The sequence below is a fragment of the Pantoea brenneri genome, assembly GCF_038594305.1.
In the GTDB taxonomy this organism is placed as follows: Bacteria; Pseudomonadota; Gammaproteobacteria; order Enterobacterales; family Enterobacteriaceae; genus Pantoea; species Pantoea brenneri.
Genome location: NZ_JBCGBG010000004.1, coordinates 57,672 through 170,585, shown reverse-complemented (window position 1 = coordinate 170,585; position 112,914 = coordinate 57,672). Strand labels below are relative to the sequence as shown.

Annotated in this window: 113 protein-coding genes, 1 tRNA gene, 1 other RNA gene and 3 pseudogenes (2 of these 118 running past the window's edge); 51 read left to right on the top strand and 67 right to left on the bottom strand. The window is 55.5% G+C overall.

Features of this window, described 5'->3' with window-relative positions:
- Both glnE and AABB92_RS16940 read right to left on the bottom strand, forming a co-directional pair.
- Positions 1-2,580, bottom strand: the 5' portion of a protein-coding gene (glnE, locus tag AABB92_RS16945; RefSeq protein ID WP_031376499.1) for a bifunctional [glutamate--ammonia ligase]-adenylyl-L-tyrosine phosphorylase/[glutamate--ammonia-ligase] adenylyltransferase. 273 nt of this gene lie to the left of the window's left edge; the window shows 2,580 of its 2,853 coding nt (coding positions 1-2,580); its start codon is at positions 2,578-2,580; its stop codon lies beyond the left edge, outside the window.
- 33 nt (positions 2,581-2,613) lie between these two features.
- On the bottom strand, positions 2,614-3,924 hold the full coding sequence (locus tag AABB92_RS16940; RefSeq protein ID WP_031376498.1) for a CYTH domain-containing protein: 1,311 nt from the start codon (positions 3,922-3,924) through the stop codon (positions 2,614-2,616).
- Positions 3,925-4,196: 272 nt separating this feature from the next.
- On the opposite strand from AABB92_RS16940, the gene AABB92_RS16935 reads away from it, so the two are divergent.
- Positions 4,197-4,817 (top strand): TIGR04211 family SH3 domain-containing protein, encoded by a 621-nt coding sequence (locus AABB92_RS16935; protein ID WP_046289252.1) that lies wholly within the window; start codon positions 4,197-4,199, stop codon positions 4,815-4,817.
- 158 nt (positions 4,818-4,975) lie between these two features.
- A complete protein-coding gene (locus AABB92_RS16930) occupies positions 4,976-6,208 on the top strand; it encodes a multifunctional CCA addition/repair protein (RefSeq protein WP_031376497.1) in 1,233 nt (410 codons plus the stop codon).
- A gap of 15 nt (positions 6,209-6,223) precedes the next feature.
- Here the strand turns inward: AABB92_RS16930 and bacA are convergent, their stop codons facing one another.
- Positions 6,224-7,042 (bottom strand): undecaprenyl-diphosphate phosphatase, encoded by an 819-nt coding sequence (gene bacA, locus AABB92_RS16925; protein ID WP_031376496.1) that lies wholly within the window; start codon positions 7,040-7,042, stop codon positions 6,224-6,226.
- Positions 7,043-7,235: 193 nt separating this feature from the next.
- A complete protein-coding gene (gene folB / locus AABB92_RS16920) occupies positions 7,236-7,595 on the bottom strand; it encodes a bifunctional dihydroneopterin aldolase/7,8-dihydroneopterin epimerase (protein WP_031376495.1) in 360 nt (119 codons plus the stop codon).
- Between the two features lie 108 nt (positions 7,596-7,703).
- Between folB and plsY the strand changes: the two genes are divergently transcribed.
- Positions 7,704-8,309, top strand: a complete 606-nt coding sequence (gene plsY / locus AABB92_RS16915; RefSeq protein ID WP_046289254.1) for a glycerol-3-phosphate 1-O-acyltransferase PlsY — start codon at positions 7,704-7,706, stop codon at positions 8,307-8,309.
- Between the two features lie 30 nt (positions 8,310-8,339).
- On the opposite strand, the gene tsaD is transcribed toward plsY, so the two are convergent.
- On the bottom strand, positions 8,340-9,353 hold the full coding sequence (gene tsaD / locus AABB92_RS16910; protein ID WP_046289255.1) for a tRNA (adenosine(37)-N6)-threonylcarbamoyltransferase complex transferase subunit TsaD: 1,014 nt from the start codon (positions 9,351-9,353) through the stop codon (positions 8,340-8,342).
- Positions 9,354-9,631: 278 nt separating this feature from the next.
- Between tsaD and rpsU the strand changes: the two genes are divergently transcribed.
- The 3 genes from rpsU (at position 9,632) to rpoD (ending at position 14,064) form a co-directional block, all read left to right on the top strand.
- Entirely contained in the window at positions 9,632-9,847 is a 216-nt protein-coding gene (gene rpsU / locus AABB92_RS16905) for a 30S ribosomal protein S21 (protein ID WP_001144069.1), read from the top strand.
- Positions 9,848-9,965: 118 nt separating this feature from the next.
- On the top strand, positions 9,966-11,711 hold the full coding sequence (dnaG, locus tag AABB92_RS16900; protein WP_031376493.1) for a DNA primase: 1,746 nt from the start codon (positions 9,966-9,968) through the stop codon (positions 11,709-11,711).
- A gap of 508 nt (positions 11,712-12,219) precedes the next feature.
- Positions 12,220-14,064 carry an RNA polymerase sigma factor RpoD gene (rpoD, locus tag AABB92_RS16895; RefSeq protein ID WP_031376492.1) on the top strand — a complete coding sequence of 615 codons (1,845 nt, stop codon included), beginning with the start codon at positions 12,220-12,222 and terminating at the stop codon, positions 14,062-14,064.
- Positions 14,065-14,147: 83 nt separating this feature from the next.
- Here the strand turns inward: rpoD and mug are convergent, their stop codons facing one another.
- Positions 14,148-14,660 (bottom strand): G/U mismatch-specific DNA glycosylase, encoded by a 513-nt coding sequence (mug, locus tag AABB92_RS16890; RefSeq protein ID WP_031376491.1) that lies wholly within the window; start codon positions 14,658-14,660, stop codon positions 14,148-14,150.
- Positions 14,657-15,241 (bottom strand): TetR/AcrR family transcriptional regulator, encoded by a 585-nt coding sequence (locus tag AABB92_RS16885; protein ID WP_031376490.1) that lies wholly within the window; start codon positions 15,239-15,241, stop codon positions 14,657-14,659. The genes mug and AABB92_RS16885 overlap by 4 nt, the downstream gene beginning before the upstream one ends.
- A 138-nt stretch (positions 15,242-15,379) precedes the next feature.
- Here AABB92_RS16885 and AABB92_RS16880 point away from each other — a divergent pair, with 138 nt between their 5' ends.
- From AABB92_RS16880 to AABB92_RS16870, 3 genes are all read left to right on the top strand, one after another.
- Positions 15,380-16,171: an SDR family NAD(P)-dependent oxidoreductase gene (locus AABB92_RS16880; RefSeq protein WP_031376489.1), complete on the top strand. Its 792-nt coding sequence runs from the start codon at positions 15,380-15,382 to the stop codon at positions 16,169-16,171.
- Between the two features lie 190 nt (positions 16,172-16,361).
- Positions 16,362-16,437, top strand: a tRNA-Ile gene (locus tag AABB92_RS16875).
- Between the two features lie 125 nt (positions 16,438-16,562).
- On the top strand, positions 16,563-16,937 hold the full coding sequence (locus tag AABB92_RS16870; protein ID WP_031376488.1) for a hypothetical protein: 375 nt from the start codon (positions 16,563-16,565) through the stop codon (positions 16,935-16,937).
- 22 nt (positions 16,938-16,959) lie between these two features.
- Here the strand turns inward: AABB92_RS16870 and AABB92_RS16865 are convergent, their stop codons facing one another.
- From AABB92_RS16865 to AABB92_RS16850, 4 genes are all read right to left on the bottom strand, one after another.
- Positions 16,960-17,178 (bottom strand): ogr/Delta-like zinc finger family protein, encoded by a 219-nt coding sequence (locus tag AABB92_RS16865; RefSeq protein WP_072051019.1) that lies wholly within the window; start codon positions 17,176-17,178, stop codon positions 16,960-16,962.
- A 63-nt stretch (positions 17,179-17,241) separates the two neighbouring features.
- Complete coding sequence (locus tag AABB92_RS16860; RefSeq protein ID WP_031376487.1) at positions 17,242-18,339, bottom strand: phage late control D family protein; 1,098 nt, start codon at positions 18,337-18,339, stop codon at positions 17,242-17,244.
- Positions 18,336-18,821: a phage tail protein gene (locus AABB92_RS16855; RefSeq protein WP_031376486.1), complete on the bottom strand. Its 486-nt coding sequence runs from the start codon at positions 18,819-18,821 to the stop codon at positions 18,336-18,338. The genes AABB92_RS16860 and AABB92_RS16855 overlap by 4 nt, the downstream gene beginning before the upstream one ends.
- Positions 18,821-20,638, bottom strand: coding sequence for a phage tail tape measure protein (locus AABB92_RS16850; protein WP_342550278.1), 1,818 nt, complete (start codon positions 20,636-20,638; stop codon positions 18,821-18,823). Before AABB92_RS16850 ends, AABB92_RS16855 begins: the two co-directional genes overlap by 1 nt.
- 92 nt (positions 20,639-20,730) lie before the next feature.
- On the opposite strand from AABB92_RS16850, the gene AABB92_RS16845 reads away from it, so the two are divergent.
- Entirely contained in the window at positions 20,731-21,075 is a 345-nt protein-coding gene (locus AABB92_RS16845; RefSeq protein WP_425343572.1) for a phage tail tape measure protein, read from the top strand.
- Here the strand turns inward: AABB92_RS16845 and AABB92_RS16840 are convergent.
- From AABB92_RS16840 to AABB92_RS16795, 10 genes and pseudogenes are all read right to left on the bottom strand, one after another.
- Positions 21,002-21,502: pseudogene (locus AABB92_RS16840) on the bottom strand (phage tail tape measure protein); the annotation flags it as partial. The gene AABB92_RS16845 and the pseudogene AABB92_RS16840 overlap by 74 nt on opposite strands.
- A complete protein-coding gene (locus tag AABB92_RS16835) occupies positions 21,495-21,635 on the bottom strand; it encodes a GpE family phage tail protein (protein ID WP_072010443.1) in 141 nt (46 codons plus the stop codon). The pseudogene AABB92_RS16840 and the gene AABB92_RS16835, both read right to left, overlap by 8 nt.
- A complete protein-coding gene (locus AABB92_RS16830; RefSeq protein ID WP_031376597.1) occupies positions 21,632-21,934 on the bottom strand; it encodes a phage tail assembly protein in 303 nt (100 codons plus the stop codon). The genes AABB92_RS16835 and AABB92_RS16830 overlap by 4 nt, the downstream gene beginning before the upstream one ends.
- A 54-nt stretch (positions 21,935-21,988) precedes the next feature.
- Positions 21,989-22,504: a phage major tail tube protein gene (locus AABB92_RS16825; protein WP_031376596.1), complete on the bottom strand. Its 516-nt coding sequence runs from the start codon at positions 22,502-22,504 to the stop codon at positions 21,989-21,991.
- 12 nt (positions 22,505-22,516) lie between these two features.
- A pseudogene (locus AABB92_RS16820) lies at positions 22,517-22,810 on the bottom strand (phage tail sheath C-terminal domain-containing protein); the annotation flags it as partial.
- A complete protein-coding gene (locus AABB92_RS16815) occupies positions 22,810-23,130 on the bottom strand; it encodes a hypothetical protein (RefSeq protein ID WP_031376594.1) in 321 nt (106 codons plus the stop codon). The gene AABB92_RS16815 and the pseudogene AABB92_RS16820, both read right to left, overlap by 1 nt.
- A 106-nt stretch (positions 23,131-23,236) precedes the next feature.
- Entirely contained in the window at positions 23,237-23,464 is a 228-nt protein-coding gene (locus AABB92_RS16810; RefSeq protein WP_031376593.1) for a TraR/DksA family transcriptional regulator, read from the bottom strand.
- On the bottom strand, positions 23,464-23,691 hold the full coding sequence (locus AABB92_RS16805) for a DUF2732 family protein (RefSeq protein ID WP_031376592.1): 228 nt from the start codon (positions 23,689-23,691) through the stop codon (positions 23,464-23,466). The genes AABB92_RS16810 and AABB92_RS16805 overlap by 1 nt, the downstream gene beginning before the upstream one ends.
- A 69-nt stretch (positions 23,692-23,760) precedes the next feature.
- On the bottom strand, positions 23,761-24,099 hold the full coding sequence (locus AABB92_RS16800) for a DUF5347 family protein (protein ID WP_031376591.1): 339 nt from the start codon (positions 24,097-24,099) through the stop codon (positions 23,761-23,763).
- Complete coding sequence (locus AABB92_RS16795) at positions 24,063-24,257, bottom strand: phage filamentation protein Fil family protein (RefSeq protein WP_072051016.1); 195 nt, start codon at positions 24,255-24,257, stop codon at positions 24,063-24,065. Before AABB92_RS16795 ends, AABB92_RS16800 begins: the two co-directional genes overlap by 37 nt.
- Before the next feature lie 38 nt (positions 24,258-24,295).
- Here AABB92_RS16795 and AABB92_RS16790 point away from each other — a divergent pair, with 38 nt between their 5' ends.
- Entirely contained in the window at positions 24,296-24,547 is a 252-nt protein-coding gene (locus AABB92_RS16790) for a hypothetical protein (protein ID WP_031376590.1), read from the top strand.
- Here the strand turns inward: AABB92_RS16790 and AABB92_RS16785 are convergent.
- Genes AABB92_RS16785 through AABB92_RS16775 form a run of 3 tightly spaced genes read right to left on the bottom strand, consistent with a single transcriptional unit; the run spans position 24,544 to position 25,529 of the window.
- Complete coding sequence (locus tag AABB92_RS16785; RefSeq protein ID WP_072051017.1) at positions 24,544-24,741, bottom strand: hypothetical protein; 198 nt, start codon at positions 24,739-24,741, stop codon at positions 24,544-24,546. The genes AABB92_RS16790 and AABB92_RS16785 overlap by 4 nt on opposite strands.
- 7 nt (positions 24,742-24,748) lie before the next feature.
- Entirely contained in the window at positions 24,749-25,258 is a 510-nt protein-coding gene (locus tag AABB92_RS16780) for a phage regulatory CII family protein (RefSeq protein ID WP_031376589.1), read from the bottom strand.
- A 34-nt stretch (positions 25,259-25,292) separates the two neighbouring features.
- The gene (locus AABB92_RS16775; RefSeq protein WP_031376588.1) at positions 25,293-25,529 is read right to left on the bottom strand and encodes a hypothetical protein; all 237 of its coding nucleotides are present in this window, start codon (positions 25,527-25,529) and stop codon (positions 25,293-25,295) included.
- An 89-nt stretch (positions 25,530-25,618) separates the two neighbouring features.
- On the opposite strand from AABB92_RS16775, the gene AABB92_RS16770 reads away from it, so the two are divergent.
- Genes AABB92_RS16770 through AABB92_RS16760 form a run of 3 tightly spaced genes read left to right on the top strand, consistent with a single transcriptional unit; the run spans position 25,619 to position 28,660 of the window.
- Positions 25,619-26,224: a phage repressor protein CI gene (locus AABB92_RS16770; RefSeq protein ID WP_031376587.1), complete on the top strand. Its 606-nt coding sequence runs from the start codon at positions 25,619-25,621 to the stop codon at positions 26,222-26,224.
- A gap of 9 nt (positions 26,225-26,233) precedes the next feature.
- Positions 26,234-27,247: a phage integrase gene (locus AABB92_RS16765; RefSeq protein ID WP_031376586.1), complete on the top strand. Its 1,014-nt coding sequence runs from the start codon at positions 26,234-26,236 to the stop codon at positions 27,245-27,247.
- 27 nt (positions 27,248-27,274) lie between these two features.
- Positions 27,275-28,660, top strand: a complete 1,386-nt coding sequence (locus AABB92_RS16760; RefSeq protein ID WP_046289257.1) for a hypothetical protein — start codon at positions 27,275-27,277, stop codon at positions 28,658-28,660.
- Between the two features lie 361 nt (positions 28,661-29,021).
- Here AABB92_RS16760 and AABB92_RS16755 read toward each other — a convergent pair whose 3' ends face one another.
- Complete coding sequence (locus tag AABB92_RS16755) at positions 29,022-29,333, bottom strand: hypothetical protein (RefSeq protein WP_046289258.1); 312 nt, start codon at positions 29,331-29,333, stop codon at positions 29,022-29,024.
- A 522-nt stretch (positions 29,334-29,855) separates the two neighbouring features.
- Here AABB92_RS16755 and AABB92_RS16750 point away from each other — a divergent pair.
- Positions 29,856-30,464, top strand: a complete 609-nt coding sequence (locus AABB92_RS16750) for a DUF6338 family protein (protein ID WP_342550277.1) — start codon at positions 29,856-29,858, stop codon at positions 30,462-30,464.
- Positions 30,465-30,474: 10 nt separating this feature from the next.
- A complete protein-coding gene (locus AABB92_RS16745; protein WP_161797053.1) occupies positions 30,475-30,630 on the top strand; it encodes a hypothetical protein in 156 nt (51 codons plus the stop codon).
- Positions 30,631-30,680: 50 nt separating this feature from the next.
- Here the strand turns inward: AABB92_RS16745 and AABB92_RS16740 are convergent, their stop codons facing one another.
- Both AABB92_RS16740 and AABB92_RS16735 read right to left on the bottom strand, forming a co-directional pair.
- Positions 30,681-31,262 carry a hypothetical protein gene (locus AABB92_RS16740; protein WP_031376583.1) on the bottom strand — a complete coding sequence of 194 codons (582 nt, stop codon included), beginning with the start codon at positions 31,260-31,262 and terminating at the stop codon, positions 30,681-30,683.
- A 605-nt stretch (positions 31,263-31,867) separates the two neighbouring features.
- Positions 31,868-32,998 (bottom strand): annotated as a pseudogene (locus AABB92_RS16735) (hypothetical protein); the annotation flags it as partial.
- A 215-nt stretch (positions 32,999-33,213) separates the two neighbouring features.
- Here AABB92_RS16735 and yjjJ point away from each other — a divergent pair.
- Positions 33,214-34,518, top strand: a complete 1,305-nt coding sequence (gene yjjJ, locus AABB92_RS16730; protein ID WP_031376581.1) for a type II toxin-antitoxin system HipA family toxin YjjJ — start codon at positions 33,214-33,216, stop codon at positions 34,516-34,518.
- A 158-nt stretch (positions 34,519-34,676) separates the two neighbouring features.
- Here yjjJ and AABB92_RS16725 read toward each other — a convergent pair whose 3' ends face one another.
- Positions 34,677-36,011 (bottom strand): gluconate:H+ symporter, encoded by a 1,335-nt coding sequence (locus AABB92_RS16725; RefSeq protein ID WP_031376580.1) that lies wholly within the window; start codon positions 36,009-36,011, stop codon positions 34,677-34,679.
- A gap of 893 nt (positions 36,012-36,904) precedes the next feature.
- Between AABB92_RS16725 and ddlA the strand changes: the two genes are divergently transcribed.
- Positions 36,905-38,002, top strand: coding sequence for a D-alanine--D-alanine ligase (ddlA, locus tag AABB92_RS16720; protein ID WP_031376579.1), 1,098 nt, complete (start codon positions 36,905-36,907; stop codon positions 38,000-38,002).
- 20 nt (positions 38,003-38,022) lie between these two features.
- On the opposite strand, the gene AABB92_RS16715 is transcribed toward ddlA, so the two are convergent.
- From AABB92_RS16715 to AABB92_RS16700, 4 genes are all read right to left on the bottom strand, one after another.
- On the bottom strand, positions 38,023-39,444 hold the full coding sequence (locus AABB92_RS16715; protein WP_031376578.1) for a GGDEF domain-containing protein: 1,422 nt from the start codon (positions 39,442-39,444) through the stop codon (positions 38,023-38,025).
- A gap of 277 nt (positions 39,445-39,721) precedes the next feature.
- Positions 39,722-41,197, bottom strand: coding sequence for a SulP family inorganic anion transporter (locus AABB92_RS16710; RefSeq protein ID WP_046289259.1), 1,476 nt, complete (start codon positions 41,195-41,197; stop codon positions 39,722-39,724).
- Entirely contained in the window at positions 41,194-41,829 is a 636-nt protein-coding gene (locus AABB92_RS16705; RefSeq protein WP_046289260.1) for a carbonic anhydrase, read from the bottom strand. The genes AABB92_RS16710 and AABB92_RS16705 overlap by 4 nt, the downstream gene beginning before the upstream one ends.
- A gap of 582 nt (positions 41,830-42,411) precedes the next feature.
- Entirely contained in the window at positions 42,412-43,221 is an 810-nt protein-coding gene (locus AABB92_RS16700; RefSeq protein ID WP_031376577.1) for a 5'-nucleotidase, lipoprotein e(P4) family, read from the bottom strand.
- Between the two features lie 108 nt (positions 43,222-43,329).
- Between AABB92_RS16700 and AABB92_RS16695 the strand changes: the two genes are divergently transcribed.
- Positions 43,330-44,037 (top strand): purine nucleoside phosphorylase YfiH/LACC1 family protein, encoded by a 708-nt coding sequence (locus AABB92_RS16695; protein WP_046289261.1) that lies wholly within the window; start codon positions 43,330-43,332, stop codon positions 44,035-44,037.
- A 150-nt stretch (positions 44,038-44,187) separates the two neighbouring features.
- Positions 44,188-46,209: an NADPH-dependent 2,4-dienoyl-CoA reductase gene (locus tag AABB92_RS16690; protein ID WP_046289262.1), complete on the top strand. Its 2,022-nt coding sequence runs from the start codon at positions 44,188-44,190 to the stop codon at positions 46,207-46,209.
- On the opposite strand, the gene rlmG is transcribed toward AABB92_RS16690, so the two are convergent.
- Positions 46,210-47,328, bottom strand: coding sequence for a 23S rRNA (guanine(1835)-N(2))-methyltransferase RlmG (rlmG, locus tag AABB92_RS16685; RefSeq protein WP_031377977.1), 1,119 nt, complete (start codon positions 47,326-47,328; stop codon positions 46,210-46,212). It abuts the gene before it with no gap.
- 82 nt (positions 47,329-47,410) lie between these two features.
- On the opposite strand from rlmG, the gene AABB92_RS16680 reads away from it, so the two are divergent.
- A complete protein-coding gene (locus AABB92_RS16680; RefSeq protein ID WP_046289263.1) occupies positions 47,411-47,914 on the top strand; it encodes a M48 metallopeptidase family protein in 504 nt (167 codons plus the stop codon).
- Here AABB92_RS16680 and AABB92_RS16675 read toward each other — a convergent pair.
- Positions 47,911-49,599, bottom strand: a complete 1,689-nt coding sequence (locus AABB92_RS16675; RefSeq protein ID WP_031377205.1) for a chloride channel protein — start codon at positions 49,597-49,599, stop codon at positions 47,911-47,913. The genes AABB92_RS16680 and AABB92_RS16675 overlap by 4 nt on opposite strands.
- Before the next feature lie 146 nt (positions 49,600-49,745).
- Between AABB92_RS16675 and AABB92_RS16670 the strand changes: the two genes are divergently transcribed.
- The 3 genes from AABB92_RS16670 (at position 49,746) to sstT (ending at position 53,425) form a co-directional block, all read left to right on the top strand.
- Positions 49,746-50,732 carry a Gfo/Idh/MocA family protein gene (locus tag AABB92_RS16670; RefSeq protein ID WP_031377206.1) on the top strand — a complete coding sequence of 329 codons (987 nt, stop codon included), beginning with the start codon at positions 49,746-49,748 and terminating at the stop codon, positions 50,730-50,732.
- Positions 50,733-50,988: 256 nt separating this feature from the next.
- Positions 50,989-51,957, top strand: a complete 969-nt coding sequence (locus AABB92_RS16665; RefSeq protein WP_031377207.1) for a TerC family protein — start codon at positions 50,989-50,991, stop codon at positions 51,955-51,957.
- Positions 51,958-52,192: 235 nt separating this feature from the next.
- On the top strand, positions 52,193-53,425 hold the full coding sequence (gene sstT / locus AABB92_RS16660) for a serine/threonine transporter SstT (protein ID WP_031377208.1): 1,233 nt from the start codon (positions 52,193-52,195) through the stop codon (positions 53,423-53,425).
- A gap of 283 nt (positions 53,426-53,708) precedes the next feature.
- Here sstT and AABB92_RS16655 read toward each other — a convergent pair whose 3' ends face one another.
- Genes AABB92_RS16655 through uxaC form a run of 3 tightly spaced genes read right to left on the bottom strand, consistent with a single transcriptional unit; the run spans position 53,709 to position 58,070 of the window.
- Entirely contained in the window at positions 53,709-55,199 is a 1,491-nt protein-coding gene (locus AABB92_RS16655; protein WP_031377209.1) for a UxaA family hydrolase, read from the bottom strand.
- Between the two features lie 4 nt (positions 55,200-55,203).
- The gene (locus AABB92_RS16650; protein ID WP_046289264.1) at positions 55,204-56,652 is read right to left on the bottom strand and encodes a tagaturonate reductase; all 1,449 of its coding nucleotides are present in this window, start codon (positions 56,650-56,652) and stop codon (positions 55,204-55,206) included.
- 2 nt (positions 56,653-56,654) lie between these two features.
- A complete protein-coding gene (uxaC, locus tag AABB92_RS16645) occupies positions 56,655-58,070 on the bottom strand; it encodes a glucuronate isomerase (protein ID WP_031377210.1) in 1,416 nt (471 codons plus the stop codon).
- A 397-nt stretch (positions 58,071-58,467) separates the two neighbouring features.
- Between uxaC and AABB92_RS16640 the strand changes: the two genes are divergently transcribed.
- From AABB92_RS16640 to AABB92_RS16595, 10 genes are all read left to right on the top strand, one after another.
- Positions 58,468-59,772, top strand: coding sequence for an MFS transporter (locus tag AABB92_RS16640; RefSeq protein WP_031377211.1), 1,305 nt, complete (start codon positions 58,468-58,470; stop codon positions 59,770-59,772).
- Between the two features lie 85 nt (positions 59,773-59,857).
- Entirely contained in the window at positions 59,858-60,634 is a 777-nt protein-coding gene (exuR, locus tag AABB92_RS16635; protein ID WP_031377212.1) for a transcriptional regulator ExuR, read from the top strand.
- A gap of 321 nt (positions 60,635-60,955) precedes the next feature.
- A complete protein-coding gene (locus AABB92_RS16630) occupies positions 60,956-61,630 on the top strand; it encodes a DedA family protein (RefSeq protein WP_031377213.1) in 675 nt (224 codons plus the stop codon).
- On the top strand, positions 61,630-61,977 hold the full coding sequence (mzrA, locus tag AABB92_RS16625; protein WP_031377214.1) for an EnvZ/OmpR regulon moderator MzrA: 348 nt from the start codon (positions 61,630-61,632) through the stop codon (positions 61,975-61,977). The genes AABB92_RS16630 and mzrA overlap by 1 nt, the downstream gene beginning before the upstream one ends.
- Positions 61,978-62,173: 196 nt before the next feature.
- Positions 62,174-62,548: a DUF1090 domain-containing protein gene (locus AABB92_RS16620; RefSeq protein ID WP_031377215.1), complete on the top strand. Its 375-nt coding sequence runs from the start codon at positions 62,174-62,176 to the stop codon at positions 62,546-62,548.
- Between the two features lie 35 nt (positions 62,549-62,583).
- The gene (locus AABB92_RS16615; RefSeq protein WP_031377216.1) at positions 62,584-62,889 is read left to right on the top strand and encodes an ElaB/YgaM/YqjD family protein; all 306 of its coding nucleotides are present in this window, start codon (positions 62,584-62,586) and stop codon (positions 62,887-62,889) included.
- A 2-nt stretch (positions 62,890-62,891) separates the two neighbouring features.
- Positions 62,892-63,287 (top strand): phage holin family protein, encoded by a 396-nt coding sequence (locus AABB92_RS16610; protein WP_031377217.1) that lies wholly within the window; start codon positions 62,892-62,894, stop codon positions 63,285-63,287.
- Entirely contained in the window at positions 63,287-63,571 is a 285-nt protein-coding gene (locus tag AABB92_RS16605; protein WP_031377218.1) for a YqjK-like family protein, read from the top strand. Before AABB92_RS16610 ends, AABB92_RS16605 begins: the two co-directional genes overlap by 1 nt.
- Before the next feature lie 202 nt (positions 63,572-63,773).
- The gene (locus AABB92_RS16600; RefSeq protein WP_031377219.1) at positions 63,774-64,187 is read left to right on the top strand and encodes a DoxX family protein; all 414 of its coding nucleotides are present in this window, start codon (positions 63,774-63,776) and stop codon (positions 64,185-64,187) included.
- A gap of 75 nt (positions 64,188-64,262) precedes the next feature.
- Positions 64,263-65,237, top strand: coding sequence for a glutathione S-transferase family protein (locus tag AABB92_RS16595; protein ID WP_046289265.1), 975 nt, complete (start codon positions 64,263-64,265; stop codon positions 65,235-65,237).
- A gap of 454 nt (positions 65,238-65,691) precedes the next feature.
- Here AABB92_RS16595 and rnpB read toward each other — a convergent pair.
- An RNA gene (rnpB, locus tag AABB92_RS16590) (RNase P RNA component class A) lies at positions 65,692-66,070 on the bottom strand.
- Positions 66,071-66,103: 33 nt separating this feature from the next.
- Complete coding sequence (gene rsmI / locus AABB92_RS16585) at positions 66,104-66,967, bottom strand: 16S rRNA (cytidine(1402)-2'-O)-methyltransferase (protein WP_031377220.1); 864 nt, start codon at positions 66,965-66,967, stop codon at positions 66,104-66,106.
- Between the two features lie 62 nt (positions 66,968-67,029).
- Here rsmI and AABB92_RS16580 point away from each other — a divergent pair, with 62 nt between their 5' ends.
- The 4 genes from AABB92_RS16580 to dolP are packed head-to-tail and all read left to right on the top strand — an operon-like array spanning position 67,030 to position 70,638.
- The gene (locus AABB92_RS16580; protein ID WP_046289266.1) at positions 67,030-69,096 is read left to right on the top strand and encodes a penicillin-binding protein activator; all 2,067 of its coding nucleotides are present in this window, start codon (positions 67,030-67,032) and stop codon (positions 69,094-69,096) included.
- Positions 69,054-69,449: a YraN family protein gene (locus AABB92_RS16575; protein WP_031376378.1), complete on the top strand. Its 396-nt coding sequence runs from the start codon at positions 69,054-69,056 to the stop codon at positions 69,447-69,449. The genes AABB92_RS16580 and AABB92_RS16575 overlap by 43 nt, the downstream gene beginning before the upstream one ends.
- Before the next feature lie 14 nt (positions 69,450-69,463).
- On the top strand, positions 69,464-70,051 hold the full coding sequence (gene diaA / locus AABB92_RS16570; RefSeq protein WP_031376379.1) for a DnaA initiator-associating protein DiaA: 588 nt from the start codon (positions 69,464-69,466) through the stop codon (positions 70,049-70,051).
- 14 nt (positions 70,052-70,065) lie between these two features.
- Positions 70,066-70,638 (top strand): division/outer membrane stress-associated lipid-binding lipoprotein, encoded by a 573-nt coding sequence (dolP, locus tag AABB92_RS16565; protein ID WP_031376380.1) that lies wholly within the window; start codon positions 70,066-70,068, stop codon positions 70,636-70,638.
- 53 nt (positions 70,639-70,691) lie between these two features.
- On the opposite strand, the gene AABB92_RS16560 is transcribed toward dolP, so the two are convergent.
- Entirely contained in the window at positions 70,692-71,396 is a 705-nt protein-coding gene (locus tag AABB92_RS16560; protein ID WP_031376381.1) for a pirin family protein, read from the bottom strand.
- 129 nt (positions 71,397-71,525) lie between these two features.
- Between AABB92_RS16560 and AABB92_RS16555 the strand changes: the two genes are divergently transcribed.
- Positions 71,526-72,425 (top strand): LysR family transcriptional regulator, encoded by a 900-nt coding sequence (locus AABB92_RS16555; RefSeq protein WP_031376382.1) that lies wholly within the window; start codon positions 71,526-71,528, stop codon positions 72,423-72,425.
- Between the two features lie 37 nt (positions 72,426-72,462).
- Here AABB92_RS16555 and AABB92_RS16550 read toward each other — a convergent pair whose 3' ends face one another.
- The 11 genes from AABB92_RS16550 to pmbA all read right to left on the bottom strand — a co-directional run bounded on the left by AABB92_RS16550 (position 72,463) and on the right by pmbA (position 82,175).
- Entirely contained in the window at positions 72,463-74,373 is a 1,911-nt protein-coding gene (locus tag AABB92_RS16550) for a BglG family transcription antiterminator (RefSeq protein WP_031376383.1), read from the bottom strand.
- 126 nt (positions 74,374-74,499) lie between these two features.
- Positions 74,500-75,240: a 2-dehydro-3-deoxy-phosphogluconate aldolase gene (gene dagF / locus AABB92_RS16545; RefSeq protein WP_031376384.1), complete on the bottom strand. Its 741-nt coding sequence runs from the start codon at positions 75,238-75,240 to the stop codon at positions 74,500-74,502.
- Positions 75,237-76,358 carry a DgaE family pyridoxal phosphate-dependent ammonia lyase gene (locus AABB92_RS16540; protein ID WP_046289267.1) on the bottom strand — a complete coding sequence of 374 codons (1,122 nt, stop codon included), beginning with the start codon at positions 76,356-76,358 and terminating at the stop codon, positions 75,237-75,239. Before AABB92_RS16540 ends, dagF begins: the two co-directional genes overlap by 4 nt.
- Entirely contained in the window at positions 76,342-77,472 is a 1,131-nt protein-coding gene (locus AABB92_RS16535; protein ID WP_031376385.1) for an amidohydrolase/deacetylase family metallohydrolase, read from the bottom strand. Before AABB92_RS16535 ends, AABB92_RS16540 begins: the two co-directional genes overlap by 17 nt.
- Before the next feature lie 43 nt (positions 77,473-77,515).
- Entirely contained in the window at positions 77,516-78,157 is a 642-nt protein-coding gene (locus AABB92_RS16530) for a DUF4310 family protein (protein ID WP_031376386.1), read from the bottom strand.
- A gap of 12 nt (positions 78,158-78,169) precedes the next feature.
- A complete protein-coding gene (locus tag AABB92_RS16525) occupies positions 78,170-78,946 on the bottom strand; it encodes a DUF4311 domain-containing protein (protein WP_031376387.1) in 777 nt (258 codons plus the stop codon).
- A 131-nt stretch (positions 78,947-79,077) separates the two neighbouring features.
- Complete coding sequence (locus AABB92_RS16520) at positions 79,078-79,377, bottom strand: DUF4312 family protein (RefSeq protein WP_031376388.1); 300 nt, start codon at positions 79,375-79,377, stop codon at positions 79,078-79,080.
- Positions 79,378-79,379: 2 nt separating this feature from the next.
- The gene (locus AABB92_RS16515) at positions 79,380-79,742 is read right to left on the bottom strand and encodes an SFCGS family glycine-rich protein (protein ID WP_089561919.1); all 363 of its coding nucleotides are present in this window, start codon (positions 79,740-79,742) and stop codon (positions 79,380-79,382) included.
- Positions 79,743-79,749: 7 nt separating this feature from the next.
- Entirely contained in the window at positions 79,750-80,085 is a 336-nt protein-coding gene (locus AABB92_RS16510) for a glycine dehydrogenase (protein WP_031376390.1), read from the bottom strand.
- A 295-nt stretch (positions 80,086-80,380) separates the two neighbouring features.
- Positions 80,381-80,767: a cytochrome b562 gene (gene cybC / locus AABB92_RS16505; protein WP_031376391.1), complete on the bottom strand. Its 387-nt coding sequence runs from the start codon at positions 80,765-80,767 to the stop codon at positions 80,381-80,383.
- Positions 80,768-80,834: 67 nt separating this feature from the next.
- Positions 80,835-82,175, bottom strand: a complete 1,341-nt coding sequence (pmbA, locus tag AABB92_RS16500; protein WP_031376392.1) for a metalloprotease PmbA — start codon at positions 82,173-82,175, stop codon at positions 80,835-80,837.
- Between the two features lie 114 nt (positions 82,176-82,289).
- Between pmbA and yjgA the strand changes: the two genes are divergently transcribed.
- The gene (gene yjgA / locus AABB92_RS16495) at positions 82,290-82,832 is read left to right on the top strand and encodes a ribosome biogenesis factor YjgA (RefSeq protein ID WP_031376393.1); all 543 of its coding nucleotides are present in this window, start codon (positions 82,290-82,292) and stop codon (positions 82,830-82,832) included.
- A gap of 481 nt (positions 82,833-83,313) precedes the next feature.
- Here yjgA and mpl read toward each other — a convergent pair whose 3' ends face one another.
- On the bottom strand, positions 83,314-84,666 hold the full coding sequence (gene mpl / locus AABB92_RS16490; protein ID WP_031376394.1) for a UDP-N-acetylmuramate:L-alanyl-gamma-D-glutamyl-meso-diaminopimelate ligase: 1,353 nt from the start codon (positions 84,664-84,666) through the stop codon (positions 83,314-83,316).
- A 168-nt stretch (positions 84,667-84,834) separates the two neighbouring features.
- Between mpl and fbp the strand changes: the two genes are divergently transcribed.
- The gene (gene fbp / locus AABB92_RS16485) at positions 84,835-85,842 is read left to right on the top strand and encodes a class 1 fructose-bisphosphatase (protein WP_031376395.1); all 1,008 of its coding nucleotides are present in this window, start codon (positions 84,835-84,837) and stop codon (positions 85,840-85,842) included.
- A gap of 220 nt (positions 85,843-86,062) precedes the next feature.
- Here the strand turns inward: fbp and AABB92_RS16480 are convergent, their stop codons facing one another.
- Positions 86,063-87,622 (bottom strand): methyl-accepting chemotaxis protein, encoded by a 1,560-nt coding sequence (locus tag AABB92_RS16480; RefSeq protein WP_031376396.1) that lies wholly within the window; start codon positions 87,620-87,622, stop codon positions 86,063-86,065.
- Positions 87,623-87,793: 171 nt separating this feature from the next.
- On the opposite strand from AABB92_RS16480, the gene AABB92_RS16475 reads away from it, so the two are divergent.
- From AABB92_RS16475 to ppa, 3 genes are all read left to right on the top strand, one after another.
- Positions 87,794-88,204 (top strand): lysozyme inhibitor LprI family protein, encoded by a 411-nt coding sequence (locus AABB92_RS16475; RefSeq protein ID WP_031376397.1) that lies wholly within the window; start codon positions 87,794-87,796, stop codon positions 88,202-88,204.
- A gap of 63 nt (positions 88,205-88,267) precedes the next feature.
- Positions 88,268-88,717, top strand: a complete 450-nt coding sequence (locus AABB92_RS16470) for a DUF441 domain-containing protein (RefSeq protein WP_031376398.1) — start codon at positions 88,268-88,270, stop codon at positions 88,715-88,717.
- Between the two features lie 100 nt (positions 88,718-88,817).
- Entirely contained in the window at positions 88,818-89,348 is a 531-nt protein-coding gene (gene ppa / locus AABB92_RS16465) for an inorganic diphosphatase (protein WP_031376399.1), read from the top strand.
- 59 nt (positions 89,349-89,407) lie between these two features.
- On the opposite strand, the gene AABB92_RS16460 is transcribed toward ppa, so the two are convergent.
- The 3 genes from AABB92_RS16460 to tamA are packed head-to-tail and all read right to left on the bottom strand — an operon-like array spanning position 89,408 to position 95,246.
- On the bottom strand, positions 89,408-89,761 hold the full coding sequence (locus AABB92_RS16460) for a gamma-glutamylcyclotransferase family protein (RefSeq protein ID WP_031376400.1): 354 nt from the start codon (positions 89,759-89,761) through the stop codon (positions 89,408-89,410).
- Between the two features lie 2 nt (positions 89,762-89,763).
- Positions 89,764-93,534, bottom strand: coding sequence for an autotransporter assembly complex protein TamB (gene tamB / locus AABB92_RS16455; protein WP_046289268.1), 3,771 nt, complete (start codon positions 93,532-93,534; stop codon positions 89,764-89,766).
- Entirely contained in the window at positions 93,531-95,246 is a 1,716-nt protein-coding gene (gene tamA, locus AABB92_RS16450; RefSeq protein ID WP_193387673.1) for an autotransporter assembly complex protein TamA, read from the bottom strand. Before tamA ends, tamB begins: the two co-directional genes overlap by 4 nt.
- 521 nt (positions 95,247-95,767) lie before the next feature.
- On the opposite strand from tamA, the gene paeA reads away from it, so the two are divergent.
- A complete protein-coding gene (gene paeA, locus AABB92_RS16445; RefSeq protein WP_031376402.1) occupies positions 95,768-97,090 on the top strand; it encodes a polyamine export protein PaeA in 1,323 nt (440 codons plus the stop codon).
- A gap of 173 nt (positions 97,091-97,263) precedes the next feature.
- Here the strand turns inward: paeA and AABB92_RS16440 are convergent, their stop codons facing one another.
- A complete protein-coding gene (locus AABB92_RS16440; RefSeq protein WP_003855513.1) occupies positions 97,264-97,470 on the bottom strand; it encodes a DUF1107 domain-containing protein in 207 nt (68 codons plus the stop codon).
- 315 nt (positions 97,471-97,785) lie between these two features.
- On the opposite strand from AABB92_RS16440, the gene AABB92_RS16435 reads away from it, so the two are divergent.
- Positions 97,786-98,343, top strand: coding sequence for a YtfJ family protein (locus AABB92_RS16435; protein ID WP_031376403.1), 558 nt, complete (start codon positions 97,786-97,788; stop codon positions 98,341-98,343).
- Between the two features lie 41 nt (positions 98,344-98,384).
- Here AABB92_RS16435 and cysQ read toward each other — a convergent pair whose 3' ends face one another.
- On the bottom strand, positions 98,385-99,128 hold the full coding sequence (gene cysQ / locus AABB92_RS16430; protein WP_031376404.1) for a 3'(2'),5'-bisphosphate nucleotidase CysQ: 744 nt from the start codon (positions 99,126-99,128) through the stop codon (positions 98,385-98,387).
- Positions 99,129-99,421: 293 nt separating this feature from the next.
- On the opposite strand from cysQ, the gene AABB92_RS16425 reads away from it, so the two are divergent.
- Positions 99,422-101,362: a bifunctional 2',3'-cyclic-nucleotide 2'-phosphodiesterase/3'-nucleotidase gene (locus AABB92_RS16425; protein WP_031376405.1), complete on the top strand. Its 1,941-nt coding sequence runs from the start codon at positions 99,422-99,424 to the stop codon at positions 101,360-101,362.
- Positions 101,363-101,489: 127 nt separating this feature from the next.
- Here AABB92_RS16425 and bamJ read toward each other — a convergent pair whose 3' ends face one another.
- Positions 101,490-102,110: a BamJ family beta-barrel-assembly machinery protein gene (bamJ, locus tag AABB92_RS16420; RefSeq protein WP_031376406.1), complete on the bottom strand. Its 621-nt coding sequence runs from the start codon at positions 102,108-102,110 to the stop codon at positions 101,490-101,492.
- 218 nt (positions 102,111-102,328) lie between these two features.
- Between bamJ and AABB92_RS16415 the strand changes: the two genes are divergently transcribed.
- Complete coding sequence (locus tag AABB92_RS16415; protein WP_082097609.1) at positions 102,329-103,000, top strand: OapA family protein; 672 nt, start codon at positions 102,329-102,331, stop codon at positions 102,998-103,000.
- 70 nt (positions 103,001-103,070) lie between these two features.
- Here AABB92_RS16415 and rplI read toward each other — a convergent pair whose 3' ends face one another.
- The 4 genes from rplI to rpsF are packed head-to-tail and all read right to left on the bottom strand — an operon-like array spanning position 103,071 to position 104,511.
- Positions 103,071-103,520, bottom strand: a complete 450-nt coding sequence (rplI, locus tag AABB92_RS16410) for a 50S ribosomal protein L9 (protein WP_031376408.1) — start codon at positions 103,518-103,520, stop codon at positions 103,071-103,073.
- A gap of 39 nt (positions 103,521-103,559) precedes the next feature.
- Entirely contained in the window at positions 103,560-103,787 is a 228-nt protein-coding gene (gene rpsR, locus AABB92_RS16405) for a 30S ribosomal protein S18 (RefSeq protein WP_000135199.1), read from the bottom strand.
- A 4-nt stretch (positions 103,788-103,791) separates the two neighbouring features.
- Positions 103,792-104,109 (bottom strand): primosomal replication protein N, encoded by a 318-nt coding sequence (priB, locus tag AABB92_RS16400; RefSeq protein ID WP_046289269.1) that lies wholly within the window; start codon positions 104,107-104,109, stop codon positions 103,792-103,794.
- 6 nt (positions 104,110-104,115) lie between these two features.
- Positions 104,116-104,511, bottom strand: a complete 396-nt coding sequence (gene rpsF / locus AABB92_RS16395) for a 30S ribosomal protein S6 (protein ID WP_031376410.1) — start codon at positions 104,509-104,511, stop codon at positions 104,116-104,118.
- 405 nt (positions 104,512-104,916) lie between these two features.
- Between rpsF and AABB92_RS16390 the strand changes: the two genes are divergently transcribed.
- A complete protein-coding gene (locus AABB92_RS16390) occupies positions 104,917-105,120 on the top strand; it encodes a hypothetical protein (protein ID WP_031376411.1) in 204 nt (67 codons plus the stop codon).
- Between the two features lie 56 nt (positions 105,121-105,176).
- On the opposite strand, the gene yjfP is transcribed toward AABB92_RS16390, so the two are convergent.
- Positions 105,177-105,926: an esterase gene (gene yjfP / locus AABB92_RS16385; RefSeq protein WP_046289270.1), complete on the bottom strand. Its 750-nt coding sequence runs from the start codon at positions 105,924-105,926 to the stop codon at positions 105,177-105,179.
- Positions 105,927-106,085: 159 nt separating this feature from the next.
- On the opposite strand from yjfP, the gene AABB92_RS16380 reads away from it, so the two are divergent.
- The gene (locus AABB92_RS16380) at positions 106,086-108,017 is read left to right on the top strand and encodes a methyl-accepting chemotaxis protein (RefSeq protein WP_031376412.1); all 1,932 of its coding nucleotides are present in this window, start codon (positions 106,086-106,088) and stop codon (positions 108,015-108,017) included.
- Positions 108,018-108,073: 56 nt separating this feature from the next.
- Positions 108,074-108,400: a biofilm peroxide resistance protein BsmA gene (bsmA, locus tag AABB92_RS16375; protein ID WP_031376413.1), complete on the top strand. Its 327-nt coding sequence runs from the start codon at positions 108,074-108,076 to the stop codon at positions 108,398-108,400.
- Here bsmA and AABB92_RS16370 read toward each other — a convergent pair.
- From AABB92_RS16370 to rnr, 3 genes are all read right to left on the bottom strand, one after another.
- Positions 108,374-110,002, bottom strand: coding sequence for an isovaleryl-CoA dehydrogenase (locus tag AABB92_RS16370; RefSeq protein ID WP_031376414.1), 1,629 nt, complete (start codon positions 110,000-110,002; stop codon positions 108,374-108,376). The genes bsmA and AABB92_RS16370 overlap by 27 nt on opposite strands.
- A 220-nt stretch (positions 110,003-110,222) precedes the next feature.
- Positions 110,223-110,957 carry a 23S rRNA (guanosine(2251)-2'-O)-methyltransferase RlmB gene (rlmB, locus tag AABB92_RS16365; RefSeq protein ID WP_031376415.1) on the bottom strand — a complete coding sequence of 245 codons (735 nt, stop codon included), beginning with the start codon at positions 110,955-110,957 and terminating at the stop codon, positions 110,223-110,225.
- A gap of 70 nt (positions 110,958-111,027) precedes the next feature.
- Positions 111,028-112,914: the 3' portion of a ribonuclease R gene (gene rnr / locus AABB92_RS16360; protein WP_046289271.1), read on the bottom strand. 606 nt of this gene lie beyond the right edge of the window; the window shows 1,887 of its 2,493 coding nt (coding positions 607-2,493); the start codon falls outside the window, past its right edge; the stop codon is at positions 111,028-111,030.

Below are 112,914 nucleotides of genomic sequence, written 5' to 3'. Positions count from 1 at the left end.
ATATTGGGCGATGAATTCAATGTCGGTGATTCCACCCTGATCGGTTTTAATCTCCCAGCGTCCTTTATGCTTGTTACTGAGGTGAGCGCGCATCTTTTCTCGCATTTCTCGCACTTCAGTCTGTAACGCCTCAGCGGGACGCGGCAGACAGAGGATCGCCTGGCGGATGGCATTAAAACGTTCGCCCAGCGCAGGTTCGCCAAACACCACGCGCGCCCGCACCAGCGCCTGATGCTCCCAGGTCCAGGCCTCATTGCGCTGATACTCGTCATACGCTTCAAAGGTGCTGACCAGCATGCCCGCCGCGCCGGAAGGACGTAGCCGCGCGTCTACTTCATACAGAATGCCGGATGAGGTGCGGGTACTGAACAAGTGCATAATGCGCTGGGCGAGGCGCAGATAGAACTGGCGGCCATCAATGCTGCGCTCTCCTTCGGTCACCGCATCTGCCGGGCAATCGTGCAGAAAGACTAAATCGAGATCGGAACTGTATCCCAGCTCCCAGCCGCCCAGTTTGCCGTAGCCCAGCACCGCAAAGCCGCGTTCGTGCTCATTACTCAGGTGCGATGGCCGGCCGTAGCGCTGCACCATCATATGCCAGGCCTGGCGTACCACCGATTCGATAATCGCCTCGGCCAGCCAGGTGAGGTGATCGCTCACTTTCATCACCGGTAGCGTGCCGGCGATGTCGGCAGCGGCAATACGCAGATGCTGCGCCTGCTTAAACTGACGCACCGCCTCAAGCTGCTGCTCCTCATCATCGGTGGGAATTCGCATCAGATACTGACGCAACTCATCACGGTAGGCATCAGTGGCGGTGGGCTGGTAGAGCGTGGCCGGATCGAGCAGTTCGTCCAGCAACAGCGGGTGCCGGGCCAGCTGGCTGGCCACCATCGGCGAAGCGGCGCACAGACGGATCAAATGCCGCAGCGCACCGTGATATTCGGTTAATAATTCGAGGTAGGTGCTGCGGGTCAACACGCCAAGCAGTAACGGCGTCAGGCGGCTGAGCGTGACGGCAGCATCGTCGCGCGGACAGACTTCGCTTAACAGACGCGGCATCAGCTGGTCCAGCGCCTGACGACCGCGCGGGCCGATGGTGCGCCGGCTGATATCCTGGCGAAACGCCTCCAGCGTCTGGTGCAGCGTGCGGCACTGTTCATCGCTGAGTTGTGGCACCAGCGGTGCCAGTTCGCTCTCTTCCAGCGGGTCCTGCCACAGCATCTGGTATTCCGCCAGCTCGCGCTGATCGCCAATCTCTGGCGTATCTTCGCCAATCAGCTCATCAAAAATAGCGCGAACCGCCGCCATCTGGCTTTCGAGTGCCGCCATCAGGGCGGGCCAGTCCGCGCTGCCCATCGCCCATGCCAAGCGGGCGCGATGCAGCTCATCTTCAGGTAAAGTCTGGGTCTGCTCATCACCCAGGCTTTGCAGCAGATTCTCCAGCCGCCGCAGGAACAGATAGGCTCCACGCAGCGCATCGACCTGCTCTGCGGGTAATAACGCCAGCGCTTTTATCGCTTCCAGCGTCGGCAGTAAGGCACGCAGTTGAAGTGAGCGCTCACGTCCGCCGCGAATCAGCTGAAACACCTGGACGATAAATTCGGTTTCGCGAATGCCGCCTGCGCCCAGTTTGATGTTGTTTTTCAGGCCGCGCCGCCGCACTTCCCGGCTGATCATACCTTTCATGTTACGCAGCGACTGAATCACGCTGAAGTCGATATAACGCCGGTAGACGAACGGCCGCAGCATCTGTTGTAACTCCTGGCTCCAGCGATCGTGCTCGTCTCCCATCAGTCGCGCTTTGACCATCGCGTAACGTTCCCAGTCGCGTCCCTGCTCCTGGTAATAATCTTCCAGAGCGGCAAAGCTCATGACCAGCGGGCCGCTGTCGCCAAACGGACGCAGACGCATATCAACCCGGTAGACAAAACCATCCATGGTCGGCTGATCAAGCACCTTGATCAGCCGCTGTCCCATGCGGGTAAAGAACTGGGCATTATCCAGTTCCCGCCGTCCGCCGCGGGTGCTGCCGTTTTCCGGCCAGGCAAAAATCAGGTCGATATCGGATGAGAAGTTCAGCTCGCCGCCGCCCAGCTTGCCCATACCGAGGATCAGCATCGGTTGCGCTTCGCCATCGGCGTTGCAGGGAGTACCAAAATCACGACAGCAATCCTGATAGACCCAGTCGCGCGCCCGGCTGATTAACACTTCCGCCAGTACGCTTAACTGCTGCAGGCTCTGTTCCGTGCTGGCGTGTTGCAGGCACTGCATCCAGGCGATACGCACCAGCATCCGGCGGCGAAACAGTCGCAGTTCGCGCATCAGGCTGGCTTCGCTATCAACCGTCGTCATCACCTGATTCAGCCAGTCAGCGTAGTGCTGCCACTCGTCAGCCTGCGGCGGCGCATGACAGATCGCCTGCCACCAGTCGGGATGCTGTTGCAGGTTTTCCAGCACAAAATCACTGAAAGCCAACCCGGCCGCCTGCTCCGTGCTCAGCGAAGCAAGGGGAACCTCAAGCTGCTGCGCGGCGCGTGCCGCCTGTTCGCGTAACAACGCGGGAAGTGCTGACAACATAAATCCCTCCATGATGGCGTGGCACAGGTCAGGTTAGCGGGCAGACCCGCTGGTGAGCCAGAACGGTGGCTGTTTCAGCGCCTGCGTCGTCAGCCAGGCTAATCCGGCTTCCTGTTGCTCATGAATCGCTGACAGCAGCTGTTGCCATGGTGCCAGCCAGACCGCCACATCTTCCTGCGGATAAGCGCCGGCCAGTAAATGCACCGCCAGCAACTGGCGCGACAGGCGGGTCGCTTTATCCCGATACTCATTAGGCTGCTTAACCGTGCTGAAGGTCTCTCTGAGATCGGCATTAATGCGGCTCAGCATGATGTCGCCAAAGCGTTTAAACGAACCTTGTAATTTGGCCTGGCCTTTGACATCCACCCACTGCTGCCATTGCGATTCCACCAGCCAGTGCGTCAGCGCCAGCTGGGTTTCCACCGCCAGCGATGAGAGGCAGAAGCTGGTTGCATCCACCTCGTCGTTGACCAGCGTCTCTTCCAGCGTGGTCAGCTGCTGACGCAAGGCGCTGCTGGCCTTGCGCGGCACCAATGCACCAAACAGGGAAAACGCCTGACGCAGCACATCCAGCGCTTCACGCACCGCATCCTGTGCCGCTGCGTTGCCGCGCAGCCAGACTTCTTCGTGATACTGCCAGTGACTGAGACCGGCCGACATAGCTGCCACCATGCCCTCTTCTACCGTGGCTTTGGTACCGGCTTTCAGCAGCGGGAAAGGACGCAGCTGACGCGGCGGATTGCCCTGCGCCAGCTGATAACCGCGTGCGGCTTTGCTCAGGCTGCCCATGCGCAGGCCGCCTTGCGCCACCAGCTGTCGGGCAATGGCCAGCATATCTTTTCGTTCACCGCGCTTTAATTCCAGTTCGATTTCGCACAGCGGTTCGCTCAGGTCGCCCGCCGTGACGTCGCCCTGATCAAACGCCAGCTCAATCTCGCTGTCGCCGATGGTGATCAGCCAGGTTTCACGCTGGAAATGCGTGGTAAACAGCGGCTGTAACCGTGACTGCAACGCCGCAATGTCGGTGCCCTGCGGCCAGATGTCAGCGGGCAGCTGCGCAATATCCAGCGTGGGCTCGCTCAGGTCGACATTATATTCCGGGCGCTGATGCAGCCCGCCAAGCGTTTTACCGGCCGCTTTCAGCGTCATTTCATAACGCTTATCGACGCCACGGATGCGCAATCCCATATCCCAGCGTCGCAGCTGGTTATCGTCGGTTTCAAAATAGATGTTGGTCAGCTCGCGCGCGGGCTGATGCTGATGCGGCCACGCCGCGACAAGGTCAGCTAGTTTCCCGGCCGCCTGAGGAGTTGCAATGAACTTTAGTTCGATTTCGATGGTCATAATTTTTTATTCACTACGCCGCTGGCACTTAAGAGGATGTTTCCTGCATATTTCAGGCGATAATCAGCAGGTTACTCATGCTGTCGCCTGGAGGGCAAGGGGTTATCAGGCGAAGATTAATGCACAGAAGCCGCGCTGTCTCTGCTTTCTTTGTGCTTTCGCAGACCTTTTCGCACTCTCATGAGACCAGGATAGTTCTCATAGTGATTTATGTGAGGCCTCTCCAGACTGTGCCGGTAAATTTTTAGTCAGACTAAGCAAAACGAAATCGAATGAAAAAAATCACACTCGCTGGACTCACTTTGCTGGCCCTCAGCACCCTTGCACCTGCCCACGCCGACGAAAAACGCTACGTGTCTGATGAATTATCGACCTGGGTTCGCAGCGGACCGGGCGATCAGTTTCGCCTGCTCGGTAAGCTGAATGCCGGGGAAGAGGTGCGGCTGCTTCAGACCAATAATGATACCCATTATGGCCAGATCCGTGACTCGGAAGGCCGCACCACCTGGATCCCCCTGTCGCAGCTGAGCGCCAGTCCCAGCCTGCGTACCCGGGTGCCGCAGCTGGAACAACAGGTTAAAGATCTTACCGCCAAGCTGGATAATATCGACAACAGCTGGAATCAGCGCACCGCTGAAATGCAGAATAAAGTCGCCAGTAGCGACGGCGTGATCAACGGGCTGAAGGGCGAAAACCAGAAGCTGAAAAACGAGCTGATCGTTGCGCAGAAGAAAGTCAGTGCGGCAAACGTCCAGCTTGATGACAAGCAGCGCACTATCATCATGCAGTGGTTCATGTATGGCGGCGGCGTGCTGGGTGTCGGTCTGCTGTTAGGTTTACTGTTGCCGCACATGCTGCCGCGCCGCAAGAAAAACGATCGCTGGATGAACTGACCCGTCTCTGCCGTTTTTCATCAGGGGATCGCCAGATCCCCCTTTTGGCATGCCTGCAATCTGCTGAATCTGTGCAACAATAGAGCAACATGCACTGCTGAAGTGTCGCGCGGGATGCGCCCGGCGTGCAGGTCATTTCTTTTTCTCTGGAGTTTTGCGTGAAGACGTTTCTTGTGGGCGGCGCAGTGCGTGATGCACTGCTGAAGCTGCCGGTTAAAGACAAAGATTGGGTGGTGGTCGGTGCCACGCCCGAGGCCATGCTTGAGCAGGGCTATCAACAGGTCGGTCGCGACTTTCCCGTTTTCCTGCATCCTGACAGCCGCGAAGAGTATGCGCTGGCGCGTACCGAGCGGAAAAACGGGAAAGGCTATACCGGATTCGTGACCTGGTCCGCGCCCGATGTGACGCTGGAGCAGGACTTACAACGCCGCGATCTGACCATCAATGCGATTGCGCAGGATGAAAACGGCCGGCTGATTGACCCTTACCACGGCCAGCGTGATATCGCCCAGCGCCAGTTGCGGCATGTTTCTGACGCCTTCAATGAAGATCCGCTGCGGGTGTTACGCGTGGCGCGCTTCGCGGCGCGTTTCGCCCATCTCAACTTCCGTATTGCCGCCGAGACGCAGCAGTTGATGCAGCAAATGGTCAGCAGCGGCGAACTGGCCCATCTGACCGCTGAGCGGGTATGGAAAGAGACGGAAAAAGCGCTGACCAGCCGCAATCCGCAGGTCTATTTTCAGGTGCTGCGCGACTGTGGCGCGTTGCAGGTGCTGTTCCCGGAACTCGATAATCTGTTTGGCATTCCGGCACCGGCGAAGTGGCATCCGGAGATCGACACCGGCGTGCATACCCTGATGACGCTGACCATGGCGGCCGCGCTTTCTGAATCAGTCGATGTGCGCTTCGCCACGTTGTTCCACGACGTCGGCAAGGCGCTGACGCCGCCTGAAAAATGGCCCAGCCATCATGGCCATGGCCTGGCGGGCGTGCCGCTGGTTGAGGCGATTTGCCAGCGTCTGCGGGTGCCTAATGCGATTCGCGATCTGGCGCTAATCGTCACCGAATTTCACGACATCGTGCATACCATTGAGCGCCAGTCGGCCGCCTCGCTGGTGGCGCTGTTTGATCGGATCGATGCCTGGCGCAAACCGCAACGCGTCGAGCAGATGGCGCTGACCAGCGAAGCCGATGCGCGCGGGCGTGCCGGTCTGGAAAGTATGGCGTATCCGCAGGGTGACTATCTGCGACGAGCGTTTGCGCTGGCGCAGGCGGTGCCGACCAAAGCGGTGATTGAGGCGGGCTTTAAAGGTGCAGAGGTGCGGGAGGAGTTAACGCGACGACGGATTGACGCCGTCGCGCAGGGTCTGGCTATACCGCAGCCTGACTAGCAGGCTGCGCTCGGTTTACATGAAGACCATGTAAACCGCTGCCGCCACGATAAAGCGGTAGATGGCGAATGAGACGAACGAGATACGCTTAATCAGCTCCAGGAAGGCTTTAATCGCGATCAGCGCCACCACAAAGGCGGTTACGAAGCCCACGGCGAACATCGGAAAGTCAGCCATGGTCAGGAAGCCGATGCTCTTGTACATATCCAGCACCGTCGCGCCCATCATCATTGGCACCGCCAGGATGAAGGAGAACTCAGAGGCCGCATAGCGGCTCACGCCCATCAGCATCCCGCCGGAAATGGTCGCGCCTGAACGAGAGAAGCCCGGCCACAACGCTAAGCACTGAAAGCAGCCAATCATAAACGCCTGACGATAGGTAATATCGTCGACGCCGACCGCTTTCGGCTGCTTCGGTTTGAGATACTCTGCCGCCAGCAGCAGCACGCCCCCCACCACCAGCGCATACATCACGTTGATCGGATTAAACAGCGTTTTGATCTGATCGTGCAGTACCAGCCCCACGACCACCGCTGGCACCATGCCCAGCAGAATGTGGATCAGTGATAAACGTCCGCTACCGACACCTTCATGTTTTACTTCACCGAAGTGGATACCGATCAGGCCAAACAGACGCCGCCAGAACATCACGACAACGGCCAGAATCGAGCCTAACTGGATAACCACCTCAAAGGTCTCTGCTTTCTCGCCCTCAAAGCCCAGCAGGTGACCCACTATAATCATGTGCCCTGTGGATGAGACCGGTAAAAATTCGGTCAGCCCTTCCACAACGCCCAGGATTGCAGCTACCCAAAGCTGATGAATATCTGCCATCAAATTTTTCCTCTATCCGTTTTAAAACCATTAAAAAGGCGCTAGCGCAAAGGCTATCGCCTGAAATCATGCCTGCATCAGCCTGAGTAAAACCTTAAGGTCTTAGGCCATTTCGCTTGCTCCAACGAAACGGCACTCGCTATGACAGACAGTAATTTGGTTTGGTTTCATTGTGATGGCAATCACATCGCATTTATTTAGGAATAGTCCCGCGCTCAATTCGCACGCCAACCTGCGCTGCCTGGGCGATAGCGCCCGGTTTGCTTACCTTTACGCGTACGCCAGGCGAATTGAAACGGTTCATCAACAGATCCGCGATTTCTTCAGCAACCCGCTCAACCAGCGCAAAACGACTGCCGGTCAGGTGCGTCAGAATCGCTTCAGAGACGTCGGCATAGCTGAGGCAATCGTTCACATTGTCGCTGCGCGCCGCCAGACGGTTATCCCACGCCATTTCGACATCGAGCACCAGCTTCTGCTGCATACCCTGTTCCCAGTCGTAAACGCCAATGGTGGTGAACACCGTGAGTTGTTCTATAAATACGATATCCATGATGATGGTCTCTGTTTTTGGCTAAGCCGGATACCACTTCCGGCGGATTATGCGTATTATCCACGGTTGATGAGATCAAAACGACCCAAAAGGTAACGGTACGGTGTTATGAGTGCTTTCGCGCCTGGTATGATTATTTTCGCGTATCTCTGCGGTTCGATTTCCAGTGCGATTCTGGTCTGCAAACTCGCTGGCCTGCCCGATCCCCGTACCCACGGTTCAGGCAACCCTGGCGCTACCAACGTGTTACGCCTTGGTGGTAAAGCGGCAGCAGCCTGCGTGCTGGTGTTTGATGTGCTGAAAGGGATGGTGCCGGTCTGGCTGGCGTATCTGCTGCATGTGACGCCACTGTTTCTGGGCCTGACGGCGATCGCGGCCTGCCTCGGTCATATCTATCCGGTGTTTTTCCAGTTCCGCGGTGGCAAAGGTGTCGCGACAGCTTTCGGGGCGATTGCGCCGATTGGCTGGGACTTAACCGGACTGGTGACCGGCACCTGGCTGCTCACCGTGCTGCTCAGCGGCTACTCATCGCTCGGCGCGATTGTCAGCGCGCTGATTGCTCCGTTCTACGTCTGGTGGTTTAAGCCCCAGTTCACCTTTCCGGTTTCGATGCTCTCCTGCCTGATCCTGTTACGCCATCACGACAATATTCAGCGTTTGTGGCGCGGTCAGGAAGGAAAGATCTGGAAGCGTAAGAAGAAATCGCAGGAATAAAAAAAGCCGGCTAAGCCGGCTTTTTTACCTTCAGATGGCGGGGAGTTCCGCCAGCGGCCAGCGTGGTCGTACGCTGACGCCTAATCCCCCGCGCGTTCCGCCTTTCAACCGCACCATGCCCGCATACGCGATCATCGCACCGTTATCGGTACAGAACTCAGGGCGCGCGTAAAATACTTCTCCGCCACGCTTCTGCATCATCACCGCCATCTGCTCACGCAGCGTCCGGTTGGCGCTGACGCCGCCGGCAATCACCAGACGTTTAAAACCGGTTTGATCCAGCGCGCGCTTGCATTTGATCGCCAGCGTGTCGACCACCGCATCTTCAAAGGCCCGGGCGATATCAGCGCGGGTCTGCGCGTCATCATCATTGGCGCGGATGGTGTTGGCGGCAAAGGTTTTCAGGCCCGAGAAGCTAAAGTCCAGCCCCGGACGATCGGTCATCGGACGCGGGAAGATAAAGCGTCCTGCCGTTCCCTGCTGCGCCATCTTCGACAGCATCGGTCCGCCAGGATAATCCAGCCCGAGCAGCTTGGCAGTTTTGTCGAACGCCTCACCGGCCGCATCATCAATTGATTCGCCCAGCAATGCATATTCACCGATACCGGTGACGCTAATCAGCTGGGTATGCCCGCCCGATACCAGCAGCGCCACAAACGGAAATGCAGGCGGATTGTCTTCCAGCATCGGTGCCAGCAGGTGGCCTTCCATATGATGAACCGGCACCGCGGGCACTTTCCAGGCGAAGGCCAGCGCGCGGCCAATAGTGGCACCGACCAGCAGCGCGCCGACCAGGCCCGGACCGGCCGTATACGCCACCGCATCGATCTGATTCGGCGCTAACCCAGCCTGTTTCAGCGCCGCCTGAATTAACGGCACCGTTTTACGCACGTGGTCGCGTGATGCCAGTTCCGGCACCACACCGCCATAATCGGCGTGCAGTTTTACCTGGCTGTACAGCTGATTCGCCAGTAACCCGGCCTCATCGTCATAAATTGCGATGCCGGTTTCATCGCAGGACGTTTCAATACCCAGAATTCGCATTGCATCACCTCTTTCTCGCGGCGCGCAGTTTAGCACAGCAATTGTGCGGGCAGAGCGGGCAATCCCCGCAAAAAGTCATTTTCTGTCGGCTAAAGAGTACGCTATACTCCCGCCCCTGGAAAAACCGGCAGCCGCACAGGCAAACGCTCCTGTTGGTTTCAAATTATCCATGGTGCTTTACAAACCAACGCGAGTTGGAGTAAAATGCTGCACCATTTTGAAATGTGCTGGCGCCGCAGTCAGCAGCAAAAACCGAATTTTATCGAGGTGAGAGTTACATGCCGGTAATTAAAGTACGTGAAAACGAGCCATTTGACGTAGCATTGCGTCGCTTCAAGCGTTCCTGCGAAAAAGCAGGCGTTCTGGCTGAAGTTCGTCGTCGTGAGTTCTATGAAAAACCGACTACCGAACGTAAGCGCGCTAAAGCGTCTGCAGTTAAGCGTCACGCCAAGAAACTGGCTCGCGAAAACGCACGCCGCACTCGTCTGTACTAATTTCTTCTGGAGGTCCGCCTCCACCGCGTGTTAAACGCAGACAGAGTCAAGTAAAAGGCCGTGCTTTCCGAAAGGAAGCGCGGCTTGTTGCCGTTTATGAGCTGAAAATTTGGGGCGTATGGCTGGACGAATTCCACGCGTATTTATTAATGATTTACTTGCCCGCACGGATATCGTGGATCTGATCGATGCCCGCGTTAAGCTGAAAAAGCAGGGTAAGAATTTCCACGCGTGCTGTCCTTTCCATAATGAAAAAACGCCCTCTTTCACCGTAAACGGCGAAAAACAGTTCTATCACTGTTTCGGCTGTGGCGCACACGGCAACGCTATCGACTTTTTAATGAACTACGATCGTCTCGAGTTTGTTGAAAGTATCGAAGAGCTTGCCACTTCCCACGGTTTAGACGTGCCTTATGAAGCAGGCAGCGGGCCCAGCCAGATGGAACGCCATCAGCGCCAGAGCCTGTATCAGCTGATGGAGAACCTGAACGGTTTTTATCAGCAGGGCCTGCAGCAATCCAGTGCGCAGCCAGCACGCGACTATCTTGATCGTCGTGGTCTGAGCGCCGATATCATCAATCATTTCGCCATTGGTTACGCGCCTGCCGGCTGGGATAACGTTCTCAAACGGTTTGGTAAGCAGTCGGAAGACCGTGAGTCGTTGATGGAAGCTGGCATGCTGGTCAGCAATGATAAGGGTCGCACCTATGACCGGTTTCGCGACCGCGTCATGTTTCCGATTCGCGATAAGCGTGGCCGCGTCATTGGTTTTGGCGGACGGGTATTAGGCAACGATACGCCTAAGTATCTGAACTCGCCGGAAACACCTATTTTTCATAAAGGTCGTCAGCTTTACGGCCTGTATGAAGCACTAAAAAATCATCCGGAACCCGCCCGTTTACTGGTGGTCGAGGGATACATGGATGTGGTGGCACTGGCGCAGTACGGCATTGATTACGCCGTCGCCTCGCTGGGCACCTCAACCACGGCTGAGCATATTCAGCTATTGTTTCGCAGTACCGACAACGTGATTTGCTGTTACGACGGCGATCGCGCTGGCCGTGAAGCCGCCTGGCGTGCGCTTGAGACCGCATTACCTTACATGAATGATGGTCGTCAGCTACGCTTTATGTTTTTACCGGATGGCGAAGACCCGGATACGCTGGTGCGCAAAGAGGGCAAAGCGGCTTTCGAAGCGAGGATGGAGCAGGCAATGCCGCTCTCTTCGTTTTTATTCGACAGTTTGCTGCCGCAGGTTGATCTGAGTTCACGCGACGGTAAAGCCCGCCTGAGTACGCTGGCTTTGCCGCTGATTTCGCAGATTCCTGGCGAAACCCTGCGTATTTATATGCGTCAGGAGCTGGGCAATAAGCTGGGTATCCTGGATGACAATCAGCTTGAAAAGCTGATGCCGAAGCTGGCCGCAAGCGGAACGGCGCCAGTTGCACCACCGCTTAAGCGAACCACGATGCGGGTGCTGGTCGCGCTGCTGATTCAGAACCCGCAGCTGGCCACCCTGGTGCCGTCGCTTGATGGGTTGTCTGAGTCAAAAATGCCGGGATTACCGCTATTTATCGAATTAGTGGGCCGTTGTAATGAGAATCCTGGATTGACCACCGGACAGCTACTAGAGTTATATCGCGGGACAAATTTTAGTCAGACGCTTGAAACTCTGGCGATCTGGAACCACATGATAGTAGATGAGGAAGCCGAAGCGGTGTTTCAGGACTCGCTGGCCAGCATCTACGATTCTGCTCTTGAAGAGCGCCTGGAGTTTTTGATTGCGCGCGAGCGCACCCAGGGATTGAGCGCCGATGAGCGCCGCGAGCTCTGGACACTGAGCCAGGCTTTTGCCAGAAAATAACCTTTTTTAATGATTTGTCCGTTCTGATGTATGAAAGGACAGATTAAGCGTTTTATGGCCGGAATGGCGAGTAAGCCAGGCCAGCAGCACAAATTTTAAAGGCCGTCGGCGTCGCTGCCAGTCTGGTTATCGCCAGCGCACAGCCTCCGCAGCGTACTGAAGTACGTGAGGAAGGCGAGCACTGCCGGGGACCAGAATGGCGAGTAAGCCAGGCCAGCAGCACAAATTTTAAAGGCCGTCGGCATCGACGCCAGTCTGGTTATCGCCAGCGCACAGCCTCCGCAGCGTACTGAAGTACGTGAGGAAGGCGAGCACTGCCGGGGACCAGAATGGCGAGTAAGCCAGGCCATTAGCACCGAGTTTATACAAGCGGCTTAAGTGCCGAATACTGATGGGCAAAGCCCACGCCGCGACGAGGGCAGCGGCAAGAACTAAACGCCTTCACTGCTATTGTTGGCTCGCTGCCGACCGACACCAATCTAATTAACAGAAGTGTGGATACCGTCTTATGGAGCAAAACCCGCAGTCACAGCTTAAGCTTCTTGTCACCCGTGGTAAGGAGCAAGGCTATCTGACCTATGCTGAGGTCAATGACCATCTGCCGGAAGATATCGTCGACTCAGATCAGATCGAAGACATCATCCAGATGATTAACGACATGGGTATTCAGGTGGTTGAAGAAGCCCCGGATGCCGACGATCTGATGCTGAACGAAAACAGCTCCGATACTGACGAAGATGCCGCGGAAGCTGCAGCTCAGGTGTTATCCAGCGTTGAATCTGAAATTGGGCGTACTACCGACCCGGTCCGCATGTATATGCGTGAAATGGGTACCGTCGAACTGCTGACGCGCGAAGGCGAAATCGACATCGCGAAGCGTATTGAAGACGGTATCAATCAGGTTCAATGTTCCGTTGCTGAATACCCTGAGGCGATTACTTACCTGCTGGATCAGTACGACAAAGTTGAAGCAGGCGAATCACGCCTGTCCGATCTGATCACCGGTTTCGTCGATCCTAACGCGGAAGAAGATCTGGCCCCTACGGCAACGCACGTGGGCTCTGAGCTTTCTGAAGCCGATCGTGTTGACGATGAAGAAGAAGATGAAGAGAGCGACGATGACAGCTCCGACGACGATAACTCTATCGACCCGGAACTGGCGCGCGAGAAGTTTTCTGACCTGCGTAAGCAGTATGAAACCACCCGCAATGTGATTAAGAGCAAAGGCCGCAGCCACGCTGATGCCGTTGCCGAAATCCAGAACCTCTCTGACGTCTTCAAACAGTTCCGCCTGGTACCGAAGCAGTTCGATTACCTGGTGAACAACATGCGCGAAATGATGGAACGTGTCCGTACTCAGGAACGTTTGATCATGAAGCTGTGTATCGAACTGTGCAAAATGCCGAAGAAAAACTTCATTACCCTGTTCACCGGCAATGAAACCAACGAAAGCTGGTTCAAAGCGGCGCTGGCGATGAACAAGCCGTGGTCTGAAAAGCTGCTGGAAGTGCAGGATGACGTTATGCGTTCCCTGCAGAAACTGGCGCAGATCGAAGAAGAGACCGGCCTGACCATTGAGCAGGTAAAAGATATCAACCGTCGCATGTCGATCGGTGAAGCGAAAGCGCGTCGCGCGAAGAAAGAGATGGTGGAAGCAAACCTGCGTCTGGTTATTTCGATTGCGAAGAAATATACCAACCGTGGTCTGCAGTTCCTCGACCTGATTCAGGAAGGTAATATCGGCCTGATGAAAGCGGTTGATAAGTTTGAATATCGCCGTGGTTACAAATTCTCGACCTATGCGACCTGGTGGATCCGTCAGGCAATCACCCGCTCTATCGCTGACCAGGCACGTACCATCCGTATTCCGGTGCATATGATTGAGACCATCAACAAGCTCAACCGTATTTCGCGCCAGATGCTGCAGGAAATGGGCCGTGAACCGACGCCGGAAGAACTGGCTGAGCGTATGCTGATGCCAGAAGATAAGATTCGCAAAGTGCTGAAAATCGCTAAAGAGCCGATCTCAATGGAGACGCCGATTGGTGATGATGAAGATTCGCATCTGGGCGACTTTATCGAAGACACCACGCTGGAGCTGCCGCTGGACTCTGCTACCTCAGAAAGCCTGCGTTCTGCGACCCACGACGTGCTGGCTGGCCTGACCGCACGTGAAGCGAAAGTGCTGCGCATGCGTTTCGGCATCGACATGAACACTGACCATACGCTGGAAGAAGTGGGCAAACAGTTCGACGTGACGCGTGAGCGTATTCGTCAGATTGAAGCCAAAGCACTGCGTAAACTGCGCCATCCGAGCCGTTCGGAAGTGCTGCGCAGCTTCCTCGACGATTAAGTCAGACAAAAACCCCGGCACGCCGGGGTTTTTTATGCCTGTCGTTTAGCAATAACCGCCCTGCCCTGCTGTTACCGTCGGTTTTAACCCGCCTGCAATGCGTTATGGAGCTGTCGATAGGCTTCAACCATCTCATCCAGTGAAGCGCGATTCAGTCCACTGGGATTCGGCAGTACCCACACCGCCGTTTTACCGATCGCTATCGGCTGTTTACCCCATTCCACTTTGCTCTGCTGAAAGGCGCGCCGGAAGGCATCTTTACCCAGAATCGCCAGGGCTGCGGGCTGGTAATGCAGCACCTTTTCAATCAGGCGCTTGCCGCCATCGCGTAATTCATCCGGTGCTAACTCATTCGCCTGCACGGTTGGACGCTCAACCAGCATGGTGATGCCACATCCCGTCTCGGTTAACCGCTGCTCCTCTTCCGGTTTAAGCAGCTGTTGAGTAAAACCGGCCAGATGGATCACTTTCCAGAAGCGATTGCCGGGATGGGCAAAGTGATAGCCCTGATGTGCGGTTGACTGACCCGGATTAATGCCACAGAACAGGACGTTCAGATTGGCGCTGATGATGTCGCGGATACTGTGCTCAATCATGCTGCCACCAGTCCGGCGCGCTGCTTCAGGGCGTCACGGCTGCGCTGTAACAGCTGACCGGCATGCTTCGCATCCGGGCAGGCACGCGCCAGCGCCAGCGCCCCGACCATCTCGGCCTGCATACTGGATGCCAGCGCATCCGCATCTTCACGATCCAGCTCGCGCAGCATCTGCGCCAGGCCGTCATGCAGCGCATCGATACCCTGTGTAAAAATAGAGCGGGTCTGCTCAGGCAGATGCGCGACTTCGCTCACCAGCGCAGCGATTGGGCACCCTTCCGCTGGGGTATTGCGATGCGCCTCGGAAAGGTAGGTATCAATAAATCCGGCTAACCGCTGGCCTGGCTGCGTCACCTGATCCGCTGGCGCAAAACTGCCCGCCTCGGCAAACATGTGCTTCAGCACCTCCTGTACCAGTTCCTCGCGTGAGGCAAAATGCGCATAAAAGCCGCCGTGCGTCAGGCCAACCCGCTTCATCAGGGCCGCCACACCAATGCCCTCGGTGCCGGTTTCACGCATAACTCGCGCAGCCTCACTCAGGATACGCTGCCGCGTATGCGCTTTGCTGGTCTGCTTCTCCATATCCTCTCCTGCGGTTTCAGATGCGTTGCTTCTGGCTATTATAGTAATTATTACGCTCATCATATTCCAGCTTGACGGCACATATGATGATCGTCATATTGGTGTGAATTATGACGACCATCATACGAGGAGTAAATTATGTCAACATCAGGTACGGCGTTAATAACCGGTGCGTCCAGCGGCATCGGCGCAACTTATGCAAAACGACTGGCTGCACGCGGTTACGATCTGATTCTGGTGGCACGCGACGAATCGCGTCTGAACCAGCTGGCGGCGTTACTGAGTGAGCAGCACGCTATTCAGGTTAAGGTGTTGGCTGCTGATTTAACCAGTGAAGAGGATGTGCAGCGGGTAGAGTCTGAACTGGTCACTAATGCCAGCATTACACTGCTGCTGAACAACGCGGGTATGAGCGTGGAGGGAGAGTTCCTTGAGGCGGACATCAACCGCATCAATACCATGCTGACGTTAAATATCGTGACGCCCACCCGGCTGGCGCAGGCCGCTGCCCGGGTCTTCAAAGCGCGTGGCAACGGCATCATTATTAATATTGCCTCGGTGCTGGCACTGGTGCATGAGATGTTCAACGGTGCCTACAATGCCACTAAATCTTACGTACTGACGCTAACGCGTGCGATGCAGCGTGAGCTTGCTGACAGCGGTGTGCAGGTGCAGGCAGTGCTGCCTGGCGCAACCCGTACCGAGATTTTTGACCGTGCCGGCCAGCCGATCAACACCATCCCTGCCGAAATGCTGATGGAAGTCGATGAAATGGTCGATGCGGCGCTGGCGGGCCTCGACAACAAGGAAGCGGTAACGATTCCACCGCTGGAAGATCTGCAGATGTGGCAGGATTACGATCGCGTACGCGGCACTATGGTGCCTCACCTGTCGCGTAATAAATCCGCTACGCGCTACCACCAGAGCTGATTCCGCTACCCGTCAGGGCGTTTTTGATGAGGGTACGGCGGCATCCTGCCGTACCAGTTTGAGACCCTGTTACGGTTTATCAGGATATTTGTTATAGAAATCAGCAATTAAAAGCTTGCTGCTTATTTCAGCAACCGGTGGCTGAGTGCTGGATCGCTCAGAAGAGATACTTTATAATCCCCGCTCCGCTGGCCCCTTAGCTCAGTGGTTAGAGCAGGCGACTCATAATCGCTTGGTCGCTGGTTCAAACCCAGCAGGGGCCACCAAATATTAGCTTTAAAATCATTGAGTTAAGCCACCTTTTAACGGTGGCTTTTTTGTTTGCCGCGAGGCCATTGGCAGCAAAATGGCAGCAGATTTTTTGCCTAATCCCTAGTCTGAGGCTCATAACATGAAAAAAACCGCTTTAGCGCTTACCCTGTTCGCTTCCCTCAGCGCCTTGGCTGAAGAGGTGCCGAAGCCAGTACAAGAAGTGATTAACGCCTATCAACACTCTTCGTCCTCCCTGGAGAATGGTGTGCTTTCAATGACCATCACAAAACCTACCGTTAATGAAGAAATTGCCACCTCATTTTTTCGCGGGATATGCGATACGCAATATGTTGGGAAAAGCTGGCAACCTTCCCTGATTAAGAAAGTTGTAGTTTTAAACTCTTCTCAGGATCAGGAAGTGGTAATGAATGGAGGCGGCGCTGAATGCAAGAAGTTAGCGCCAATGAATATGAATGAGTCTGAAGTGTATATAAAGTCTCTGATCCAAAAATAAACCCGCATTAGCGGGTTCTTATTTATAACCAGAGCGCGCCCTGGAGTGTTCTGTCAGGATGCGGAGGGGCAGGCTTGACCTTGCCCGGATTCATTATAATTTCTGCCACTGTTTCATGGGACTTGAAGGTGCAACCACAATTGATGTTTTGGCACTGGTTATAGCGCTCCTTCGTTGTCTTAGAAACTTGAAAGCTACTACGCGTATGGGCCGCATTCCCACACAATGGACAATTCATCATAACCCAGCCCTCGAATCTCATTTTGGGTGGATAATACACAAAAAACCCCAATTGGGATACTTCTCATTCCATTTCTAATGAGTCGATTTTTACCTCAAGATCCATGCTTGTTGTATAGCCACTGTCCGCGCTGAGGCTGTGCGTAAGCGTCGTTACAATCCATTCGCCCGCGTCTATCTGCTGCTTGAAGCCGTTCACCTTTACCGGCATTTCCGTATAGAGATCGGCCCGGCCGCGAGCCAGCTGTATAGAAAATGACGCAACCCCGCGCTGCAGGCGCTCCCAACGCATTTTGGCCGCGCGCTCTGCATTGGCCCGGTTTGCATAGGTACGGCTCAGCACCAGGACGTTTTCATCCGTTCCGATCAGGTAATCGCCCTGTTTGGCTTCTGGCTCTTTTTTCTTTGTCGTCTTTTTCCGCCTGCGCTTTACTTTCGTCACCGGTTTTTTTGTCGGTTCGCGGGTATGCAGCCAGCTGGCAATCACTCCGGTGTAGGCGTCGCGGTCAGCCATGGTAAAGCGGTGGCTGTCGCCGTCCTTGCGTTGAATGGTGATTACCGGCAGCGCCTTACCGCTGGCCGTTTTGCCCTGCCCCTGACGTATGAACAGCAGATTGCCGTTTTTGATAGAGGCTATCGCGCCTGACTGTTTCGCCAGACGCATCAGAAAGCTGGCGTCTGATTCGTTGGTCTGGTCAAGGTGATCTACGGCCATCTTCGCCACATCATCACCCAGGGCGATCTTCAGCTTGTGGCGCCCTGCGATGTCTTTCACGATGTCGCCCACGGTAGTCTGGTGCCATGACTTTTCACGTTTAGTATTGAGCGTCTGCCTGAAGTCGGCGCTGCGGGCGCGCAGAGTCAGCCGGTCAGGCGTGCCAGAGTGCTCAATTTCGTCCACGATAAAGGTGCCTTTCGGAAAAAGCGCCTCACCCTGCCAGCCGAGCGCCAGCGACAGAGAGACGCCCCGGCGAGGCAGCAGCAGCTGGCAGTCTGCGTCGTCCAGCTCGATGTCTAGCTGGTCAGCCTCAAACCCCCGGTTATCTGTGAGCGTCAGACTCATAAGACGCTTCTCAATCTTCTGCGTGATGTCCGCGCCCTCAAGCGTCAGCCTGAAAGAAGGGGAATTTGCCTGCCCGTTTATCCATTGCGTGGCGCTCATGAAAGCAGCCCCCCCATCATACTGGTAACTTTACCCGCTGCGTCCGTTGCCGCGCCCTTTATGGCTGAGAGCTGATCGCTCAGACTGCCGAACATTTCGCCCAGCGTTTCGTCGGTGCGCTTCAGGGTGAGCGTGAACTCAATGCGCCGGCAGACGCCACTGCTGAAAAACTCCGCTTTGGTCTGGCTCAGGCTCTCGATCACAAACATGCCGTAAATGGTGCCGCTTCCTTCAATCAGCGGCCACGCGCGCCCCAGCTCTGCTATCTGCTCCAGCGCCAGCAGTGACAGCCTGCCGCCGGTAATCTCCGGCAGCAGAACGCCCGAAAGCGTCAGCGTTTCATTATCCGGCCCCAGAAACTGGAGGGACGAGCGCACGCCTACGCGGCTGTTTGACGGAAACCGCCAGCTGCGCTGGATCTGCAGCTCCTGATAAGGGACCGTCTGCAGCATGAAAACGAACATCCCCAGCGTCATCATCATTATTCAAATCCTTCTCTGTCGTGGTAGCTGCTGCGGGCGCGGGCCTTCGCCTGTCGCTCTTTTGCCTCAAGTCTGCGCATAACCTCGTCCGCCACGTCCTGCGCGCTCTGCCCTGGCTGCTGCATGATGGTGATAGGGGCATGAATGGTCACGGGCGATACACTGCCCACCGGTTGCGGTCGTGCCGCTTCCTGCCGGTACGCCTGCGCGGGCTGGCTCATCGGATGCAGCGGACGCGCAGCCGCTGGCGTTGCAGCCAAGCCCATCGCCAGCGCGGCAGAAGCGGCCAGCGCGGCAGTGCGGCGGCGGCTGGTTATGTTGGCCGGGCCGTTCACAATTTCCGGCCCGTTTTCCCCGACGATGCCGAACTGCCCGGACGGAATATGCCCACCGGTGTCGTACATCCTCGGAAAAGCCGGGAAGCCGCCCGGCGGCAGCGCCACTTTCCCGTCTGCCGTGACCTGCGCCGGGCGTGGTCGTGCTGCCTGCGTCGGTGCGCCTGGCTTGTCGTTGCCGGGCTTTAGAAAGTCCGGCAGGTAATCAGTCAGCGAGGACAGCTTGCTTTTGAGCGCATCCCATTTCTGGCTGATGCCTGCCAGCAGGCCATCAATCATCTGCGAGCCAGCTTCCTGAAAGCGCGCGGGCAGCGCCTTCACGTCGGCCACGATCTCCTCCCATTTGGTGCTGATGTAGGTGCGGATCGCCGTCCATACATTGCTGACTTTGGTGCTGATGCCGTCCCACAGCGCGGCAAATTTCGGCCCCAGCGTGTCCCAGTTCTGCCAGATATATATGGCTCCCATGGCAATCAGCCCGATCACGGCCAGAATGGGGTTCGCCATCATCAGCCGCCCCAGCCACAGCACGCCATTACCGACAAGGCCAATAGCCTTACGCATGAGGCCAAAAGAACTAAACGCCTGAAGGCCCGTCTTGTTCATAAGCATACGCATTAGCAGCATGGGGCCGATTGTTGACGCAAAGACCAGCAACGCCGCACCTACCCCTGCTGTCACGATGGCAAATCCCGCCGCTATCTTGAACAGCGCCGCCGTCAGTTGCGGGTGCTGTTTTACAAACGAGCCTAATGCGCCAGCGAGATTTCCTAGCCAGTCGGCCACCTGTTTAAGCACTGGCGCGACCGTCTCACCAATTGCAGCCATTGCATTAGTAAACGAGCCGCTCGCCGCATCCCAGCGGTTTGACAGCGTCTTTAACGAGGCGTCAACGCGCTCCCGCAGAGACGCCTGGTTGTCGAGCTTCGCTGCGGTTTCCCTGTACCCGGCAAGCCCTTTAGTAATCATGTTGTTTAGCACCTGCAGCGTTTCCGCATCGTCGCCAAACATATCTTTGAGCGTCCGCAGCCGCTTCTCGGTACTAAGCGCCTTGAGCTGATCCAGCTGCGGATACATTTTCTTAATACCGGCAAATTCTCCTTTGCCGTTGGTGAAATCAAATTTCACCCCCGTGCCCTTAAGGTCTTCGTTCACCCCTTTGATTTTCTTGTTGTCCATCATGGCCTGCAGCACCTTGCGGTAAGCGTTACCTGCCGAGCCTCCGTCCATGCCCTGCTGATCAGCCATCACAAGCAGGGGCGCAAATTCTTTCGCCGCATCGATCCCTTTCTTTTTGATGATGTCCATGGCGCTGCCGATTTTAGAAAAGCCCTGCAGCATGTTTTCCGAATCCACGCCCGCATAAAATCCCTTCTGAATGATGTCGGTGAGCGCCATCATGTCCTTTTCGCTGGTCTGCGTGGCGTCCTGCAGCTTTGCCGCAAACTCCGCCGCGTCGGTCGGGGCCATCTGCAGCTGCACGCCGAGAGCGCCAGCAGAAGATCCGCGACATCCAGGCACGGCATGAAAAGCTGACCGAGACGCGCAATAAGCTGGCCGGTAACGGCGCGGGCATGGTGGCAACCGGCGTTGCTACCGGCGCGACCCTGATGGCCCCGGTGCGTGCCTATGCGGATTCGGAGAACGCCGCGACGCAGCTGGCCGCCTCAATGATGGGGCCGGGCGCTAAGGTGCTGCCGGAGTATGAAAAAATCAACAGGCTGGCAGTGAGCCTGGGCGACAAGCTGCCCGGCACCACGGCGGACTTTCAGAACATGATGACCATGCTTCGCCGCCAGGGCATGAGCGCGCAGGCGATCCTGGGCGGGCTGGGTGAGGCAACGGCCTATCGCCGAGCTTGCGCAGCTCTGCCTGCTGGCGCTCGATGGCCCCGGTTGCCGCCTGCGCGTCCGTTTTAAGCCGGCGCTGCGCCTCGCTCAGCTGTTTTGTGTCAATGCCCGCCGCGTTCAGCGCCTCACGCTGGCGCTGCACCGACAGGCGCAGGCCGTTGTAGGTCTGCTGCAGCTGGCTGGCGCGGTTCTTTGCCTGCTCAAGCAGCCGGGCCTGCTGCGCCGTGGGCCTGTTCGTTTCGGTAAACTGCACGGCAAGGCGCGCCGCTTCCTCGCGGGCGGCCTTCAGGTTGTTGGCGGTAACGGCAAGCTGTGAGCGGGTTTTGCGGAAACCGTCAATGCGGCCCGCCTGCTCGTTAAGGGATTTCAGGCCGTCTTTGCTGACCTTCAGCGCGGCAGACAGCTCCTTTGAGCCGTCGCGCGCGCTGCGAAAGGGGCGCGTGATTTTATCAACCGCGCTTAATACCACCTGCAGCCGCAGGTTTGTGTCACTCATCGTCACCGGCTCCGCTACGCTGCATCGCTTTATGCCGCCACTCAAGCACGTCCGTCAGAGACTCCGCGTACATCACCGGCGGCGGCCAGTGAAAAACGGTAGCGATGTCCGCTACCAGATCTTCTACCGTCAGGCTGTCGGGAAAGCTGACAGCGCCGACTTCGGCAACAAAAAAGTGATCACCTCGACCGACAGGGACAGCAGATCGGCGGGGTCCATTTCGTTAATTTCCTGCACGGTCAGCGCCGGGTTCGTGACGCGCGGCAGCACGGCCATCATCGCGTTCACGTCCATGTCCATCAGCGCCTGCAGGCGGATGCCGCGCAGCGCCCCGGCCTGCGGTTTGCGCACGGTCACGCTTGTAACTTCGTTTTTGCCGCGCAGGATGGGGGTGTCCAGCTCAACAGCTTTTTCGGTAGTTTTGTCGGTCATGGTTATTTTCCGTTTATATGTTTCAGAGCGGCAGGGCTGCCCCTGCCGGGTTTATCAGAGGCCGAGCGCGTTACGGTGCGCTTCCATCAGGTCGGTGCCGTCCACGATGTGGATCATGTTCACGAGGTCAATCTCGTAAACCACTTCGTTGTTAATGGTCAGCTTGGCGTAGCTGTTGGTCGCGGACACCTTGGTGGTGCTTGAATCGCCGGTCTTCCACTCGCCTGAATCCAGCTCTTTGTAACGGCCGCGCGTGACCAGCTCGACCGCCTGCACTTCGCCGGTGTCATCGCGCTGGATAGAGCCGGTAAAGCGCAGCTGTATGCCGTCCACGGTGGCGGTGCCCAGCTGCTTGAACAGCAGCGCCTCGGTGCCGCCTACAGTGAACTCCGTATCCAGCGCGCCGTCGTCCAGGCCCATGTCGATGTCTACTGCACCGGCCATGCCGCCGCCGCGGTACTTCTCAAACTTGCGGGTGACTTTTGGCAGGGTGATGGACTCAACCAGTCCCTGCCAGTTGTTGCCTGCGTTAAACACGTTCAGGTGCTTGAGCTTGCGGGGTAATGCCATGTTTCAGTCTCCTTATGCGCTCACGCGGCTGCTGAAATCGACCAGGTACTGGTCGGTGATGCGCTGGCGCAGCAGCAGGTTTTCCAGCGGGGGCACCGGCGTGTAGTCGTAGTCGATGGTCAGCTTGCCCGCCTTCAGCGTGTCTTTGTCATTCACGCTTTCATCCAGCCAGCAGTCCGCCCCGATGAGGTAGCCCTGATTCACCAGGCTGCGCAGCTTCGCGCGAATGCTCTCGATGATGTCGCGGGCCAGCGACGGGTTCAGCGGGCCGTCAACGGCCCACATCTGCGCCTCTGCCATGGTGTCTAGCGGCTGCGTACAAGCTGCAGGCGTGGCAATACGCTCTGGCCAATGGTCTGGCGCAGAAACGCATTGGCCCGCCGACGGCCATGTTTTCCTGATAGGATTTTTTGATAACGGTCAGCGAAGTACCCGGCCAGGTAGTCTGGCATGTCATGCAGGTATTGGCTGCGCCAGCTGTGGTCGTCGGGGTTAGCGTTCCACAGCTTCAGCTCAGCCAGGGTCATGTTACGCGGCGTTCTGACGCCATAATTCTCACGCTGCATTTTCAGGGCAGCGTGATAGTCACCATTAAACTCAACGGCGTTTACGGCAATATCGGTCACAGTGAAGCCACATGCTCAAAATGCGGAACGAGAATGATCTTGATTGCGCACTTGCCTTCTTCGGCAGCAAGGCCGGACTTACTGCCAGCCCACTTCAGGATGGTGCTCATAACGCCGCCCCTTTGTAGTGCACGCTTTTCAGCTCACTGATCTGTTTGCAGGTCACGCAGAGGGAAACGCCCGGCAGTGCGCGGCGACGCTGCTCCGGGATTTCTTCGCCGCACGTGAGGCAGAAAAATTCACTCGCCCCCGCAGGACGATGAGTAGCGTTAGCCAGATTGCGCACCAGCTCTTCCTGCACGCGCTGCTGTACCAGATCCATTGAATCGGCCATCAGTGCAGCTCCTGCGCCTGGTTTTCAAAGCGTTCCGCCTCTTTGTCCAGCAACTCGATGATTTCCGCTGCGGACATTTCATTTTTACGCGCATGAATAGCCAGTGCGGCCAGGCGGATAGAAACGGACAGCGCATCATCACTACGCTGCTCGGTTTTGGCCTTACTCAGCAGGACGGCCAGCGCATCCTGATCGGCTTTAAAATTACGGGTCTGGATATTTCGCATTACTCTCTCTCCTGAATTTGGGCAAAAGAATGCCCGGCGGGTTTACGCCAATTAATTTCGTTGGGTTAATTAATTAGGTAACGTCAGATTCTTTGGAAATAAACTCACGACTGCTTTTAAGTGATTCATTGCGCTAATCAGCGCCGTTTTTTCGTCACTCGTCAGTTCACTGAAATCAACGCCGTGACGTTCTTTGCTGATATTTGCCAGGAAGAAAATCGCGCTCAGTGCGCGGCCATTCTGTTCAGCCTGATGATCGCGCTTGTTGCGCATGTCTTCGATAAAGCGTTTGAGTTCATGACTGCAGTCGCCGTACATCATTGTGCGAAGTGCTGAGATATGATTAAGGGCACTGGCACGTTGCCCTGCGTTCATCTGAACAGTGATACTCTCAGTCTTGTAACCCATGATTTTTTCCTCTTACCGGTTAATCCTGCCAGCAATTCGGCCTGTGATATTGCCGGATGCCAGCGCTGGCCTGTTTTAGTTTCAATCCAGCCATGCCCTAAATCTTGTAACTGCTGTAGTGGTGACTGTTGTTTCAAAAATCTTACAAAAACCTGCATAATCCTCACTCCATTATCTGTTACGACATGAGGCGCAAATGCTGAATGAGAAAGAAATAGAACGCTTCGAACTCCTGGAGAAAGACCTTCAGCAACTCCGCTCCGAAGTTAAAATTCAAAACCTGGTTATTTCAGGACTTCTTAACGCTTACTTCACTAATAAAAAACATGACCACTCTCTCTTCTATTCTGCCGTTCGCAGTGAGTTAAACAAACTTCCGCCCGGCTCTGACACCCAGCACATTTTCATGAACGCTATTCAAAAATGGGTTAATAAATACAACAATTAAGTATATGTAAGAGGTAATACTTTATTACGTATCACTTCTTTGACTTCTTCACCGCGAAACCTTGTACCATCTTTTAGAGTAAAGAAATAACTGCCATCACCTGAAATGGATGGAAAGCACAACGCAACATCCGAATCTTTAACCTCTAAGCGCTTACCCTGTAAATTAAATTGGTAGGTCAATACTTTGATCATAACTACCTCACACCATCCCGATTGATGCACCGATACCACTTAACACATCAGCAGTACCCGAAAGTGCAGGGTTAGAATGAACGCGTGCCTGAACCGCCAGCGCTGCCAGAGTCAGACAGCGGATCCCTGCGTGTACGTTCTGAACCAGACCCCGGCGGCAGGATGCTGTTAATTGCTCCTGGCTCACTACGCCCGCAGCTAACTGCCCTACTTCGGCAGTGGCTTTCAGTACATAAGCAGGTAGATTCTCCTGCGCCATTTCGTTAACAGGTACGCATGGCAGGCAATGCAACTGCGCCAGTGCGCCGTCAATCAGCGTGGCGTCTTCCGTCAGATCGGTAAGCAGTAGCATTTCACGAACGGTTAACTGGTGAACCTGTTCCGGATTGAGTTTGTTACGGATGGTCTGAGGATTCAGCCCGGCTTTGTTAGCCAGCTGAATGATGTTGTGCGTCAGTGCAAACGTCCGGCACGCATCATCAAAATGGCTATGTGTGGAGACACGAAAATCAAACATGATAAATCCCTACTGCTATCCCAATATGGATGCATCAAGCCTGCATTGTGATTTCACAGCCAGCGGCCGCTTCAATCGTCAATGCAACCATGTTGACCTCGATGAGACCGTTAACGCCCTCTTTCTTCCTGATGGGCAGACGGTTCTCGCGGTACATTTGGCGCACGGTGCCCTCCTTGTAACCAGTGCGACGGCAGAACTCTTCAACCGTAATGTACGGTTCGGAGATAACAAGATTGATTGATGGGCGCATTGAAAGTTTACGGGTCATGATGCACTATCCTCTGTTGAGTTTTAGCCAACTCTATTTATCACTATTAAACACGTCGCCATACGACGAGTGAATATTAGGATCACAAATTGGAAAGGTCAACGAAAGATTTTACGAGTCGTAAAGCGCCTACTTTACCAGAGGGTGGTAAAGAACCCATTGAGCGCATCGTTCAGGCATACGGTTTCTCATCGCGCCAGGCGCTTTGCCGCCACTTAAATGTGTCACAGAGCACCATGGCTAACCGCATAATGCGTGGGAATTTCCCCGCTGATTGGGTATTGATTTGCTCAATGGAAACGGGTACTTCCCTTGAGTGGCTGACATATGGACGCGGTGATTCGAACATCACAAATCAAGATCAGCTATCAACCAAAATCGAACTCAGAAAAATCACAAATGGGAATTTTTCATCATCTGATTGGGTTGAATATGACGCTCAGCTCTTACCAAGTGATGTTAAAGCCCCATTGTTAGTACATTTCGAGAAACAGAATTACCTGGTAGATATGACCGCCGCAGAAATCACCGACGGGCTTTGGCTCATCGAGATAGATAAGCTCATTAGCATTAAAGAGCTGTACCGTTTTCCCGGCGGGCGCATCCGCGTTGAGAATGGCAAAGCCTCATTTGAATGCAAGGCAGAAGACATCAAGGTTTTGGGCAAAGTCATTGCCCGCACTGAGTACCTTTAAAGGCAAAGCATGGCGATAAACAAATTACCCAACGGGAAATGGCAGGCACAAGTTTTCCCAAATGGCCGTGACGGCAAAAGGATTCGCCGCCAGTTTGCGACGAAGGGTGAAGCACAATCCTATGAGAAGTTCGTAAAAGAGCAGGCTCAAGATAAGCCCTGGCTGGGAGAGAAAGCAGATAAGCGGCGGGTAATTGAGCTGGTTGAATTGTGGTTCAACACGCATGGCATTACGTTGGCGGATGGTGAGAAGCGGCGAACCACAATGGCGTTCGCCTGCGAGGCGATGGGAAACCCGCTCGCAACCGAGTTTAATGCAAAAATTTTTGCGTCTTATCGCGAGCAGCGGTTAAGCGGGAAGATCACCCGCTCCAGCCGAGTGAAGACGGTAACGCCGCGCACTGTTAATTTAGAGCTGGCATATTTTAGGGCGATGTTTAATGAACTGCGCCGGTTGGATGAATGGACCGCCCCAAATCCGTTAGAAAACGTGCGCGAGTTCAAAATCAGTGAATCGGAGATGGCGTATCTCACTATTGAAGAGATCCGCATGTTACTCGCCGAGTGTGAAAACAGCCGTTCAAAGGATTTAACCACAGTCGTTAAAATCTGTTTGGCAACTGGAGCGCGTTGGAGTGAAGCGGAGAGTTTGAAAGGAAACCAGATTCGCGCTGGGCAAATCATCTATGTGAAAACCAAAGGCAAGAAAAACCGAGCGGTGCCGATAACTGAAAAATTACAGGCTGATCTGCCATCCAGCAGGAAAGCGCAGTTACTCTTTAAACCATGCTATTCAGCTTTTAGAAAAGCGATGCAGCGTGCCGGTATTGAGACTCCGGCTGGACAGCTAACGCACGTCTTGCGGCACACTTTCGCCTCTCACTTTATGATGAACGGTGGCAACATTCTTATTCTTCAGCGGATTCTGGGACATACGGATATTAAAGTCACTATGCGATATGCGCATTTCGCTCCAGATCACCTTAATGAGGCTTTATTACTCAACCCATTGAATGGCATATGATTCACCCCATCTATCTTTGAGGTTTTTATGGAAAATGATAAAAAAGATTTAGATAAAAAATATCAACGTTTCATCCCCTTATGGAAATATCAAAGTCCTGAATTTTTAACATTAGTAAAAGAGCTGTTTGGCTTGATAAGAAACCATGGCTTAAAAAAAGAACCAATAGAAAGTGATGACATCACTCATAGCTTCATTATCGCTGTACATGAAGGATGGAAAAAAGCACAGATAAAGATAGCTGAAACAATCAAAGATAAACTGATTACAATTGAAAATCTAGATAAAGAAAAAATAAAATTCCACAACAATAAAGATTATGACTCTAAAAAAATAACATTATCAAAGCAATTGCGAATAAAAAATGAAATCAGGATACTAAGGCGGTTTATTGATTCAATTGCTTGGATAATTTTAAATAACGAGCATTCGACTATAAGAAGGTTACCTCTAGAAGACAACTTGAATAACCTATCAATTAAAGTTATTGAAGATACGTTGCCTGTAGTAAATGAGCTCAATCAAGATCCTTCAAAAATTGCTATAGCTTGTGACCTTACAACATTTATTCACACCGGAGATATTTTAGAATTTGAATATGGCAAAGGATATAGAATCATTGAACTTAAATCAGGGAAGAAAAATTTATTATTTAGCGAAGCTGCAAGTTTTTCACTTGCAACTGGATGTGAAGTTTTTGATGAGCAATTTACTAAAGACTTCAATAACAATGACAAAAGACATTATAAACGTGTAAAGAAACAATTAATCCATATGAGCGACGTGGCTAACACTATCAACACCGGTGAAGGTTATGACCATTACACAAAAAAAACAGTACATATACATGATAATGACTATATCCCAAAGTTCTTTTCATCACTACTAGTTGAATCTTGGGATAAAATTAGAAAAGGAAAAACATGGGATATTCATGTAATTGATGAGTGTCTTTATGTAGGTATGTATCGTGATTACAATTTGGGTTTCGTCGCATTCAACGCATGGCTGGATGGTACGGAATTTAATGGTACAACCTACAATATAAATGATAGCTTCAGCTTTATCTTTTCTAGACCGCTCTTGAATTTAGACTTACCAGATGATCTTCTCATGGACATCATAGACAGTAAACTTACTATTGTACTGTGTCTTGATCATAATAAATTCATTGAACGAGGAAATTTAATTTACCCAGATGTTTTTGAGTTTAAAAAAATTGATAAGAAACTAGAACATTCTGGTGATATTTTTACCTACAAAGGTAAAGGTGTATTTACTAGGAAAAACAACCAAGAAGTCTACTTAGGCACTGGTATGCTTACGCGTATTATTTTTGATTTTCATCGACCACAAAACATTATAGAGTGGGTATACCAAGATAGTGATATTAAGAAAAATTTAATGACTTAACTCTACTTAATGACCCCTTTGTAGCCTAGCAAATATTTTTACATCATCAAGTGGCAGCAAAGTGGCAGCAGAGCGTAACGCTATGTGCCACTTTTCATCACTATTCAGCCTAAAGAAAACATTAAAATCAGTAAGTTACTGATTTTACTCGCTTCAAAATGGGACTCATAATCGCTTGGTCGCTGGTTCAAACCCAGCAGGGGCCACCAAATTTAGTGATGTAAATCATGCAGTTAAGCCGCTTAGTTAAAGCGGCTTTCTTGTATCTAAAGAAGAACTGTCCCCTTTTCGTCCCCCCAACTAAAGCTAAAGAGCAGTGGGATGGCGGTGCTTTATAAAACTGAGGGCCATCATCAGAAGATTACATATCTTTATTAAGCATTTTTTTTATGTGCTTTCTGCCTGCATCAACCTGCATTTCCCTCCAGCTACTATAAGAAGTGTTTTGCATTATGAAGTCTTCCCATGCCTGATCAGGTATGGCGGCAAAATCCTCCTTTGTTTCAACCCTAAATCCTGATTTATCAAACATATCTTCAAGAGAAGTGAATGAAGAGCACTCAGCCAAAAACTGCTTATTAAAAAGTTCGCTAAAAGGTATTGATTGTGTTCCTGAAACTGCTTCAAGGTTCTTTTTGAGTTGGTCAATCTGGTTACTAAATTTTTTAACCATATAGCCTCCTTAATCACAGCCAAATTTAAAGTAAATAATTTTTTAGCATGTCGGCAGATAATGTGTCTATTTATTTTTCAAATAACTCATAATAAAATCAGCGCGACTCTCACTTCCCTTATCAAAAATCAATGAACCAGTAATAAATTCACAATCAAATCAATAAATTATTTAAAATTTATTAATTTGCACCAGCAAATTTGCGAAAGCGATTTTGCTGGTATTCTGTTAGAGTTTTACTCATAATCGCTTGGTAGTTGGTTCAGACCCAGCAGGGCGACAAAATTTTATTATATAAATCAGAAACTTAAGCGTGCTATTAGGGTGGCTTTTTGTTATTGATTAAATAAGTGTCGCAAAAATTTCACATAAGAAATCAAACTGAGACTGAAAACTGCAACCTCTTTTTTATGCATAAAGCCGCAAATGTTTAAATGTGTTAAAAATACAAAAATCGCATGTGAAGCTTCATATTTAAGGAAAGCTTTATAAACTCTCTAGATTCTAAATATGGTTGATATTATGGAACTGCTTGAAAAAGGAAAGCTTATATTATTTGTTATATTCATCATGCCAGGCTTCATAAGTATGAAGATTTACAAGATATTTTATCCTAGCTCAGACATTGAAACTTCAAAAGTTATTATTGATATAGTTTCATATAGCTGTATAAACTATGCCTTGCTACTAATACCAATATATTGGATGGAAAAGGAAAATATTTTCAACTCACATCCAGTTTTGTATTATCTTTTTTATGTATTTGTTTTAATAATAGTTCCTGTTTTCCTACCAGTTTCATTACGGTTTCTTCGACATGCACATTTCATAAGAAAGTATCTGCCTCATCCAGATAACAGGCCATGGGACCATTTTTTTTCGAATAATCCAACCTGCTGGGTATTAGTTACTCTAAAAAACGGAAAAAAGTACGGTGGAAGATATGGCTTCAGTTCATTTGCTTCAGGCAGCCCAGAACCGGAGCAACTTTATTTAGAGGAACACTGGGCACTAGATGATAATGGAGATTTTGATCATCAACTTAAAGACACTCTTGGAATTTTAATATTGACTAATGAAATAGAAAGTGTTGAATTTATAAAGCTGCACATCATAGACAATCAAAAATAGTGGAGGTTTTATGTCAAAAGAGAACAAAACCAATCAAGATGGATGGCAACCCATTGATGAAGGTTATCAGCCCCCTAAAAAACCTGAGCATCAAAACAATGGTTACCAGCCTCCAAAACAGAGTAATCAATCACAAAATTTTGTCCCACCCCCGAAGAAACGATAAAAAAAACCCCGCAACAATGCGGGGTTTTTACAATGGCGTATATTATTTATTTAACCTGTTTTCGTTATCAACCATTGTAGCAATAATATAAAAATGTAGACGAATGTCGCCATACCTAAAAATATGCAGCTTTGTATAAACCAAATAAGGTATTTATTAAATACTTTTTGAGGGTAAAGTAATATTCTCTTAGATATACCTTGTTCACTTCTGCATGTTAATAACTCAGGCAAATCTGTATTTAGCGACAGAACTTCGCATCTAAAATTTTCTTTAGGTGCAATGTATTCAAAAGTAACTACATACCTTCCGTTATAATCATAGCTTTCTGTATACGGCTTGACAGGCCAAACATTCATATGCATATCTTTGTAATTAAAAATCAACTCTAATTTCTTGGCCGCTTCCCTTCCTTCATTCATTATAATGTAAGACTTTGTATTGACAACTTGCTTAGCTTTTATTATTTCGCCAGCACTATCTTTCAGTGGTTCTTCTATCAGAAAGCTGAACTGATGCAATTCACCTATTGATACTTTTGCGCTTCCTTTGAAGAAGTTATTCAATATAAATGTAATCAGCGGTACTAATATCGAGATTATTTCTTTGCCATACTGAGTCAAAATATTCATATAGTTTCCAAAAGGATTTTTAAAATATAAATCAATTGGTTGAAATATTTAATTATACTAAATTTTGAATGAGCCTACATTTCCCTTCAATATTTTTCAGTCCCTCCTTGTGAATCTTATCTGCTGCAGCCCTTGAGCTGTCTGCATTGTTAGAGTTTTATTTCATTTTGCAACACGTTCAAGCTGAGATCCAGAAGATGACGTAAACTTATTAATATCCATAAAATTCAATAAGATGAAAAACAAAAGAGATCCATTCGAGATCCAGAAAACTGAAAAGTACTGAAATTCTTTTCACACTTTTCAGTTGGCGAAATCTGGCAGAAAGCCAGCAGCCATGCGCTCTGGTCATGCTGTTTGTAAAAAAATAAAACTGAAAAATTTTTATGATGCAAAACCTGCAGGCGGGTGCGGTGTAGCGCCGATTTTGTCTGCCGGACGATTATTTTGCCGTGCTGACGCGCAGCTAGGGCCGCGCTGTGCGGATGATCTGTTTATGGTTGTCGTGCGTGATGGGCGCGCCTTTGCGTGGCGCATCGTGCGTCTGAGGCGTTCTGGTGACGGGCAATAAAAAACCCGCTGCGATAGCGGGTTAGTGTGCTGGCTTACTTGCCTATGACGGGTGAATATTTCGTACTGAGCGCGGCGGCCTGCTGGCTGCTCTTTGCGATATCGCTGCTGTTCGTGGGCTGGCCGGTTGACGGGTGCGTATGGCTGGCCAGCTGGTCAGCCAGCTGCTGAACAAGCGCCACGGTATCGAGCATTAGCTGGGCCACGTTAATCTTCTCTGAACCAATCCACACAACCGGCGCGATAATTTCCTGACGCATTCCGGCAATGCTCTGGCGCAGCTGGCCGATTTTTTCAGTCAGTGCCTGACCGACTTTAATCGCAGCGCTGCCGGTGACGTCTGTTTCCGCATTGCCGCCCACTGTAATCAGCTGGCTCTGCTGCGTGGCCACGCTGTAATTGCCTGTCGTCACATGCTGAATTGCTCCGGCCATCAGTGACGCCGTTCCGATCACAGTGGTCCTGTCCGTGGCTTTGACTGTCGTTTCCCTGCTGACCAGATCACGCGTTTCCGTATCGGCTTTAACTTCCCGGCTCATGGACGTTTCACGTATAGCCTGATCGGTCTGGCGCTCCCAGTCTCCCGCCTGTGTTACCCGCTGTGATACTTCCGCGCGCTGCTGCTGCAGCTGTTCGCCCGGCTTCACGTCCGGCAGGCTGGTCCCGCCCGGCATGGTCTGGCGCACAAACGGCTTCTCCGGGCGTCCGCCGGTAAAACCGACCTCAACGAGCGTACCCTCTGGCGGAAACTGAAACATGCCGGAATCATTACCAGCCATCGGAACGGGCAGCGGCACAGCAGGATAAACCGGCGTACTGCCGTCCGGATTGCCGTCAGCGTCCAGCAGCTGCAGATCGACGGCATAGCGCGGCCTGAAGGGGTCAGCAAAGTTTCCGCTTTTAACCGCCTCAGTCGGGGCAACAACGCGCGCCATTTTGGGCAGGTGCAGGCCGCTGGCCAGCTCCGGGTAATGGCTTTCAACCTGCCGCTGTACCGGTGTTTTTTGTAGCGGCTGGCCGGTGATACGGTTTCGCGGCGTCCAGGTTATTGTCATGGTGTCGCCGTTCAGCTGCCCCTTTGTCACGCGCTGGCCGTTTACCTCCACGCCCGGACGCAGTGACTGGATCACAGGAACAGTCATGCTATTGCCACCGGCAGTAGACTCTATTCGCCTGTATTAAACCCCCAGGCCCGACTGATCTTACCGCCCTGCCATTGATATGGGTGAATTTAGTTAACCGGGTTGCACTAATCACATCACGATAGTCTCCGAGCAGGGTGTTGGGCTATGTCCTTCTGGAGTGACGGGTTGTAGAAAAAGTGATAGAGTATGCATTCATTTATCTATTCACATACCTATTCAAAAAGCGATTCAAATTTATGCTCACTCGCTCTGAAACGATACGTCGATTACTCAGCCAGGGTCCGATGCAAGCTCGGCAACTGATTGAAGTGATGGCAATTAGCCAGCCAACATTGTCCCGCGCAATAAGAGATATTGGCGATGACATTGTTCGAATTGGAGCGGGTCCATCTATTCAGTACGTTCTACGCGATGTTTTTCGCGGATTCCGATCTGCTCCCATTTACCGCATCACTGATGAAGGACGCATCAGACCCCTTGGCGAGCTTATTCCGGTTCATCCTGAGGGATTTGTCATGGTGCAGACCGACAATATAAGTCTTCATAGTGACGGGCTGCCGTGGTGGCTATTTGATATGCGTCCACAAGGATATCTCGGGCGAGCCTATGCATCAGCCTATGCGGCTGATCTCGGTCTGTCAGCGAATCCAGAACAATGGGCAGACCAGGATGTCGTTAGGGCGTTGCTTGCGCAGGGTCATGATGCTATCGGCAACCTGCTGATAGGAGAGCAAGCACGAGAACGTTTCCTTGAAATGCCGGAACCCACCCCCGTTGAGCGGGCCACAGCGTACCCCGCTTTGGCAATAGCGGCTGGAGCCGGTGAAGCACCGGGATCTTCTGCAGGGGGGGAACAGCCGAAATTTTGCACTTATACTGAACGCGGTCACGTCTTAGTGAAATTCTCAGCCCGGGACGATAATCCGATTAGCGAACGTTGGCGCGATCTCCTGCTAGCGGAGCACCTGGCATTGAGGGTGCTCGGTGTGGAGACTGAGGTATATGATTTTGGTGGTCAGCGATTCCTGGAGGTCCCCCGATTCGACCGCGTTGGCAAACTGGGACGTATTGGCATCTTCTCACTGCGGGCACTTGAGGCAGAATTTGTCGGCAACGCCAGCGCCCCCTGGCCTGTTCTGGTTAACAGCCTTGTTAAGGAGGGGCATGTCCATCCTGATGCCGCAGCGAGTACTGCCCGGCTCTGGGCATTTGGGATGCTAATTGGCAATACCGACATGCACCACGGAAACTTGTCGTTCATTAGTAGCCACGGTCGCCCGTATCAGCTTGCACCTGCCTACGATATTCTGCCTATGGGGTTCGCTCCCAGAACGGGTGGTGCAATCGTGAACGAGCTTCGACCAGCATCATTACCGGAAGTAATTAGCCGGGATATCTGGCAGGAAGCGTTGGGTCTGGCAGAGAACTTCCTGGTTACAGCGAGCAATTGCGAGCGTTTCTCCGCCAATTTCACCCCATGCCTTGAGACATTACGCCATCATCTTGACGAGGCCAGTTCGCGTGTCGCCCGTCTGGGATAAAAAGCTCGCTCAACTTACTGAGCCACGTATTCCGCCATGTTAGATTCCTGTCGTCCTGACTCAGCTTTGCTGATCCTGCAGAATGGAATCAGAAGTAGCTAAAAAAGCAGATAGCTTGCCCGCTTAAACCATAGAGTCCAGCTAAGCTGGGCCGATACTTAATCTAAAAACTGACTAATCAGCATCACCATCCCCAGCCCGACTACCGAGTTAATTAATTCCAGTAATCCCCAGGTTTTAAAGGTGTCCTTCATAGAGATGCCAAACGTCTCTTTAAACAGCAAAAAGCCGCCGTCATACATCAAGGTAATTGTGTTACTGCCACAGGCGACAGCAAGCACCATTAAGGCGGGATTGAGATCGAAGGCGCCAATCATCGGCGCGACAATGCCGGCGGAGGTGATTGCGGCAACTGCGCCTTGCCCGGTAAGAATGCGGATAACGGCAGTGATTAACCAGGCGATAATAAAGGGCGAGAACGGAACGTGACTCATCAGCTGAACAATGCTGTCGCCAACATCAGAATCGATAATCACCTGCTTCAGAATGCCGCCGGCGCTGATGACAAAAAGCACATTGGCAATCTGAGAAATCGACTTTGAGACATGCTGCGTAATGCCATCTGCCGTCATGCCGCGTTTAACACCGAGAAACCAAATCGCGGTAAAAGTCGCCAGTAGCATGCTGATTTCTGCGCTGCCAAGTAATTTGCACACCTGGGTGAGGATCGACGCTTCACCCGCCAGCGGCCTGACCACCGAAGCCAGAATCATCAGGATGGCCGGAATCAACGGGATCAGGATACTGATTTTAAACGAGGGAAGCTGCTGCGAATCGATTTCCTCAATCGGCTTAATAACTGAGTTTAGCGGGATGCGATTTATCCCTGGCAGAAACTTCGGTAATAAAATACCGGCACAGTATAAGGCGGGCAAAATTACCACTACGCCATAAAGATAAACCTGGACGATATCGGCATTGAACGCACTGATTAAGGCAATCGGGCCAGGCTGAGGGGGGAACAGGCTGTGTCCCATCGTGGCCCCCACTACCGTCGGGATCACCAGTTTCATGTAAGGAATGTTGGCTTTTACCGCGATGTTCATCACTAATGGCATGGCAATCAGGAATGCGACTTCATAAAACATTGCGATGCCGAATATCACTCCTATAAACATCAGGCCGATGGAGAGATAGCGGGTGCCACAATGGCGTATAACGGTATCGGCAATTTGCTGGCTGGCCCCTGATTCCGTCATGAATTTTCCAATGATCGCGCCGAATATAATAATCAGCGCGAGGTGACCCATAATGCTACCAATCCCCTGCTGAATAACCGTAACCACTTTTTCTAACGGAATACCGACCATAATGGCGACAAATATTCCGGCAATCAGTAAAGAAAATATATTATGGACTTTATATTTCAGGTTAAGCACAACCAGGATAACAATTCCTGCCAGCACCCAAAAAAGTGATAAAAAAGGTAGCATATAGAGCCTCAAAATAGTGACAGGATGAGAGTATTTTTAAACTGAAATTTTGAACAGAACATTGCTGAAAATTACTTCATTCATCTATTACCTTTGCGATAACCTCTATCCGTCCGTTTAATTACTCGCTCACTGTAATCATCATCATCACAAACAATAACCCAATGAAATTAAGGTCTGAATTATGAATAGTGACTGTTCCTCATCATCAATCGCGTAAAGCGGACAAGGTAAAAGTGGTTTTCTAAGCCCGGGATGTGTTGTCGCAAGGTGGTGGTTTCTGTTCACAAAAACCGCACTACCATTCTAGTATATTTAAATCTCTATGATATGAATTTGACGGCGCTCACACGGTTGAAAATTGCAACATCACTCTACCGCTGGAGTTATTTAATGATGTTGTCGTCTGGCCGATTGGCTATATCAGATGGCTTCTCAACCACCGTTAAAATATGACAGTCAGGCCATCAGAGTGAAAAATTCATAAGACGTTAGCTTCCTACCTGGTGGTCAGCAGCGAGATCTTAAGGCCAGGCAGAGTGTTACGGTAACCCCTTATCTCAAGCGGATGATGAGGCATTTCTTACCAACGGCGATCGCTGGGATCGGCAGTCAGTCCGTTTCCGCCACTAAGATAAAACCCGACATGCCGGAAAACCGCCCATTCTGTGTCTGACGCCGGACAGGCTTCAGCAGCCTGAGGTTTCACTGTCTTAAGCAGCAGCGCCGCATAAATTCCCGCCTTAGCGCCTCTTCGGGTTGGCTAGTCCGCCATCCATCCTGTTATTTTTTGTGCCTGCCCCTTCCCAGCCAACATTCTGCCGCGCTGCCCTGTTTTCATCGGAGAACTGCGTGCTATCTTGTGGTTTTGATTTTTCAGCAGGCAGAAATTGATGACAAAGTTGCGGGTAGGGATCGTGTTTGGCGGCAAATCGGCTGAGCATGAAGTGTCGTTGCAGTCGGCCAAAAATATTCTCGATGCGATCGACAAAACCAGGTTTGAGGTAGTGTTGCTGGGTATCGATAAGCAGGGGCACTGGCGTCTTAATGATGCTTCGGACTTCTTACTGAATGCTGAAAATCCGGCTCTGATTGCCCTGAATCGCGCGGCTGAAGATGTCGCGCTGGTGCCCGGCAACCAGCAGCAACCGCTGATTACCCGTCGCGATGCGCATCCGCTGTCGCAGATCGATGTGATTTTCCCGATTGTACACGGCACGCTGGGCGAGGATGGTTCTCTGCAGGGTTTACTGCGCATGGCCTCGCTGCCGTTTGTCGGTTCTGACGTGCTGGGCTCTGCGGTCAGCATGGATAAAGACTTTACCAAGCGCCTGTTACGCGATGCCGGCCTGAAAGTCGCCCCGTGGCTGAGCGTCACCCAGTCTCAGCGCGCCACACTGGATGCCGACGCGGTGATCGCCCGCCTTGGCCTGCCGCTGTTTATCAAACCTGCCAATCAGGGCTCCTCGGTTGGCGTCAGCAAAGTCGACAGTGCGGACGCCTTTGAGGCGGCGCTGGAACTGGCCTTTACCTTTGACCGTAAAGTGCTGATTGAAACCGGGATAAAAGGTCGCGAGATCGAGTGTGCCGTGCTGGGAAATGATGCCCCGCAGGCCAGCCCCTGCGGCGAGATCGTGGTGCATGATGCGTTCTACTCTTATGACACCAAATACATCTCTGAAACTGGCGCGCAGACGGTGGTACCAGCGGCGATTCCTGCGGCGGTCAGCGAGGCCATTCGTGAGGTTGCCATCAGGGCGTTTAGTGCGCTGGAGTGTTTCGGTATGGCACGGGTCGATGTGTTCCTGACCGATGAAGGCGAGATTATCGTCAACGAAGTCAACACCCTGCCCGGCTTCACCAATATCAGCATGTATCCCAAACTGTGGCAGGCAGCCGGACTCAGCTATCAGGATCTGATTACCCGCCTGATCGAGCTGGCAATGGAACGTCACCAGCAAGCCAGCAGCCTGAAAAGCAGCGTCAGCTAATCGCTCTCAGCGACGTGGTTTCAGGCCACGTCGCTGGTAATGGAGCGATGATTAACCGGCGAGGTCTGATTACGGCCATTGCGTTTCGACAGATAGAGGTTTTTATCAGCTGCCGAAATCAACCGGTTAATCATCCGTGGCCAGTCACTCGCATCGCCAGCGCTGCCATGAGCCAGCCCTGAACTGACCGTCACCGTGACCGTACTGCCCTGCAGCCAGAATTTCTCTTTCGCGATTGTCTGACGAATCGACTCGGCGAGAAAATAGAGCGCTTCCGGATCCTGATCAAACAGCACCACCACAAACTCTTCCCCGCCAAACCGGCAGATACGCCCTTTTTTGCCCACCACCCGCTGCATACGGCGGGCGATCTCTTCCAGTACGCTGTCGCCAGCATCATGACCAAAATTGTCATTAATGGTTTTGAAATAGTCGACATCCAGCAGGATCACACCGGCTTTACGCGACGGGCTGAACGGTTCGGTTCGAAGACTCTCATACAGACCGGATCGCGATAGCAGCTGGGTCAGGAAATCGTAATTGGCCCGCAGCGCGAGTCGCTGATTGAGCTGACGGATCGCATCCATGCTCGCGGCCACAATCAGCGGGCTGATGGCAATTGTCGCTACGCCCAGCCGCGCCGAGGTCAGATGGCTGATCGGCAGCAGATTATCATTGCCCTGAATGTTCATCACGCCGTGAGAAACCAGAATGATCTCGGTGATGCCGGTCAGTAAAATCACCAGGCTGGTGAGGGTCATCGGCAATACGATAGCGCACCAGACCAGCGCCGGTACCGGGAACGTCAGGCTGCCCGCGCCGCCCATCATCGCACCGACCACCAGCGAAAAGACCACCGCGATCACCGGTGAAAGCTTACGGACCTGCAACAGCTGACGTGGCGACAGGGTTCGCCAGTCGCGCGTCAGTAAGAACGGCAACAGCATCAGCCCGGTTGAGAACTGTTCACTGAACCAGTCGCCCCAGGCGGTCGCCAGCGCCGCATCAAAATTGGCCTGCTGCGCCAGTGCGCCCCAGGCCGCACAGACCAGCGCCGCCAGCAGGCAGGCCGGGAAAATGCGTAACACGCTGGTGATGCGTTCGCTGCCGGAGTCATGCTGGAGATGCTTCACCAGCAACGATACGGCGACCAGAATAAACAGCAGGTTGGCAATGTTGAGAGTAAAGGCTGCCAGCGTCCAGCCGGAAAAAACCGCATCGTTAAACACCATTGCGCTAAAGCAGGTGAAATAATAGCGAGCCTGATGCAGGAAAGGGTTGCGGACAATCACTCCGGCAACGATCGCATTGACCGGCCAGAACAGCGACAGCTCCTGTGGAATGCGCAGATGCCCACCGATAAAGCAGAACAGCAAGGTAATCAAAAACAGCGAGAGTGCATTTTTCTTAACATTGTGTTCTTCAAACAGCTTAACGTGCATACATCCGGACCTTGTCGCAGAGAGACGGGCTGTCCACGCCAACCTGAAAGGGGCGTGGCGTCAGAATGATTTAATCCTGGGCGCCACCAAAGTCATCCTGCGATAAAACCACTATTCATGGGCTAACTTTGAAATCAGCGGGCAAATTGCCCCCTTACAGGTGAAACACGTCAGGCGGCAGCGGGAATGGGGCCAATTATGCCCCGTAAATAAAAAAACCGGATATCCGAGATATCCGATTTTTGCTGCTCTGACGTGTTAACCGTTGCGCTTAAGGCTATTTTACCGCAACCGGCCACTGACTGAGGCGAATTCCGCGTTTATCTGCATTATCGCCAAAATCCTTCAGCACCGCTTTGACATCCGGATCGATATATTCGGCGTTGTCGTTATCAACGATCACCACGCTGTTCTCGGGGATCTCATCCAGCAGCCCCTGCAGCTTCGGGTTATGCATAAAGGTCAGGTTCTGCTGAAAGCGCAGCACGTAGTGGTCGTCGTAACGGGTGAGCTGCAGCGCGTTGCGATGACTTTTGTAGATGCTATAGAGGATCTGCGTGGCGATACCGATACCAATACCGACCAGCATTCCCAGGGAAATAATACCCACGATGGTGGCGAGGAACGGCACGTACTGCTGAGCGCCCATGCGGAACTGTTCCACAAACAGACGCGGCGTTGCCAGCTTGTAGCCGGTATAGAGCAGCACTGCCGCCAGGCTGGCCAGTGGAATGGCGTTCAGCATCTCGCTAAACCACATCCCGCAAATCAGCAGCAGTACGCCGTGAATGAAAATCGACAGTTTGGTTTGTGCGCCCGCGCTGACGTTCACTGAACTGCGGACGATCACCGCGGTAATCGGCATTGCGCCCAGAAAGCCGGCGGCCAGGTTACCGATCCCCTGGGCAAACATCTCTCTATTTGGCGAAGGTGCCGGCGTCTGTGGACGAAGCTTTTTCAGCGCTTCCTGACTCAGCAAGGTCTCCAGGCTGGCCACCAGCGCTAAGGTCAGCGCCACCACCCATACCTGCGGGTTTTGCCACGCCATCCAGTCTGGCGTCTCCAGTTCCGCCACCAGCGCAGAGACGCTGTCAAACGCCGGCAGTGAGATGCGCGCCAGCCTACCCGCCATCTCAGGATAGAGGCGCCCGGCCACTACCGTCGCCAGACAGCCAATCAGCACGGCAATCAGCGGCCCCGGGATCCACGCCAGCGCCTTGATGCGTTTCACCGGCGCGGTGGTCCACAAACACAGGATAGCCAATCCGATGCCCGCCACCAGCATCGCCGGCAGCGAGAAAGTCATCTCGCCTGTGACCAGCGAAATCAGTTCGGCATCTCCTGCCGCGCCCAGCGCGACCGGAATCTGCTGCATGATCAGTAACAGGCCAATCGCTGCCAGCATGCCTTTAATCACGCTACCCGGCACCAGCGAGATAAACCGCCCGGCGCGCATCAGGCCAAACAGGCATTGCAAGGCACCGGCGATAATCAGCGCGGTGAGAAAGGCGGAAAAGCTGCCGAGCGAGGCCATCGAGGCCACCACAATTGTGACCAGACCGGCCGCCGGGCCGCTGACGGCAAACCGTGACGGACTCAGGGAAGTGACGACCAGGCCGCCAATCACCCCGGTCAGCAGGCCGGCAAACGGCGGTAATCCGCTGGCTTGCGCAATGCCAAGACAGAGCGGCAAAGCGACCAGGAAAACCACCAGACCCGCTGGGATATCACGGCGTAGGGTATCGAGATTCATGGTGAAGGTTCCTCTGCAGATTGCTGAATCAACTCTTTGAGATGGCCGGTGCGCAGGTCATAAACACAACCAAACACCTCCAGTGGCTGGCCCGATTGCCAGATTTGCCGGACCGGTTCGGTTTTCACCAGTCGGGCGAATTGTGCCTTCACGTTGGCCTCAACCAGGCGGTCAAGCAGATCGCTCTGGCTCTCTTCGGCTGCGGGAGTTTCCGCCAGGCCAGCCTCAATCGCCTGCCGCAGTGTGCTGATACGGCGCGCCAGCGCCGAGTCCTGATGTTCCAGCACGCTGCCGGGCAGATTCAGCGCGGCCTCTACGCCACCGCAGCCATAGTGGCCGCTTAATACAATCCGTTTCACACCGAGAAAGAAGAGCGCGTATTGCAATACGCTGAGCAAATTGTCGTCATCCTCAACCACCATATTGGCGATATTGCGATGCACAAAAAGTTCGCCAGGATGGGAGCCGGTTAACACCTCTGCCGGTACGCGACTGTCCGAGCAGCCAATCCATAATGAGTGAGGTTTTTGTTGATGCAGGAATTTTTCAAAATAATTCGGGTTACGCTGGCGGCGCTGTAATGCCCAACTGCGATTTTTCGCTAATAAGGGTTTAAGTGTCGTCACAATCATCTTCTCTCTACTACCGGGAGGTCGCATCCCGGCCAACCACGAAGTGTATCAACTCACAAATAAAGCGCGAGCCGTCAGTGAAATAAGAAGCCAGTCACAGAAAAAGGTTATAGACGCTAATCATTACTAATGCACGCCCCCCTATTCTGGCGTGCCATCAGGCGTGACTTTTTGTCAACAGTATGTCAGTTACGGTCAATGACCAGTAAATTTAATTAAGCGCGGCGGGACTGAATAAAATAGCGATTAAGATATTTAATCTCTTAAAATCAATTAACTAAAATTAAAACATTAAATAACTAAAGTTACCCATGACAAATAAATACAATTACTTTTAGCGGGGGTAAATACTGCCATACCAGACGACTGGCTATTTACCAGGAATACTCTTAATTATGAAAATTAACCATTAGCATAATTCACCGCCTTTAAGCCTGACAGGCAGTGAAACGTGCCGGGTTTAATATAAGAATGGAGCAAGAGATGATTTATTTAATTTGCAGCAAAATAGTGACACATGAAAGTAAATCAGGACCGTTTGTTAACAGAGCCTGAACAGGTCAGGCTCTTTTTCTTGACGAATTATTTACCGTTCCAGCTTTGCAGCCGTGATTCCCGCACCGACAGCTGCTGTTCCGGCGTCAGTTTATTGTAATTTTCCGCCATTCCGCTCTCCCAGTCGCCATACAGAGGATTAGGCAGCACGATAAACTGCGTGCCGAACTGCTGATGGTTCAGATTCACAAAATCACGACGCTGCTGATTGCCCTGATGCCAGGTCGCACCGCCAAAGTCGTTAAGGTTATCGCCGACGTACAGCACCACGTTGTAGCCTTCATTTTTGATGGCATCGAAACGCGCCTGTTTGTTCGAGCTGTCGGTGTTCAGACGGACCGTTTTGTCGCTGACGTTGGGAAAGCCCAGCTGCTGCATATTGGCAACCGTTGCGGCGTAGTCCTGCTGATCGCGATTCGACACATAGAACAGCGTGCCACCGTGCTGAGTGACATAACGCGCAAACTCCAGCGCGCCCGGCACCGCTTTGGCCTGTCGCGCCTGAGTCCAGGCCGACCAGCTTTTACTGCTGAACGGCTGGCCGTTCTTCGCCTGCCAGGCACTGTATGCGCTGTTATCCAGCATGGTTTCATCCAGATCGACAATCACCGCTTTAGGTTTGCCGGTCAGTGACGGTGCCTGGTCAAACGCGAGGCGCGCGCTGTTAAAGGCTTGCCAGGTCAGGGCCTGATATTCACCTGACTGCTGGAACCAGTTCACCGCCAGCACCGATTGCTGGCCGAGTTGCTGTTGTGCCGTCGGGTGCGACGACGTTGCGCAGCCGGTTAACAGCAGCGCAACCAGTCCGGACGCGGCGAGTTTTGCTGAGGTTTTCATCATGTCATCCTTAAGGTGAGAAAGGTCGGAGTGGGAAAGCTTCAAAAATGTAGCAGTTAACGTAAGCTGTGGGGAGCTCAACGCACGCCGTTATGACAGGAGATTCTTATGGCCGTGACCCCGCGCTCAACCTTGCTCGACTCGCTCGACTGGCTGGATTACGCCTTTCAGGCGGCTGGCGATCCCCCGCCTGCCGATGCAGCTTATGGCCATCAGCGTCATAGCGCCACCGTGGTGACCGATATTGAAAATACGCCGCCAAAAAGCTGCGAGTCAGATGGCATCATCAGCACCGGCAGCCGCCCGGTTGCGGCCTACACCGCTGATTGCTTACCGGTGCTGTTCGCCGATTCACAGCGTAAAACCGTGGCGGCGGTGCATGCCGGGCTGAAGGGCACGCTGGCGGGCGTCCTGACCCGTGCGGTAGAAAAGCTACAGCAACAGGGCAGCGATCCACGAAACCTGACGGTGGCCATCGGTCCGGCAATGGGTCCCTGCTGTTACGAACTGGCCGAACCGCAGTTGGCTGAGATGCAGCAGCGCCCGTCCCTTGCTGGCTGGCTTCGCTGGCAGCACAACCAGCCGATCAACCCACTGGCACAGCGTCCGCAGGCGAACGCCCGGCAGCAGGGCGTCTGGTTTGATCTGCCGGCGCTGGCGACGCAGATGCTGATACAGAGCGGCGTGCCGCCGCAGCAGATCGAAAACGTCAACGTCTGTACCTACTGCATGGCGGAGAGCGGCTCGAGCTATCGCCATAATACCCACTTCGGCAACGGCTATCATTCCCGCTACTCGTGGATCCGGTGTCGTTAATCGCACGGCTGGCACGGGCGAAGTTGCCCGGCCCGGCCCGTCGCCGGGTCAGATGTTTTTGATTTCACTCACACCCTGACACTGTTTCACTTTTTTTTAACCCGGAAGCCGCTAGAGTTGACTCATCCGACCACTTCGCAGTGAGTGATTATGACCCAGCTCAATCCACACTATCCCGCGCTGTTTACGCCGCTGGACCTTGGCTTTACCCAACTTAAAAACCGTTTTCTGATGGGGTCGATGCACACCGGACTGGAGGAACATCCGCAGGGTGCTGCGCGGCTGGCCGCGTTCTATGGCGAACGGGCGCGTGAGGGAGTGGCGCTGATCGTCACCGGCGGCATCGCTCCGAATCCACAAGGCGTGACAACCGCACACGGCGCAATGCTCACCGACGCGTCACAGTGTGCCTGGCACCGGCCGATTACCGCCGCCGTGCACCAGCATCAGGGGAAAATCGCGTTGCAGATCCTGCATACTGGTCGTTACAGCTATCAACCGGATCTGGTCGCGCCCTCGGCTCGCCAGGCCCCGATTAATCCGTTTACGCCTCAGGCGATGAGCGATGCCGATATCGAACAGACCATTGCGGATTTTGCCCGCTGCGCCCGACTGGCGCAGCAGGCAGGATACGATGGCGTGGAGATCATGGGTTCGGAAGGCTATCTGATTAACCAGTTTCTGGTTAAGCATACCAATCAGCGCACCGATCGCTGGGGCGGTGACTTCCGCCAGCGTATGCAGTTCGCCCTGGCGATCACCCGCGCGGTCCGTGCCGCCACGGGCGAGGCCTTTATCATTATTTTCCGCCTGTCGATGCTGGATCTGATCAAAGACGGCAGCACGCTGGAAGAGACGTTGCAGCTGGCGGCCGAGCTGGAGCAGTGTGGCGTGACGCTGTTCAACACCGGCATTGGCTGGCATGAGGCGCGCATTCCGACCATCGCCACCTGCGTGCCGCGTGCGGCGTTTGCCTGGGTGACGCAGCGCCTGCGTGAGCAGGTGAAGGTGCCGGTGATCGCCACCAACCGTATTAATCACCCCGCCGTTGCCGAGCAGCTGTTGCAGTCAGGCTGCGCTGATATGGTGTCGATGGCGCGCCCTTTTCTGGCCGATGCCGCCTTTGTCAGTAAAGCGCAGCGCGGCGACGATAACAGCATCAATACCTGTATTGCCTGTAATCAGGCCTGCCTCGACCAGGTTTTTGCCGGCAAGATCACCTCATGCCTGGTCAATCCTCGCGCCTGCCATGAGTCACTGATGCCGGTGGTCGCCACCACCGCGCCACGCCGTCTGGCGGTGGTCGGAGCCGGTCCCGCCGGAATGGCGTTTGCACTGCAGGCGGCGCAGCGCGGCCATCAGGTGACGCTTTACGATGCCGCGCCCGACATTGGCGGCCAGTTTAATATTGCCCGGCAGATCCCCGGTAAAGCGGAGTTCAGCGAAACGCTGCGCTATTTCCGCCATCAGCTGGCGGCGGCAGGCGTAAAGGTGATCACCGGCTGTCAGGTCGGGGCTGACCAGCTCAGCGCGGCCGATGAAGTGATCCTGGCGACCGGCATTCAGCCGCGCACCCCGGCGATCCCCGGCATCGACCATCCCTGCGTGCTGAGCTACCTCGAGGTATTACGCGATAAGCGCCCGGTTGGCGCGCGCGTCGCCATTATTGGCGCGGGTGGAATTGGTTTTGACACCGCGGAATATCTGTCACAGCCGCCGCATCAGGATGAGCTGGCCGCGTTCTATCGCGAATGGGGCATCGATCGCAGCCTGAGCCAGCGTGGCGGCCTGATAACGCCGCAGCCGCCTGCCGCTGCCCGACAGATCTGGCTGTTGCAGCGGCGGGCCGGTAAACCGGGCGCGTCGCTGGCTAAAACCACCGGCTGGATCCATCGCACCAGCCTGCAGGCGCGCGGCGTGCAGATGTGGGGCGGCGTAGAGTATCTGGCGATTGATGATGCCGGGCTGCATCTGAGACGCGACGGTGAAACGCTGCTGTTAGCGGTCGATAACGTGATTATCTGCGCCGGGCAGGAACCGCAGCGCGAACTGGAAGCTGCGCTGCGGGAAAGAGGTCAAACGGTCACGCTGATTGGCGGTGCGGATGTGGCGCAGGAACTGGATGCGCGCCGCGCTATCGCGCAGGCGACGCAGCTGGCGCTCAGCATCTGATTAGCGCATCTTCACCGCACGCAGCACCACGAACTTCTGGTTCGAGGCGACCAGCGTGCAGTTGCCAAACAGCTTTTTCAGTTTGTGGTGATAATCGAGGTGGCGGTTGCCGACAATGCGCAACTCGCCGCCATATTGCAGGCAGCGTTTTGCATCACGGAACATCTGCCACGCCAGATGATCGGTAACCGCATGCTGCTGATGGAATGGCGGGTTGCACAGCACCGCGTGCAGACGATCGGAAGGATAACCACTCAGCACGTTATTGACGCGAAACTGGCAGCGGCTCACATCCTCAGGCCGGTTAACTTCAACGTTACGCTGGCTGGAGGCGACCGCCATGTAGGACTCATCAAGGAAATGCACCTCGGCCAGCGGGTTCTGCTCCAGCGCCACCAGCCCTACCACGCCGTTGCCACAGCCGAGATCGACAATCTCGCCCTCAATATTTTCCGGCAGATGCTGCACAAACAGTCGCGCCCCGATATCCAGCGACGCACGTGAGAACACATTGGCGTAGTTGTGAATCTGATAAGGCGTGCCATCCAGCGGCCAGACCAGCGTTGGCTCAGCGTCACGCAGCGCGGGCTGGGTGAAATGGCTGTAAATCAGCCGCGCTTTTTTCCACGCCAGCGAAGTGCGGGTTTCACCGATAATCTGTTCAAACAGCTGCAGCGTCGAATTATGGATCTCTTTGGCACGCGCCGCGGCCAGGATTACCGTCTCTGGCGTCGCCACCTGACGGATCGCGCGCAGCTGATGTTCCAGCAGCGCCAGCGTTTTTGGCACCTTGATCAGCACCGCGGCCGGAGCGGCTGGCAGCGCAGCCAGGCTATCGAGGAAATGGACTTCGCCGTCATCCAGCGCGTTTAACGCCAGGTTCTGACGTGTCGCCTGCTGGCTCAGCCAGGAGTCGCTGATGTGCCAGACGGTACGCGGATTGAGCGCGCAGGTTAACGCACCAAAGCTGTCGTTAACCACCAGCACCGGGCCATCGGGCAGCGTCTGCTGCAACAGATATTCATCAGCCGCATCCCAGGCTTGTAATGGACTTTCGTCACGCATCTGCGGGAAACGATGCAGGATCAGTGTGCGATCGTTCAGTTCAAGTTGGCTCATGAATTCTCCGGCGTGGTACACTTTGATTGATTTTCGCCCCAAAAAGGGGGCGCAGTATACTGTCTTTCGCCGGGAATCCCTAATGTCCTCACTGATCTACCTGCAGGGTTATCCTGCCCCCATTCTTGAGCAGGTTCAGACGTTGATCACCCATCAGCGTTTAGGCGCGTTTCTGCAGCAACGTTATCCCGACACGCACGACGTGATGAGCGATAAAGCGCTGTACGACTACACGCTGGCGCTAAAAAACCGCTACATGCGCAACGCGCCGCCGATCAGTAAAGTGATCTGGGATAACAAGATTAAGGTAATGAAGCACGCGCTGGGTTTGCATACCGCCATTTCGCGGGTGCAGGGCGGCAACCTGAAGGCCAAGGCCGAAATCCGTATTTCGACCTTTTTCCGCCTCGCGCCGGAACCCTTTCTGCGGATGATCGTGGTGCATGAGCTGGCGCACCTGAAAGAGAAGGATCACGACAAAGCGTTCTACCAGCTCTGCTGCCATATGGAGCCGGATTACCACCAGCTTGAGTTTGATGCCCGCCTGTGGATGACCGATCAGGCGATGCGCGGCAACGCGGCTTAAAGAAACTCCTGCGCTTTCTGGATCAGGCTGGTTTTGGTCAGCGCCCCGAGAAAGCGCCGTTCCTGCGGATTGTTCAGCACCGGCAACCGCTCCAGCGTCACCGCCGCAAACGCTTCCCAGCCCTCACGCATACTCTGGTTCTGATAAACCACCGGAAACTCGTCATCCATCACGCACTGCACCGGTGAGTCGAGCGTGATCTCCTGCGCCAGTACCCGCCGTGAAATCTCATGGATCGATACCACGCCCAGAAACGCCCCGACGTCATTGATCACATAGACGTAGCGTTCCCGCTTCAGCGAACTGACCGCCAGCGCCTGGCCGACCGACTCGTGGGGCTGCAACGCCGCACCGGCAATGATCAGCTCAGCGATGCGCATATTATCGAAGTCGTATTTGGCTTCGGACCGGTTGAAGTGATGACTCACTACCGGGTAGGTGCTGGTCGATTGCAGCCGGTAGACCACCATCGACGCCAGCACCGAGGCGATCATCAGCGGGAACAGCAGGCTGCTGTTGAGCGTCATCTCCAGCACCATCAGCATCGCCATTAACGGTGCCTGACTGACGGCAGCCAGCACCGCCGCCATGCCAATCGCGGCATAAAGCAGCGCATTGCCGAGCGGCAAATGCAGCGCCGCCCCGACGCTGGCGATAATCACCCCCAGCAGCGCGCCAATCAGCAACGACGGAGTAAACAGACCGCCGACCGCATTCGATCCGACCGACAGGCTGGTGGCGAGCGTCTTCAGCACCAGCAACAGCAGCAGGCCTGGCAGCAGATAGTGGCCCGCCATCACCTTAACGATCACCTCGTAGCCGTTACCGAGAATGTCGGTAGAAATCAGCGCCAGTAAACCGACCGCGACGCCGCCCGCGCCGAGCCGCAGCGGCAGCGACGCCACCCTGCTGAACAGCAGCTTGCTGCGGGCAATCAGCTTAATCAGCAGCCAGCCGGCCAGACCGGCAACCAAACCGATCACCACCGTCATCAACAGGCTGCTGAGATCCATCTGGAAACTGGCTTCTGCCAGCGGATAAAGCGCATTGCGAAAACCCAGCGACCACATGGTCATCACCGCCACGGCCGAGGCGATAATCAGCGGTATCAGCCGCTGCAGCGCTGAAATACCAAAGGCAATCTCCGCCACAAAAATCGCTGACGCCAGCGGCGCGTGATAGACCGACGACAGACCTGCCGCCGCTGCCATGGCCACCACGTCACTGTTTTTCAGGTTAAGCGACGCCGGTAACAGCCGGCCAATCGCGCTGCCGCACAGTGCCGATAGCTGCACCATCGGCCCTTCTTTCCCTATCGACGCGCCGCTGCCGATACTGGCAATGGAAGATAAAGCGCGAAAAAGCGAGGTTTTGGTCGGAACGGCATCGAGACGGGCATTTATCACCTCAAGGTAGTCGGTTTTAACCGTCTGTTGCTGCTCGATTGCGACAGCGTAGCGCAGAAAATAACCCGCCAGCACCCCGCCGCCGCCCACCAGCAGCGGCCAGAAAATCCACGGCCAGAGGTGTACCGACTCGGTGATTTCGCCGCCGCTGGCGAACAGCAGATGGTTAATAAGCTCGATAACGCCACGAAACGCCAGCGTCACCAGCGAGGCCGCGCATCCGACCGGAATGGCAATCAGTAAAGTGGTCCAGTTTAATGCGTGCTTACTTGCTTTCACCTGCGCTCCCTGGTTTATCCCTGAAAATCATCGCGTCATCATATTATTGGAATGCGGATCGCAGGATCAATGCCTGCCCGGCTGGCCCCATTGCACCCGGCCGGAGAGATGTTACTCTGCCGCTTTACTTCTGCCGGAGAGATGACGTGATTCGTTTTGCCATTGTGGGAACAAATTGGATTACACGCCAGTTTATTGATGCCGCCCATGAAACCGGGGCGATGAAACTGTGTGCGGTCTATTCACGCAGTCAGCAGCAGGCCGAGGCGTTCAGCCACGATTATCCCTGCGAGCAGACCTTTACCTCGCTGGAGGCGCTGGCCGCCAGTCCGCAGATTGATGCGGTCTATCTTGCCAGCCCTAATGCCCTGCATTGTCAGCAGGCGTTGCTGTTTTTATCGCACGGCAAACATGTGATTTGTGAGAAACCGCTGGCCTCTAATCTGCAGGAGGTGGAGGCGATGATCGCCTGTGCCCGCCAGCATCAGGTGGTGCTGTTTGAGGCCTTTAAAACCGCCAGCCTGCCTAACTTCCTCCGGCTGCAACAGGCGCTGCCTGAGGTTGGCAGGCTGCGTAAAGCGTTGCTGAGCTACTGTCAGTACTCCTCACGTTATCCGCGCTATCTCAACGGCGAGAACCCCAACACCTTCGATCCGCGCTGGTCCAACGGCTCAATTATGGACATTGGCTATTACTGCCTGGCGTCGGCGGTTGCGTTGTGGGGTGCGCCGCAGCGGGTGCAGGCCAGCGCCACCCTGCTGGAAAGCGGCGTGGATGCGCACGGCGTCGTGGTACTGAGCTACGGCGATTTTGACGTGACGATCCTGCACTCTAAGGTGAGTGACTCCTCACTTCCGAGTGAAATTCAGGGCGAAGCGGGCGCGCTGGTGATTGAGAAACTCTCCGAGTGTCAGAAGCTGACCTTTATTCCGCGCGGTGCGGAAAAGCAGGCGCTGAGCCAGCCACAGCATATCAATACCATGCTGTATGAAGCCGAAACCTTTGTCCGGCTGGTTGAACAGCGCCAGGTGGACCATCCGGCACTGGAGGTTTCACGTATTACCGCCGCGCTGCTGACCGAAATTCGCCGCCAGACCGGGGTGATTTTTCCGGCCGATCAGCCAGCAGTGTAAATATTTCTAAATATTAACAACAACGATTGATTCCTGTTCGGCTAAGCCGTAACTTACGCTCCTGCAAAGGGGAGTAACTTGTAAGCTGATCGATCGTCACTACGTTGCGTAAGCATCCGGTCATCAGGCAACCCGGAATCTATTCTGTGTTGTAAGTGAGACCTTGCCGGAAGGCGAGGTTTGCTTACACCAAAAATAAGCGGCTGACGTCTTCTGACTTCAGCCGTTTTTTTTATTTTTCAGACAGGATACGAATATGCAAACTGTGGGTACGCCATTACTCTGGGGCAGCTTTGCGGTTGTGGTGCTGATCATGCTGGCCATCGACCTGCTGTTGCAGGGACGCCGCGGCGCGCAGACCATGACTTTCAAACAGGCCGCCGTCTGGTCGCTGATCTGGGTGTCGGTTTCACTGCTGTTCAGCGCCGCGTTCTGGTGGTATCTGGAAGGCAGCGCCGGGCGTGAGGTCGCCAACACCCAGACCCTCGCCTTTCTGACCGGCTACGTGCTGGAAAAAGCGCTGGCGGTGGATAACGTCTTCGTCTGGCTGATGCTGTTCAGCTACTTCTCGATTCCGGCGAACCTGCAACGCCGCGTATTGATCTACGGGGTATTAGGCGCCATCGTGCTGCGTACCATCATGATCTTTGCGGGCAGCTGGCTGGTGACGCAGTTTAGCTGGATCCTCTATGTCTTCGGGGCGTTCCTGCTGTTTACCGGCGTAAAAATGGCGCTGGCGAAAGAGGACGATCATGCGGTCGGCGACAAGCCGGTAGTGCGCTGGCTGCGTAACCATCTGCGCATGACCGACGCACTTGAAGGTGAGAAGTTCTTCACCCGCAAAAATGGCGTGCTGTTTGCGACACCGCTGCTGCTGGTGCTGATTATGGTGGAACTGAGCGACGTTATCTTCGCCGTCGACAGTATTCCTGCCATCTTCGCGGTAACCACGGATCCGTTTATCGTGCTGACGTCTAACCTGTTCGCAATTCTCGGTCTGCGCGCCATGTACTTCCTGCTGGCAAACGTGGCCGAGCGCTTCTCGATGCTGAAATATGGCCTGGCGATCGTGCTGGTGTTCATCGGCTTTAAGATGCTGATTGTCGATCTCTACCATATTCCGGTTGGCATCTCGCTCAGCGTCGTCGGCCTGATCCTGGCGTCAACGCTGCTGATCAATGCCTGGGTTAACCGCAAAAGAGACCAGAAAAAAATCGCGCCATAATTACCTGCAGGGGCAGCCGATGCCCCTGTTTTATTTTGCAGCTGCGTGCAGCGACATTTCATACCTCTGTCACACTTCCCATATCCAGCATAATAAAAACCCGACAGCGGCCACACTGGCAGAATTATCTCTTTTCTCATCCGATCTTTTCCTTATACTCCGCCGGGCAAACCGCTTTAGCCGATGCAAAACATCGCCGCTAAAACTACATCCGCGACAAAATATAGAAAACACTATGCAGAAAACTCTCTCCTCACGTCTGGGCGCGCTGTTCGCAGGCAGCCTGGTGAAGCAAATCATGATTGGGCTGGTTGCCGGTGTGGCGCTGGCCTGGATTTCTCGCGATGCGGCGCTGGCCGTTGGACTGCTGGGCGAACTGTTTGTCAGTGCGCTGAAAGCGGTGGCACCGCTGCTGGTACTGATGCTGGTGATCGCCTCAATCGCTAATCACCAGCAGGGCCAGAAAAGCAATATCCGGCCGATTATCATGCTCTATCTGCTGAGTACCTTTTTCGCCGCCGTGGTGGCCGTGGTGTTCAGCCATCTGGTGCCGCAGACGCTGACGCTGGCGGTAGGCAGCACCGAAATCACGCCACCGTCCGGCATCACCGAAGTGTTGCGTGGTCTGCTGATGAGCATGGTGGCGAACCCGATCACCGCGCTGATGCAGGCCAACTATATCGGTATTCTGGTCTGGGCGATTGGTCTCGGACTGGCGTTTCGTCACAGCAGTGACTCTACCCGCAACTTACTGAATGATGCCTCTCACGCGGTGACCTGGCTGGTGCGATGCGTTATCCGCTGTGCGCCGATCGGTATTTTTGGTCTGGTGGCATCGATTCTTGCCTCTACCGGCTTTGGCGCACTGTGGCAATACGCCCATCTGCTGACGCTGTTAATCGGCTGCATGTTGCTGATGGCGCTGGTGGTTAACCCGCTGCTGGTGTTCTCTAAAATTCGCCGTAACCCCTATCCGCTGGTGTTTACCTGCCTGCGCGAAAGCGGCGTCACCGCCTTCTTCACCCGCAGTTCAGCCGCCAATATTCCGGTGAATATGGCGCTGGCGAAACGTCTGGGACTGGATGAGGATACCTATTCGGTTTCCATTCCGCTGGGGGCGACCATCAGTATGGCGGGCGCATCAATCACCATTACGGTCTTGACGCTGGCGGCGGTGCATACGCTGGGGATCAACATTGACGTCCCGTCCGCGATTCTGCTCAGCCTGGTCGCCTCACTGTGTGCCTGTGGCGCGTCCGGCGTGGCGGGCGGTTCGCTGCTGCTGATCCCGGTGGCCTGTAATATGTTTGGCATCCCCAACGATCTGGCGATGCAGGTAGTCGCGGTCGGCTTCATTATCGGCGTGCTGCAGGACTCGGCGGAAACCGCACTCAACTCCTCGACCGACATCCTGTTTACTGCCGCGGTCTGTCAGGCCGAAGCCGAACGCGAAACCAGCCGGGCTTAATCTTTCTGATAGCTCAAAGAACGGGTGGCGGAGTCCGAAGAGCAAAGCGTCCCGCCGCCCGGATAAAAACACCGGGCGCGTTTTTGAACAACGCAAAGCGCTAGCCCGGCCAGGGCGCACCTCAGGGATGAGGTACGCAATCGCACGGGCCGAACGTGTCATGAATGACGGCCTTTGCGACTTTCCGATCGGACCGTGTTCCCTTCGCAGGATCAGTCTCACCGCCACTGAGCCGGACTTTAGCAACGATCTCAAGCAACCCGCACTTTAGCAGATCGCTTTTTTACAGCGTCACCCCGCTTTTAAAGATCGCCAGCTCGCGGAAGTCATTCTTTTCGTTGTTGGTCGGTTTGCCATTGGCAATCGCCACAATGGTATCCACAAAATCTTCCAGCATTTGATCCATGCTCATGCCATCAATCAGCCGTCCGGCATCAAAATCGATCCAGTGTGGTTTTTTCTCGGCCAGCGGCGTGTTGGTCGCCAGCTTCACCGTCGGGACAAAACCGCCATACGGCGTGCCGCGTCCGGTACTGAACAGCACCATGTGACAGCCGGCACCCGCCAGCGCACTGGTTGCCACCGCATCGTTGCCCGGCGCACTCAGCAGGTTGAGGCCTGGCGTTTTTAACCGTTCGCCATACTTCAGCACATCAACCACCTGGCTTTGTCCGGCTTTCTGGGTGCAGCCGAGCGACTTCTCTTCCAGCGTCGTGATGCCGCCCGCTTTATTCCCCGGCGATGGATTCTCGTAGATCGGCTGATGATGATCGATGAAGTACTGCTTGAAGTCGTTAATCATCGCCACCGTTTTGCCGAAAATCGCTTCGTCACGGCAGCGGCTCATCAGAATGCGTTCGGCACCAAACATCTCCGGCACCTCGGTCAGCACGGTGGTGCCGCCATTGGCGATCATCTGGTCCGAGAAGCGTCCCAGCAGCGGATTGGCGGTAATACCTGAAAACCCATCCGACCCGCCGCACTCGAGACCAAATTTCAGCTCGCTGAGCTTGCCAGGCTGACGCTGGTCATGCCGCATTTTTTCATACAGCGCATGCAGACGTTCCACACCGGCTTCCACTTCATCGTCGTGCTGCTGACAGACCATAAACTCCACCCGGTCGCTTTCAAACGCGCCGAGAGTGTCACGGAATGCATCAACCTGATTATTTTCACAGCCCAGACCAATCACCAGCACCGCACCCGCATTCGGATGACGCACCATATTTTGCAGCATGGTGCGGGTGTTTTCGTGATCCTGGCCAAGCTGAGAGCAGCCAAAGGTATGGCTGAACAGGAAGACGCCATCAACATCTTCCGCCTGCTGCGTCTCCTTCAGGAAACGTTGCAGGATCTGCCGTGCGATGCCGTTAACGCAGCCTACGGTCGGCAGGATCCATAATTCATTGCGGATACCGACCTCACCGTTAGGGCGACGGTAGATCTGCACCTCACGATCGCCCGGCTGTGGCGGGATGGCCACGAAGTCCGGCTGATACTGATAGTGATCCAGATCGCTGAGGTTGGTGCGGGCGTTCTGTGAATGGATCAGCTCTCCGGCAGCAATCGGCTGAGTGGCGTGGGCGATCGGCAGACCATATTTGATCACCAGCTCGCCTTCAGCGATGGGCTGCAGGGCAAACTTATGCCCGCGCCCGATAGCCTGTTGCAGCGCCACCGAATGCGCCAGTAGCTCTGTGGTGACGCCGGCGTCTAAGTCACGCAACGCCACGGCGACGTTGTCGCGGGAATGTATTTTAATTGCGTCTTGCATAGCGTTATCTCAGTTGACTCAGCGCCTCACGCATTCCGTGGGCGATGATGTTTTGCAGGTGTCGGGTCACCACAGCCACCAGATCGGGCCGTTGGGTTAAATCTTCGCCCCAGTGCTGCGCATCACTCAGGATGCTGCGCACCAGTTGCTCTGGCGAAATCTGATCGGCCTGCAGCGCCGTCCAGCCTTCGGCGTAGCGCTGTAACCAGTGTGCATCATCCTGCAACGGCCAGCTTTTATCCGCCGATTCGCCGCGATAAAAAGCGATCAGCGCTGCCAGTGCAAAAGTGATGCGGGTCGGCCACTCGCCGCTCTGCTGCTGTGCAGCCAGCATCGGCGTCAGCAGACGGGTGCGGAATTTGGTCATGCCGTTCAGCGCAATCGACAACAGCGCATGGCGAATAAACGGATTGCGGAAGCGACGCTGTACCGCGTCGGCAAAGGCGTGCAGTTCGTTCGCGGGCAGATCGAGCGTCGGGATCACTTCGTCGCGCAGCAACGCATCCACGAAGCCGGCAATCGCCGGATCGTCCATCGCCTCGCCCACGCTCTCCAGTCCGGCGAGAAAGGCCACCGGCACCATCGCGGTGTGCGCGCCGTTGAGGATCGCCACCTTCTGCGCTTTATACGGCGCAATGTCATCGACGTGCCGCACCTGGGGTGCCAGCGCGTCCAGTTTCAGCTCGCTAAACAGCGCCGACGGTCCCTGAATCACAAACTGATAGTAGACTTCGCCCGCCACCAGATAGCGATCCTGATAGCCCAGCGCCGCCTCAACCTGCGCGCTTTCAGCCGGGAAGCCGGTGACGATGCGATCCACCAGCGTGTTATAGAAGGCGCAATGCTGGTTAATCCAGCGGTTAAATTCGGCGGGCAGCTGCCAGTGCTCAGCGTAGCGCAGCACCCTATCGCGCAGCGTATCGCCGTTGTGGTCAATCAGTTCGCACGGCACCACCAGCCAGCCTTTATCACTGGCGCCTTCGAAGTGGCAATAGCGCGCCCACAGCAGCTGGGTCAGTTTACCGGGGAAGCTGTTGGCAGGCTGGTCGGTGAGCCGATCGCTGCTGTCAAAAACGATACCTGCCTCGGTGGTATTCGAAAACACCATGCGCAAATCGGGATTGTGCGCCAGCGCCATAAAATCGCCGAACTGCTGATAAGGCTGGATCTCGCGGTTCAGGCTGCGAATCAGCCGGGTTTCGCTCACCGACTCGCCCTGATCGTTCAGGCCACGAATCAGCGTAGTGTAAAGCCCGTCCTGCTGATTCAGGCTGTCACTGACCTCACGGTTACGCGGCCGCACCACCACGATCCCGGCATCGGTGCCCTGGTGCTGGTTAAGCCAGTCAATCTGCCAGTCGATAAACGCCCGCAGAAAGTTTCCTTCACCAAACTGGATCACCCGATCGCGATAAACCGCACCCGGGAAGTCGTGCCGATTGAGCCTTTTCATTATCAAGCTCCCAGCTCAATGCCGAAATAATCACGGGCATTGTTGAAACAGATGTTTTGCACCATCTCGCCTAACAGCGCTTCATCCGCTGGCGCTTCGCCCTGCTCCACCCAGCGACCGATCATCTGGCACAGCAGACGGCGGAAATATTCGTGGCGGGTGTAAGAGAGGAAGCTGCGGCTGTCGGTCAGCATCCCGACGAAGCGACTCAGCAAACCAATCTGCGCCAGCTGGGTCATCTGCCGCTGCATGCCATCAAGCTGATCGTTGAACCACCAGGCGGAACCAAATTGCATCTTGCCGGCCTGACCTTCACCCTGGAAGTTACCGGCCATGGTCGCCAGCACTTCGTTATCGCGCGGATTAAGGCAGTAGAGAATGGTTTTTGGCAGCGCATTATTGAGATTCTGCGCGCCCAGCAGCCGGGCCAGCGGTTCAGCCAGCGGCTGATCGTTAATCGAGTCGAAGCCCACATCCGGCCCTAACAGCTGATACTGACGCGGGTTGGTGTTGCGTAACGCGCCAATGTGATACTGCTGCACCCAGCCGCGACGGGCATATTCACTGCCCAGCCACACCAGCACCGCGGTTTTGAACTGGGCGGTCTCCTGCGGATTGGGTGCCGTGCCGCTGCGGCGGCGCGCCAGAATCCCATCCAGCGTAGCGTCATCCGCTTCGGCATAACAGACCACGTCCAGCGCGTGATCGGAGACTTTACAGCCGTGCGCCGCAAAGTGATCCAGCCGCTGATAGAGCGCGCTGCGCAGATCGTCAAAACGCTGCACGCTGATGTCGGTCAGCTGCTCCAGCGTCTCAATCCACGGCAGGAAGGTTTCCGCTTCAATATTGAATGCTTTGTCCGGCCGCCAGCTCGGCAGCACTTTGACAGTAAAGCTGCTGTCCTGCGCCAGTGCGTGATGATGACGCAGATCGTCCAGCGGATCGTCGGTGGTGCCGACCATTTTCACCTTCATCTGCTGCATGATGCCGCGCGTGGTAAAGCTGTCCTGCGCCAGCAGTTCGTTGCAGCGATGCCAGATGCTATCCGCGGTTTTTTCCGACAGCAGCGTATCGGTAATCCCGAAAGGCCGGCGTAATTCCAGATGAGTCCAGTGATAGAGCGGGTTGCCGATGGTATGCGGCACGGTACGCGCCCAGGCATCAAACTTTTCACGATCGCTGGCGTCGCCGGTACAGAACGCCTCCGGTACGCCGTTGGCGCGCATCGCCCGCCACTTGTAGTGATCGCCTTTCAGCCAGATATCATAAAGGTTAGCGAAGCGATAATTTTCGGCAATCTGCTGCGGCGGCAAATGGCAGTGATAGTCGAAAATCGGCTGATCCTTCGCATAGTCGTGATAGAGACGACGGGCGAACTCGTTATCCAGCAAAAAATCCTCGGTCATAAAACGCGACATAGAAACTTCCTCATCAACTGAACCGCTAATGGCTCAAAGTTATCATACCAATTTCAGCGCGCTGCGGATTTATTTGCGATCCTGCTCACATAAACGACGTTGTCTGCCGGCGGTTATGGACACTTTTGTCGCCTGTAGCGTGCTAAATGGCTGTCATTTCGCAGGTTTCCAGTATCCCACAGCGCAGAAAGGGTTTTTGTGATGGCTCTCAACTTTTAAAGTTGTATAACAAGTTAGGCTCTCGCTCCATCGTGAGGGTGTTTTGACTCACAAACGGCAAGGTCAGTAACGGTCGCTCAGACAGGACCTGCGGGCGTGAGCAGAGCTGCATCACGAGCTGTCCCGCTCCAGATAACAACAGCGGCATGACCGCATACAGAACTGGAAGAGGTAGAGGATGCGTAAAATCAAAGGGTTACGCTGGTACATGATTGGACTGGTGACTCTCGGCACGGTGTTAGGGTATCTGACCCGCAACACCATCGCGGTGGCGGCCCCCACCTTACAAACTGAACTGCATATCACCACGCAGCAGTACTCCTACATCGTCGCAGCCTATTCAGCCTGTTATACGCTGATGCAGCCTGTGGCGGGCTATGTGCTCGATCTGCTGGGCACCAAAGTCGGTTATGCAGTGTTTGCTGTGTTGTGGGCTATCTTCTGCGCCGCCACTGCGATGGCCGGTAGCTGGGGCGGTTTTGCGCTGGCTCGCGGTGCGGTGGGTGCGGCAGAAGCGGCGATGATCCCGGCGGGTCTGAAAGCCAGTAGCGAATGGTTCCCGGCCAAAGAACGCTCGGTGGCGGTCGGCTATTTCAACGTCGGCTCGTCAATCGGGGCGATGCTGGCACCGCCGCTGGTGGTGTGGGCGATTATGGCCCACAGCTGGCAGATGGCGTTTATCATTACCGGCGTGCTGAGCATGGCGTGGGCCCTGTGCTGGCTGGTGTTTTACAAACACCCGAAACAGCAGACTAAACTCAGTGATGAAGAGCGCGACTACATCATTTCCGGTCAGGAAGCGCAGCATCAGACCGGTAACACCCGCAAAATGTCGGCGCTGGAAATTATCCGCAATCGTCAGTTCTGGGGCATTGCGCTGCCGCGTTTTCTGGCTGAACCGGCCTGGGGGACCTTCAACGCCTGGATCCCGCTGTTCATGTTTAAGGTTTACGGCTTCAATCTGAAAGAGATTGCGCTGTTTGCCTGGATGCCGATGCTGTTCGCCGACTTTGGCTGTATTATTGGCGGATATCTGCCGCCGCTGTTTCAGCGCTGGTTTGGCGTCAATCTGATCGTCTCACGTAAACTGGTGGTCACCATGGGTGCGGTGCTGATGATTGCGCCGGGTACTATCGGCCTGTTTACCAGCCCGTACGTGGCCATCGCCCTGCTGTGCGTCGGTGGTTTTGCTCATCAGGCACTTTCTGGCGCCCTGATCACCCTCTCCTCTGACGTCTTCGGCCGCAATGAAGTGGCGACCGCTAACGGCTTAACCGGCATGGCAGCCTGGACAGCCAGCACCATGTTTGCGCTGGTGGTGGGCGCACTGGCCGATACGCTGGGCTTCAGTCCGCTGTTTGCCGCGCTGGCGGTATTCGACCTGCTGGGTGCCGTAGTGATCTGGACGGTATTGAAAAACAAACCGATTTCAGAGCTTACGCCAACCGTAACCGCACCGCAGGCCGCAGTGGCTCGCAGTTAGTCTTCCGGGCTGGCGTAAGCCAGCCCATTTCCTCGCACGACGCAAAGTGGTATAACAACTCTCTGTTTGCTACCTGGACTGTGCTATGGACCTCACTGAATCCCGTCGACTCTATCAACAGCTGGCCAGCGAGCTGAAACGCCGCATTGAAGCCGGAATCTACCCGATCGGCGAGAAACTGCCGGCCGAGCGCCTGATTGCTGAAGAGATGGAAGTGAGTCGCACCGTGGTCCGTGAAGCGATCATCATGCTGGAAGTCGAAGGCTATGTTGAGGTACGCAAAGGCTCGGGTATCCACGTGATGGCCAGCCAGCAGCAGAACCGCATTGCACCGACCAGCAGTCAGCTGGAGTTCGCCACTTTTGGCCCGTTCGAGTTATTACAGGCACGTCAGCTGATCGAAAGTAACGTGGCCGAGTTCGCCGCCACGCAGGTGACCCGCCAGGATATTATCGACCTGATGGCGATTCAGGAAAAAGCCCGACAGGAAGATCATTTCCGTGATTCCGAATGGGATATGCAGTTCCACGTTCGTATTGCCCAGTCCACCCAGAACAGCGCGTTAGCCGCCATCGTTGAAAAAATGTGGCTGCATCGCCTGCACAATCCTTACTGGCTCAAACTCCATGAGCACATCGACCAGCGCAGCATCCTCAGCTGGTGCGATGACCACGATCAGATCCTTAAAGCCCTGATGCGCAAAGATCCGGCCGCCAGTAAACTGGCGATGTGGCAACATCTGGAAAATACTAAACAGATGCTGTTCAATGCCACGGCGGATGATTTCGAATTTAACGTGGATCGTTACATGTTCGGGGAAAATCCGGTCATCCTGCCAGACGGGTCAAATAACGCCCGCTAACGGGTTTGAAAAGCGCTCAGCATGGTCAGTTAATCTGCAATAGTGTCAGGTCATGTAAAGCTCCTTTTTACACACCGTTTCACAAGGTAAAACTCCTGTTCACCGATCAGTTTTCCTGTTTCGGATGGGTGATTTTTGTTACAGTTATCGCCCTTTTCTTACCCTTTGCGACAGGGGTTTATAAAGTCGCTGATTTAACGATCAATTCTGGAAGGATCCGGAAAATCCTGCCCAGGCTGCGCGCCTAAAATTTACAACTAACTGCCAGTCTGTGCTCAAGTCCCGTGGGACATGTTTAACAATGATGTTCAGGAAAGATTGATGGATATTTTGCAAGCGTTGCTGCATGCCTTGTGGCAACAGGACTACGAAACGCTTTCCGACCCCACGCTGGTATGGGCCATTTACGGCGTGCTGTTTATGATTTTGTTTCTGGAAAATGGCCTGCTCCCCGCCGCCTTTTTGCCCGGCGACAGTCTGCTGATTCTGGTCGGCGTGCTGATTGCTAAAGGCACCATGAGTTTTCCACTTACCATTCTGGTCCTGACGACCGGCGCCAGCCTCGGTTGCTGGGTGAGTTATATTCAGGGGCGCTGGCTCGGCAATACGCCCACGGTGCAAAAATGGTTATCACACCTGCCGGCGCAATATCATCTGCGCGCCCACAGCCTGTTTCACCGGCACGGTTTATCGGCGCTGCTGATTGGCCGCTTTATCGCCTTTGTCCGCACTCTGCTGCCAACCATTGCCGGATTGTCCGGCCTGAGCAATGCCCGCTTTCAGTTCTTTAACTGGGTCAGCGCCTTCCTTTGGGTAGTCATTTTAACCGTGCTGGGCTTTGCACTGGGCAAAACGCCGATTTTCCGCCGTTATGAGGACGAACTGATGTTCTTCCTGATGATGCTGCCGCTGGCGCTGCTGGTGTTTGGCCTGGTGGGATCGCTGGTGGTGTTGTGGCGTAAACGACAGGCGGATCAAAACGGGAAAGCTGAGTAATGAAATTGCTACAGGCTATTCCTAAACGGTGGTTACCGTGGCTGATTGCTGGCGTTTTTGTGCTGATTGCCATTGGCATTGCACCGACGCTGATGCGCCATGAAACGGTGGTGCAGATTCGCGTATCGCACGCGGGTGCTACCCTGCCCGACGGCTTCTACCTTTATCAACAGCTGAGCGCCCAGGGGATTCGCATTAAGAGCATTACCCCGGCCGGCGACGCGCTGATCATTCATTTCGACAGTGAAGAACAGAGTCTGGCGGCGCAAAAAGTTCTGCGCCGTCTGCTGCCTCAGGGCTTTATTGTGGCGCAACACGACCAGTCTCAACGCCTGTCGCTGGCGTAATCTCCTTTTCCTCGCTGTTAACACTTCAGACCGTGGCGCAGGCTGGCACGGTCTGAAGTGAACTCTATCTCCCGGTGTTCTTTGAACTTTTTACCGCTGATGTCTATGCTTAACCGAGAGTTGATTCTCAGCACGTGGCGCAAGCGGATTCGCGGCGTGGTGACGGGTCAGGTAACAACGGAAGGTACAAAGCCTGATGAAATATCAAGTATTACTGGGAATCGCGCTGTTTTCACTGTCAGGATCGTTGCTGGCGGCTGAATCGCTGTGTCAGCAGAAAGAGCAGGATATTCAGCGTGAGATTGAGATGGCGCAGAAGCATAACAATCAGCGTCGCGTCAACGGTCTGGAGCGTGCACTGACCGAGGTGCGTGCCGGCTGTACTGACAAGAAGCTTGAGGCTGCGCATCTGGAAAGAATTAACGCTCAGAAGCAAAAAGTTGCTGAGCGCGAACACGAACTCAGGGAAGAGCGTGATGAGGGCCACGACAAGGAGAAGATTGCTAAACGAGAACAAAAACTGGATGACGCGCGCCGGGAGCTGAAGAAGTTACAGGCGGAGCCCTATTAATCGGAATTAATCTACTGATGTTAAAGGAGTATTTTATGTCTAAAGACACATCATCGGAACATTTGCGTGCTGAACTGAAAAACCTTGCTGACACCCTGGAAGAGGTGCTGAGCAGCAGCACTGAGAAATCCAAAGGCGAGCTGGATAAGCTGCGTAACAAAGCGCGTGTGGCGCTGGACAGCTCACGTGAGCGCTTAGGCGAGTCAAGCGAACGCATCGCTGCCACCACCCGCGAAGCCGCGCAGAAAGCAGAAGGCTACGTGCGTGAAAATCCATGGCATGGTGTCGGTATCGGTGCTGCGATTGGCGTCGCACTGGGCATCCTCATTTCGCGTCGTTAATTATGGCAGATTCACAGCATAACCACGGCCCGGCTAAAGGGGTCATTAACATTGGTCAGCGTATCGTTACCACGCTGGTTGGTATGGTTGAGACGCGCGTTCGTCTGGCAGTGGTGGAACTGGAAGAAGAGAAAGCTAACCTGATACAGCTGCTGTTGATGGTTGGCCTGACGATGCTGTTCACCGCTTTTGGCCTGATGAGTCTGATGGTATTGATCATCTGGGCAGTGGATGCACAGTATCGCCTGATGGCCATCGGTATCACCACCGGGGCGCTGTTCCTGCTGGCGATTATCCTCGGACTCTGGACGCTACGTAAATCGCGTCAGTCCACGCTGTTGCGCCACACGCGCAAAGAGCTGGATACTGACCGCAGCTTACTTGAGGATCAGCGTTAATGAGCCGCCGCGAGCGTGAAGAACGCATCCATGAACTGCTTAAGCATGTGCAGCAGCAGCGGCTTGATCTCAGCGCTGCGCGCCGTGACTGGCTGGAAGGGACCGCCCATTACGACCGCGGCTGGTTTACTTTCCTCAGTTTACGTCGCTATCTGGCGATCGGCAGCAGCGCGCTGGCGATCTACTCGATTCGCAGTCCCAACATGCTGTTACGCTGGGCAAAACGCGGGTTTGGCGCCTGGAGCACCTGGCGCATGATCAAATCCGCCTTGCCGCCGCGTTAATCCTGCTTAAAGCCGGTCCTGAAAAGACCGGCTTCTCTTCTTCAGAATTTCTGAAAAACATCGACAGTTTATATCGCTTACAACCTTTCCGCGCCGCGACTATCATCTCCAGCTATCAACCCAATGAATGGCAGCACAGCTTTCAGCGGGAATAAACCCTGCGGGCAACGGTCCTGCAATATTTATAGCGCTGGAGTAAATGATGAAAAAATTCGAAGATACTGGTTTGTTACTGGCTCGCATCCTGATGCCAATCCTGTTCATTACCGCGGGCTGGGGCAAAATCACCGGTTATGCGGCGACCCAGCAATATATGGAAGCGATGGGCGTGCCTGGCATGATGCTGCCGCTGGTTATCCTGCTCGAATTCGGCGGCGGCCTGGCGATTCTGTTCGGTTTCCTGACCCGTTTTACCGCGCTGTTTACTGCCGGTTTCACCATCCTGACGGCGTTTCTGTTCCACAGTAACTTTGCCGAAGGCGTCAACCAGCTGATGTTCATGAAGAACCTGTCAATTGCCGGCGGCTTCCTGGTGTTAGGTCTGGTGGGTCCGGGCGCTTACAGCATCGACCGTCTGCTGAGCAAAAGAAAAACACAGACGGCGATTGCACGCTAAACTCAGATAAGCATCATCACAGACAGACTTAACAGGGCGAGGAAATAACCTCGCCCTGTTTGCATTGGAGGCAATATGGGACAGCTAATTGACGGTGTCTGGCATGACACCTGGTACGACACCAAATCGACCGGTGGACGCTTCAAGCGTTCAGCCTCTGCCTGGCGCAACTGGGTCACGGCCGATGGCAGCGCCGGCCCGGACGGCAAAGCGGGATTCACCGCCGAGCGTGACCGTTATCATCTCTACGTTTCGCTGGCCTGCCCATGGGCGCACCGCACCCTGCTGATGCGTCAGCTTAAAGGGCTGGATAGCATGATTGATGTGTCAGTGGTGCATCCGCTGATGCTGGAAAATGGCTGGACCTTCGATGATGAATTTGAGCAGGCAACCGGCGATAAGCTCTATCAAAATGAGTTTCTCTATCAGCTCTATCTGCACGCCGATCCACACTACAGCGGCCGCGTAACGGTGCCGGTATTGTGGGACAAGCAGCAGAACACCATCGTCAGCAATGAATCGGCCGATATCATCCGGATGTTCAACAGCGCGTTTGATGCGGTTGGGGCCCGAGCCGGTGACTATTACCCGCCTGCCCTGCGTGAAAAAATCGATGAGCTGAACGGCTGGATTTACGACACGGTGAATAACGGCGTCTACAAGGCGGGCTTCGCCACCTCCCAGTCGGCCTATGATGAAGCGGTCACCGCGCTGTTTCATTCGCTGTCACGGCTGGAGCAGATCCTCGGTCAGCATCGCTACCTGACTGGCGATCGGCTGACCGAAGCGGATCTGCGCCTGTGGACCACGCTGGTGCGTTTCGATCCGGTCTACGTGACCCATTTTAAATGCGATCGTCATCGCATCGGTGATTTCATTAATCTCAGTGGTTTCCTGCGCGATATTTACCAGATGCCCGGTATTGCAGAGACGGTTAACCTGCCGCATATCCGCCATCACTACTATTGCAGCCATAAGACCATCAACCCGAACGGCGTGATTTCGCTGGGACCGGCGTTTGACTGGGATGAGCCGCACGGCCGCGGTTAATTCCGTCTGGTATTTTCGGTACTCACATCTCAACGGGTGGGAACTGATGCCTCAGCGGCTAATAAGCAAAAACCCCGCCGAAGCGGGGTTTTTAGTAACAAGTCGAAGCTGACCGTTGAGCCGCCTTCTTTTATAAAAAGCGTCGTGGACAGTCATTCAGCACTGTCTGCACTTAGTCCGCAAAGCAAAAACCCCGCCGAAGCGGGGTTTTTAGAAGTAGTCGAAGCTGACCGTTAAGCCGCCTTCTTTTATAAAAAGCGTCGTGGACAGTCATTCATCACTGTCTGCACTTAGCCCGTAAAGCAAAAACCCCGCCGGAGCGGGGTTTTTAGAAGTAGTCGAAGCTGACCGTTGAGCCGCCTTCTTTTATAAAAAGCGTCGTGGACAGTCATTCAGCACTGTCTGCACTTAGCCCGCAAAGCAAAAACCCCGCCGGAGCGGGGTTTTTAGAAGTAGTCGAAGCTGACCGTTAAGCCGGGTTCTGTCGTGGACAGTCATTCATCTAGGCCAGCAATCACTCACTGGCTCAAGCAGCCTACCCGGGTTCAGTACGGGCCGTACCTTGTGAACCCCTATTTGGCCTTGCTCCGGGTGGAGTTTACCGTGCCACGAACTGTTGCCAGTCGCGCGGTGCGCTCTTACCGCACCCTTTCACCCTTACCTGATCCCATTACTGGGCCATCGGCGGTTTGCTCTCTGTTGCACTGGTCGTAGGCTTGCGCCTCCCAGGCGTTACCTGGCACCCTGCCCTATGGAGCCCGGACTTTCCTCCCCTCTGCCCGTCTCCCCACAAGTGAGGACGACGACAAAGCGGCGACTGTCTGGTCAGCTTCGGCGCGGGATGATAGGGCATTCGCCGCCATTTGTCACGCCTCTTGCTGCTCCAGCGCATATTTGTAGAGCGCATTTTTCTTCACGCCATGGATCTCAGCGGTCAGGGCAGCGGCTCGCTTAAGCGGTAACTCTTTCTGCAACAGCGCCAGCGTGCGCAGTGCGTCAGGCGGTAGCGCCTCTTCGTCGGCCTTGTGGCCTTCGACAATCAGCACCATCTCGCCTTTGCGACGATTTTCATCCTCTTTCACCCACGCCAGCAGCTCGGCGACCGGCGCACCGTAAATCGACTCCCAGGTTTTGGTCAGCTCGCGCGCCAGCACCACATACCGGTCCGCGCCCAGTTCGGTCACCATGTCCTGCAGACTGTCCAGCAGACGGTGGGTCGATTCGTAGAAGATCAGGGTACGTGGCTCCTGCACCAGCGCACGTAAGGTATCGCATCGGCCTTTGGTTTTGGCCGGCAGAAACCCTTCGTAACAGAAACGATCGGACGGCAATCCGGCAGCACTCAGGGCGGCGATAGCGGCACAGGCGCCTGGCAGCGGCACCACCCGAATCCCGGCTTCGCGACAGCGTCGCACCAGATGGTAGCCGGGATCGTTAATCAGCGGCGTGCCTGCATCGGAAACTAAGGCTATGCTTTGCCCCTCTTGCAGCTTCGTCAGCAGCAGCTCGGCCTTCTGTTGCTCGTTGTGGTCGTGAAGTGCGAAGAGTCGCGCAGTGATGGCGAAATGTTGTAGCAACAGCCCGGTATGACGTGTATCTTCCGCAGCGACCAGATCGACGCTCGAAAGCACCGTCAGCGCCCGCTGGGTGATATCACCCAAATTACCAATCGGGGTTGGAACGATGTAGAGCGTGCTGGCAGAAATCTCTGCCCGATCGAGTTGTTTCATTGTTTCATCCGAATTGCCGATTTAATATTGAGCATCTTGAAAAAAACATCACTGGATACAGTATGCTTCCTTCAAAAGTCGTTCGTCGTAAAGCAGGACGCTTTCTGCCTGTCATTCTTGCCGGGCTGATTTTAGCCGCGTGTAGCGGTCAGGGGCCGCAAACCTCAACCGTCAATATTCAGGGGCCTGCTACCGCCAGCTCAGCCTATTATCTGCAACAAGCGCAGCAGAGCAGCGATGATAGCAAGACCGACTGGCAATTACTTGCAATCCGCGCCCTGTTGAAGGAAGGAAAGTATCCTGAGGCGACCCAGCAGCTCAGCCAGCTGCCGCAACAGCTTTCAGACACCCAGCAGCAGGAGCTATTGCTGTTGCAGGCGCAGTTGCAGCTGTCAAAACAGCAGGTCAAAGAGGCGCAGTCGCGTTTAGAGCAGGTGAAAACCAGCGCGCTGTCGCAGGATCAGCTGGCCCGCTATTACGGTTTGCAGATTGCTATCGCCCAGGGCCGCCCTTCGCTCTCGCTGCTGCGTACCTATATTGCGCAGGAGCCGCTGCTGAAAGGCCCGGATCATCAAAGTAATATTGACGCCACCTGGCAGGCACTGACGCAGATGCCACCGCAGGAAGTCAGTAATCTGGTGATCAACGCCGACGAAAATGTTTTGCAGGGCTGGCTGGATCTGCTCGCGGTCTGGCGTGCCAATACCCAGGATGCTGAGATGCTGAAGTCCGCCATTAAAGACTGGCAGACCCGTTATCCGCAGAACCCGGCAGCCAAAACCTTACCGACTCAGCTGAGTCAGATGCAGAACTACACTAAAGCCTCCACCAGCATCATTGCGCTGTTGCTGCCGCTGAACGGCCAGGCGCAGGTGTTCGCCAATGCGATTCAGAAAGGCTTTAATGACGCCAAAAATGGCGCACTGACGCCAGCGCCGCAGCCGGCGGCTGCCCAGCCCGCGACAGCGGATGCTACCGCCAGTGCACAGCCCGCCTCTGCTGATGCGGTCGTCAGTCCTTCTGCTGCGCCAATCAGCGCGCCGCAAGCGCAGCCTGCCGATGCGGCAACGCCACAGCCGGCCGCCGCACAGCCTGCTGCAACCCAACCCGCGGCGACGCAGCCAGCCGCCGCACAACCGGCCAGCAATGCGCAGATCAAAGTCTACGACACCAGCAGCCAGCCGATTCAGCAGGTGATGCAGCAGGCACAGCAGGATGGCGCCACCATCGTGGTTGGCCCACTGCTGAAGAGTGACGTTGAGCAGGTCGCTAACAGCCAGACGCCATTAAATGTGCTGGCGCTTAACGAGCCGGAAAAGATCCAGAACCATCCGAATATTTGTTACTTTGCGCTTTCTCCTGAAGACGAAGCGCGCGATGCCGCGCACCATATCTGGGATCAGGGCAAGCGTCAGCCGCTGTTGCTGGTGCCACGCAGTGGACTGGGCGATCGCGTGACTAACGCATTTACTCAGGAGTGGCAGACGCTGGGCGGCAGCACCGTGCTGCAGCAGCGCTTCGGTTCCACCGCTGAGCTGAAACAGGGCATCAACAGTGGCGCAGGCATCAGTTTATCCGGCACGCCGGTTAACGCCGCACCTGCCGAGCCGCAGGGCGTCTCGATTGCGGGCGTGAACATTCCGGCTCCGCAGCAGAGCACGCCAGACGTCGCCAGCCCCAGCGGTGACGGCGCGGTCGATGCGGTCTATATCGTCTCAACACAAGGCGAGCTGCAGCTGATTAAACCGATGATCACCATGCGTACTGGCAGCCGCAGCAACATCGCGCTGTATGCCAGTTCCCGCAGTGCCCAGGCGGGTGCCGGTGCCGACTTCCGGCTGGAGATGGATGGCCTGCAGTTCAGTGATATTCCGCTGCTCTCCGGCAACAATCCGGGTCTGATGCAGCAGGCGTCTAAGTCCTTTAACAATGACTATTCGCTGGTGCGTCTGTATGCGATGGGAATTGATGCCTGGACGCTGGCGAATCACTTTAACCAGATGCGTCAGTCACCGGGCTTTACGCTGGACGGCAATACCGGCAAGCTCAGCGCCGATGCGGATTGTGTGATCAACAGGAAGTTGACATGGAACCAGTATCGTCGGGGCGAAATCGCGCCGGCCAACTAAATCGCCGTCAGATTGGTGCCGGGCACGAACAGCGTGCCCGCCGCTATCTGGAGCAGGCAGGCCTTAAATGGGAAGCCAGCAATGTCCATTGTCGCGGCGGGGAACTTGACCTGATTATGCGCGACGGGCACTGTTGGGTGTTTGTCGAAGTTCGCTACCGGCGCGATGCGCGTTACGGTGGCGCCCTCGCCAGCGTGACCCGCGAGAAACAACATAAGCTGCTGCGTGCTGCCGCTCTCTGGCTGGCACAACGCGGCGGCAGTTTTGAAACAGTGAATTGCCGTTTCGACATCATCGCCATTACCGGCACGGCGCTCGAGTGGCTGCCGAATGCCTTTAATGCAGACGTTTAGAACCAGGTGGTCGTGTGCAGGACAGAATTAAAGCGTGTTTTACCGAAAGTATCCAAACCCAGATTGCCGCTGCAGAAGCGTTGCCCGATGCCATTTCCCGTGCGGCGATGACGCTGGTGCAGTCGTTACTGAACGGCAATAAAATCCTCAGCTGCGGCAATGGTGCCTCATCAGCCAATGCTCAGCACTTTGCCGCCAGCATGATCAACCGTTTCGAAACTGAGCGCCCCAGCCTGCCGGCGCTGGCGTTGAGTGCCGACAATGTGATGCTGACCGCGATTGGCAACGATCGTCTGCATGACGAGGTTTACGCCAAGCAGGTGCGGGCCCTCGGCCAGGCGGGCGACGTACTGCTGGCCATCTCCACGCGCGGTAATACCCGTGACATTGTTAAAGCCGTTGAGGCGGCAGTGACGCGCGATATGACTATCGTTGCGCTTACCGGGTATGATGGTGGCGAACTTGCCGGACTGCTGGGCCCACATGATGTGGAAATTCGCATCCCGTCGCACCGCAGTGCCCGTATTCAGGAGATGCACATGCTGACCCTCAACTGTTTATGCGATCTGATCGATAACACCCTGTTTCCACACCAGGAATGACCGAAGGAGCTCCAATGAAAGCATTGAACGCTGTAGCCATCCTGTTAACCGCAATGCTGCTGCAAGGCTGTGTTGCCGTGGTTGCCGGCAGCGCCGCTGTCGCCACCAAGACGGCCACCGATCCACGCACCGTCGGCACCCAGGTCGACGATGGCACGCTGGAATTACGTGTCTCTAACGCCTTAGCCAAAGATCAACAAATCAAAAGTGATGCCCGCGTTATCGCTACCGCTTATCAGGGCAAAGTCCTGCTGACCGGCCAGGCCCCTTCGCAGGAGATCGCCGACCGGGCTAAACAGATCACCATGGGCGTGGATGGCGCAACCGAGGTCTATAACGAAATTCGTATCGGCCAGAAAGTGACGCTGGGAACCTCCTCTTCGGATACCTGGATTACTACCAAAATCCGTTCGCAGCTGCTGGGCAGCGATCAGGTGAAATCATCCAATGTGAAAGTCACCACCGAAAATGGCGAAGTGTTCCTGTTGGGTCTGGTAACGCCGCAGGAAGCCCAGGCAGCGGCCGATGTGGCCAGCCGGGTAAGCGGCGTTAAGCACGTGACCACCGCGTTCACTATGCTGAAGTAAACCCTCAGACAGCAAAAAGGCGGCCATGGCCGCCTTTTTTTATGGCTGAATCATCAGACCGGGATATCAATAATTAACGCCCGGGTGGCCGTTTTCGCCGTCAGCCTGAGCTGCTGTTCTTCCTGCAAAAATGCCCCATCACCACAGCCGAGTTTTTCCTGATACTCGGTACCAGAGACAGCGTCCAGCGAGCCATGAATCGATTGCAGATAGGCGCGCGGACCGTGTAACTGCATCGAATGCTGTTCACCGGGTGCCAGTTCCACCTGATGAATCCACACCTGCTGGCGCAGTTGCAGACTGCCGTCCGCGCCGTCTGGCGAGGCCAGCAACTGGGTGGTTTGCCCTTCTGACAGCGCGATTTTCTGCATCCGTGGGTTTTCCCGCTCCGGACAGGCGGCCAGCCACAGTTGCATCCGCGTCAGCGGGCGCTCTTTACTCAGGTTGATCTCGCTGTAACTCACGCCCGGCTGAGCAGAGAGCAGCAGCGCTTCCCCTTCACGTACGGTGATGTGGTTGCCCTCGCTGTCGCGGTATTCCGCTTCACCCTGCAGCACGATGTTCAGCACATCGACCTGCGGATAGGTGCGCGGCTGAAAAGCAGCGCCCGGTGCCAGCACTTCCTGGTTGAGTACCCGTAGCGAGGCATAACCCATCAGTTTAGGATCAAAATAGTGGCCAAAAGAGAAACTGTAGCGCGCCTGCAACCAACCGAAATCGGCCTGACCACAAGCGGACGCACTGCGTGTTGTTATCATTGTTTACCTCCAGCATCCGGTAGCGAGGATCGGCCACGGACTTTATGCCCATATGGTAAAAGTCTGGACGCCGGATTGTTAGCCAGTTAATCTGCCTGGCATGTTCAAATTTCCTGACAGAGAACCGGGATGGCTAAAGAGCGTGCGTTAACCCTTGAATCTTTACGCGTTATGGATGCGATTGATCGACGCGGAAGTTTTGCAGCAGCCGCTGACGAGCTGGGCCGGGTGCCCTCCGCTCTCAGCTACACCATGCAAAAACTGGAAGAGGAGCTGGATGTGGTGCTGTTTGACCGTTCCGGCCACCGCACCAAGTTTACCAACGTGGGACGCATGCTGCTGGAGCGTGGCCGGGTGCTGCTGGAAGCGGCCGATAAGCTGACCACCGATGCGGAAGCACTGGCGCGCGGCTGGGAAACCCATCTGACCATCGTTACCGAAGCGCTGGTGCCGACCGAGGCGCTGTTTCCGCTGGTGACGCGGCTGGCTGACAAAGCCAATACCCAGTTTTCGCTGGTCACTGAAGTGCTGGCTGGCGCGTGGGAACGGCTGGAACAGGGACGGGCCGACATTGTGATTGCCCCCGATCTGCATTTCCGCGCTTCGACCGAGATCAACACCCGCAAGCTTTACACCATGATGAGTGTCTATGTCGCCAGCGCCGACCACCCGATTCATGACGAGCCCGAACCGCAGTCTGAAGTGACGCGCGTGAAATATCGCGGTATTGCAGTGGCGGATACGGCGCGTGAGCGCCCGGTTCTGACCGTACAGTTGCTGGATAAGCAACAGCGCCTGACCGTCAGCAGCATGGAAGACAAACGCCGGGCCTTGCTGGCCGGGCTGGGCGTCGCCACCATGCCCTATTCGCTGGTTGAGCAGGATATTGCCGAAGGCCGTCTGCGGGTGGTGAGTCCGGAATATACCCGTGAGGTGGATATTATTATGGCGTGGCGTCGTGACAGCATGGGTGAAGCCAAAGCCTGGTGCCTGCGCGAGATACCGCGCCTGCTGGCGAAAAAGAACTGACTCTCTCCCCGCGCTGCCGGGGAGCATCCCTTCACTCTTATAACCGGCTGAGACAGTCGATCGCCACCGCCTTAAAGCAGGCGAAGTCCGTACTGTCACGCAGCCGGCTCATCGCCCTTTCGCGCAGAAACGTCACGAACAGATCGTAGATCGCCATCGCTTCTTCATATTCACTTTTGCTGATTGCCAGCAGAAAAATCACGTAGGCGGTGTCGTCTCCCCAGGCAATGCCGTGCGGTGCCAGCACGGTATAGACCACGGTTTTCTTCGCCAGCAGCCCCAGCGAGTGCGGCAGCGCAATGCCTTCGCCCAGCATGGTGCTGACAATCGCTTCGCGCTCCTCTACCGACGGATAAAATGCTGAATCAACATACCCTTCCGCTTCCAGCTGGTCACAGAGTTGCCGAAACAGTTCAGACTGCGTCATCGGCCGGTCAACAATGTGAAAATGCTGAGCATCAAAAAATTTAGCCAACATGTAAGGCCGGGTGCGATCCACCAGTACCAGCTTGCCTATCTGCTCCAGCTGGAAACCGGTCGGGAACGGCGACATCACCACCACCGGCTTCTCTTTTTCGCTGAGGCGAATGGTTGAGATGACGAAATCCTCATCAATCCGGCTGCGCGCCTCATATTCCCGCTGCGACAATCGCGCCGTCACCTGCAGCTGCGGATACCTGCGTAGCAGCATCGCCTCGATCATGCGTAAGGTTGAATTACCACTGTCGCACACCAGCAGCACCTGCGGATGGCGCTGATAGCCGACATCATAATGCCGCTCCAGCCCGACGCCGATATGCAGCACCAGAAAGCCGATTTCGTTTTCGCTGATTACGTAAGGAGTATATTTGCCCCAGCTGGTTACCGCCGCCAGCGTGACGTCATAGGCCATCGGATAGTGCTGTTTGATGTTGCTCAGCAGCGGATTAGGAATGTGAATCTGATAGCGCACCCGGGTGATCATGGTTTTGATATGGGTGAGCAGATCGGCACGCAGCTGCTGGTCGTTTTGCAGGTTGAAGTTGTAATGGGTATTGATAAAACTCAGCAGATAATCGACCAGGGCGTCGGCATCATCGGCATTGATGGCGCTGGGGGCGATCGCCTGGATACGGCGCGCGGCGATATTCACCCGCAGCCAGTTCTCCTCAGCGGGCGAGATCGGTTTGCTTACCAGCGGCCGCATCAGGTTAATCAGCTGGTGCGCCGCTTCCCGCACCTCGTCGCCAATCTCTTCAGCGCCGGGATCGTTGAGCGGATAGCCCTCACTGATGCGCCGAACCGCCACGGCACAGTAGAGCCGCAGGTAACGTTCGCCTTCATCACTGATGCGGATGTTGTGTTGGGCAAAGCAGCTTTGCAACAGCGGACGCAGCGTATCGAGCATGCCGCTGTTTAACGCTTCGATCGTCAGCAGCGGGCTGTCCGGCTGCGCCTGATCGATCTCCCACAGCAGATCGGTCAGGCAGGTACGGATCGCCACTTCGCTGCCAAACAGCTTCATGCCGTAGTGCGGTTTGCTCTCGATCGTCAGGTGATAGCGACCCAGCCACTCCCGCACTTCCGCCATATCATTTTGTAACGTGGCGCGGCTGACGAACCACTCTTCCGCCAGCTCCTCAAGCTTGATCGAATAGGCCGCGGTGAGAAACCGGGTCAGTAAATAGCGCACACGATCCGGCGAAGTACGCGGCACCCGCAGCGGCGATGCGGTCTGCTGTTGCAGGTGCTGGAAACGCTGAGCATCCTCAATCTTCAACTGGTAACCTGCGCCGCGGTTCAGGATAAACTGCGCGCCGTGCTGCGCCAGCAGCGCATTCAGCGCGGTGATATCGGTGCGTACGGTGCGCGTCGACACGGCAAAACGCCGCGCCAGTTCATCCTGGGGCAGCGTTTCGTTTTGCAGGGCATCAAACAGTTGCGCAAGGCGCTGATTGGGAAATCTCACGATGGTTTACCTGTTGCTGCGGTTGGAAAAAAGCCGGGATTCAGCGGTCAGCCTACGGGGATCGTGGGGCAACGTCCATGTTGTCTGACGCCCACCCGGTTAGCGGCGGGCGTCTGGCAAAGATCCTCAGGCCAGCAGCTTTTTACAGATTGCCAGCAGTTGCTGCACATCTTCAATACGGGTTTCACCGCTGGCTTTATCAATGATCGAACTGTAGACGTGCGGGATCACTTTACTGACGCCCGCCTCCAGCGCGATACGAATGATCTGCTCAACGTTATCCAGATCAATACCACCGGTTGGCTCCAGCCAGAAATCCTGTCTGGCGCAGGCTTCCGCCACCGCACGATATTCATCAATCGTCTGCAGGCCGCCCATCGGGAAGTACTTCACCGAGCTGCCACCCATGTCCTGCAGCATGGCGATGGCGGTGCCGATCGGAACGATCGCGTCGTCGCTTTTTGCGCTGCGGGGTCCGGTGGAGATTTTTACCTTGCCCGGCGTGCCGGTGGGCGAGATCAGACCATTGACCACCGTCTGCGACTGACCCAGCAGCGCACGGCTGGTGGCGACGCCGGTGAACACCTGGTTCACATGCTGCGGTTGCAGTACGGCCGAGATCTCACTCACCATCTGCGACTGACCCGGATCGCCCGCTCCCAGGCCGACCGACAGCGCATTATCGATCAATGCGGCATATTCCCGCATATCAGCGATCGCTGCCTCATTACTGGCGTAGTTTTTTGACAGAACGCCGACCAGCACGTGTCCTTCCGCCGCCTGCCAGATGGCGCGTGCATTCTCTTTCGATCCTGCCAGCACGTTAAGGCACAGGCGATCCTGATAAAAATTAGGTGTCAGCGTCATGCGTTTTTCTCTCCGGTTAACAGCGCCTGAATACGGGCAAAAATGGTCTGCAACTGATCGGCGCTGACGCTACGCACGTCCGCCTCAATGATCCCTTCGTTAGCTTTGTAGCCACGAAAATAGATGGCGGTGTCACCCTTTTTCAGCGCCTGCACCAGATCGCCGGTACGCTGCTGGATCGTCGCCTCATCAAAGGCGATCTCGGCACGGGCGATATCCCGTCCCGCCGCATCCCACACTACCCGGGCAGTGACGCCTTTCAGTTGGTTAAGCTGGTTGATAAACGGCGTCATTTTTTCCACCATCTGCGCGCCGCTGATTTTCGGCTGCGTCAGATAGTTTTCAATGGCCTGCGTCAGGCCAAGAATGCCCTCTTTGCCGACTTTCATCGCACGGCCAATGCCGTTGGTCTGACGTTTCACCCACTCAACATAGTCATGACGGCCAATCACCAGCCCGCTGGTCGGGCCTTCGATCGCTTTTGCACCGCTGTAGATCACCAGATCCGCACCCGCCTGGTAATAACAGTGCAGATCTTCTTCTGCGGCCGCATCGACGATCAACGGTACGCCATGTTCACGCGCCACTGCCGCCGCCTGTGCCACGTCGAGGTGGCTTTTCTGCACGCAGTGATGCGATTTTACATAGAGGATCGCGGCAGTCTGTGGGGTGATCGCCGCTGCCAGCTGTGCTGGCGAACACTCATTGCTGTAGCCCGCTTCGACCAGCTGTCCGCCGCCCAGCGTCACCATGCTGCCGACCGGCGCACCGTAGTTAACGTTATGCCCTTTCGGTACCACAATCTGATGCGGCACGCTGAGCGGCGCCGCGTGCAGATTATCCAGCAGCCAGTGGTTATCTTTAACGATTACCGCCGCCACGCTCTGAGCGATGCCGGCTGAGGCGCAGGAAACCACCAGCGCATTCTCCACGCCAAGCAAACCGGCAATGTAGGCACCGGTCTTGTCCACCAGGTCCTTCATTTCGAAGTAGTGATCGAGTCCATATTTTACCGTATCGATCACATCAGAGGTCGGGGTTGAAACCCCAAGAATCGTCATACGGCCAGAGGCGTTAATCACCGGCTTCAGGCCATATTTTTCATATACCGAGCTCATTTGCTGCTCCTTCTTCTGTCGCGATCCACTGACCGGCGACCACTGCCGCCAGCGGGACCAGATGCTGCTCACCCGCCACCTGTTCACCTTCTGAATCGATAAACGGTCGGGTCTGTTGTTTGACGGTAAAAATGGTCAGGTCGGCGTCGTAACCTACCTCCAGCCGGCCTTTACGCGTCAGGCGCAGCGCGTCCGCCGCGTGGGCCGTGACGCAGTTAATCACCTGCGGCAGCGTCATGCCGACGCTGAAAAATTTCGACATCACGTGCGCCAGGTTGTGTACCGGACCCGCCAGCCGGTTGCGGCAATAGATGTCGGAGCTGATGGTGTCAGGCAGAATGCCCTGAGCGATGGCCACGCGGGCGACCTCAAAGCTGAAGCTGGCGCTGCCGTGGCCGACATCCAGCCTGACGCCACGAGCGATAGCCTGCTTTACCGCAGCCTTCAGTTCACCCTGCGGCGTCAGAATGCGGTTGGGTTTGCCGTTAAAACAGTGGGTAATGATGTCGCCTGAGGTCAGCAAATCGGCAATCTGCGCCAGATCGGGCGGATTGTTACCGATGTGAACCATCAGCGGCAGGCCGCCTGCTGCCTGCTGGATCGCTTTGGCTTTTACCAGCGGCTGAACACCGTTTTTGCCCACTACGCTGCTGCTGATGCGCGCCTTAAGGCCAACGATAAAATCGGGCAGTCGGGCCACCGCCTCTGCCACCGCCTGCTCATCAATCTGCGTCATGTCAGCCAGTTCGTTCTGGGTGACAATGCCGGTGCGGGCGATGTTGATCAGCGCATAAACCTGGGTCTGAGCCGTGCGCGTCAGCTGATAGAAATCATCAATGTGCTGCGCGCCGGTGCTGCCGGCATCCACCACGCTGGTGACGCCATGACTGACGCCGATTGCATCCGCCTCATCATGATAAATCGGGGATTTCGGGTAGCAGTGGACGTGGGAATCGATCCAGCCGGCGCTGAGGTAGCAGCGGCCAGCCAGATCGCGCTCGCTGTGCGCCTGGCCCTTTACCTCGCCGATGGCGGCGATTTTGCCGTCCTGCAAGGCAATATCCACCACCTGCTCATCGCTGAGGCGTGCACGGCGAATAATTAAGTCGAACATGGTGACTCCTTAGCGGCGGCCCGCTGCCGGACCGCCGGTGACATCAGAGCGCAATCGGGAAAATCGCACCAAGGATCATCGCACCGAGAATAGCGCCGCCGGTAATGGGCTTGTTCCACAGGTAGAACAGTAACGCGCCCAGCAGCGAACCGAGGCCGATCGGAATGGAGGCGGCCATCGCTGACAGAATGATCAACGGCCCAAGGAAGCGGCCCGAGGTGTTACCGGCCCCCATCATCACGTCGGCTCCGTAGGTGGAGTCGCTCTGATTGATGGTGAATTTACGCGCCAGAATAATCAGGTAGCCAATCGCCACACCGATGACCAGACCGGTGACCAGCGAGGCGGCAAAGTTCGCGACCGGGAAGATGATGCCGGCACCCAGCAACAGCGCCGGAACGCCCAGCCCGACGCCGGTCTGAATCGCGCCGCCGATATCGAGAATACCGACCAGCGATCCTTCAATAATGCGGGCGAACAGAAAGCTGGCACCGAATGCGGCGACCGCGCCGTAGACGCCGGTCTCCATGCCAGCACGCAGCATCGAGACAAACGCCACCTCGTTGAAAGCGCCAATGCCATACAGGTAGTACATGTGTGTCCCGGCAAACACGCCGGATGAGAGCAGGCCAACAAAGATCGGGAAAGACCAGTCGGCGTACCAGAAGCCTTTATTTTCGTTCATCAGCATCGCCTCTTATTTGCCGCTTACTGAGTTATGAATCATCTCGAGCCAGCCAGGAATGCCGAGCTGGAAGGACTGCAACAGCTTCATGTCGAAGCCGCGGAAGAAACCGCTGAGGACAAACAGCAACACGATGGCGGTCATCATCACTTTGGTGACCTTGTTCCAGCCGCTCTCTTCCACGCCTTTGCCGATCAAAATACCCAGCACCAGTCCCGGCACGGCGTTACCCATAATCAGCTGCGCCAGGCCGCCAAAAATGGTGGCCCAGAAGCCCGATTTGCGGCCCGCATCAATCGCCGCCAGCCAGAAGATCACCGGCATTACGGTATTGACCAGCAGGTTAGCCGCTGGCACCAGCACCTTCACCGCGGTGACCTGCAGCGCGGCCGGTACGGCTGAGGCAGTAGAGTTGAGGAAGGCCACCACGATCATGCCGATGATGCCACAGGCGATAGCCATTTTTTTCGGGTCGTGCAGCGTTTCGGCCACATTGCGGTTTTTGATCATCAGCGCCGCGGCGCCCCAGTTTGGAATGATGCGGTGATCCACATCCTGCGTGAACGAACCGGCTGCAACAGAAGATGCCCAGGCGTTAAAGAAGAAGCCAAGACCAAAGGAGAAGTGAGAGGCTGGATCGCCTTCGCACGAGTTGAGTTCGCCCAATGTACGAAAGGCGCCCATCCCCTGGGTGGTCGGCGCGTGAAACATCCGCGCAGCGCCGGCACCGACGCCGACACCCACCAGCCCGCCAATGATCAACGACTTAAACAAAATGATTAAAAACATGTTGTTGTACCTTTGTTGTCGTTTTTACCCATCACGCGTCAGCCGTCGCCTGGCCGTAGCCTTGACCGCCGCGAAGCTGCGGCCAGCGCGCCGTCGGGCAACCGGCTTTCTGACATGAAAGGGCACTGTTTTTAAGGTGTCACCGTGAACGTGACCTGTTCGGTGTCGAAAACGGTGACGCTGACGGTGATCTCCAGCTCTACGCTGTAGGTCCGCCGTTGGCGCGCCAAAAAGAAGAACAGAAATTTTTCGGTTTTGACGCTCTCCCGTGCGTTCAGCACCCGGACATCCTCGGGCTCTATCCGCAGCAGAATTTTTTGCGTCGCGCGCAGAACCTGGTTCTGTACGCGACTCAGGGCATCCGCAAAGGCTTTCGCTTTGCTGTCGCCTTTTCCCTCTACCGTCACCTGCGTAACGTATTGTTGTTTCATGATCAGCTGCCGTACTTCTTGTTCCAGGCCTGCACCAGCCGTTCGCCCAGCTCTTCTTTATCCATGAAACCGAAACCCAGTACGGTAGCGCCCTCGTTGATGGCAGTGACGCCTTCATCGATCGACCGCATCCCGTGTTTCGCCTTGTAGCCATATTTGTTCTGTGCGGTGATGGCGCCTGCGCCGCCGCTGCCGCAGAAGGAGATACCGAAATCGGCATTTTCCGCCTTCATCACGTCGCCAAGCTTCATGTCTGCCGCCACGCCGGGTACCACCACCGCGCGTCCACCGGCTTTCTCGATACCTGCCGCAACTTTCTGCCCTTTACCTAAACGATCGCCAATCACTACGGTTACCATGTTCACGTCCTCTTCAGTTGTTTGATCGGGCGACTTCGATATGCACCGAGAGCAGCCATGCTTCTTCGCGTGGCAGATTGCCAAACAGATCCACTACCTGCTGCGCCAGCTGCAGCGTTTCCGGCGGGATATCCTCAAACAGCTCGGCTTCCACTTCTGGCAGCGGCTCACCGCTCAGGGAGCGGGATGCCATCGCACCGACATGTGACACCAGCATCTGCTGCTGGACCGCATTCGGCACAATGCCGTGCTGCTGGTAGATCGTCGCAATCTGCGCCATTACCCTGTCTGCCAGCTGCTGCACTTTCTCCGGTGGCGCGTCTTGCACCGGAACGCCGTTATTGCTCACCTTGCTACTCCTGTTAGACCGGATAATTCGCGTTGAAAATAAATTACCCCTGATAGCGATCTCTGTGGAGACGCAACATTTCCAGCACCAAGCGGAAATCGAGGTGAAGAGCGTGCGCCAGATCGCAGGCTGCACGTTTAATGCGACTCAGCGCCCAGAATGCGTTAAATGTGTGTAATGTCATCAGAATGCGCGCAGGCTGCGCGGTGACGTTCAGCGAGGTGAGCGGTAAAACGGTGAGTAATAAGCAGAAGTGATGATAAAAATCGCCGGTCGGGGGTGACCGGCGCGGGCGTTAACGGAATTTCTTATGGTTAGCGTTGCGGATGTCGTCAAACTTCGCCGCTTCGCGTTTCGCACCGTCGACGTTATTGGCTTTTGCCAGCGTACTGACCACATCAATCTGCGCAATCAGCGAGTCGATACCGGCGTGAAAATCTTTAACCTGTGCGCTGTCAGCCGGCTGGCCTTCCAGCTTGTCCGGCGTACCCTTACGCGCATCCTGCGCCGCGGCACGCATTTTGGTCAGCGCCTGCTGCATCTCCTGCGCATCGTCGGTTTTCTTGACGATCTTCAGGTTGGCATTCAGCGTATCCATATCCTGTTCCAGATCGGCCGCATAGAGGCTGACGCTGGAGAACAACAGAGAAGCAGACAACATTGCAATCACATGCTTACGCATCGCTCTTTCCTTTCTTATTGTGATGAAAAAAAAGCAGCCATCAGGCTGCTTTCAGAATCCATCTTTCTTATTGTCCCGCTATCTTCATTTCAGGCAGTAACACCGAACCGCACTGGATGTTGCTGCGGGTTTCGATGTCATCACCGACGGTCACCATGTTGCGCCACATCTCTCGCAGATTGCCGGCGATGGTGATCTCACTGACGGGATACTGAATTTCGCCATTCTCGACCCAGAAACCGGCCGCACCACGCGAGTAATCGCCGGTAATGGCGCTGACGCCCTGCCCCATCAGTTCGGTGACCACTAAGCCGGTCCCCATCTGCTTCAGCAGGTCGTCAAAGCTGTGGCCCTGACCGGCGATGCGCCAGTTATGGATGCCACCGGCATGGCCGGTGCTGGTCAGGCCAAGTTTTCGGGCGGAGTAGCTGGTCATTAACCAGGTTTGCAGCACGCCATCTTTAATGATGTCGCGCGCCTGGGTCCGCACGCCTTCGCTGTCGAACGGCGTCGACGCCAGACCTTTCAGCAGGTGCGGCTGTTCGTTAATCGTCAGCCACTCTGGCAGGATCTGCTGTCCCATTGAATCGAGCAGGAAGGTCGATTTGCGGTAGACGCTGCTACCGCTGATCGCCCCGACCAGATGGCCGAACAGACCGGTTGCCACTTCAGCGGCAAAAATCACCGGCGCCTTCATGGTGGAAAGCTTACGCGGTGCCAGACGCGACAGCGTGCGACGCGCACATTCCGCGCCCACCCACTCCGGGCTCTGCAAATCTTCAAATGCGCGGCCAATGGTGTAAGCGTAATCGCGCTCCATGTTGCCATCCTGCTCGGCAATCACGCTGCTGGAGAGCGAGTGACGGCTGGAGCAATAGCTCTGCAACATGCCGTGGCTGTTACCAAAGACTTTGATACCGACGTGGCTGTTGAAGCTGCCGCCTTCGGTATTGATGATGCGTTTGTCTGCCCGCAACGCCGCCTGTTCCGCCTGTGCCGCCAGCTCAATCGCGCGATCGGCATCGATCTCCCACGGATGGTAGAGATCCAGATCGGGCGCGTCGTACGCCAGCAGGTCAGCATCCGCCGGACCGGCAAACGGATCGGGCGAGGTATAACGCGCAATATCGATTGCCGCCTGCACGGTGCGTTTAATCGCGTCCGGGCTGAGATCGGTCGACGAGGCGCTGCCTTTACGATTCTGATGATAAACGGTGATGCCAAGCGCGCCGTCGCTGTTGAATTCGACGTTTTCCACTTCACCGTAGCGGGTGCTGACGCCGATGCCAGTGGTTTTACTGACCGCCACTTCCGCGCTGTCAGTGCTTGCTTTAGCCAGTTCGAGCGCCTGCGCAATCGCCTGCTCTAACACTTTTCGCTGTTCTGCAACCTGAGTAGATACGTTCATCGACCTGCCGTCTAATCTTATGTATGTATGATTTGAGTCTATCAGAGTCAGAGAACAATTTCGCAGTCACCCGATAAACTGGTAGGATTAGCCTCTTTTTTTGGGAGTCCACTAATGACCAAACAGCCCGATGAGTGGCTCGACGATGTGCCAGATAATCATGAAGAAGAAGATGAAGAGATTATCTGGGTCAGTAAGAGCGAAATAAAGCGCGACGCTGAAGAGCTGAAACGCCTGGGTGCCGAACTGGTCGACCTGGGCAAAAATGCCCTTGATAAGATCCCGCTGGATGAGCGCCTGCGTGCCGAAATCGAACTCGCGCAGCGTATTAAGAAAGAGGGTCGCCGTCGCCAGTTGCAGCTGATTGGTAAAATCATGCGCAGCATGGACGTCGAGCCAATCCGCCAGGCGCTGGATAAGCTGAAGAACCGCCACAACCAGCAGGTTGCGCTGTTCCATAAGCTGGAGATGTTGCGTGACCGCCTGATTGAACAGGGCGATGACGCCATGACGGATGTGATCGCCCTTTATCCTCAGGCCGATCGTCAGCAACTGCGCAGCATGATCCGCAATGCGCAGAAAGAGAAAGCGGGCAACAAGCCGCCGAAATCTGCGCGACAGATCTTCCAGTATCTGCGCGAGCTGGCCGAAAGCTAAGCGATGTCGGGGCGGGCAGTTTGCCCGCCTGCAGGCAGCGTTACGCGACCCGATGCCGCTGTGCCATCACAGCCGGCGTTTACCGGCAGCGGCCGGACATCCGCGATTATCCCCAATCCTCTGCCGCAGTCCGACGCGCGCTTCCAGACCCCAGGATGCACGGCCATTCTCTGCATGCTCAGGCTACGGGTGAGTAAACGGTCGGGCATTGTCTTTGTCGGTCCGCTTATTTATCCCGCTCCGGCGCGCTTTCAGGCAGTTCGCTGCCGATCATTCTCACGACAGACGCCACATCACGCGCATTTGCTTCAGCTCAGGAGGCTATTCACCGCGCGCGGCGATAAGTTTCTGTTGCTGTACGGTGAAACGTTAAGGATGCCGTGGCGTGTGAAGTCAGGAGCGGTGAAGTCTGGCGGGAAATAAAATGCGGGCCGGTGTCAGGTTAAGGTAAAAAAAAGCGCCCCGGCGGGCGCTTGTTCTGTTAAGCCAGTTTATCGAGCAGCTTCTGATGAATGCCGCCGAATCCGCCGTTGCTCATCACCAGAATCGAATCACCCGGCTGCGCCGCTTTGGTAATCATCGAGACCAGCGTATCGATATCCGCGGTGGTGTGCGCCGGCTGCATACAGGCGTCAGCCACGTCTGAAACCTGCCACGGGATGTGGTGCGGCTGGAACAGGAAAACTTCGTCAGCACGCGCCAGCGACGGTGCCAGTTCGTTTTTATTCACGCCCATTTTCATGGTGTTCGATCGTGGCTCCAGCACCGCCAGAATTCGTGCCGTTCCGCCCACTTTGCTACGCAGCGCAGCCAGAGTCGCCAGAATCGCGGTCGGGTGATGCGCGAAATCGTCATACACTTTGATGCCGTTGACCTCGCCGCGCAGCTCCAGCCGGCGACGCGCGTTGATGAAGCTGTTCAGCGCCTGGCCGGCATCTTCCGGCTTCACGCCGACATGCCGAGCTGCGGCGATCGCCATCAGTCCGTTGTGCATGTTGTGCTCACCGACCAGCGCCCAGTTCACCTCGCCCACTCTGGCGCCATCAAGCCACACTTCCCAGTGCGACGCATCCGCCGTGAGTTTTTTCGCCTGCCAGCGGCCGTGTTCGCCGATACTCTCCTGCTCGCTCCAGCAGCCCATCGCCATCACCTGCCTGAGGTTGTGATCGTTTTCGGGCAGCAGGATCTTACCCTGCCCCGGCACGATCCGGATCAGATGATGGAACTGCTTCTGGATCGCCCGCAGATCGTCAAAAATATCCGCATGATCGAATTCAAGGTTATTGAGGATCAGCGTGCGCGGGCAGTAATGGACAAACTTGGATCGCTTATCAAAAAACGCGCAATCGTACTCATCCGCTTCGATCACGAAGAATGGACTTTTTCCTAATTTTGCCGAGACGTCGAAGTTTCCTGGCACACCACCAATAATGAAGCCTGGTTCCAGCCCGCAGGCCTCCAGAATCCACGCTGCCATGCCGGCTGTGGTGGTTTTGCCGTGGGTTCCCGCCACGGCCAGTACCCAGCGATCGCGTAGCACGAAGTCGTGCAGCCACTGCGGGCCAGAGAGGTAAGGAATGTTGCGTTCCAGAACGGCTTCCACACAAGGATTGCCACGCGTCATCGCATTACCGATGATCACTAAGTCCGGTGCCGGGTCGAGCTGGCTTGCGTCATAACCTTCTGTCAATTCAATGCCTTGCTGCTCAAGCAGCGTGCTCATTGGCGGGTAAACGTTGGCGTCCGAACCGGTCACCTGATGGCCAAGCGAACGGGCCAGCATCGCCAGACCGCCCATAAACGTGCCACAAATCCCAAGGATGTGAATGCGCATAACGAGATCCATTACTCAAAAGTTCGGCGCACAGTGTAACGCTGCTCGCAGACGGAAGAAACGGATTAGGACTATGGTTTTTGAAGTTCAATCGGCTAAACTGCGTACGCATACGTTGGCAGACTGTTACGCATGCTGCCACTCCATCGAAGATTCAGGGAATGTGTTATGAAAACGTTAGGCGAATTTATCGTCGAGAAGCAACACGACTTTCCGCACGCCACAGGTGAACTGACGGCGCTGATTTCAGCCATCAAGCTGGGTGCCAAAATTATCCACCGCGACATTAACAAAGCCGGTTTAGTGGATATTCTCGGTGCCAGTGGGGTTGAGAATGTTCAGGGTGAGCAGCAGATGAAATTGGATCTGTTCGCCAACGAAAAACTGAAAGCGGCATTGAAAGCCCGTGGCATCGTCGCCGGTATCGCGTCTGAAGAAGAGGACGAGTTCGTTATCTTTGAAGGTGAGGAAAACGGTAAGTACGTGGTGTTGATGGATCCGCTGGATGGGTCGTCGAACATCGACGTTAACGTTTCTGTCGGTACTATCTTTTCTATCTATCGCCGCGTCAGTGAGCCGGGTACGCCGGTTGTCGAAGCTGACTTTATGCAGCCGGGCAACAAGCAGGTCGCTGCCGGTTACGTGGTGTACGGTTCGTCAACCATGATGGTCTACACCACCGGCGCAGGCGTGCATGCGTTCACCTACGATCCGTCGCTGGGCGTCTTCTGCCTGAGCCACGAGCGCATGACCTACCCGGAAACCGGTTATACCTATTCGATTAACGAAGGTAACTACATTCGTTTCCCGCAGGGCGTGAAGAAATACCTGAAGTTCTGTCAGGAAGAGGATATTGCTACGCACCGTCCTTACACTTCCCGCTATATCGGATCGCTGGTCGCCGATTTCCACCGTAACCTGCTGAAGGGCGGCATCTATCTCTACCCAAGCACCGCCAGCCATCCGCAAGGTAAGCTGCGTCTGCTGTATGAGTGCAACCCGATGGCATTCCTCGCGGAGCAGGCAGGCGGTAAGGCCAGCGATGGTCAGAAACGTATTCTGGATATCCCGCCGGTCACGCTGCATCAGCGCTGCCCGTTTTACTGCGGTAACGAGGCGATGGTCAACGACGTTGAGCGTTTCCTGGGCGAATTCCCGGATTGCCGCCAGGGCTAATCTGGCGACAATCAAAGGGCGCGAATATCGCGCCCTGACGTTATTAAACAGGCCCTGGCTCAGGGAGCAAACGTCCTCCGCAAAGACGCAAAAATGCCATCCGTGGCTGCTCAGCGTGTGCCATCCGTGGCCCGCGATGCTTTGCTACTGATGAGTGCTCCCATCACATTGAGTTGGTCTGCTGTCTGAGGGCGCGAATATCGCGCCCTTTTTTTTGCTTTCAGGCCGGCTGCAAGCGGAACTGCGCCATGGTCGCCTGTAGCTGACCGGACTGGGCCTCCAGCGACTGGGTCGCCGCAGTTGCCTGCTCCACCAGCGCGGCGTTCTGCTGTGCGGCTTCATCCATCTGCGTTACTGCCAGGTTGACCTGCTCAATGCCGCGGCTCTGCTCGTCAGAGGCCATCGAGATCTCTTTCATCAGCGCGGTGACGCGCATCACCTCACCTGAAATTTCATCCATGGTTTCCCCGGCACGCGTCGCCATCTCGCTGCCCTCTTTGACCCGTGTCTGCGAATCCCCGATCAGCGTACGGATCTCTTTGGCGGCGTTGGCGCTGCGCTGCGCCAGGGTGCGCACTTCATTGGCAACCACCGCGAAGCCGCGGCCCTGCTCACCGGCGCGCGCCGCTTCAACCGCTGCATTAAGCGCCAGGATATTGGTCTGGAAGGCGATACCGTCGATTACGCTGAGAATGTCACCGATGCGATTGGCGCTGTCGGTGATCTCATGCATTTTCTCCATCACGTAGCACACCACTTCGGCGCCGCGATCGGCGGTATCTGACACCGCATTCGCCAGCTGATGTGCCTGCTGCGCGTTACTGGCATTGAGCCGCACCGTTGCGGTTAACTGCTCCATGCTGGCTGCAGTCTGCTCCAGCGAGGCTGCGGACTCTTCGGTGCGCTGCGACAGATTGACGTTGCCCGCGGCCAGTTCACGGCTGCCGATGTCGATTTGCAGGCTGGCTTCCCGCACCTGGCTGACCGAGGCGCGCAACGCCTGCTGCATCTCTGCCAGCGCATGGTTGAGCCGTCCCAGTTCATTGTTACCGGCTGCCGGCAGGGTTTGTGATAAGTCCCCGGCGGCAACCTGCTCGAGATGCACAATGGCGTTGTTAAGCGGCTGAAGTAGCATCCGGCGCAGCAGCTGCCAGGCGAGCACCAGCAACAGCAGCGTCAGCACCACAGCAACGGCGATCAGAACTTTCATTTTGGTTTCGTTATAGGCCGCCTGAGCCAGCTGCGCGGCGGTTACCTGATTGGCGTACTGGCCGAAATCATCCACCGCTTTGCTGTAGCGGGCAGCCAGTGAGGCCAGGTTGCCCTCCAGCAGCTGGTAATATTCGTCGGTATATTGCTTATCCAGCGCGCTCATCATTGGCCGGATGCCCTGCTCAAGATAGGCTTTGTAGCTGCCTGCCACCGCATCCGCCAGCTTTTTGCCGTGTGCCGTGACCGTGCCCGCATCAATAAAACGCTTCAGGTTCTGCTGTGATGTCAGCACATCGGCCTGTGCCAGCTTAGTGACGCCGGCCCCCTCTTCCAGCAAACCAATTTCAATTTTTCTCACCGCCAGCGCCGCGTTGGCGCGGGCGCGCATTAAATCCGCGTTGCTCTGATACAGGCTGTTCAGCTCAACTCCCTGAATGCGATTAATCACATCCAGCGACCGGTTCCCTTTGTTAATTGCCACGATACCCATAAAACTCACCGCCAACAGCAGCAGTGTCATAAATGCCAGCAATGCCAGCAACCCCGTGCGAAGTGATAACTGTTTCATCTTGATAGTTTCCGTGTATGAGAAAAGGCGAAATTTCCAGCGGCCCTAAAACGGAACAGGTATCGGCCATCACTCCGCTAAACTTTAACCTTAATGAATGGTTATCGACTTGATCATCACGGAGACATCTATCAAGCTGGACGCCGCTTATCAGTTACCCGGGGAAGAATAATGAAAACAGGATGGCTTCTGGCCCTGCTGTTGGCCAGCGACGTGGCAATGGCGCAGGATCGGCCGGCGGATGCCGCTCTGGCGCACTGCCTGAACGGCGCATCGACCACCCTTGCGATGAATCAGTGTTATGCCGCAGCCAGTAAAGCCTGGGATCAGGAGATGAATAATCAGTATGGCAAACTGATGAACCGGTTAACCGGCGAGCCTAAAAACAGCTTGCGTCAGGCCCAGCGTGCCTGGCTCAGCTACCGCGACAGCTGGCTGGCGGCCAGCCGCAGTCAGCTCAGCGCGCAGGGCACGCTCGGCAGCGTGGCGCTGAGTGCGCAGAGCGTCAGCCTGGTGCGTAACCAGGCGCTGATGTTGCAATCGCTGAGCACCGGCAGCTGCGCTAATCCGGATGATTGTTGATTACCACCCGTTTATGCGCTGGCTGAAGTCCTCAGCGCATCCATTCATTTTCAGGGAGAAACCATGGCTGCTTATGCCTCGACCATTATTCTGATCTGCCTCGCGATTCTGAGTTATTTCGTTCACAACAACGCCGTCACCATCTCCATTCTGGTGCTGCTGGCGATCAAGATTACGCCGCTGGCGCAATTTTTCCCCTACGTAGAGAAGCAGGGCATTACCTTAGGCATCATTATCCTGACCGTGGCGGTGATGGCGCCGCTGGCCAGCGGATCGCTGCCCGCCTCAACCTTGCTCAAATCCTTTGCCAACTGGAAGTCGATCGTGGCGATTCTGGTCGGCATTTTTGTCGCCTGGCTGGGCGGTCGCGGCGTTAACTTTATGAGCGTTCAGCCCTCGGTCATTGGCGGGTTATTGATTGGTACGGTGATTGGCGTGGCGTTTTTCCGCGGCGTGCCGGTCGGACCGCTGATTGCAGCCGGGATTGTTTCGCTGTTTGTCGCGGCAAAGTAGCGTTAGGGTGCATTCCGAAACGCCAAAAAGAGGGCATACTTTCAGAGTCAGTTGGCTATAATAGCCGACACTCAACATACGACTACTGAAGGAATGCCCGATGAGTTTGAACCAGGTGCCAGCAGGTAAAGACCTGCCAGAAGATATCTACGTAATCATTGAGATCCCGGCCAATGCCGATCCGATCAAATATGAAGTTGATAAAGAGTCTGGTGCCCTGTTTGTAGACCGTTTCATGTCTACCGCCATGTTCTATCCGTGCAACTACGGCTACATCAACCACACCCTGTCACTGGATGGTGATCCGGTTGACGTGCTGGTCCCAACGCCATACCCGCTGGAGCCAGGTTCTGTGATCCGCTGCCGTCCGGTTGGCGTGCTGAAAATGACCGACGAGTCTGGCGAAGATGCCAAACTGGTTGCGGTTCCGCACACCAAACTCTCTAAAGAGTACGATCACATTAAAGATGTGAACGACCTGCCAGAACTGCTGCGCGCACAGATCACCCACTTCTTTGAACATTACAAAGATCTGGAAAAAGGCAAATGGGTGAAAGTGGATGGCTGGGATAATGCCGAAGCTGCTAAAGCCGAAATCATCTCCTCTTACGAGCGCGCACAGAAGAAGTAATTCTGCTGTCAGCCGATAAGTCGAAAAAAAAACACCGTCCAACTGGACGGTGTTTTTGTTCAGGCCTCTGGCTCTTCATCACGCTTTAGCCAGTCCCCGCTCATGATACGCTGGCGTCCTGCCACTGAGCGTTGATAAACATAAAGCCATGCGCTGCCAAACGGCGTCTGAATCAGATGACGTTTGTACTCCCCTCCCTTGGTGCGTAACGCATCCAGCTCGCCAAGGGTGGAGGCATCAATGCGGTACACTTCACACTGCACCGCTCCATTGCCTTCAATCACGCCGGGATAATGTCCCAGACTGTAGAGCTCAAAGCCCTCAATCTGGAAATCACCCAGCCATTGCGCATTCGTCATCCAGTGACTGTTTCCCTGTTTGCGCCGTAAACTGCCGTAGACAATTATTCGCATTGCTAAAACTCAAACTGATAGAGCAAATCGAGAGCCTGATCCACACCGGACACGGCTTCCAGATAGAGTTTAGGCATCAGGCGGTAACGCAAGGTTAACGTCGCCAGTGAATCAAATATGCCAACACCGTATTTTACCTGCAGACCCGGTAGTACATAGCCGCTGACCTGCACCTGCTGGCTGTCGCCAACACCGGCAGTATCAAGGGCCAGATTACTGACACCGAATGTCTCGCCGATTTTACCCACAACCTGCCCACTTTGTGCAACCCCTAAGCCAACAAGCGCTGAGGTTAACGCGTTACTGTCGCCGTCGCTGCCGAGTCCCTGACCGCGCAGCAGGTAAGAGAGCGCTTCCTGTTGCGACATCGCCGGATCGGAGAAGACTTCAGCTTTTGGCTCGTCTGCCAGGCCGGTGACGCGCAGTCCGGCGGTGACATCATCTTCAGTCGCCTCCGGGTTACGGATCGCTTCAAGGTTGATGTAAGGCTGGTCAGGCGGTCCGGCAAACTGTAGCTCGCCCTTACGCACAATCAGATCCTGGCCATAGGCGTGGAAACGGCCGGAAGGAATATTGATCTGGCCGTTGAGGCCGAGACCGGATTTGTCCTGCACCAGTTTGAGATCGCCATTAAGCTTCGCTTTCAGTCCGAACGCGGAGAGCCGCACATCATTACCGACGTGGATCACCAAATTGCTGTTGATTGGAATGGCGGCGGTTTGCGGCTGAATCGGCTTGAGGTTCTGATCCAGCATCACTTCATCCGAAGAGACGCCGGTGGCGCTTTCCGGCACTTCCTGCACCGTGATGCGCGCCCAGGGAACATCCACCCGGCCCGACAGGTTAAATGCCGCAGGCGTGGCTTCAAACACCAGATCCGGCGAGACATCCATCCGCACCATCGGCGGCACCGTTACCCGGACCCGGCTGCCCTGCGCCGCTACACGTGCACGCCAGTTATCAAGCTGGCTCCAGTCGGCGTTACCGTTGAGGTTGATATTGCCCTGCGCGGTCTGAATCAGCCCGTTGAGGGTCGAACTCATGCCGTTAAACACCAGATTGAGGTTGGCGGCGGTCAGATCGACCGGCATGAAGCTGCCATCAACATCGACATCAGACAGGCCGAGCTGACCAAACACCTGCGGCTGCTGCACGCTGCCCGCCAGCCGTAAACTGCTGTTCAGGTTGCCTTTGATCTTCTCGCCCTGCATCAATGCCGGGTTCAGCATCGCCAGCGACAGGTTGCGGATATTGACGTTGCCGCCCAGCGTGCGGCGGTTTTCCGGATCGGTGATCTGGACGTTACCATCCAGCTGACCGTTGTTGGCGATGCGGATCAGCCAGTCGAGCTGCGCACGGCCGTCACGCAGCGCCGCATTCAGGTTCAGGGTATCGAAGGCGACGGGCAGCGTATTGCCCTGCACATCCTGCTGAACTTTGACGCCGTTACCCTTCAGCGACACCGTACCGGTTGGCAGGCCTTCGCCGGCACGCCAGTTAACCCGCACGTCACCGCTGAACACGCCGCTGAGCTGGGTCGCATCAGGCATGAACGGTTTAACCATCGCCAGATCAAAGCGATTCAGTACCACGTGCGCCTTGCCGCTCGGACCGGCTTCCACCGGTTCCGGTACGCAGAGCTGGGCATTCGGGTTCTGCCAGCAGTGCGGCCCGATGGTGGCGGTCTGTTTGCTATTGAGGTAGTCGATAGCCATCGCCCGCGTCAGTCGCCATTCTCCTACCGGGGTATCGAAGCGGGTATTGTTCAGTTCGCCTTTCCAGCGCTGCGCCTGGCGGTCAAAGCTGCCGTTCAGCGCCAGCTGACCTGACACCGGCTCGCCCTGCACATTGAGCTTCAGCTGATGCTGATGCTCGTTGCCGTCGGCATTCAGGGTCAGCAGGTTAATGCTGAGCGCATCCTGCTTCAGCTGTTCGACGCGCAACTGCAGCTTGCCGGCCACCTGCTCGCCGGAGCGGACATCACCGTTCAGCGTGACGCGGTTAATCTGCATCTGCTGCCAGCGCAGGCCACGGGCATTGAGATCGGCCAGCAGCTGCGGCGCGCTCAGGGTGCCACGCGCTTTAATCGTTCCGTTGACCACGCCGCCCAGGCCCGGCAGCGCATTGTCGAGCTGAGGCGCGTCGATGCTGGCATCAAGATCCAGCTGCTCACCCAAAGCGCCCTTCACATCCAGATGATTACGACCCAGCGCCAGTTTAATGCCGGGTATCTTCCACTGGTTGTAGCTGTTGCCGGTGAGCGAGCCATCCGCCGTGACCGCATTCTGCTTCACATTCCCTTTCAGCTGTAGCTGCGGCACGCTTAACTGCCAGCTTCCGCCGTAGAGACTGCCGCGGGTAGTAATTTTGCCATCCAGCCGGGCGGGCCAGTCGGGATACTGCTGAGCGGTATTGATGCCGGCCAGCGTCAGTTCACTGCGCCAGCTGATCGCCTTACTCCAGTCGACCAGCGCAGTCAGATCGATATTGCCCTGCAATGCCGCGATGCGCAGTTTATCGAGGCTGAACTGCTCGACGTTACCTTTACCCGTCAGTGAAATGTTCGCCGGCGGCACCGTTTCCCCTTTCACCGCGGTACGCAGCGACATGACGTAGTCGGTCGCTTTGCCTTTGAACTGGTAGTCGAGGTTATCGGCCTGGTACTGCACCGCACCGGTTAAAGGCCAGCGCAGCTGTGGGCTGGTGAGCCGCAGCGACAGCGGCAAACCCGCCACCGCCAGCTGGGTAGTAGCATCGAGCTGTGCTTTCACCGGACCGGAAAGGTTGAGCGCCAGCTTCAGCTCATCGCGCATGGCACCGTTAAGCTTCAGCGCGATTTTTTCGCCTTTGATCGGATCGGTATTCACGTCACCGTTAAGGGTGAAATCGACCGGCCAGTTATCCGCCAGCGTGGCCTGGCCGCTGCCGTTCAGCTTGCCGAGGTTCGAGTCCACCTCCAGCGTGCTGAGCTGCATCTGGCGGTCAGCGGTTTTGGATTTCAGCAGCAGCCGACCGATCGCAATGTCGGTGTCGCCGGTGATGCGCAGCTGTTCGCCAAGGATCTGCTGCACATCAATATCCAGCGGCAAGCGGAAATCGGGTAACGCCGGCAGCAGCGGTTGCGCGAACATCGCCTGCAGGGTTTCACCCAGCGGCTTCTCCGCCGGTTTCGGCTGCTGCACTTTCGGTTGTACCACCTGCTCGTCAGCAACCTGCGCCGCTTTCGGCAGGGCAATCAGCAGGCTTTGAATATGGGTCGGATTAAGCGTCAGCGCGCGATCCTGCCACTGCAGGCCGGTGGTGAAATCCAGCAGCGAGATGGCGGTGTCATCAACTTTCACATTGATATTGTGCAGGCCGAGATGCCGCAGGGTGATTGGATAAGGCGTGCTGAGGTTGGCGTTGCCGCTCTCCTCTTCCGGCGGCGGCTCGCTGGCCGGCGTCATTTTCTTACTGTCGACCACCACGCTGATATCGCTCAGCGAAACATCGTTCACGCAGACCGATGAGTGCAGCAGACAGTTGAGATCGACGGCGAGGTGAATCTGACCGGCATCGACGCTGACGCCGGGCATCTCATAACGCAATCCGCTCAGGGTCAGATTACGCCAGCCACCATCGACCTGCTTGATCGATAAGCCCGGCACCCAGCGTGAGGCACCGTTTAGCAGCAGATGTAAACCGGGCGTGGTGCCGACTAAAAACGCCACGCCGCCTAATAGCAGCACCAGAAAAATCAGAATGCCGATCAGGACCTTTTTCCACAGCTTCATAGTTCAGGCCCCAGTCCTATGTAAAATTGCAATCCATGTTCCTCGTCATCCCCAATCGGTCGGGCGATATCCAGCTTGATCGGCCCCACCGGTGAAGACCAGCGCACGCCGAAGCCGGCGCCGGTTTTAACATTACTCTGTTTGATATCGTTGACCGCTTCGCCCGAGTCGACAAAGACCGCTCCCCACCATTTGCCGCTGACGTTGTACTGATATTCCAGCGATCCGGTGGCGAGCTTAGAGGCACCGGTCAGTTTGCCGTCCTCATCGCGTGGTGAGATGTCTTTGTATTTGTAACCGCGAATGCTGCGGTCGCCGCCCGCGAAGAAGCGGAGATCCGGCGGGACTTTTTCGAAGTCGTTGGTTTCGATCCAGCCGACATTGCCGCGCGCGACAAAACGGTGTTTATCACCGAGCGTGCGGATCCAGACGTTCTGCGCCTGCAGAATCAGGAAATCGACATCCGAACCCCAGGTGGTATCAGAAACATCCACCGAGTAGCGCTGTGTGTCGCCCCAGGTCGGCATTAAGCCGCCGCGTGAGCGGGTTCGGTTCACGCTGACGCCAGGATAGAGCAGCATGGTGGTGTTGGTGACGCTGCCCTGGGTAAAGTGGTCCAGGCTCCAGCGCAGGTTAATCGCTTTCTGCCAGCCACTGCTGCTGTCCCAGTTGCGCGACATCGCCAGCGTGGTGGTATCGGCTTTGGTATCGTTGAGGTCGGTGCGCTTCAGGCCACCGGAGAAGGTGTAATACTGCTCCAGCGGGCTTTTCAGCAGCGGAACTTTATAGCTCAGATCGACCTGCTGCTCCGGCGCTGAAACATAGGCGCTGGCTGCCAGACTGTGGCCGCGATCGTTGATCCACGGTTTTTTCCAGGTGCCTTTCAGGCGCGGTCCGACATCCGTCGAGTAGCCTACCCCGGTTTCAATGGTGTTTTCGGTACGCGGCGACATCACCGCATTGAGCGGCAGAACTTTGGTTTCGCGGCCCTGTTTAAACTCCGGGGCCACTACCACTGAGTTAAACCAGCCGGTGGCGGAGAGACGGCGGTTCAGCTCGGCTAAATCGCGGGAGGTGTAATAGTCGCCCTGCTTAAAGGGCACCAGATTTTGCAGATACTCCTCGCGAATTTGCGAGCCTTCAAAGCTGACATCGCCAAAGCGGTAACGCTGACCACTGTCGTAATCAATATCCCAGAACGCTTCGCGCCGTTCGATCGATACGCCTAACTGGCTTTTCTTAAAGTTGCCATCGAAGTAACCATTGCGCAGAGCAAGATTAGAAAAACCACTTTTGAATTTATCATACTGACCGTGGTTAAGCTGGGTGCCTACTTTGGGCCGTCCCTGCGCTACCCAGGCTTTATAGTCGGCATCGTTACGTGCATCGCCTTCTATGACGATGCTGCTGCCGCCAATTTTAACCGGTTCGCCGGGCGTGACCCGCGCCACCAATACCGGACGACCGCCTTTTGGCGGCGCAGGACGGGATTCAAAGTCAATCTCCGGCTCATAATAGCCGAGCGCGCGCAGCCCCTCTTTTATCGCTACCGAAACGCGTGCGCGAAAGCGGCCGTCGTTCGAGACTTCATCGTTGCCGATGGTCGACAGGCGCGCCCTGACGTTTTTTTGCAAATCCCCGGTTAAACCTTCTACCTGTAATCGTACCGTTGCCGCCTCAAGGGCGGGCGCGGCAAGCAGCAGGCTGGCCATGCAATAAACATGAAATCGTGGCACCTGTACTCCTGTTAAACATGCCGGCCCCTTTTCCGCGGGGCACTTATTAATCATCTTTGCCTGCGCTAGCGCGACGGCAACACCCTCATAATAGCCGCACTTTATGCTAATCGGCGGCGTAAAATCGACTTCTAAGTCAAATGCCCGGTTATTGTCGGTAAATGACGCGGGCGATACAACCGCTGTGGAGAGGAATGATTGTCGCCGCTGGCTTCACTCGGATTAATCTGAACCAAGACCGCGCCGGACCGGACAGCTCTCCGCGCGTCAACAGGGCGTTTGCCCTCTGGCGGCCCGGTGATAGCACCTGCTATAATCTGCCACCACAGGCATTTCGCCTGTTTTCATTTCTGCCCCGACATTGTCCTTTCCTGTCGAACTGGCGCAGACATTTTTGGCACGGATAGCCCTGTTTGACGGGTAAGCAGATCAGTTACGATCTCACCTGTACGCTGCCCAGGCCAAAAATGACAAGTGGATAACCCTTTGGATCTCTTATGTTAGATAGCTTACTTGTCATCCTGTTACTGATCGTAATCAGTGCATTTTTTTCCCTGTCGGAAATCTCGCTGGCGGCCGCCCGCAAGATCAAACTCAAACTGCTGGCGGATGAGGGCAATATCAACGCGCAACGCGTGTTGAAAATGCAGGAAACGCCGGGCATGTTCTTTACCGTGGTGCAAATTGGTCTGAACGCCGTGGCTATTCTCGGCGGTATTGTCGGCGATGCGGCTTTTTCGCCGGCGTTCAGCAGCCTGTTTAACCGCTTTGTCGCACCAGAACTGGCGGAGCAGCTCAGTTTCATCTGCTCGTTCACCATCGTCACCAGCCTGTTTATCCTTTTCGCCGACTTAACGCCAAAACGGGTCGGTATGATCGCCCCGGAAACCATCGCTCTGCGCATCATTAACCCTATGCGCTTCTGCCTGCTGTTAATGCGTCCGCTGGTGTGGCTGTTTAACGGTCTGGCTAACGTCTTCTTTCGCATCTTCAAACTGCCGATGGTGCGCAAAGACGATATCACCTCTGACGATATCTATGCGGTGGTGGAAGCCGGTGCGCTGGCCGGTGTGCTGCGTAAACAGGAGCATGAGTTAATCGAGAACGTGTTTGAACTGGAGTCACGTACCGTTCCATCGTCGATGACCTCACGCGAAAACATCGTCTGGTTTGACCTGCATGAAGATGAAACCAGCCTTAAAACCAAAATCGCCCAACATCCACACTCTAAATTCCTGGTGTGCAGCGGCGATATCGATCATATCGTCGGTTACGTTGACTCAAAAGAACTGCTGCTGCGGGTGCTGGGAAATCAGAGTATGGCGCTGAACAGCGGCTTGCAGATCCGTTCTGCGCTGATTGTGCCGGATACGCTTACGCTGTCTGAAGCGCTGGAGAGTTTCAAAACCGCCGGTGAAGACTTCGCGGTGATCATGAATGAATATGCACTGGTGGTTGGCATCATCACCCTGAATGACGTGATGACCACGCTGATGGGCGACCTGGTCGGTCAGGGCATGGAAGAGCAGATTGTGGCGCGTGATGAGAATTCATGGCTGGTGGAAGGCGGTACGCCGATTGATGATGTGATGCGGGTACTGGACATCGATGACTTCCCGCAGTCAGGCAATTACGAAACCATCGGCGGCTTTATGATGTATATGCTGCGTAAAATTCCCAAGCGTACCGACTTCGTGAAGTTTGCCGGTTATAAATTTGAAGTGGTGGACATTGATAGTTACCGCATCGACCAGTTACTGGTGACCCGCATTGATGAGCGGCCGCCGGTGCTGAATATGACCAAGAGCGAAGAAGAGTAGAATGGCTAAGCGCCTGGCCTGTCAGGCGTAATGGTTGCAGGCAGTCTGGACAGGGACAGCGCGGAGCAAGCAGGGGGTACAGGTAGTACGTGAGGATTGTGAGCATGAGCGGCGCTCAGACTGAGCCTGCCCTGCCTGGATAAACACTAAGGGCGCCATCGGCGCCCTTTTGATTAGTTGAACTCAAGTTTCAGACGAACGACCTGGCGGTTAATTTCTGACATCACGCTCAGGTGCTGTTTGTCTTTGACGCGCGGGATTAACACTTTCCCTTTATCAAACTCAAACGCGCCGACATCCTTGATATACAACCTTCCTTTGAACAGCGTTTTTACATATTTCGCTATTTGCAGCGGATTATAGCGCTGGAAGATCTTCATACTGATTAACTCCTGTACAATTTTAAGCACGCTTCGCCGTTTCCAAAATAGGTACGAGCCCATGAAGCGCGAATTCGGGATAAACTATAGAACACTCAGCGCTGCTGATGTTCCGAAAAATGAATTTTTTTACTGAGTTGACACATCATTACAGAAGACTCTGTTATTACGCTCACACAACGCAGTATAAACCTTCAGTCGTTAAGGAATTGTGCTGCTGATAACAAACCTGACACCTTTCCAGGACAGCAGCATCATCCCCGCCTACTATTGCAATAAAATGACTAACTGGTCTGATCACTTAAGGAAACAGCGATGCGAATCACTCTGGCAGCGATAGTTTTGTCGTTACTGATACCGGCAAGCGTTATGGCGCATGATTTGAAGCAGGATGCGCGCGTACCGGCCGTCGGCGTGAATGACAAAGGTGAGCTGTTATTGCAGCAGGATAAGTTTAGCTATAAAAACTGGAACAGTGCGCAGCTGAGCGGGAAAGTTCGCGTGATTCAGCATATTGCCGGGCGTTCATCAGCCAAACAAATGAATGCGGCATTAGTTGAAGCGATCAAAGCCGCGAAGCTGCCGCATGATCGCTATCAGACCACCACCATCGTCAATACGGATGACGCGATTCCAGGGACCGGCATGTTTGTCCGCAGCAGCATTGAGAGCAATAAGCAGCAGTATCCGTGGTCACAATTCATCGTTGACGACAAAGGCAATGTGCAGCGTGCCTGGCAGCTGCAACAGGGCGGCTCCGCCATCGTGGTGCTGGATAAACGCGGCACGGTGAAATTTGTTAAGGATGGGCCGTTGACGCAGGAAGAAGTGCAGCAGGTGGTGACGCTGGTGACCTCCCTGCTGGCGCAGTAGCGGTTGCAGAGTGGCGGGAGGCGAGCCTCCCGCTTAACCGGTTAGAACAGCGAGACGCGGAAGCCGGGATTGAGGAAGGATTCACGCGGCGCGTAATCCAGGGTTTTGCCCTGCCAGTCGTGTACATGGGCACCCGCTGCCATCGCCACCGCGTGGCCTGCGCCGGTATCCCAGATGTTGGTCGGCCCGAAGCGCGGATAGAGCTGGGCTTTGCCTTCCGCCACCAGGCAGAACTTCAGCGATGAACCGGTTGCCACAGTCTGATGTTCACCCAGCTGTTTCAGATACTGCTTCATCTCATCATCGTCGCCGTGTGAGCGGCTCACCACCACCAGCGGTGGCCGGGCGTCACGCGCATGAATCTGTTCACGGTGGCCCCCCTCTTCTTTCCAGGCTTTGCCTTCCGCGGCAGAGTACATTACCCCCAGCGCGGGTGCATAGACCACGCCCAGCACCGGCTTGCCGGCGTCAATCAGCGCAATATTGACGGTGAACTCGCCGTTACGCTTGATGAACTCTTTGGTGCCATCAAGCGGATCGACCAGCCAGTAGCGCTGCCAGTGCTGACGCACCTCCCAGGCCGGTGGGTCCTCTTCTGACAGAACCGGTACTTCAGGCGAAAGCTGCGCCAGACCGTTGACGATCACCTGATGCGCGGCGATATCGGCAGCGGTGACCGGCGAGTCATCCGATTTGTGAGAAACGTCAAGCGGCGCGGCGTCGTTGTAAACCTGCATAATCGCGTCGCCCGCTTCGCGTGCCAGTTGGCAAATTTGCTCTAACATTTTTCACCTCGTTGTGTCCATCTGCTGCACGTTCAGTTCAACGCCTGATGGTTACATTTTAGCAGTTCCGCTCCGCCAGCCGATTGTACGGCGGCAGCACGGAGCAATTTATAGATATATCAATACCATAGTTACCTGTTTATCGCCACGCCTGCTGGCCCCGCCACAGTCTGAAAGCCGTTGTCCGCTGACCGATGCGCCAAAACGATACATCCATCACGATTTAAACTGACCACTCATCAGGCTTTTACATTATTTTGAGAGCCTTAACTTATCTGGCAGCAGGAGCAAGCATGTTTAAGCCTGGAATGATGTTACTGGCCCTGAGCGTTTCCGTCGCCGCGCAGGCGGCAACGGTCGATTTGCGGATACTCGAGACCACCGATCTGCACAGTAACATGATGGATTTCGACTACTACAAAGATACCCCGACCGAGAAATTCGGCCTGGTCCGGACCGCCACGCTGATCCATGCGGCGCGCCAGCAGGTTAAAAACAGCGTGCTGGTCGATAATGGCGACATCATCCAGGGTAGCCCGCTCGGCGATTATATGGCGGCCAAAGGGCTTAGCGCGGGCGAGATCCATCCGGTTTATAAAGCGCTTAACACTCTCGACTACAGCGTCGGTAATCTGGGTAATCACGAGTTTAACTATGGCCTGCCTTACCTGAAAAAAGCGCTGGCTGGCGCACGCTTTCCTTATGTCAACGCCAACGTTATTGACAGCAAAAGTGGCAAGCCGCTGTTCACCCCCTACCTGATTAAATCGACCGAGGTGGTAGATCGTGACGGCAAAACGCAGACGGTGAAGATTGGCTACATCGGCTTTGTGCCGCCACAGATCATGGTGTGGGATAAAGCCAATCTGCAGGGTAAAGTGCGGGTGGATGACATCACTGAAACCGCCCGCCGCTACGTACCTGAAATGCGCGCCAGGGGTGCCGATATCATCGTTGCTATTCCCCACTCCGGCCTGAGCAGCGAGCCGTATCATGCGCTGGCGGAAAACTCGGTTTACTACCTTAGCCAGGTTAAAGGCATCAACGCCATTATGTTTGGCCATGCGCATGCGGTATTCCCGGGCAGTGATTTCGCCAGTATCAAAGGGGCGGATATCGCCCAGGGGACGCTGAACGGCATTCCAGCCGTGATGCCCGGCATGTGGGGCGATCATCTGGGTGTGGTCGATCTGGTGCTGGATAATGACGGCGGACGCTGGCAGGTCAGCAGCGGCAAAGCCGAGGCGCGGCCGATTTATGATACCGCAGCGAAAAAGTCATTAGCGGCGGAAGATCCGGCGCTGGTGAAGGTGCTGGCTGACGATCATCGTGCTACGCGGGCATTTGTGGCCAAGCCGATCGGCAAATCCGCCGATGTGATGTACAGCTATCTGTCACTGGTGCAGGACGATCCGACCGTGCAGATCGTGAATAATGCGCAGCGCGCCTACGTTGAACATTTCATTCAGGGCGATCCGGATCTGGGTCGTCTGCCGGTCCTCTCTGCGGCAGCACCGTTTAAAGCGGGTGGCCGCAAGAACGATCCGGCCAGCTACGTTGAAGTTGAGAAAGGAGCGCTGACCTTCCGCAATGCCGCCGATCTCTATCTTTATCCGAATACCCTGGTGGTGATGAAAATCAGCGGCGCGCAGGTCAAAGAATGGCTGGAATGTTCGGCGGGCCAGTTCAATCAGATCGATCCGCACAGCAGCAAAACCCAGTCGCTGATCAACTGGGATTTCCGTACCTACAACTTTGACGTAATTGACGGGGTTAATTATCAGATCGATGTGACCCAGCTAGCGCGTTATGACGCTGAGTGTCAGCTGATTCATCCGCAGGCGTCGCGCATTCGCCAGCTGAGCTGGCAGGGCAAGCCGATCGATCCGCAGGCAACCTTCCTGGTGGCAACCAACAACTATCGCGCTTACGGCGGCAAGTTTGCCGGTACCGGCGATAAGTATATTGCCTTCGCCTCACCGGATGAGAACCGTTCCGTGGTGGCCGCCTATATCAGTGCGGAAACCAAAAAACAGGGCGAAGTCAGGCCGCAGGCGGACAATAACTGGCGTCTGGCGCCGATTGCCTCTGCCACGCCGCTGGATATTCGCTTTGAAACCGCGCCAGGCGATAAAGCGACCCACTTTATTCAGCAGCACGCACAGTATCCGCTCCAGCCAAAGGGCACGGATGCGATCGGTTTTGCTCTCTGGCAGGTAAATTTACAGCAGTAAGAAGCAAGAGGCAGCGGCGGGCAGAACCGCCGCTGGCGTTCCCCTTGTCCGGCACGCTGACAGATGCTCAGGTCAGGCCCGCGAGGGGACGCAACGCTGCCCCCACAAGGGGAGCAGCGCCGGGGTATTACAGGATTTCCAGCAGCTCTACTTCAAAAATCAGGGTGCTGAATGGCGGGATAGAGGCACCGGCACCACGTTCGCCGTACGCGAGGTTGTGTGGGATCACCAGTTCCCATTTTGAGCCAACCGGCATCAGGGTCAGCGCTTCAATCCAGCCCGCGATCACGCCGCTGACCGGGAATTCTGCTGGCTCACCACGTGCTACGGAGCTATCGAACACGCTGCCGTCAATCAGTTTACCGGTGTAGTGCACACGTACGCGATCCTGGCGGGAAGGGATAGGACCTTCGCCCTGGGTGATGACGCTGAACTGCAGGCCGGATTCGGTGCTGCTCACGCCTTCACGCTGCGCATGTTCCAGCAGGAATGCCTGACCTTCTGCCGCCATCGCTTCGGTGCGCTCACGGCGCACGCCTTCTGCGCGTTCATGCACTTCACGCAGTGCGCGATGAACCACATCAACCGGTACCGCCGGCGAGTTCCCTTCCAGCGCGTCGCGCAGGCCCGCGAGCAGTGCTTCTGGCTGCAGCCCCTGCAGACCAGATTCCAGCAACTGCTGGCCAACCTGTAAACCAATACCGTAACTTGCTTGTGCTTCGACGCTGTCGAAAGAAGGGGTAGTCATCTTCGTTCCTTTCACTCTCGGATAAATTCGAACCGGCAGCATAGCAGTGCAGGCCGCTGGCGTAAAATGCCCTGCATCGCAGATGACTTTTCGCGGCGAAAGAGAAACAATACCCCCGTCAAATTTATCAATGCTGGCAGGCACTTCGCGCCGGTATTGCCCATACTATAACTGTTGACGGAATTACGCCGTCTGTTGCACACCAAAAGAGAGAACACATGGGCCAGATCGCCCCACGACGCCGCAGGACGCGCGCAACGCGTATTGTATCCCGGCTGCAAACCTGGCTGGCCGCACGCAAGCCGCAGCAACCCGCTGGAGAGGAGGAACCACGAATGGCTTCAGACGCGTCATCACGGCTACCGACATGGCTTCATCGTATCTGGCATGTTACCGACCACATCGGCTGGATGGACCCGCTGCCTGCGCCGCATCGCCGTGGCATTGTTATCGCGCTGCTGGTGATGCTGCTGGCGTTTCTCTGGCCGGTCAGTACACCGCGCTATCCGGTGGAGCGTCCGGTTACGCCGTCCGCTGAGAAAGAGGTGCCGATGCAGGCGGATATTTATGACAACAAAGCCGACTCATCCTCTTCTCAGCCGCAGCCGACGCCAAAAGCGGATTCACAGGGAGAGTGGCGCAACTATACGGTCGCTTCAGGCCAGACGCTGGCCCAGCTGTTTCGTGACAACAGTCTGCCGGTAAATGATGTGTTTGCGATGGCGCGAGTGGAAGGCAGCGATCAGCCGCTGAGTTCACTGAAAAGCGGTCAGCAGGTCAAAATCCGTCAGGACGCACAGGGCGCAGTGACCGGACTGACGATAGAGGGCGCTAACGGCCCGGTGCTGTTTACGCGTCAGCCGGATGGCAGCTTTATCCGCGCGCAATAGCGTTCAGGCGGCAATAAAAACAAAAACGCCGGCACAAGGCCGGCGTTCCCGCAGTGCTCAGTAATAAAAATTACTCAGCAACGATATTCACGATCAGTTTCGCGAATACTTCACTGTGAACCTGGAAGTTCACTTCGTGCTCACCGGTGGTGCGCAGAACGCCGTTCGGCAGACGAACTTCGCTCTTAGCCACTTCAACGCCAGCTGCAGAAACTGCATCAGCGATGTCGCGGGTACCGATAGAACCGAACAGTTTACCTTCGTCGCCTGCTTTAGACGCGATGGTTACGGTGCCCAGTGCATTGATTTTCTCAGCGCGTGCATTTGCTGCAGACAGAACGTCGGACAGTTTAGCTTCCAGTTCTGCACGGCGTGCTTCGAAGAATTCAACGTTTTTCCTGGTAGCAGGCACAGCTTTGCCCTGTGGTACCAGGAAGTTACGAGCGTAGCCCGCTTTAACGTTAACCTGATCACCCAGGCTGCCCAGGTTTGCTACTTTATCAAGCAGAATAACTTGCATTACCTTATCCTCTTAAAGTCGTTAATGGACAGTTGCCGATTACTGATGACGATCAGTGTACGGCAGCAGAGACAGGTAACGCGCGCGCTTGATAGCACGAGCCAGCTGACGCTGGTATTTTGCGCGAGTACCAGTGATACGGCTTGGTACGATCTTGCCGCTTTCAGTGATGTAGTTTTTCAGCGTTGCGATATCTTTATAATCGATCTCTTGAACGCCTTCCGCGGTGAAACGGCAGAACTTGCGACGACGGAAATAACGTGCCATTTGGCTAGTCTCCAGAATCTATCAATTCAATCTGCTCGGCATGTAACACCATTTTGCTCTGGCCATTGCGTGCCTGATGGCAGCTAATGAAACCGTCGAGTATGAGTTGCGTGCCGACCGTTATATGTTGAGTAATCACCTGATGGGCAGTGCCGCTGATAATCACCGGCATACGACACCAGGCTTGCCGGTGAAACCCGGCCTCCTCCTGCACTGAGCGGTGCTCAAGCACAAACTGACAGTGCGGAATTCCTGACGGGCTAATTTTTCGAACCGGCGTCTTGCACACCGTGCCAGACAAGCGCAGTCGATTAACCGTCACGATGGATTACTCTTCAGAATCCCCAGCATCTGAGTCATCAGCGGATTCGTTAGCAAAATCTTCGCGGCGCTCACGACGCTCGTCTTTCGCTTTAACCATCGGTGATGCTTCAGTTACCGCGTTTTTAACGCGCATAACCATGCTACGGATAACGGCGTCGTTGAAGCGGAAGTTCGTTTCCAGCTCATCGATCGCTTCCTGCGGCGCTTCAACGTTCAGCAGAACGTAGTGCGCTTTGTGCAGTTTGTTGATCGGGTAAGCCAGCTGACGGCGGCCCCAGTCTTCCAGACGGTGAATCGTGCCCTGTGCACCAGTGATGGCACCAGTGTAACGCTCGATCATGCCTGGAACCTGTTCGCTCTGGTCAGGATGGACCATAAATACGATTTCGTAATGACGCATCGAAATTGCTCCTTACGGATTATTCAGCCTCCTGTCGGGGTCAACCGCGGCCCATGGAAGCAAGGAACGTTATAGGCTGTGTCCCACAAAAGTTCGTTGTGACGAGCGCTTGTGGGACACAGCCTGAGAATGCGGCTGAAAAATTGACGCGTAATCATACTGGCGGGGGCCACTAAACTCAAGCGCACATTTCAACAAATGCCATCCGGCGTGCCAGATACGCAGGCTTTTCGTGCTAATCATGTGAATACAGCGCGTTAAGCAGCGATTGTTCAAAAAGGCTGATGAAGAGGTTCAGGCAGACGATCTGGCGATAATATCGCCAGTCGCTAAACTTAATGCAGACGTTACGGTTTGGCTTACCAGCGTCTAACAGAGTGTCTTCCCTGAAGTGAGGAGTCGGCCATGAAAAGGTACGTCATCGCCACTTTACTGGGTCTCTTCCTGTCTCTACCCGCTCTTGCCAGCAATGCTGACTGTGCGCAGCAGATGAGAAGTCACAGCAGCAAAGCGGCTGAGGGTTATGTCTACGTTAATCGACTGGATGCACCGGAGAGTAATCCGATCAGTGCGCCAGCCCGACTGTCAGAACGGTTCACTGCCCGCTAATAAACGGGTCAGGCCAGGGCGGAGCAGACCCCTCCGCCCTTTTTTACGTCTGATGTTTAAAGCTGATGCTTAAAGAAGCTCACCAGCGCCGTCAAACCTGACGGCGTAATCTTATGTCCAATCTGCTGTTCCGACAGTGACGTCAGATGCTGCGCTAATCCTTTGCTGCGCAGCGCGGCTTCCAGGCGGGCGCTTTCAGCAAAGGGCACCACCTCATCAGCTTCACCATGCCACAGCAGCAGCGGACGATTGGCCAGCGTGTCCAGCCGGGTGCTGGGATCGTATTCCGCCAGCGGTGCCATCCGGGCATCAAACTGTGCCTGCTGTTCCGGCGAGCGCACCACCAGCGGCGGAAACAGCGTCTGGCTGAGCTGCATAAAGTAGCCGGAACCCATCATGCAGGCGACGCTGTGGATCTGCGGATAGCGGGCCATCGCCCCCAGCGCCGTCATGCCGCCCATCGACGCCCCGGCGACCGCAAACCGCTCACCGGCGATCAGATCGTCAGCGCGCAGCGCCGATTCCAGCTGCGGCAGCTCATCAATATTTTTTTTCAGGATATCCCAGAAGTGACTCAGGCGGCTTTCGGCATCGCCGTGATAGCGTGCGCCGTGCAGATCCGCATCCGGCATCACCGCCCGGAATCCGGCCTGCGCTAAGGCGACGGCGAAATAGGCATAGACCTCTTTCGACGACGTAAAGCCGTGATAAAACAGCACTGTCGGCAGCCGGTTACGGCGCTGACCAGCTGGCGCGGCGTGCAGACACTCAATTCCTGCCAGCGTTTCCGTGGTGAGTTCAATCATATTCTCTCCTGAAAGGGGCGAAGCACAGGCTTTGAGTGTACGTTCTGCCACAACATTTGCGAAGCCATTCCCCCGCTGCCGGTCGTCAGCTTGCGGCCTAAACTTTTTCGCGTTGCTGCCGTTGATCCGGTATCCCCCCAATGTGATCAAAGGTAATTTATGAAGCGTCTCTCTCTCAGCGGCCTGAGTCTTGGAGTTAAGCTGTCTGTACTGACGTCTCTCAGCGTAGCGTTATTACTGCTGGTTCTGACGCTGACCCAGAGCCACACCGCCTCACGCCAGCTGGAAAACCTCGCGATTGATGATATGCACAATCAGGTGCAGGGCATCAGTGAAATGGCGACCATGTTCAACGCCACGCTTTCCGAAGAGGTGAGCAACTACACCAATCTGTTTACCAGCTTTTTACCCAGGCGCTTTAGCCTCGATGAAAGTGCCCGGGTGCAGGTGGGCAGCTTTTCGACGCCGGTGCTGCGTGCTGGCTTAAAGACGCTCAACCTCGACCAGACAGCGGTGGACGATTTCACCGAACGCACTGCTGCGGTCGCCACCATTTTCGTGCGTGACGGCGAAGACTTTATCCGCATTTCCACCTCGCTGAAGAAGCAGGATGGCAGTCGCGCCATCGGCACCCAGCTCGATCGCGCCAGCGCCGCCTGGAAAAGCGTGCATCAGGGGGAAATCTACCGTGGCCTCGCCACGCTGTTTGGCCATCGCTACATCACCCAGTATCAGCCGGTCAAAGATGCCAGCGGCACGGTAGTCGCCATTCTGTTTGTCGGGGTCGGTATCGATCAGCAATACGCCCTGATGCGTGAGAAAATCCTCGCGCGTCGGCTGGGCGACAGCGGCCACTTTTATGTGATTAACGGCGCGCCCGGCAGCGCTCAGGGTCAGTATCTGTTTGATCAGCACAACGAAGGGAAACTGCCGGGCTGGGATAACGCGATACAGCAGCAACTGCTGACCCAGCCGCAAGGGATACGGCAGGTGGAGATGGCCGGAGAGAACCGCATGCTGGCCTGGCAGCAGTTACCGGGCTGGAACTGGGTGATTGTTGGTGAGGTTAACCGCGCCAGCCTGCTGGCACCGATTACCCACAGTCGTAACCTGTTTTTACTCACCGGCCTGGCGCTGGTGCTGGTGTTTGCGCTTGGCTTTGTCTGGTACAGCCGCCGGGCGATTACCCGTCCGCTGCAGCAGGTGATTCATCTGGCGCAGCAGTATGCCGCCGGTAATTTGCAGGTGCATCTCGATACGCCACGTCGCGACGAAGTGGGCCAGTTGATCAACGCCATCAACGGCATTGGCGATGGTCTGGAGAAGATCGTCGGTCAGGTGCGCAGCGCCGCGCAGGAGATCAGTGACGGCACCGATACCATCGCCGCCAGCAGCCACAATATCAGCGAGCAGATTGGGCGTCAGGCCAGCAGCGTCGAGCAGACCTCAGCCAGCATGGAGCAGTTTGGTGCGACGGTAGAACATACCGCCGATAGCCTGCGCCAGGCGATGTCGCTGGTGTCTGAAGCCAGCGCTATCGTCAGCCAGGGCAGCCAGACCGTGGTGCGCTCGGTTAACACCATGTCGGCCATTAAAATCTCGTCGCAAAGCATTGCGGATATCACCCATGTGATCGAATCTATCGCCTTCCAGACCAATATCCTGGCGCTGAATGCCGCGGTTGAAGCCGCGCGTGCCGGTGAACAGGGACGCGGATTTGCGGTGGTAGCGGCCGAAGTACGGGCGCTGGCGCAGCGCTCGGCGCAGGCCGCGAAAGAGATTGATGGGCTAATCGCCACCTCAATCGGCAATGTGGCGGAAGGCCATCTGTTATCTGAGCAGACCCGCGACGCGATGACCCACATCGTGACGCACATTGAGCAGGTCCAGGCGCTGATGGGCGAGATCAACGTGGCGGCGCAACAGCAGGCTGCCGGCATTGGTCAGGTTAATCTGGCGATGAACCAGATCAGCCAGGCGACGCATCAGAACAGTGAACTGGTGGCGCAGGCGGAAAGTAGCGCCCAGACCCTGAGTGATAAAGGCCATCACCTGACCCAGCTGGTCAGCGTTTTTAGCCTCAAATCCTGACGGCATTCGGGACGATGGCATACACTTAATGCTTCGTCCTGAATGAGGGTTTTCCTATGCGTTTCGCTTACTTACTGGTGTTAAGCCTGTCACTGGCAGGCTGTTCTGCGTTTCAGACGACCCCAAAAGCGCCGCCCGCGCCGACGCAACAGGCGCAGGAAATTTCACGGGCGCAAAGCGCCGGTTTACCGAAGCTGGGCAATATCACCGTCAACGTGCACGGTTCACCGGATGATGCACAGCGCGCCGTGGCCGCCCGGGCCAATCAGTCCGGTGCGACCTACTATCAGATCGTGGCGCTGAGTGAAACGGTGATGCCTGGCTTATGGTACGCCAGCGCGATCCTGTACGGAGCCTCACCCACCGCAGGCGCGGGCCAGTAAGCGGTCGGCCAGCGCGGCATCAAGTGGACGTGAGCCGCGCTGATCGAGCCATTGCCGGCACCAGCCATCCGCCAGCGGCGGCTCGGCATATTTCAGCAACTGTGCGCCCGTTGCCAGCAGCAGCAGACTACGGGTCAGTTCACGCGCCTGCGCCTCCGGTATTTTGTGCAGTCGCAGACGAAGCTGACGCCAGCGCGCATCGAAATGGCGGTTACTGCCTTTGACTGCCTCAAATTCCTGGCTGAGCATCTCTGCCGCATCGCTCTGCCGCGAAAGCGCGCGCAACACGTCGAGACACATCACGTTGCCCGACCCTTCCCAGATACTGTTAACCGGGATATCGCGATACAGCCGCGGCAGCTCACTCGCTTCGCAGTAGCCGATGCCGCCTAACACCTCCATCGCCTCTGCCACAAACGGCGCACCTGCTTTGCATATCTGGTATTTCGCCGCCGGGGTAAACAGGCGCGCAAAGGCAACCTCATGCGGTTTTGCCGGCTGCGACCAGGCACGGGCCAGCCGCATCAGTAAGGCGGTCTGTCCTTCCAGCTGCAGTGCCTGCTGCGCCAGCACCTGACGCATCAGTGGCTGATCCACCAGATTTTTACCCAACACCTGGCGCTGGTGTGCATGATAGAGCGCAACTGAAAAAGCCCGCCGCATCTGGCCGTGACTGCCGAGCGCGCAGTCAAAACGGGTCATTCCGCCCATTTTCAGGATCAGCCGGACCCCTTCCCCCTCTTCTCCCAGTAGCCAGCCAGTGGCGTCGCGAAACTCGACTTCGCTGCTGGCATTGGATCGATTACCCAGCTTATCTTTCAGCCGCTCGATCTGGATAGCATTGCGGGAACCGTCCGGTAACAGGCGCGGCAGGAAGAAGCAGCTCAGTCCCGCCGGCGTCTGTGCCAGCACCAGATGCGCATCGCTTTGCGGCACCGAAAAAAACCACTTATGACCGGTGAGCCGGTAGATTTCACCGGGGCCGCGCGCGCCCAGCGGCTCCGCGCGGGTGGTGGTAGTGAACAGATCGCTGCCGCCCTGCTTTTCTGTCATGCCCATGCCGATCAGCAAGCCGCGCTTTTGATCGCCGGGCTGTGCATGGGTGTCATACCGGTCACTGAGCAGCGGATCGAGCCAGCCTTCGAACGCGGCCGGCAGATAAGTCTGAAGCAGCGGGATTGCCGCGTGGGTCATCGTCACCGGGCAGAGCGTGCCCGCTTCAACCTGAGCATGCAGAATAAAACGGGCAGCACGCGCCACGCTGGCATGTTCGCGCACCGTCGGTTGCCAGCTGAGGTTGTGCAGACGGCTGGCGCAGACGCCCTGCATCAGCAGATGCCAGGCGGGATGAAAACGCACTTCATCGAGCCGCACGCCACGCGCATCGTAGCGCAGCAGTTCGGGCGGTTCGGCATTAGCCAGCCGGCCAAGCTCCAGTGATTCAGCGCTGCCAAGCTGCAGCCCGACGGAAGCCAGCCATTCACGATCCCACTCCGCGCCCTCGCGCTGTAGCGCTTCACTCAACGGCGTATCGGAAAGGAACAGGTTGCTGTTACTGAGAGGATGGGGCTGATTAAAAACGGTGTGTGTTGTCCAGGTCATAACCACTCCTCGCGGATGTCACTCAGTAAGTATACCCGTCGTCTTTCAAGCTGCATTTTTGTTGGCTGCGTTCACTCACCCGAATCACTTACTCATGTAAGCTCATCGGGATTCGTTCTCTTGCCGCCTCAATGCAACCCTAAATCCTTTGGGTATATACGAATGACGCGCAGTTATGCCTGGTACAGAAACTAATTTGTGGCGAGGATCACATCGGAGATCAGGCGTTGCGCTGGCGCACCGCTTCAAACAGGCAGACGCCGGTAGCGACCGAGACGTTCAGCGAAGAGACGCTGCCTGCCATCGGAATACTGATCAGCTCATCGCAATGTTCACGGGTCAGACGACGCATACCTTCGCCCTCTGCGCCCATAACCAGCGCCATCGGGCCGGTCATTTTGCTCTGATACACGGTGTGATCGGCTTCACCGGCCGTGCCGACTACCCAGATGTTGTACTCCTGCAGCAAGCGCAGCGTCCGCGCCAGGTTGGTGACGCGGATTAACGGCACGTTCTCAGCCGCACCGCTGGCCACTTTTTTGGCGGTGGCGTTCAGCGGAGCGGAACGATCTTTTGGCACGATCACCGCATCCACGCCCGCTGCATCGGCGCTGCGCAGACAGGCTCCGAGGTTATGCGGATCGGTAACCCCGTCCAGCACCAGCAGGAACGGTTTTTCCAGGCTCTGCAGCAGATCCGGCAGATCGCCTTCCTGATACTGACGGCCCGGCTTAACCTGCGCCACGATACCCTGATGCACGCCGCCTTCCACCTGGCTGTCCAGCCACTTACGCTCTGCCAGTTGAATTACGATCCCCTGAGCTTCCAGCGCGGCGACCAGGGGTTGCAGGCGACGATCGTCGCGGCCTTTGAGGATAAAGACCTGCTGGAAACGTTGTGGGTCGCGTTCCAGCAGCGCCTGCACGGCATGGATACCAAAAATAATTTCGCTCATCGATCTGCTCAGTGTGTGGAAATGAATAAATTACCGCCCTTTCCCGGCTGAGAAAGGGCGGCTATGCGCATCAGTCAGTTTGCGCTTTTTTGCTGGCGCGCTTAGCCCGCGTGGCGGCGGCGATTTTACGGCTTTTTTCCGAGACGGTTTTACTTTTTTTCTCGGTTTTTGCCGCTGCCGGTCTGCCCTTGTCACCGCGGAAAGCAGCGTCTGGCTCAAAATTGGACTTCTTGCTGACATCACGACGGCGTTTTGACGGTGGTTTGCCATCACGCTTCGCCCGATCGCGCTCGGTTTTACCTTCGCCGCGGACCTGACGCTGGCTGGAGATCAGGGCAAAGTCGATTTTACGCTCGTCCATGTGCACCGCTTCGACCCGTACTTCCACAATATCGCCAAGACGATAGGTGCGGCCGCCGGACTCGCCAATCAGACGCTGACCGACCGGATCGAAACGGTAGTAGTCGTTATCAAGCGTCGAGACATGCACCAGACCATCAATGAACAGATCGCTCAAGCGGACAAAGAAGCCAAAGCCGGTGACGCTGGAGATCACGCCGTTGAAGACGTTGCCGACCTGATCCTGCATGAAGTCACACTTGAGCCAGTCCGCGACGTCGCGGGTCGCTTCATCAGCCCGGCGTTCGGTCAGGGAACAGTGCAGTCCCAGTTGCAGCATCTCCGGCATTTCGTAGTGATAGCCACCGGTCGCAGTCATCCGATCTTTGATCGCGTTGCTGTCTTTCGGCATCAGATATTTGATGGCGCGTTGTACCAGACCTTTACCTTCACCCTGCTCTTTTGCCAGCAGATACTTGATGGCGCGATGCAATGTCAGATCCGGGTAGCGGCGGATTGGCGAGGTAAAGTGAGCATATGAAGTCAGCGCCAGACCGAAGTGGCCGCGGTTTTCCGGATCGTAAACTGCCTGCTTCATCGAACGCAGCAGCATGGTTTGCAGCATTTCCGCATCAGGACGATCGGCCACCTGCTTCAGCAGTGCGGCATAGTCGATCGGCTGCGGTTTGTTGCCGCCGGGCAGACTCAGTCCCAGCTCGTTGAGCACGGTACGGAAACTCTTGATGCTTTCGTCGGTCGGGCGATCGTGATCGCGGAACAGCGCCGGTTCCTGATTTTTCTCAACGAAGCGTGCCGAGGCGATATTCGCCAGGATCATGCACTCTTCGATCAGCTTGTGGGCGTCATTACGCGAAACGCGCTCAACACGCTCAATGCGGCGCTCGGCGTTGAAGATGAACTTCGCTTCTTCGGTCTCAAACGAGATGCCGCCACGCTCTTCACGTGCTGCTTCCAGCGCCTGATACAGGTTGTGCAGCTCTTCAAGATCTTTAACCAGCGGCGCATACTGCTGACGCAGCTCTTTGTCGCCCTGCAGAATGTTCCAGACTTTATTGTAGGTCAGACGCGCATGCGAATTCATCACCGCTTCGTAGTGTTTGAAGCCGGTCAGTTTCCCTTTTGAGGAAACGGTCATTTCGCACACCATACACAGGCGATCGACCTGCGGGTTGAGCGAACATAAACCGTTCGACAGCACTTCCGGCAGCATCGGCACCACCTGTGACGGGAAATAGACCGAGGTACCGCGCTGATGCGCTTCGTCATCCAGCGGCGTGCCAGGACGGACGTAATAGCTGACATCCGCGATAGCAACCCACAACCGCCAGCCGCCACCGCGTTTTTTCTCACAGTAGACCGCATCGTCAAAGTCACGGGCATCTTCGCCATCAATCGTGACCAGCGGCAGCTTACGTAAGTCGACGCGTCCTTTTTTGGCCTCTTCCGGCACTTCTTCTTTCAGCTTACTGACCTGCGCTTCAACCTCTGGCGGCCAGCTGTGTGGGATTTCATGGGTCCGAAGCGCCATATCGACCGCCAGACTGGTGCCCATATCATCACCGAGGATCTCAGCCACTTTACCGATCGCTTTACTGCG

Bases quoted from the DNA above. Each gene is read 5' to 3' on its own strand.
- AABB92_RS16940 (WP_031376498.1), bottom strand. From the start codon at position 3,924: ATGACCATCGAAATCGAACTAAAGTTCATTGCAACTCCTCAGGCGGCC.
- AABB92_RS16935 (WP_046289252.1), top strand. From the start codon at position 4,197: ATGAAAAAAATCACACTCGCTGGACTCACTTTGCTGGCCCTCAGCACC.
- bacA (WP_031376496.1), bottom strand. From the start codon at position 7,042: ATGGCAGATATTCATCAGCTTTGGGTAGCTGCAATCCTGGGCGTTGTG.
- folB (WP_031376495.1), bottom strand. From the start codon at position 7,595: ATGGATATCGTATTTATAGAACAACTCACGGTGTTCACCACCATTGGC.
- plsY (WP_046289254.1), top strand. From the start codon at position 7,704: ATGAGTGCTTTCGCGCCTGGTATGATTATTTTCGCGTATCTCTGCGGT.
- tsaD (WP_046289255.1), bottom strand. From the start codon at position 9,353: ATGCGAATTCTGGGTATTGAAACGTCCTGCGATGAAACCGGCATCGCA.
- rpsU (WP_001144069.1), top strand. From the start codon at position 9,632: ATGCCGGTAATTAAAGTACGTGAAAACGAGCCATTTGACGTAGCATTG.
- dnaG (WP_031376493.1), top strand. From the start codon at position 9,966: ATGGCTGGACGAATTCCACGCGTATTTATTAATGATTTACTTGCCCGC.
- rpoD (WP_031376492.1), top strand. From the start codon at position 12,220: ATGGAGCAAAACCCGCAGTCACAGCTTAAGCTTCTTGTCACCCGTGGT.
- mug (WP_031376491.1), bottom strand. From the start codon at position 14,660: ATGATTGAGCACAGTATCCGCGACATCATCAGCGCCAATCTGAACGTC.
- AABB92_RS16885 (WP_031376490.1), bottom strand. From the start codon at position 15,241: ATGGAGAAGCAGACCAGCAAAGCGCATACGCGGCAGCGTATCCTGAGT.
- AABB92_RS16880 (WP_031376489.1), top strand. From the start codon at position 15,380: ATGTCAACATCAGGTACGGCGTTAATAACCGGTGCGTCCAGCGGCATC.
- AABB92_RS16870 (WP_031376488.1), top strand. From the start codon at position 16,563: ATGAAAAAAACCGCTTTAGCGCTTACCCTGTTCGCTTCCCTCAGCGCC.
- AABB92_RS16865 (WP_072051019.1), bottom strand. From the start codon at position 17,178: ATGATGAATTGTCCATTGTGTGGGAATGCGGCCCATACGCGTAGTAGC.
- AABB92_RS16860 (WP_031376487.1), bottom strand. From the start codon at position 18,339: ATGAGCGCCACGCAATGGATAAACGGGCAGGCAAATTCCCCTTCTTTC.
- AABB92_RS16855 (WP_031376486.1), bottom strand. From the start codon at position 18,821: ATGATGATGACGCTGGGGATGTTCGTTTTCATGCTGCAGACGGTCCCT.
- AABB92_RS16845 (WP_425343572.1), top strand. From the start codon at position 20,731: ATGGTGGCAACCGGCGTTGCTACCGGCGCGACCCTGATGGCCCCGGTG.
- AABB92_RS16830 (WP_031376597.1), bottom strand. From the start codon at position 21,934: ATGACCGACAAAACTACCGAAAAAGCTGTTGAGCTGGACACCCCCATC.
- AABB92_RS16825 (WP_031376596.1), bottom strand. From the start codon at position 22,504: ATGGCATTACCCCGCAAGCTCAAGCACCTGAACGTGTTTAACGCAGGC.
- AABB92_RS16810 (WP_031376593.1), bottom strand. From the start codon at position 23,464: ATGGCCGATTCAATGGATCTGGTACAGCAGCGCGTGCAGGAAGAGCTG.
- AABB92_RS16805 (WP_031376592.1), bottom strand. From the start codon at position 23,691: ATGCGAAATATCCAGACCCGTAATTTTAAAGCCGATCAGGATGCGCTG.
- AABB92_RS16800 (WP_031376591.1), bottom strand. From the start codon at position 24,099: ATGGGTTACAAGACTGAGAGTATCACTGTTCAGATGAACGCAGGGCAA.
- AABB92_RS16795 (WP_072051016.1), bottom strand. From the start codon at position 24,257: ATGCAGGTTTTTGTAAGATTTTTGAAACAACAGTCACCACTACAGCAG.
- AABB92_RS16790 (WP_031376590.1), top strand. From the start codon at position 24,296: ATGCTGAATGAGAAAGAAATAGAACGCTTCGAACTCCTGGAGAAAGAC.
- AABB92_RS16785 (WP_072051017.1), bottom strand. From the start codon at position 24,741: ATGATCAAAGTATTGACCTACCAATTTAATTTACAGGGTAAGCGCTTA.
- AABB92_RS16780 (WP_031376589.1), bottom strand. From the start codon at position 25,258: ATGTTTGATTTTCGTGTCTCCACACATAGCCATTTTGATGATGCGTGC.
- AABB92_RS16775 (WP_031376588.1), bottom strand. From the start codon at position 25,529: ATGACCCGTAAACTTTCAATGCGCCCATCAATCAATCTTGTTATCTCC.
- AABB92_RS16765 (WP_031376586.1), top strand. From the start codon at position 26,234: ATGGCGATAAACAAATTACCCAACGGGAAATGGCAGGCACAAGTTTTC.
- AABB92_RS16760 (WP_046289257.1), top strand. From the start codon at position 27,275: ATGGAAAATGATAAAAAAGATTTAGATAAAAAATATCAACGTTTCATC.
- AABB92_RS16755 (WP_046289258.1), bottom strand. From the start codon at position 29,333: ATGGTTAAAAAATTTAGTAACCAGATTGACCAACTCAAAAAGAACCTT.
- AABB92_RS16750 (WP_342550277.1), top strand. From the start codon at position 29,856: ATGGAACTGCTTGAAAAAGGAAAGCTTATATTATTTGTTATATTCATC.
- AABB92_RS16745 (WP_161797053.1), top strand. From the start codon at position 30,475: ATGTCAAAAGAGAACAAAACCAATCAAGATGGATGGCAACCCATTGAT.
- AABB92_RS16740 (WP_031376583.1), bottom strand. From the start codon at position 31,262: ATGAATATTTTGACTCAGTATGGCAAAGAAATAATCTCGATATTAGTA.
- yjjJ (WP_031376581.1), top strand. From the start codon at position 33,214: ATGCTCACTCGCTCTGAAACGATACGTCGATTACTCAGCCAGGGTCCG.
- AABB92_RS16725 (WP_031376580.1), bottom strand. From the start codon at position 36,011: ATGCTACCTTTTTTATCACTTTTTTGGGTGCTGGCAGGAATTGTTATC.
- ddlA (WP_031376579.1), top strand. From the start codon at position 36,905: ATGACAAAGTTGCGGGTAGGGATCGTGTTTGGCGGCAAATCGGCTGAG.
- AABB92_RS16715 (WP_031376578.1), bottom strand. From the start codon at position 39,444: ATGCACGTTAAGCTGTTTGAAGAACACAATGTTAAGAAAAATGCACTC.
- AABB92_RS16710 (WP_046289259.1), bottom strand. From the start codon at position 41,197: ATGAATCTCGATACCCTACGCCGTGATATCCCAGCGGGTCTGGTGGTT.
- AABB92_RS16705 (WP_046289260.1), bottom strand. From the start codon at position 41,829: ATGATTGTGACGACACTTAAACCCTTATTAGCGAAAAATCGCAGTTGG.
- AABB92_RS16700 (WP_031376577.1), bottom strand. From the start codon at position 43,221: ATGAAAACCTCAGCAAAACTCGCCGCGTCCGGACTGGTTGCGCTGCTG.
- AABB92_RS16695 (WP_046289261.1), top strand. From the start codon at position 43,330: ATGGCCGTGACCCCGCGCTCAACCTTGCTCGACTCGCTCGACTGGCTG.
- AABB92_RS16690 (WP_046289262.1), top strand. From the start codon at position 44,188: ATGACCCAGCTCAATCCACACTATCCCGCGCTGTTTACGCCGCTGGAC.
- rlmG (WP_031377977.1), bottom strand. From the start codon at position 47,328: ATGAGCCAACTTGAACTGAACGATCGCACACTGATCCTGCATCGTTTC.
- AABB92_RS16680 (WP_046289263.1), top strand. From the start codon at position 47,411: ATGTCCTCACTGATCTACCTGCAGGGTTATCCTGCCCCCATTCTTGAG.
- AABB92_RS16665 (WP_031377207.1), top strand. From the start codon at position 50,989: ATGCAAACTGTGGGTACGCCATTACTCTGGGGCAGCTTTGCGGTTGTG.
- sstT (WP_031377208.1), top strand. From the start codon at position 52,193: ATGCAGAAAACTCTCTCCTCACGTCTGGGCGCGCTGTTCGCAGGCAGC.
- AABB92_RS16655 (WP_031377209.1), bottom strand. From the start codon at position 55,199: ATGCAAGACGCAATTAAAATACATTCCCGCGACAACGTCGCCGTGGCG.
- AABB92_RS16650 (WP_046289264.1), bottom strand. From the start codon at position 56,652: ATGAAAAGGCTCAATCGGCACGACTTCCCGGGTGCGGTTTATCGCGAT.
- uxaC (WP_031377210.1), bottom strand. From the start codon at position 58,070: ATGTCGCGTTTTATGACCGAGGATTTTTTGCTGGATAACGAGTTCGCC.
- AABB92_RS16640 (WP_031377211.1), top strand. From the start codon at position 58,468: ATGCGTAAAATCAAAGGGTTACGCTGGTACATGATTGGACTGGTGACT.
- exuR (WP_031377212.1), top strand. From the start codon at position 59,858: ATGGACCTCACTGAATCCCGTCGACTCTATCAACAGCTGGCCAGCGAG.
- AABB92_RS16630 (WP_031377213.1), top strand. From the start codon at position 60,956: ATGGATATTTTGCAAGCGTTGCTGCATGCCTTGTGGCAACAGGACTAC.
- mzrA (WP_031377214.1), top strand. From the start codon at position 61,630: ATGAAATTGCTACAGGCTATTCCTAAACGGTGGTTACCGTGGCTGATT.
- AABB92_RS16620 (WP_031377215.1), top strand. From the start codon at position 62,174: ATGAAATATCAAGTATTACTGGGAATCGCGCTGTTTTCACTGTCAGGA.
- AABB92_RS16615 (WP_031377216.1), top strand. From the start codon at position 62,584: ATGTCTAAAGACACATCATCGGAACATTTGCGTGCTGAACTGAAAAAC.
- AABB92_RS16610 (WP_031377217.1), top strand. From the start codon at position 62,892: ATGGCAGATTCACAGCATAACCACGGCCCGGCTAAAGGGGTCATTAAC.
- AABB92_RS16605 (WP_031377218.1), top strand. From the start codon at position 63,287: ATGAGCCGCCGCGAGCGTGAAGAACGCATCCATGAACTGCTTAAGCAT.
- AABB92_RS16600 (WP_031377219.1), top strand. From the start codon at position 63,774: ATGAAAAAATTCGAAGATACTGGTTTGTTACTGGCTCGCATCCTGATG.
- AABB92_RS16595 (WP_046289265.1), top strand. From the start codon at position 64,263: ATGGGACAGCTAATTGACGGTGTCTGGCATGACACCTGGTACGACACC.
- rsmI (WP_031377220.1), bottom strand. From the start codon at position 66,967: ATGAAACAACTCGATCGGGCAGAGATTTCTGCCAGCACGCTCTACATC.
- AABB92_RS16580 (WP_046289266.1), top strand. From the start codon at position 67,030: ATGCTTCCTTCAAAAGTCGTTCGTCGTAAAGCAGGACGCTTTCTGCCT.
- AABB92_RS16575 (WP_031376378.1), top strand. From the start codon at position 69,054: ATGGAACCAGTATCGTCGGGGCGAAATCGCGCCGGCCAACTAAATCGC.
- dolP (WP_031376380.1), top strand. From the start codon at position 70,066: ATGAAAGCATTGAACGCTGTAGCCATCCTGTTAACCGCAATGCTGCTG.
- AABB92_RS16560 (WP_031376381.1), bottom strand. From the start codon at position 71,396: ATGATAACAACACGCAGTGCGTCCGCTTGTGGTCAGGCCGATTTCGGT.
- AABB92_RS16555 (WP_031376382.1), top strand. From the start codon at position 71,526: ATGGCTAAAGAGCGTGCGTTAACCCTTGAATCTTTACGCGTTATGGAT.
- dagF (WP_031376384.1), bottom strand. From the start codon at position 75,240: ATGACGCTGACACCTAATTTTTATCAGGATCGCCTGTGCCTTAACGTG.
- AABB92_RS16540 (WP_046289267.1), bottom strand. From the start codon at position 76,358: ATGAGCTCGGTATATGAAAAATATGGCCTGAAGCCGGTGATTAACGCC.
- AABB92_RS16535 (WP_031376385.1), bottom strand. From the start codon at position 77,472: ATGTTCGACTTAATTATTCGCCGTGCACGCCTCAGCGATGAGCAGGTG.
- AABB92_RS16530 (WP_031376386.1), bottom strand. From the start codon at position 78,157: ATGAACGAAAATAAAGGCTTCTGGTACGCCGACTGGTCTTTCCCGATC.
- AABB92_RS16525 (WP_031376387.1), bottom strand. From the start codon at position 78,946: ATGTTTTTAATCATTTTGTTTAAGTCGTTGATCATTGGCGGGCTGGTG.
- AABB92_RS16520 (WP_031376388.1), bottom strand. From the start codon at position 79,377: ATGAAACAACAATACGTTACGCAGGTGACGGTAGAGGGAAAAGGCGAC.
- cybC (WP_031376391.1), bottom strand. From the start codon at position 80,767: ATGCGTAAGCATGTGATTGCAATGTTGTCTGCTTCTCTGTTGTTCTCC.
- pmbA (WP_031376392.1), bottom strand. From the start codon at position 82,175: ATGAACGTATCTACTCAGGTTGCAGAACAGCGAAAAGTGTTAGAGCAG.
- yjgA (WP_031376393.1), top strand. From the start codon at position 82,290: ATGACCAAACAGCCCGATGAGTGGCTCGACGATGTGCCAGATAATCAT.
- mpl (WP_031376394.1), bottom strand. From the start codon at position 84,666: ATGCGCATTCACATCCTTGGGATTTGTGGCACGTTTATGGGCGGTCTG.
- fbp (WP_031376395.1), top strand. From the start codon at position 84,835: ATGAAAACGTTAGGCGAATTTATCGTCGAGAAGCAACACGACTTTCCG.
- AABB92_RS16480 (WP_031376396.1), bottom strand. From the start codon at position 87,622: ATGAAACAGTTATCACTTCGCACGGGGTTGCTGGCATTGCTGGCATTT.
- AABB92_RS16475 (WP_031376397.1), top strand. From the start codon at position 87,794: ATGAAAACAGGATGGCTTCTGGCCCTGCTGTTGGCCAGCGACGTGGCA.
- AABB92_RS16470 (WP_031376398.1), top strand. From the start codon at position 88,268: ATGGCTGCTTATGCCTCGACCATTATTCTGATCTGCCTCGCGATTCTG.
- ppa (WP_031376399.1), top strand. From the start codon at position 88,818: ATGAGTTTGAACCAGGTGCCAGCAGGTAAAGACCTGCCAGAAGATATC.
- AABB92_RS16460 (WP_031376400.1), bottom strand. From the start codon at position 89,761: ATGCGAATAATTGTCTACGGCAGTTTACGGCGCAAACAGGGAAACAGT.
- tamB (WP_046289268.1), bottom strand. From the start codon at position 93,534: ATGAAGCTGTGGAAAAAGGTCCTGATCGGCATTCTGATTTTTCTGGTG.
- tamA (WP_193387673.1), bottom strand. From the start codon at position 95,246: ATGGCCAGCCTGCTGCTTGCCGCGCCCGCCCTTGAGGCGGCAACGGTA.
- paeA (WP_031376402.1), top strand. From the start codon at position 95,768: ATGTTAGATAGCTTACTTGTCATCCTGTTACTGATCGTAATCAGTGCA.
- AABB92_RS16440 (WP_003855513.1), bottom strand. From the start codon at position 97,470: ATGAAGATCTTCCAGCGCTATAATCCGCTGCAAATAGCGAAATATGTA.
- AABB92_RS16435 (WP_031376403.1), top strand. From the start codon at position 97,786: ATGCGAATCACTCTGGCAGCGATAGTTTTGTCGTTACTGATACCGGCA.
- cysQ (WP_031376404.1), bottom strand. From the start codon at position 99,128: ATGTTAGAGCAAATTTGCCAACTGGCACGCGAAGCGGGCGACGCGATT.
- AABB92_RS16425 (WP_031376405.1), top strand. From the start codon at position 99,422: ATGTTTAAGCCTGGAATGATGTTACTGGCCCTGAGCGTTTCCGTCGCC.
- bamJ (WP_031376406.1), bottom strand. From the start codon at position 102,110: ATGACTACCCCTTCTTTCGACAGCGTCGAAGCACAAGCAAGTTACGGT.
- AABB92_RS16415 (WP_082097609.1), top strand. From the start codon at position 102,329: ATGGGCCAGATCGCCCCACGACGCCGCAGGACGCGCGCAACGCGTATT.
- rplI (WP_031376408.1), bottom strand. From the start codon at position 103,520: ATGCAAGTTATTCTGCTTGATAAAGTAGCAAACCTGGGCAGCCTGGGT.
- rpsR (WP_000135199.1), bottom strand. From the start codon at position 103,787: ATGGCACGTTATTTCCGTCGTCGCAAGTTCTGCCGTTTCACCGCGGAA.
- rpsF (WP_031376410.1), bottom strand. From the start codon at position 104,511: ATGCGTCATTACGAAATCGTATTTATGGTCCATCCTGACCAGAGCGAA.
- AABB92_RS16390 (WP_031376411.1), top strand. From the start codon at position 104,917: ATGAAAAGGTACGTCATCGCCACTTTACTGGGTCTCTTCCTGTCTCTA.
- yjfP (WP_046289270.1), bottom strand. From the start codon at position 105,926: ATGATTGAACTCACCACGGAAACGCTGGCAGGAATTGAGTGTCTGCAC.
- AABB92_RS16380 (WP_031376412.1), top strand. From the start codon at position 106,086: ATGAAGCGTCTCTCTCTCAGCGGCCTGAGTCTTGGAGTTAAGCTGTCT.
- bsmA (WP_031376413.1), top strand. From the start codon at position 108,074: ATGCGTTTCGCTTACTTACTGGTGTTAAGCCTGTCACTGGCAGGCTGT.
- AABB92_RS16370 (WP_031376414.1), bottom strand. From the start codon at position 110,002: ATGACCTGGACAACACACACCGTTTTTAATCAGCCCCATCCTCTCAGT.
- rlmB (WP_031376415.1), bottom strand. From the start codon at position 110,957: ATGAGCGAAATTATTTTTGGTATCCATGCCGTGCAGGCGCTGCTGGAA.